This is a genomic window from Psychroserpens sp. AS72, from assembly GCF_038900375.1.
Taxonomy (GTDB): Bacteria; Bacteroidota; Bacteroidia; order Flavobacteriales; family Flavobacteriaceae; genus Psychroserpens.
In genome coordinates this window covers 115,343-230,685 of sequence record NZ_JBBMRC010000005.1, presented here as the reverse complement: position 1 = coordinate 230,685, position 115,343 = coordinate 115,343, and the positions used below count along the sequence as shown (strand labels likewise).

The 115,343-nt window shown below is 32.2% G+C and carries 103 protein-coding genes and 2 tRNA genes (2 of these 105 running past the window's edge); 54 read left to right on the top strand and 51 right to left on the bottom strand.

What is annotated here, in order from left to right; genetic code table 11:
• On the bottom strand, positions 1-147 hold the beginning of the coding sequence (locus WNY78_RS11650) for a helix-turn-helix transcriptional regulator (RefSeq protein WP_342873377.1). The gene continues 216 nt to the left of window position 1, outside the view; 147 of the gene's 363 nt are visible here — the first part of the coding sequence; the start codon lies at positions 145-147; its stop codon lies beyond the left edge, outside the window.
• A gap of 154 nt (positions 148-301) precedes the next feature.
• Between WNY78_RS11650 and WNY78_RS11645 the strand changes: the two genes are divergently transcribed.
• The 3 genes from WNY78_RS11645 to WNY78_RS11635 all read left to right on the top strand — a co-directional run bounded on the left by WNY78_RS11645 (position 302) and on the right by WNY78_RS11635 (position 4,185).
• Positions 302-595, top strand: a complete 294-nt coding sequence (locus tag WNY78_RS11645) for a hypothetical protein (protein WP_342873376.1) — start codon at positions 302-304, stop codon at positions 593-595.
• A gap of 72 nt (positions 596-667) precedes the next feature.
• The gene (locus tag WNY78_RS11640) at positions 668-1,492 is read left to right on the top strand and encodes a GLPGLI family protein (RefSeq protein WP_342873375.1); all 825 of its coding nucleotides are present in this window, start codon (positions 668-670) and stop codon (positions 1,490-1,492) included.
• Positions 1,493-1,503: 11 nt separating this feature from the next.
• Positions 1,504-4,185, top strand: coding sequence for a hypothetical protein (locus WNY78_RS11635; protein ID WP_342873374.1), 2,682 nt, complete (start codon positions 1,504-1,506; stop codon positions 4,183-4,185).
• An 8-nt stretch (positions 4,186-4,193) separates the two neighbouring features.
• Here the strand turns inward: WNY78_RS11635 and WNY78_RS11630 are convergent, their stop codons facing one another.
• From WNY78_RS11630 to WNY78_RS11620, 3 genes are all read right to left on the bottom strand, one after another.
• Positions 4,194-5,465: an MFS transporter gene (locus tag WNY78_RS11630; RefSeq protein ID WP_342873373.1), complete on the bottom strand. Its 1,272-nt coding sequence runs from the start codon at positions 5,463-5,465 to the stop codon at positions 4,194-4,196.
• 185 nt (positions 5,466-5,650) lie between these two features.
• The gene (gene recJ, locus WNY78_RS11625) at positions 5,651-7,339 is read right to left on the bottom strand and encodes a single-stranded-DNA-specific exonuclease RecJ (protein WP_342873372.1); all 1,689 of its coding nucleotides are present in this window, start codon (positions 7,337-7,339) and stop codon (positions 5,651-5,653) included.
• Positions 7,340-7,364: 25 nt separating this feature from the next.
• On the bottom strand, positions 7,365-7,784 hold the full coding sequence (locus tag WNY78_RS11620) for an OsmC family protein (protein WP_342873371.1): 420 nt from the start codon (positions 7,782-7,784) through the stop codon (positions 7,365-7,367).
• A 165-nt stretch (positions 7,785-7,949) separates the two neighbouring features.
• On the opposite strand from WNY78_RS11620, the gene WNY78_RS11615 reads away from it, so the two are divergent.
• From WNY78_RS11615 to WNY78_RS11600, 4 genes are all read left to right on the top strand, one after another.
• Positions 7,950-8,552, top strand: a complete 603-nt coding sequence (locus WNY78_RS11615; RefSeq protein ID WP_342873370.1) for a carboxymuconolactone decarboxylase family protein — start codon at positions 7,950-7,952, stop codon at positions 8,550-8,552.
• A 236-nt stretch (positions 8,553-8,788) separates the two neighbouring features.
• Positions 8,789-11,635: a carboxypeptidase-like regulatory domain-containing protein gene (locus tag WNY78_RS11610; protein WP_342873369.1), complete on the top strand. Its 2,847-nt coding sequence runs from the start codon at positions 8,789-8,791 to the stop codon at positions 11,633-11,635.
• A 4-nt stretch (positions 11,636-11,639) separates the two neighbouring features.
• Positions 11,640-16,220: a TonB-dependent receptor plug domain-containing protein gene (locus WNY78_RS11605; RefSeq protein WP_342873368.1), complete on the top strand. Its 4,581-nt coding sequence runs from the start codon at positions 11,640-11,642 to the stop codon at positions 16,218-16,220.
• Positions 16,221-16,656: 436 nt separating this feature from the next.
• Positions 16,657-16,857, top strand: a complete 201-nt coding sequence (locus WNY78_RS11600) for a hypothetical protein (protein WP_342873367.1) — start codon at positions 16,657-16,659, stop codon at positions 16,855-16,857.
• Positions 16,858-16,938: 81 nt separating this feature from the next.
• Here the strand turns inward: WNY78_RS11600 and WNY78_RS11595 are convergent, their stop codons facing one another.
• Positions 16,939-17,508 carry a uracil-DNA glycosylase family protein gene (locus WNY78_RS11595; protein ID WP_342873366.1) on the bottom strand — a complete coding sequence of 190 codons (570 nt, stop codon included), beginning with the start codon at positions 17,506-17,508 and terminating at the stop codon, positions 16,939-16,941.
• 95 nt (positions 17,509-17,603) lie between these two features.
• On the bottom strand, positions 17,604-18,287 hold the full coding sequence (gene rsmI, locus WNY78_RS11590; RefSeq protein WP_342873365.1) for a 16S rRNA (cytidine(1402)-2'-O)-methyltransferase: 684 nt from the start codon (positions 18,285-18,287) through the stop codon (positions 17,604-17,606).
• A 93-nt stretch (positions 18,288-18,380) separates the two neighbouring features.
• On the opposite strand from rsmI, the gene WNY78_RS11585 reads away from it, so the two are divergent.
• On the top strand, positions 18,381-21,776 hold the full coding sequence (locus WNY78_RS11585; RefSeq protein WP_342873364.1) for a gliding motility-associated C-terminal domain-containing protein: 3,396 nt from the start codon (positions 18,381-18,383) through the stop codon (positions 21,774-21,776).
• Between the two features lie 48 nt (positions 21,777-21,824).
• Here WNY78_RS11585 and WNY78_RS11580 read toward each other — a convergent pair whose 3' ends face one another.
• Complete coding sequence (locus WNY78_RS11580) at positions 21,825-22,559, bottom strand: hypothetical protein (protein ID WP_342873363.1); 735 nt, start codon at positions 22,557-22,559, stop codon at positions 21,825-21,827.
• A 104-nt stretch (positions 22,560-22,663) separates the two neighbouring features.
• On the opposite strand from WNY78_RS11580, the gene WNY78_RS11575 reads away from it, so the two are divergent.
• The 12 genes from WNY78_RS11575 to WNY78_RS11520 all read left to right on the top strand — a co-directional run bounded on the left by WNY78_RS11575 (position 22,664) and on the right by WNY78_RS11520 (position 37,886).
• Positions 22,664-23,311 (top strand): thymidine kinase, encoded by a 648-nt coding sequence (locus WNY78_RS11575; protein WP_342873362.1) that lies wholly within the window; start codon positions 22,664-22,666, stop codon positions 23,309-23,311.
• Positions 23,304-24,413: an alanine racemase gene (gene alr, locus WNY78_RS11570; RefSeq protein ID WP_342873462.1), complete on the top strand. Its 1,110-nt coding sequence runs from the start codon at positions 23,304-23,306 to the stop codon at positions 24,411-24,413. The genes WNY78_RS11575 and alr overlap by 8 nt, the downstream gene beginning before the upstream one ends.
• 77 nt (positions 24,414-24,490) lie before the next feature.
• Complete coding sequence (gene mscL / locus WNY78_RS11565) at positions 24,491-24,892, top strand: large conductance mechanosensitive channel protein MscL (RefSeq protein WP_342873361.1); 402 nt, start codon at positions 24,491-24,493, stop codon at positions 24,890-24,892.
• Positions 24,893-25,099: 207 nt separating this feature from the next.
• Positions 25,100-26,089, top strand: coding sequence for an aspartate-semialdehyde dehydrogenase (locus WNY78_RS11560; protein WP_342873360.1), 990 nt, complete (start codon positions 25,100-25,102; stop codon positions 26,087-26,089).
• 219 nt (positions 26,090-26,308) lie between these two features.
• Positions 26,309-27,643, top strand: a complete 1,335-nt coding sequence (locus WNY78_RS11555; protein WP_342873359.1) for an Ig-like domain-containing protein — start codon at positions 26,309-26,311, stop codon at positions 27,641-27,643.
• Positions 27,644-27,661: 18 nt separating this feature from the next.
• Positions 27,662-29,662 (top strand): FG-GAP-like repeat-containing protein, encoded by a 2,001-nt coding sequence (locus WNY78_RS11550; protein ID WP_342873358.1) that lies wholly within the window; start codon positions 27,662-27,664, stop codon positions 29,660-29,662.
• 70 nt (positions 29,663-29,732) lie between these two features.
• Positions 29,733-32,147, top strand: coding sequence for an FG-GAP-like repeat-containing protein (locus WNY78_RS11545; RefSeq protein ID WP_342873357.1), 2,415 nt, complete (start codon positions 29,733-29,735; stop codon positions 32,145-32,147).
• A 93-nt stretch (positions 32,148-32,240) separates the two neighbouring features.
• A complete protein-coding gene (locus tag WNY78_RS11540) occupies positions 32,241-34,409 on the top strand; it encodes a prolyl oligopeptidase family serine peptidase (protein WP_342873356.1) in 2,169 nt (722 codons plus the stop codon).
• Between the two features lie 70 nt (positions 34,410-34,479).
• Positions 34,480-35,391: an ABC transporter ATP-binding protein gene (locus tag WNY78_RS11535; RefSeq protein WP_342873355.1), complete on the top strand. Its 912-nt coding sequence runs from the start codon at positions 34,480-34,482 to the stop codon at positions 35,389-35,391.
• A gap of 495 nt (positions 35,392-35,886) precedes the next feature.
• Complete coding sequence (locus WNY78_RS11530) at positions 35,887-36,435, top strand: hypothetical protein (protein ID WP_342873354.1); 549 nt, start codon at positions 35,887-35,889, stop codon at positions 36,433-36,435.
• A gap of 73 nt (positions 36,436-36,508) precedes the next feature.
• Complete coding sequence (locus tag WNY78_RS11525) at positions 36,509-37,075, top strand: metallophosphoesterase (RefSeq protein WP_342873353.1); 567 nt, start codon at positions 36,509-36,511, stop codon at positions 37,073-37,075.
• A 382-nt stretch (positions 37,076-37,457) separates the two neighbouring features.
• The gene (locus WNY78_RS11520; RefSeq protein WP_342873352.1) at positions 37,458-37,886 is read left to right on the top strand and encodes a hypothetical protein; all 429 of its coding nucleotides are present in this window, start codon (positions 37,458-37,460) and stop codon (positions 37,884-37,886) included.
• A gap of 59 nt (positions 37,887-37,945) precedes the next feature.
• Here the strand turns inward: WNY78_RS11520 and WNY78_RS11515 are convergent, their stop codons facing one another.
• From WNY78_RS11515 to pdxA, 18 genes are all read right to left on the bottom strand, one after another.
• Positions 37,946-38,533 (bottom strand): 4'-phosphopantetheinyl transferase superfamily protein, encoded by a 588-nt coding sequence (locus tag WNY78_RS11515; RefSeq protein ID WP_342873351.1) that lies wholly within the window; start codon positions 38,531-38,533, stop codon positions 37,946-37,948.
• A complete protein-coding gene (locus tag WNY78_RS11510) occupies positions 38,530-38,784 on the bottom strand; it encodes a phosphopantetheine-binding protein (protein WP_342873350.1) in 255 nt (84 codons plus the stop codon). Before WNY78_RS11510 ends, WNY78_RS11515 begins: the two co-directional genes overlap by 4 nt.
• A gap of 3 nt (positions 38,785-38,787) precedes the next feature.
• Positions 38,788-40,059 carry a beta-ketoacyl-[acyl-carrier-protein] synthase family protein gene (locus WNY78_RS11505; protein WP_342873349.1) on the bottom strand — a complete coding sequence of 424 codons (1,272 nt, stop codon included), beginning with the start codon at positions 40,057-40,059 and terminating at the stop codon, positions 38,788-38,790.
• Between the two features lie 7 nt (positions 40,060-40,066).
• Positions 40,067-40,504 carry a hydroxymyristoyl-ACP dehydratase gene (locus WNY78_RS11500; RefSeq protein ID WP_342873348.1) on the bottom strand — a complete coding sequence of 146 codons (438 nt, stop codon included), beginning with the start codon at positions 40,502-40,504 and terminating at the stop codon, positions 40,067-40,069.
• 3 nt (positions 40,505-40,507) lie between these two features.
• Positions 40,508-41,302 (bottom strand): SDR family oxidoreductase, encoded by a 795-nt coding sequence (locus WNY78_RS11495; RefSeq protein WP_342873347.1) that lies wholly within the window; start codon positions 41,300-41,302, stop codon positions 40,508-40,510.
• A 120-nt stretch (positions 41,303-41,422) separates the two neighbouring features.
• Positions 41,423-42,475: a type III polyketide synthase gene (locus WNY78_RS11490; RefSeq protein ID WP_342873346.1), complete on the bottom strand. Its 1,053-nt coding sequence runs from the start codon at positions 42,473-42,475 to the stop codon at positions 41,423-41,425.
• Positions 42,476-42,613: 138 nt separating this feature from the next.
• The gene (locus WNY78_RS11485; protein ID WP_342873345.1) at positions 42,614-43,333 is read right to left on the bottom strand and encodes a methyltransferase domain-containing protein; all 720 of its coding nucleotides are present in this window, start codon (positions 43,331-43,333) and stop codon (positions 42,614-42,616) included.
• Positions 43,330-44,469 carry an NAD(P)/FAD-dependent oxidoreductase gene (locus tag WNY78_RS11480; RefSeq protein ID WP_342873344.1) on the bottom strand — a complete coding sequence of 380 codons (1,140 nt, stop codon included), beginning with the start codon at positions 44,467-44,469 and terminating at the stop codon, positions 43,330-43,332. Before WNY78_RS11480 ends, WNY78_RS11485 begins: the two co-directional genes overlap by 4 nt.
• Before the next feature lie 54 nt (positions 44,470-44,523).
• Positions 44,524-44,985, bottom strand: a complete 462-nt coding sequence (locus tag WNY78_RS11475) for a 3-oxoacyl-ACP synthase (RefSeq protein ID WP_342873343.1) — start codon at positions 44,983-44,985, stop codon at positions 44,524-44,526.
• The gene (mtgA, locus tag WNY78_RS11470) at positions 44,969-45,676 is read right to left on the bottom strand and encodes a monofunctional biosynthetic peptidoglycan transglycosylase (protein ID WP_342873342.1); all 708 of its coding nucleotides are present in this window, start codon (positions 45,674-45,676) and stop codon (positions 44,969-44,971) included. The genes WNY78_RS11475 and mtgA overlap by 17 nt, the downstream gene beginning before the upstream one ends.
• An 8-nt stretch (positions 45,677-45,684) precedes the next feature.
• Positions 45,685-46,791: an FAD-dependent oxidoreductase gene (locus WNY78_RS11465; RefSeq protein WP_342873341.1), complete on the bottom strand. Its 1,107-nt coding sequence runs from the start codon at positions 46,789-46,791 to the stop codon at positions 45,685-45,687.
• An 8-nt stretch (positions 46,792-46,799) separates the two neighbouring features.
• Positions 46,800-47,387, bottom strand: a complete 588-nt coding sequence (locus WNY78_RS11460) for a hypothetical protein (RefSeq protein WP_342873340.1) — start codon at positions 47,385-47,387, stop codon at positions 46,800-46,802.
• A 189-nt stretch (positions 47,388-47,576) separates the two neighbouring features.
• Positions 47,577-48,929, bottom strand: a complete 1,353-nt coding sequence (gene accC, locus WNY78_RS11455) for an acetyl-CoA carboxylase biotin carboxylase subunit (RefSeq protein ID WP_342873339.1) — start codon at positions 48,927-48,929, stop codon at positions 47,577-47,579.
• A gap of 91 nt (positions 48,930-49,020) precedes the next feature.
• Positions 49,021-49,506 (bottom strand): acetyl-CoA carboxylase biotin carboxyl carrier protein, encoded by a 486-nt coding sequence (accB, locus tag WNY78_RS11450; protein ID WP_342873338.1) that lies wholly within the window; start codon positions 49,504-49,506, stop codon positions 49,021-49,023.
• Between the two features lie 38 nt (positions 49,507-49,544).
• A complete protein-coding gene (locus WNY78_RS11445) occupies positions 49,545-50,540 on the bottom strand; it encodes a beta-ketoacyl-ACP synthase III (RefSeq protein ID WP_342873337.1) in 996 nt (331 codons plus the stop codon).
• Between the two features lie 179 nt (positions 50,541-50,719).
• Entirely contained in the window at positions 50,720-50,923 is a 204-nt protein-coding gene (gene rpmF / locus WNY78_RS11440; RefSeq protein WP_040279531.1) for a 50S ribosomal protein L32, read from the bottom strand.
• 8 nt (positions 50,924-50,931) lie between these two features.
• On the bottom strand, positions 50,932-51,474 hold the full coding sequence (locus tag WNY78_RS11435) for a DUF177 domain-containing protein (RefSeq protein ID WP_342873461.1): 543 nt from the start codon (positions 51,472-51,474) through the stop codon (positions 50,932-50,934).
• Between the two features lie 91 nt (positions 51,475-51,565).
• Complete coding sequence (gene pdxA, locus WNY78_RS11430; protein ID WP_342873336.1) at positions 51,566-52,621, bottom strand: 4-hydroxythreonine-4-phosphate dehydrogenase PdxA; 1,056 nt, start codon at positions 52,619-52,621, stop codon at positions 51,566-51,568.
• A 232-nt stretch (positions 52,622-52,853) separates the two neighbouring features.
• Here pdxA and WNY78_RS11425 point away from each other — a divergent pair, with 232 nt between their 5' ends.
• Positions 52,854-53,444 carry a riboflavin synthase gene (locus WNY78_RS11425; RefSeq protein ID WP_342873335.1) on the top strand — a complete coding sequence of 197 codons (591 nt, stop codon included), beginning with the start codon at positions 52,854-52,856 and terminating at the stop codon, positions 53,442-53,444.
• Here WNY78_RS11425 and WNY78_RS11420 read toward each other — a convergent pair whose 3' ends face one another.
• The 5 genes from WNY78_RS11420 to WNY78_RS11400 form a co-directional block, all read right to left on the bottom strand.
• Positions 53,445-53,645 (bottom strand): hypothetical protein, encoded by a 201-nt coding sequence (locus WNY78_RS11420; protein WP_342873334.1) that lies wholly within the window; start codon positions 53,643-53,645, stop codon positions 53,445-53,447. It abuts the gene before it with no gap.
• Positions 53,646-53,901: 256 nt separating this feature from the next.
• On the bottom strand, positions 53,902-54,651 hold the full coding sequence (locus tag WNY78_RS11415; RefSeq protein ID WP_342873333.1) for a LytTR family DNA-binding domain-containing protein: 750 nt from the start codon (positions 54,649-54,651) through the stop codon (positions 53,902-53,904).
• 302 nt (positions 54,652-54,953) lie between these two features.
• Positions 54,954-57,986, bottom strand: coding sequence for a two-component regulator propeller domain-containing protein (locus WNY78_RS11410; protein ID WP_342873332.1), 3,033 nt, complete (start codon positions 57,984-57,986; stop codon positions 54,954-54,956).
• A 138-nt stretch (positions 57,987-58,124) separates the two neighbouring features.
• The gene (locus WNY78_RS11405) at positions 58,125-58,868 is read right to left on the bottom strand and encodes a hypothetical protein (RefSeq protein ID WP_342873331.1); all 744 of its coding nucleotides are present in this window, start codon (positions 58,866-58,868) and stop codon (positions 58,125-58,127) included.
• Between the two features lie 189 nt (positions 58,869-59,057).
• Positions 59,058-59,918: an EcsC family protein gene (locus WNY78_RS11400; protein WP_342873330.1), complete on the bottom strand. Its 861-nt coding sequence runs from the start codon at positions 59,916-59,918 to the stop codon at positions 59,058-59,060.
• 330 nt (positions 59,919-60,248) lie between these two features.
• Here WNY78_RS11400 and WNY78_RS11395 point away from each other — a divergent pair, with 330 nt between their 5' ends.
• The 4 genes from WNY78_RS11395 (at position 60,249) to WNY78_RS11380 (ending at position 63,419) form a co-directional block, all read left to right on the top strand.
• Positions 60,249-61,481: a site-specific integrase gene (locus WNY78_RS11395; protein ID WP_342873329.1), complete on the top strand. Its 1,233-nt coding sequence runs from the start codon at positions 60,249-60,251 to the stop codon at positions 61,479-61,481.
• Positions 61,482-61,630: 149 nt separating this feature from the next.
• Entirely contained in the window at positions 61,631-61,930 is a 300-nt protein-coding gene (locus tag WNY78_RS11390; RefSeq protein WP_342873328.1) for a helix-turn-helix domain-containing protein, read from the top strand.
• A gap of 302 nt (positions 61,931-62,232) precedes the next feature.
• Complete coding sequence (locus WNY78_RS11385; protein ID WP_342873327.1) at positions 62,233-63,060, top strand: hypothetical protein; 828 nt, start codon at positions 62,233-62,235, stop codon at positions 63,058-63,060.
• Complete coding sequence (locus WNY78_RS11380) at positions 63,057-63,419, top strand: hypothetical protein (RefSeq protein ID WP_342873326.1); 363 nt, start codon at positions 63,057-63,059, stop codon at positions 63,417-63,419. The genes WNY78_RS11385 and WNY78_RS11380 overlap by 4 nt, the downstream gene beginning before the upstream one ends.
• 17 nt (positions 63,420-63,436) lie before the next feature.
• Here WNY78_RS11380 and WNY78_RS11375 read toward each other — a convergent pair whose 3' ends face one another.
• From WNY78_RS11375 to mce, 5 genes are all read right to left on the bottom strand, one after another.
• Complete coding sequence (locus WNY78_RS11375) at positions 63,437-63,670, bottom strand: hypothetical protein (protein ID WP_342873325.1); 234 nt, start codon at positions 63,668-63,670, stop codon at positions 63,437-63,439.
• Positions 63,663-64,016 carry a hypothetical protein gene (locus WNY78_RS11370; RefSeq protein WP_342873324.1) on the bottom strand — a complete coding sequence of 118 codons (354 nt, stop codon included), beginning with the start codon at positions 64,014-64,016 and terminating at the stop codon, positions 63,663-63,665. Before WNY78_RS11370 ends, WNY78_RS11375 begins: the two co-directional genes overlap by 8 nt.
• Entirely contained in the window at positions 64,003-64,854 is an 852-nt protein-coding gene (locus tag WNY78_RS11365) for a hypothetical protein (RefSeq protein WP_342873323.1), read from the bottom strand. Before WNY78_RS11365 ends, WNY78_RS11370 begins: the two co-directional genes overlap by 14 nt.
• Positions 64,855-65,007: 153 nt before the next feature.
• Positions 65,008-65,081, bottom strand: a tRNA-Ile gene (locus WNY78_RS11360).
• Between the two features lie 48 nt (positions 65,082-65,129).
• A complete protein-coding gene (gene mce, locus WNY78_RS11355; RefSeq protein ID WP_342873322.1) occupies positions 65,130-65,534 on the bottom strand; it encodes a methylmalonyl-CoA epimerase in 405 nt (134 codons plus the stop codon).
• Between the two features lie 216 nt (positions 65,535-65,750).
• On the opposite strand from mce, the gene rbfA reads away from it, so the two are divergent.
• Both rbfA and WNY78_RS11345 read left to right on the top strand, forming a co-directional pair.
• Positions 65,751-66,149 carry a 30S ribosome-binding factor RbfA gene (gene rbfA / locus WNY78_RS11350; RefSeq protein WP_342873321.1) on the top strand — a complete coding sequence of 133 codons (399 nt, stop codon included), beginning with the start codon at positions 65,751-65,753 and terminating at the stop codon, positions 66,147-66,149.
• Between the two features lie 74 nt (positions 66,150-66,223).
• Positions 66,224-67,357, top strand: a complete 1,134-nt coding sequence (locus WNY78_RS11345; protein WP_342873320.1) for an FtsX-like permease family protein — start codon at positions 66,224-66,226, stop codon at positions 67,355-67,357.
• Between the two features lie 180 nt (positions 67,358-67,537).
• On the opposite strand, the gene dusB is transcribed toward WNY78_RS11345, so the two are convergent.
• Positions 67,538-68,530, bottom strand: coding sequence for a tRNA dihydrouridine synthase DusB (gene dusB / locus WNY78_RS11340; RefSeq protein WP_342873460.1), 993 nt, complete (start codon positions 68,528-68,530; stop codon positions 67,538-67,540).
• A 315-nt stretch (positions 68,531-68,845) separates the two neighbouring features.
• Here dusB and WNY78_RS11335 point away from each other — a divergent pair, with 315 nt between their 5' ends.
• The 3 genes from WNY78_RS11335 (at position 68,846) to WNY78_RS11325 (ending at position 71,564) form a co-directional block, all read left to right on the top strand.
• The gene (locus WNY78_RS11335; RefSeq protein WP_342873319.1) at positions 68,846-69,595 is read left to right on the top strand and encodes a prolipoprotein diacylglyceryl transferase family protein; all 750 of its coding nucleotides are present in this window, start codon (positions 68,846-68,848) and stop codon (positions 69,593-69,595) included.
• Positions 69,596-69,747: 152 nt separating this feature from the next.
• Entirely contained in the window at positions 69,748-71,142 is a 1,395-nt protein-coding gene (locus tag WNY78_RS11330) for a radical SAM protein (protein WP_342873318.1), read from the top strand.
• Between the two features lie 218 nt (positions 71,143-71,360).
• Positions 71,361-71,564, top strand: a complete 204-nt coding sequence (locus WNY78_RS11325) for a hypothetical protein (protein WP_342873317.1) — start codon at positions 71,361-71,363, stop codon at positions 71,562-71,564.
• Here the strand turns inward: WNY78_RS11325 and WNY78_RS11320 are convergent.
• Both WNY78_RS11320 and WNY78_RS11315 read right to left on the bottom strand, forming a co-directional pair.
• On the bottom strand, positions 71,548-71,940 hold the full coding sequence (locus WNY78_RS11320; RefSeq protein ID WP_342873316.1) for a DUF4345 domain-containing protein: 393 nt from the start codon (positions 71,938-71,940) through the stop codon (positions 71,548-71,550). The two genes, WNY78_RS11325 and WNY78_RS11320, sit on opposite strands and share 17 nt — an antisense overlap.
• 109 nt (positions 71,941-72,049) lie before the next feature.
• A complete protein-coding gene (locus WNY78_RS11315; protein WP_342873315.1) occupies positions 72,050-73,291 on the bottom strand; it encodes a M28 family peptidase in 1,242 nt (413 codons plus the stop codon).
• Between the two features lie 39 nt (positions 73,292-73,330).
• On the opposite strand from WNY78_RS11315, the gene WNY78_RS11310 reads away from it, so the two are divergent.
• Entirely contained in the window at positions 73,331-74,443 is a 1,113-nt protein-coding gene (locus WNY78_RS11310) for a hypothetical protein (protein WP_342873314.1), read from the top strand.
• 8 nt (positions 74,444-74,451) lie between these two features.
• Here WNY78_RS11310 and WNY78_RS11305 read toward each other — a convergent pair whose 3' ends face one another.
• Positions 74,452-76,860: an outer membrane beta-barrel family protein gene (locus WNY78_RS11305; RefSeq protein WP_342873313.1), complete on the bottom strand. Its 2,409-nt coding sequence runs from the start codon at positions 76,858-76,860 to the stop codon at positions 74,452-74,454.
• A gap of 154 nt (positions 76,861-77,014) precedes the next feature.
• Between WNY78_RS11305 and lepA the strand changes: the two genes are divergently transcribed.
• A complete protein-coding gene (gene lepA, locus WNY78_RS11300; protein ID WP_342873312.1) occupies positions 77,015-78,811 on the top strand; it encodes a translation elongation factor 4 in 1,797 nt (598 codons plus the stop codon).
• A 117-nt stretch (positions 78,812-78,928) separates the two neighbouring features.
• On the opposite strand, the gene WNY78_RS11295 is transcribed toward lepA, so the two are convergent.
• Entirely contained in the window at positions 78,929-80,776 is a 1,848-nt protein-coding gene (locus WNY78_RS11295) for a sodium:proton antiporter (protein ID WP_342873311.1), read from the bottom strand.
• An 89-nt stretch (positions 80,777-80,865) separates the two neighbouring features.
• Between WNY78_RS11295 and WNY78_RS11290 the strand changes: the two genes are divergently transcribed.
• Together WNY78_RS11290 and WNY78_RS11285 are read left to right on the top strand one after the other, a co-directional pair.
• Entirely contained in the window at positions 80,866-81,714 is an 849-nt protein-coding gene (locus WNY78_RS11290; RefSeq protein ID WP_342873310.1) for a universal stress protein, read from the top strand.
• Entirely contained in the window at positions 81,711-83,915 is a 2,205-nt protein-coding gene (locus tag WNY78_RS11285; protein ID WP_342873309.1) for a SulP family inorganic anion transporter, read from the top strand. The genes WNY78_RS11290 and WNY78_RS11285 overlap by 4 nt, the downstream gene beginning before the upstream one ends.
• Here the strand turns inward: WNY78_RS11285 and WNY78_RS11280 are convergent.
• Both WNY78_RS11280 and WNY78_RS11275 read right to left on the bottom strand, forming a co-directional pair.
• Positions 83,912-85,690 (bottom strand): SLC13 family permease, encoded by a 1,779-nt coding sequence (locus tag WNY78_RS11280; RefSeq protein WP_342873308.1) that lies wholly within the window; start codon positions 85,688-85,690, stop codon positions 83,912-83,914. The two genes, WNY78_RS11285 and WNY78_RS11280, sit on opposite strands and share 4 nt — an antisense overlap.
• Positions 85,691-85,723: 33 nt before the next feature.
• Entirely contained in the window at positions 85,724-86,059 is a 336-nt protein-coding gene (locus WNY78_RS11275; protein WP_342873307.1) for a DUF202 domain-containing protein, read from the bottom strand.
• Positions 86,060-86,208: 149 nt separating this feature from the next.
• On the opposite strand from WNY78_RS11275, the gene WNY78_RS11270 reads away from it, so the two are divergent.
• Genes WNY78_RS11270 through WNY78_RS11260 form a run of 3 tightly spaced genes read left to right on the top strand, consistent with a single transcriptional unit; the run spans position 86,209 to position 90,609 of the window.
• Positions 86,209-87,084, top strand: coding sequence for an MBL fold metallo-hydrolase (locus WNY78_RS11270; protein ID WP_342873306.1), 876 nt, complete (start codon positions 86,209-86,211; stop codon positions 87,082-87,084).
• Positions 87,085-87,091: 7 nt separating this feature from the next.
• Positions 87,092-88,711, top strand: a complete 1,620-nt coding sequence (locus WNY78_RS11265) for a S8 family peptidase (RefSeq protein ID WP_342873305.1) — start codon at positions 87,092-87,094, stop codon at positions 88,709-88,711.
• 20 nt (positions 88,712-88,731) lie between these two features.
• Positions 88,732-90,609: a M1 family metallopeptidase gene (locus WNY78_RS11260; RefSeq protein WP_342873304.1), complete on the top strand. Its 1,878-nt coding sequence runs from the start codon at positions 88,732-88,734 to the stop codon at positions 90,607-90,609.
• Between the two features lie 31 nt (positions 90,610-90,640).
• On the opposite strand, the gene WNY78_RS11255 is transcribed toward WNY78_RS11260, so the two are convergent.
• Both WNY78_RS11255 and WNY78_RS11250 read right to left on the bottom strand, forming a co-directional pair.
• Positions 90,641-91,849, bottom strand: coding sequence for a succinylglutamate desuccinylase/aspartoacylase family protein (locus tag WNY78_RS11255; RefSeq protein ID WP_342873303.1), 1,209 nt, complete (start codon positions 91,847-91,849; stop codon positions 90,641-90,643).
• 5 nt (positions 91,850-91,854) lie between these two features.
• Positions 91,855-93,705, bottom strand: a complete 1,851-nt coding sequence (locus WNY78_RS11250; RefSeq protein ID WP_342873302.1) for a CBS domain-containing protein — start codon at positions 93,703-93,705, stop codon at positions 91,855-91,857.
• 217 nt (positions 93,706-93,922) lie between these two features.
• Here WNY78_RS11250 and WNY78_RS11245 point away from each other — a divergent pair, with 217 nt between their 5' ends.
• The 4 genes from WNY78_RS11245 (at position 93,923) to WNY78_RS11230 (ending at position 97,689) form a co-directional block, all read left to right on the top strand.
• Complete coding sequence (locus WNY78_RS11245) at positions 93,923-94,732, top strand: S24 family peptidase (RefSeq protein WP_342873301.1); 810 nt, start codon at positions 93,923-93,925, stop codon at positions 94,730-94,732.
• Positions 94,733-95,110, top strand: a complete 378-nt coding sequence (gene rnpA / locus WNY78_RS11240; protein WP_342873300.1) for a ribonuclease P protein component — start codon at positions 94,733-94,735, stop codon at positions 95,108-95,110.
• A gap of 14 nt (positions 95,111-95,124) precedes the next feature.
• Positions 95,125-96,759, top strand: coding sequence for a S41 family peptidase (locus WNY78_RS11235; protein ID WP_342873299.1), 1,635 nt, complete (start codon positions 95,125-95,127; stop codon positions 96,757-96,759).
• Between the two features lie 66 nt (positions 96,760-96,825).
• Positions 96,826-97,689, top strand: coding sequence for an OmpA family protein (locus tag WNY78_RS11230; protein WP_342873298.1), 864 nt, complete (start codon positions 96,826-96,828; stop codon positions 97,687-97,689).
• Here WNY78_RS11230 and WNY78_RS11225 read toward each other — a convergent pair.
• The 3 genes from WNY78_RS11225 to rpiB form a co-directional block, all read right to left on the bottom strand.
• On the bottom strand, positions 97,686-98,129 hold the full coding sequence (locus WNY78_RS11225) for a GNAT family N-acetyltransferase (RefSeq protein WP_342873297.1): 444 nt from the start codon (positions 98,127-98,129) through the stop codon (positions 97,686-97,688). The genes WNY78_RS11230 and WNY78_RS11225 overlap by 4 nt on opposite strands.
• 96 nt (positions 98,130-98,225) lie before the next feature.
• Entirely contained in the window at positions 98,226-99,137 is a 912-nt protein-coding gene (locus WNY78_RS11220; protein WP_342873296.1) for a cation diffusion facilitator family transporter, read from the bottom strand.
• Between the two features lie 104 nt (positions 99,138-99,241).
• Positions 99,242-99,676, bottom strand: a complete 435-nt coding sequence (rpiB, locus tag WNY78_RS11215) for a ribose 5-phosphate isomerase B (RefSeq protein ID WP_342873295.1) — start codon at positions 99,674-99,676, stop codon at positions 99,242-99,244.
• Positions 99,677-100,296: 620 nt separating this feature from the next.
• On the opposite strand from rpiB, the gene WNY78_RS11210 reads away from it, so the two are divergent.
• The 8 genes from WNY78_RS11210 to WNY78_RS11175 all read left to right on the top strand — a co-directional run bounded on the left by WNY78_RS11210 (position 100,297) and on the right by WNY78_RS11175 (position 108,019).
• Positions 100,297-101,760: a T9SS type A sorting domain-containing protein gene (locus WNY78_RS11210; RefSeq protein WP_342873294.1), complete on the top strand. Its 1,464-nt coding sequence runs from the start codon at positions 100,297-100,299 to the stop codon at positions 101,758-101,760.
• Positions 101,761-101,868: 108 nt separating this feature from the next.
• A complete protein-coding gene (locus WNY78_RS11205) occupies positions 101,869-103,053 on the top strand; it encodes a T9SS type A sorting domain-containing protein (protein ID WP_342873293.1) in 1,185 nt (394 codons plus the stop codon).
• Positions 103,054-103,248: 195 nt separating this feature from the next.
• Complete coding sequence (locus WNY78_RS11200) at positions 103,249-105,489, top strand: RNB domain-containing ribonuclease (RefSeq protein WP_342873292.1); 2,241 nt, start codon at positions 103,249-103,251, stop codon at positions 105,487-105,489.
• Positions 105,490-105,631: 142 nt separating this feature from the next.
• Positions 105,632-105,928, top strand: a complete 297-nt coding sequence (locus tag WNY78_RS11195) for a heavy metal-binding domain-containing protein (protein ID WP_342873291.1) — start codon at positions 105,632-105,634, stop codon at positions 105,926-105,928.
• Positions 105,929-105,930: 2 nt separating this feature from the next.
• Positions 105,931-106,176, top strand: a complete 246-nt coding sequence (locus tag WNY78_RS11190; protein WP_342873290.1) for a hypothetical protein — start codon at positions 105,931-105,933, stop codon at positions 106,174-106,176.
• A gap of 64 nt (positions 106,177-106,240) precedes the next feature.
• Complete coding sequence (locus WNY78_RS11185) at positions 106,241-106,915, top strand: head GIN domain-containing protein (protein WP_342873289.1); 675 nt, start codon at positions 106,241-106,243, stop codon at positions 106,913-106,915.
• 67 nt (positions 106,916-106,982) lie between these two features.
• On the top strand, positions 106,983-107,657 hold the full coding sequence (locus WNY78_RS11180; RefSeq protein WP_342873288.1) for a LysE family transporter: 675 nt from the start codon (positions 106,983-106,985) through the stop codon (positions 107,655-107,657).
• Positions 107,658-107,668: 11 nt separating this feature from the next.
• Positions 107,669-108,019, top strand: coding sequence for a ribose-5-phosphate isomerase (locus tag WNY78_RS11175; protein WP_342873287.1), 351 nt, complete (start codon positions 107,669-107,671; stop codon positions 108,017-108,019).
• 278 nt (positions 108,020-108,297) lie between these two features.
• Here WNY78_RS11175 and WNY78_RS11170 read toward each other — a convergent pair.
• A tRNA-Cys gene (locus WNY78_RS11170) sits at positions 108,298-108,368 on the bottom strand.
• Between the two features lie 103 nt (positions 108,369-108,471).
• Positions 108,472-108,834 carry a dihydroneopterin aldolase gene (folB, locus tag WNY78_RS11165; protein WP_342873286.1) on the bottom strand — a complete coding sequence of 121 codons (363 nt, stop codon included), beginning with the start codon at positions 108,832-108,834 and terminating at the stop codon, positions 108,472-108,474.
• Positions 108,835-109,064: 230 nt separating this feature from the next.
• Between folB and WNY78_RS11160 the strand changes: the two genes are divergently transcribed.
• From WNY78_RS11160 to WNY78_RS11145, 4 genes are all read left to right on the top strand, one after another.
• On the top strand, positions 109,065-111,293 hold the full coding sequence (locus WNY78_RS11160) for a glutamate--tRNA ligase family protein (RefSeq protein ID WP_342873285.1): 2,229 nt from the start codon (positions 109,065-109,067) through the stop codon (positions 111,291-111,293).
• A gap of 90 nt (positions 111,294-111,383) precedes the next feature.
• Positions 111,384-111,863 (top strand): DUF1761 domain-containing protein, encoded by a 480-nt coding sequence (locus tag WNY78_RS11155; RefSeq protein WP_342873284.1) that lies wholly within the window; start codon positions 111,384-111,386, stop codon positions 111,861-111,863.
• Positions 111,864-111,926: 63 nt separating this feature from the next.
• Positions 111,927-113,102 carry a GNAT family N-acetyltransferase gene (locus WNY78_RS11150; protein ID WP_342873283.1) on the top strand — a complete coding sequence of 392 codons (1,176 nt, stop codon included), beginning with the start codon at positions 111,927-111,929 and terminating at the stop codon, positions 113,100-113,102.
• An 86-nt stretch (positions 113,103-113,188) separates the two neighbouring features.
• Positions 113,189-113,401 (top strand): hypothetical protein, encoded by a 213-nt coding sequence (locus tag WNY78_RS11145; protein WP_342873282.1) that lies wholly within the window; start codon positions 113,189-113,191, stop codon positions 113,399-113,401.
• Between the two features lie 70 nt (positions 113,402-113,471).
• On the opposite strand, the gene WNY78_RS11140 is transcribed toward WNY78_RS11145, so the two are convergent.
• Complete coding sequence (locus WNY78_RS11140; RefSeq protein WP_342873281.1) at positions 113,472-114,401, bottom strand: SPFH domain-containing protein; 930 nt, start codon at positions 114,399-114,401, stop codon at positions 113,472-113,474.
• A 77-nt stretch (positions 114,402-114,478) separates the two neighbouring features.
• On the opposite strand from WNY78_RS11140, the gene WNY78_RS11135 reads away from it, so the two are divergent.
• Positions 114,479-115,159, top strand: coding sequence for a hypothetical protein (locus WNY78_RS11135; protein ID WP_342873280.1), 681 nt, complete (start codon positions 114,479-114,481; stop codon positions 115,157-115,159).
• Positions 115,160-115,244: 85 nt separating this feature from the next.
• Here WNY78_RS11135 and WNY78_RS11130 read toward each other — a convergent pair whose 3' ends face one another.
• Positions 115,245-115,343: the 3' end of an SGNH/GDSL hydrolase family protein gene (locus WNY78_RS11130; RefSeq protein ID WP_342873279.1), read on the bottom strand. The gene runs 858 nt beyond the window's last position; 99 of the gene's 957 nt are visible here — the last part of the coding sequence; its start codon lies beyond the right edge, outside the window — the gene reads right to left on this strand; it ends in the stop codon at positions 115,245-115,247.

Sequence of the window (115,343 nt, the reverse complement as noted above, 5' to 3'; positions counted from 1 at the left end):
ATACAAACGTTCTACACTGAGTTTAGTTTCTTTTTTCTCTAATTTACTGTATGCCACTTGACTAATATCCAACTCAAGTGCAATATATTCGTGGCTATATCCTTTTTCTTTTCGAATACGCTTAATATTCTCTATAACCTTTTCCATAACTAAATATTATATTTTTATTATCAAAAGTAATCATTTACTCTAAATAGTTATAGTTTTAATAGTCATTTACATAGACATTTACATAGACATTTACATAATTAAAAGTTTGCAAAATTTAATAATCGAATATTAACTTTAAAAATTTAAAATTATGAAAAAAATTGTGTTTTTATTTATGATGTCTTTGACATTTTCGGCTTTCTCAAGTAATTCTATTTCAAACAAATTAGACTTTAATTTTACTAAAATAGATAATAAAACTTTTACTACTATTGAAGATAATGGATGGGGAGTCACCTGCTACATAACAATTGTGAATCAAGTTACGGGAGAAGAAAGAAAAGTTTTTAGTTCAGGAACTGGCGCAACACCTGGTTTGGCTCTTTTAGATTGCGAAAAAAACGCTAGAGAAAAGGCTAAAAGGGAGTTTTTTATTGTTGAATAATATCTATTGGTAAGGAAACATAAAAACAGCTCAGTATTTAAAATTAATATTGAGCTGTTAATTATATAAATTATGAAAAAAAACGTCTTATACTATATATTAATTTTTAGTTTTTATTTTGGAAACACACAAATTAAGGAGGTAAATACTTACACACTTGACTATGTAAAGACTCTTAATTTTGAATCTGGAGGATCCTTTTCTGCTAATCATACATACACTAGATTTATTGAATTGAATAAATCTATATTTAATGTCGTAACTAATCCAAAGGAGGTAAAATCATCAGATGAAAATCAAAATTCACTAGTTGAAAGCGATGATGATGATACTGTTTTTTACTTTAAGCCTACAGGGAAAAATATTAGCTTAGTTTATAAAGATTATCTTAAGCAAGAATTGTTTTCTAAACATGAAGTATCATATAAATATTTTGTCGTTCAAGACACTTTAGACATTTTTAATTGGGAAATTATAGACACTCAAAAAGACATATTAGGTTATAGTTGTCAACTAGCTAAAATGAATTTTAGAGGCAGAGATTATGAAGCATGGTTTGCAACAGCACTTCCTACAGGTGGTCCATGGAAATATGATGGTTTACCTGGTATGATCCTAGAAATTAAATCTATTGATAATTTTATTTCTTTCAAAGCCACAAGTATTAAAAATGGTTATTTTGAATTAGAGAAGCTAGAAAATCCTTTCTCAAAAGAACAAGTATTGACTTGGCAAGAATTTATTGACTTATATAAAATTAAAGCTATTGAATTAATGAGTTATAGACCTACTGAAAACTCTTTTGGTGTTGAGACTTCCAGAGGAGGTATTGAAACTTACATACCCGAAGATGACGTTGATTATAATAATGCGCTAGAAAAAATGAAAAAGCAATAACAATTATTATTTTGGCACTTACACAATCTCTCAAGTTTATAACGCTATTTAGTTTTTTTGTTCTTAATTTTAGCTTGGGTTTCTCACAAACCGTTCAAGGTACAGTTTTAGATAGCAAAGGAAAACCCTTAAATGCTAAAATATTATTTATAGCTTCCAACCAAAACGATATAGTAAGTGAGTATTGCTTAGCTTTAAATGGTAAATTTTTTTATAATCTTAAAAAAAACTATACTAATGGTCTTATTTTAAGGGTAACTGCTACAGGTTATTCTGATTTTGAGACAATTATAACTTCGACAAATAAAGAAGAAACTCTTGTTTATAATATTACTTTAATTAATGAAAAAATTGAACTACTCGATGAAGTCATTGTCAAAAGTAAAACAAAGCCATTCTTAATCAAAAAAGATACTACTGTATTTCGTGTAGACACTTATAAAGATGGAACCGAACGTAAAGTAGAGGATTTATTAAAAAACATTCCAGGTATTGAGGTAAATGAAACCACTGGTGCAATTAAATATAGAGGAAAATTAATAGAAACCGTAACTCTAGAAGGTGATAATCTTTTTGAGTATAATTATACTATAGGCACTAAAAATATAAATATAGATTTAGTAGATGAAATTGAAGCTATTGAAAACTACTCTAAAAATAAGCTCCTAAAAGGTATTGAAAATAGCGATAAAGTAGCATTAAATCTAAAGCTAAAAAAAAATATAACAGATCTTACTGGCAGCATGGATCTAGGATTAGGCGATAAACCTGATGCAAAAGATACCCCAATTAATACATCTGTTAATCTTTTGGCTATAAATAGTTCACTTAAATCTTTTGCGATAGGTAGTTACAATACTATTGGTAACAATTTATCACCATTTAATTATTACGGAAATGAAGTTAGTATAGAACAAATTAGAGAAGACAATTTATACGCTCAAAGAGTAATTCCAGAACTTTCGCTTCCTCGAGTAACAAACAACAATTTATCTAATATAAACCATCAATTTTTTGGTAATTTCAACGGTATTTTTGATTTAAATAAGAAATTAAAAGCTAGAGTTAATTTATTTTATGTCAATGATCGAATTAACAGTAATCAATTTTCACAAAGCGCTATTGAAATAGTTGATGAGCGGTTTACTATTTTCGACGCTGCTATTTTTACGAAAAGTCCTATACAATATCGTGGCGATTTAGAATTAAAGTTAAATTCATCTAAGTCGTCCTTACTCGAATATAATATAAGTTTTAGAGATGAAATCATCAAAACAGACAGGACTATTTCTTCTAATCAAGCCAATAATTTTAGCTCATTTCTAGACTCAGAAAATGTATTTGTTAACCAAAACTTAGAATTCACTAAAAGAATATCACCTGAAAAAGCTTTACAATTTAATTTAAACTATGTTACCAATGACTTAGGGCAAAATTTTAATATTGAACCTTCTATATTCAATAATCCTGAGTTTGATGAAGATGTTCAGAATACAGATACCAAAAAACATAATTTGTCTTTCAAAACCCTTTTATTAGGCAAGCATAAAAACAGTAACTACAGTTTGATATTTGGTGGCACGCATAATACCGAAAATTTTAGTTCGGCTTTATTGAGTCAAAACAACTTTCAAACAGTTACTAATGGCAGTAATTTGAATAATCTAGAATATACATTTAATGAAATATTTACTCAAGGTTCTTATACTTGGAGACTTGGGAAATTTATCATTTCTCCAGAATATATTTTTAGAATACTTAATCAATCATTACAATTATTACAAGATAATACATCCCTAAAATCAAGCGATTTCATTTTTGAACCTTCACTGAGGATCATATATAAAATAGATCAATCATCTGATATAAATTTCACTTCTAGGATTTATCAAGGAACTAATTCTATTCAAAACTTTTATACCAATGGCATATTATTAGATAATAGAACCCTGCGCAACAATATTCCTGATTTGAAATTAAATAAAAGCCAAAATTATAGTTTGACATATCAAAAAAATGATCTTTTTAATCAATTAGAATTATCTCTAGGAACTAATTATGTTAAACAACGTGGTGCTTTTTTTACAAACACAGAGATTGATGAATTATCAACTACTATAACAGATTTCTTTTTGCCTGAACGTAATGAAAATTTAAATTTTTTCTTTGATGCCTCTAAATTATTACCATGGATTGACACAACTATCAAAGTATCATCAAATTATTCAATAGCTAATTTCCAGAATATTTTAAATAATTCAGAATTAAGAAACAACAAAAGCAATTTTTTTATTAATTCTATATTCTTCAAAACAGCATTTAATTCACCCATAAATTTTCAAAACAAAACCACACATTCATATCAAGAAAACAGAAGTGAAAATTTATTTACAAATCAATCCATAGAGAATGAATTTAAATTAGTTTTCAAACCTAAAAAAGAATTAGTAGTAAGTTTTAATTATAATTATATAGTTCCTAACCTTGATGCGTATTCAAATAATTTTTCGTTTTTAGAATCTACCATTACCTATAAACCAAAAGATAAAAATTGGCAAATGAGCATCAATGGAGTTAATCTGCTGAATGAAAAAGTTTTTGAACAAATTAATACTACCGATAACTCGACAAACATACAACGTGTTGATTTGCTTAACAGGTACATTTTATTAAATTTTAACTATAGTTTTTAATTACTAATTTAGCTTTCCTCCTTCTCATGCTCCTCAATATCCTTCCTTAAATCCAGTTTTCTAAAAGAAGGAGAAACCAAACCTGTAGCGACTACAGTAATCAAAGTCATTGTGCCACCAAAAACAACAGCAGTAACTGTTCCCATATATTTTGCTGTAAGTCCGCTTTCTAGAGCACCCAATTCATTAGAAGATCCTACAAACATAGAGTTCACAGATGACACACGACCACGCATATGATCTGGTGTCTTTATTTGTAAAATCGTTTGTCTAATCACCATTGATACACCATCTGTAACTCCACTAAAAAATAAGGCAACAACTGATACCCAGAAAATTGATGACAACCCAAATACGATAATGCAAACTCCAAAACCAAAAATGGCGACGAGTAATTTCATCCCTGCATTTTTACTAATTGGGATGTATGCTGTCACCAACATCGTCAAAAATGCTCCAACAGAAGGTGCTGCAACTAAAACTCCAAAACCTTGAGGTCCAACTTTTAAAATGTCTTGTGCAAAAACTGCGGCTAAAGCGATAGCTCCTCCAAATAAAACCGAAACCATATCTAAAGTAATGGCTCCTAAAATGGCTTTGGTATTAAAAACAAATGACAACCCTTCAGATAAACTAGACAAAATATTCTCACCAATTTTTGGATTAAGTATTGGTTTTCTAGGAATTTGAAATATCATAACAAATGAAAATAATACCAATCCAAAAACGATACATAATGACCAATGCACACCAATCCAGCTAATTGAAAAACCCGCAAAAGCAACGCCTAAAACTCGAGCCATTTGCCAAGTAGAACTATTCCAAGTTGCTGCGTTAGGATATATTTTCTTCGGAACAATAAGTGCAACCAACGAAAAAATAGTGGGTCCAAAAAAGGCTCTTAAAAAACCACCAAAAAATACTAATGCGTAAGTGGAATAAAGAATACTATTTTTAGACCAAGACTCAATTATAGTTTGAGAAGTCAACCAAAATAAACCAAAACTTATCAATGAAAAGGCAGCTATACATAAAGCTAATAAATTTCGTTTTTCTCGTTGATCTACAATATGACCTGCAAATAAAGCCATAACAAATGCAGGTGCAAACTCACAAAGACCAATTAAACCTAAACTCAAAGGGTCCTTTGTTAATGCGTAAACTTGCCACTCTATCACAATAAATTGCATAGACCAACCAAAAATTAGTGCAAAACGCACCAATAAAAACATATTGAATTCTCTATATCTGAGAGCTGCGTATGGATCTTGTTTAGACAATTTTAGTGGATTAAATATTAATCAAAGGTAGATAAAATGTCATTTAGATTGAAGTAAAGAACATCCTAACATTTAAGTTATTTTGTATCAAATAATTTAAACTCTTCACGTCTATTTAATTCTTGTCCTTCTATAGTGTCGTTTGTAGCTATAGGTTTTTAACTTCCGAAGCCCAAAAAATAATATTATCCTTTAATATCTCTCAACTTCAACTGCAAACTCACATTACTTTGCCAATGATTTTCATCTATTGAATATACTGCATCAAAAAATTTGTTTCCAGTTATCAAATCACACTTATTACCTAGGTTAAATCCGATACACACTATTTTATCTTTACCTTGCATTGCTGTTAAACGTAGATGTTTATCATCGTCTCCAACACATTTTCCATAACCTGTATCTTTTAAGTTTTCAGTCATAAAAATAGGTGTCATATTTCCTGGCCCAAATGGTGCAAACTGACTGATAATACGATAAAACTTAGGTGTTACATCTTTCAATTTAATTTGCATGTCTACCTTTATTTCTGGTATGAGTAAATTACGATCTATTGTTTTGGAAACTTCATCTTCAAAGGCTTGCTTAAACGCTTCGTAGTTTTCTGGTTTTAGGGTCAAACCTGCTGCGTATTTATGTCCACCAAATTGTTCAATATATTCTGAGCAAGCTTCTAAAGCATTATACACATCAAATCCTTTTACCGATCGTGCAGATGCGGCAAATGAATCTCCACTTTTTGTAAACACTAAAGTGGGTCTGTAGTGGGTCTCTATTAATCTAGAAGCCACAATACCAATAACTCCTTTGTGCCAGTTTTCATCATAAACAACCGTTGTTAATCGGTTTTCTTCTTTATTTTCTTCAATTTGAATTAAAGCTTCTTCAGTAATTCGCTTATCTGTTTCTCGTCTATCTAGATTAAATTCATTAATTTCTTGTGCGTATTCTTTAGCTAATTCTTCATTGGTTTCAGTTAATAAAGTCACTGCATAATTTCCATGTTTCATACGTCCTGCAGCATTTATTCTTGGTGCAACAATAAATACAACATCTGTAATGGTAAGCTCGTCTTTATTAACTTGCTCAATAATGGCTTTAATTCCTGGTCTTGGTTGGGTATTAATTATTTGTAATCCGAAATATGCCAACGCACGATTTTCACCAACAATTGGGACAATGTCTGCACCAATAGCTGTGGCTACCAAATCTAGATATTCACCTAAATCTTCAATGGTTTTTCCATCTTTAGAAGCTAAAGCTTGAATCAATTTAAACCCAACTCCACAACCACAAAGCTCCTTAAATGGATACTCACAATCGTCTCGTTTAGGATCTAAAATTGCAACTGCTTTTGGTAATTCTGGACCTGGTCTATGGTGATCGCAAATGATGAAATCGATGCCTTTTTCCGAAGCATAATGTATTTTATCAATCGCTTTTACACCACAATCTAATGCAATAATTAATGAAAACTCATTATCATGTGCAAAGTCAATCCCTTTATAAGAAATCCCATAACCTTCATCATAACGATCAGGAATGTAGGTAGCAATTTGCTCTGATTTTGTTTTTAAATACGAAGACATCAACGCTACAGATGTGGTCCCATCCACATCATAATCACCAAACACTAAAATATTTTCATTGTTACTTAGTGCCTTTTCAATTCTAGCCACTGCTTTGTCCATATCTTTCATCAAAAATGGATCATGCAACTCCTCAAAACTGGGTCTAAAAAAACGTTTGGCTTCGTCGTAAGTTTCTATACCTCTTTGAACAAGTAAGGTTGCTACTGTTTGATCTACCTGAAGCGATTTTTGTAAATCTTCAACGGTTTTAGAATCTGGTTTTGGTTTTAGTGTCCAACGCATGTACTAATATAGAAAATTTTCGATACTAATTATGATAATGAATAGATGTTTTTACTTCGGAAAATCTTCGGAACATTTCCATTACACCACAATAGGTATCAATAGACAAGTTTACTGCTTTTTCAATTTTTTTCTCATCTAGCTCATTTCCGTAGAAATGATATTCGACAGAAACCGAATGGTAATATTTAGGATGTTCGTCTGTTAATTCACCATAAGTATCAATTCTAAAATCTGAAAAAGGGACTTTCATTTTCTTGAGAATCGACACCACATCCGATCCAGAGCAACCAGCTAACGAAGATAACATCAATGCTTTTGGTGTAAATCCTGAGTTGTGACCTCCATTTTCTTGAGAGGTATCTATGGTGAGGAGTTTTCCGCTTGGATTATCAGATTCAAACTGCATGTTTCCTTTCCAATGAGTGATAACTTTAGTCGACATAATTATAAATTTTAAATTAAGAGTTGCTGAAGCATTTATAGTTAAAGTAATTTATTTGCAACAGAAAGAAGTTACGATTTTGAAAAAAAACAACTTTAAATACATATAACATTAGACACTTTAAGTACTTTTATAATCAAAAATACTACTAAAAAAAACAAAACTATGGCATTAGTCACTCCTTTATCTGCGGAACATGATCCGGAAACAAAAAAGCTAGCAGAATTCTTTAATGAGACCCTTGGCTTTTGTCCAAACTCTGTGTTAACGATGCAACGTCGTCCTGCAATTTCAAAGGCATTTATTAATCTTAACAAAGCGGTTATGGCTAATGAAGGTCGCGTAACTTCGGCCTTAAAACGAATGATTGCTTGGGTTTCTAGTAACTCTACTGGCTGTCGTTATTGCCAAGCTCATGCCATTCGTGCTGCAGAGCGTTATGGAGCAGAACAGGAGCAATTGGATAATATTTGGGAGTATAGAACACACAGTGCATTTTCTGATGCAGAACGTGCTGCGCTAGATTTTAGTTTGGCTGCTTCTCAAGTCCCAAACAGAGTTGATGCAGACATCAAAAAACGTTTATATGAGCATTGGGATGAAGGTGAAATTGTAGAAATGCTTGGTGTCATCTCCTTATTTGGATATCTCAACCGCTGGAATGATTCTATGGGAACAGACATCGAGGAAGGTGCAGTTGAAAGTGGAAACCAATATTTAGGAAAACATGGTTTTGAGGTTGGAAAACATGATGGATCTAAATATTAGATTTCAGTTTCTGTATAGAGTTTACAATTTCTAACTCATACTTTTAAAATAAATAATTATCCTGCAAGGTCTATTTTTTTGACCTTGTAGGTATCTTAAAAATCAACCTCTTTTTTCCCTACTTCGGAAATAGGCCATTTTTTTATACTTCCCTAAACAAAAAGACCAGTTCACTCATTATTGGTTTTTAAAATCGTCATCCTGATATAGATTTGAATCATCAAACCAGCTATATTATGAAACGATTTCTACACAAAAACTATCTTTTACTCATCTTCACTCTCATTTCAGCGAGTCTATTTTCACAAGAAGGAATTATTTCAGGAACCTTAAAATCACAAACCGATGGCTTGCCGCTTCCTGGAGTAAGCATCATAATTAAAGGCACTAAAAACGGTGTGCAAACAGATTTTGATGGCTATTACCAGATAAAATGTCGTGTTGGTCAAACCTTAGTATACAGCTTTGTTGGCATGAGAAATCGTGAAGTTAGAGTAACACCTCAATTGTTTGACAGCCAATCTCATGATAAGATGGTTGAAGAAGTTCCTGTTAAACCAATAGAAAACGAGGCCTATAAAAAAGCAATTCAATGTAAAAATGATATCACATTACATATTCCTGATTTACAACAATCAAACTTAACCTATAATAAGACTAATAATTATCAATTTGAAAGAATTAAAAATATTGACATCAAAAAAGATAAAGTAGATATTACTTATTTTAATCCAGATGTTTTCTTCGAAGTTGGATTCAATACCGATTTTGGAGTTCAGTATTTTAAAGATAAAAACTTGCCTAAACTTCAAAATACGTATGCTCAAGGTAGCTCACTAAATGGCGAAGTTACCTTTCAAGGTGCAGAGACTGGAAACCTTTTTTCTTATGGTCCAAAAATTAGCAATCTAGAATTTGATGGAAACAACTATGCTTATGATACTAATGGACGTTTAGTTCCATTAGGAGAAGGCAACGGGAATCCTGCTAAAGATTATGATAACTCAGTACTAAAGAGTTTAATAAAAACGTCAAATAATTTATTTTTTAATATCTCTACAGAAAAAAGCCGAATAGAACTCAACTACACAAATATTACAACAAAAGATGTTTTTGATCGAGAACAAAGCAATGGAAATGATCTAAAATTGTCATTTAAAAATAAGAAATCGTTTCATCAAAAAGGACCTAATTGGTCAGGTTACATTTCCTACGGAAATTTTAAAAATAACCAACCTAATAGCAACGGATTTTTAAATAATGTATTACTTAATTCTTGGTCAACGCCTCCAACGTTTAGCAATGTACAAGGAGCTGTACTTTCAGATGGTTCTCAACGTCAATTCAATTCTAATTTTAATAATCCAAATTGGGTTTTAGAACACAATAAAAACGTTGACAAGACTAACTTCTTTATAGCTACAATTCAAAATGACATAGATATTTCCAATAAAATAAATATAGAAAGTAACCTGAGCTATACCTATAATAAAAACAATCAAAACTTTGGATTACCAACTAACACTGTTGGCTTTGAAGAAGGCTACCTCAGCTCAAAATCTATTAAAAATAAAGACTTTAATGCGCTATTAAAATTTAGATATATAAATTATAATAGCGATCCAAGTATCAAAGGTATATCTCAAATTGATTTCTCATCAGAACATATGGAATATGATTTTAATGAAGCTATTGGGTTTATTCCTTTTTCATTCCAAAACCCAAATACTAGTAGCACCATCAAGAATAAAAGTAATCGTACAAGCTTAAGATTACTTAATTCTTGGTCTTTTGATTTTTATGATGAAGGTTTAGATTTTGTTGTAGCCAATAATTCTTATGTCTCATCAATTCAAGATAACAAATGGTTTTTACCTTATTTAGAATTAAAAGTAGATGTTGCAGACTTAATTTATATAGATTTTATAAGTAATTTCTACTTGACAGCAACAACATCATATGATGTTAATGAACCTCATTTATTTTATAATAATATTAGCCACAATAGTCTGCTAATTACACCAGAACAAAGTTTGTCGTATACCACTAATAATGATTTATTCTTAACTAAGAATCTACAACTAGAAGAAAAAAGACATTTTGAGTTGGATGCATCTATGAGGTATTATCTTTTTGATACAGGATTTAATTTTAGGGCTTCTTATTATAATTCTAAAACCAGTGGATCAGTTTTTCCTGTGTTTGGAAACAATGGGTTTCAACTTCAAAATACTGCAGACGTTAGCAATAAAGGGTTTGAATTAAATCTAGACACAAACATTAGATTAGCAAAAAAGTTATACTATAAACCTAGTGTTGTATTCTCAACATCACAAACAAAAGTTTTAAAATTATTTAATGATGCTCAAATTGTACCTATTGCTGGGTTTTCAACCGTATCAAAAAACCTCATAGTTGGTGAGAGCGCAGGTGTTATTGTAGGCTCTGCTTATGCTAGAGATGCTCAAAACAACATCATAATTGATGACGAAGGGTTTCCTTTAGTAGATTTTCAATCTAAAATTATTGGTGATCCTACACCAGATTTTAATTTAGGTTTTGAAAACAACTTAAAATTCAAAGGCTTTAATTTAAACTTTGTTTTAGACTTTCAAAAAGGAGGAGACGTATGGAATGGCACCCAAAATGTACTCAACTATCTTGGGACGTCGCAGCAATCTGCAAACGACAGAAACATTACAAATTTCATATTTGAAGGTGTCAACCAAAATGGTAACCAAAACACAATACCTGTAGATTTTTATAATCCAGAGAATCCTATTTCACAAAGCAGATTTGTGCGCTATGGCTTTTCTGGAGTTGATGAAGACGCTATTGAAGATGGTAGTTATATCAATTTAAAATCGGTGACTTTGTCATATACATTCAAGCAAAAAGAAGACAATCGATTTTTTAGGCAAATAGATATTAGTCTGTATGCAAATAACCTCATCACTTGGACATCTTATGAAGGTGCATCGCCTTATAGAAATCTCTATGATTCGCCATCTGGTCAAGCCTTAAACTTTTTTAATATGCCAATTACAAGTGAAGTTGGTTTTAAACTTAACGTAAAAATATAACGCTATGAAAACTATAAAAAATAAGCTTCCATTTGTAATGCTTTTGTGTTTTATTACAAGCACTTTAACAGCTTTCAAAACCTATAAAACGACACCTGCTCCAATAGAAAAAATCTACACACAAACAGATAGACCTTTCTATTTTCCTGGAGAAACTATTTGGTTCAAATCCTATATTGTAACACAAGAACGTAAGGTTTCTAACATGAGTGATATTGTACATGCGCAACTCATTTCGCCAAGAGGTACAGTAGTTAACTCTTTAAAACTTGCTGTTAAAGATGGTTATGTTTATGGCGATTTTAATATTGATCCTAATTGGGTAGGTGGCATTTATACGCTAAAAGTATTCACTAATTGGATGCGAAATTTTGGAGAAGATTCCTTTTTTACAAAACAAATCACGATCCAAAAAGTCGTAAAACCCAACTTACTCCTTAACCTTAAATTTGAAAAAGAAGGGTACGGTAAAAATTCAAAAGTCGTCGCTAATTTTGAAGCAAAAGATTTAGATAATAATCCCTTATCTAATAAAGAAATCACTTTTGAGGTCACTTTAAAAGGAGAAAAATTATTGACGCAAACTGAAACTACTAATCTCCTCGGAAAAGTAAAACCTACATTTACATTGCCTCAAGATTTAGAAACGTCAGATGTGGTTTTAAACGTTTTAATTCCATACAAAGGGAGTACCGAATCTATATCTAGAGCTGTACCAGTTGTTTTAGACACTATCGATCTTCAGTTTTTTGCAGAAAGCGGACAAATAATCGCAGGTGCTACCAACACTGTAGCTTTTAAAGCGATTAATGAATTTGGAAAACCTGTAGATGTCAGTGGAGACATTGTTAATGGAAAAGGGCAAATCGTAGCCAAATTTTCTAGTTTTCATGACGGAATGGGAAAGATTAATATTTCCGCAGAAAAAGGAGAACTGTATGTTGCAAAATTGAAAACGCCATTTATTTCTACTCGAATTGTTAGGTTGCCTGAAGTACAAAATGAAGGCACGCGATTTTTAGTTAAAACAGATGATACAAAAGCAGAAATTAAATTGTTTTCTACGGAAAAAGAGCCTTTGTATTTAGAAATATCTAATGCTACAAACCTATTGTTTGAAAAGAAAATCTCACCAGATAAAAAACTAATTAAAATAAATACCGAAGATTTCCCAATGGGAATCACAACATTCTCCATAAAAAATTCAAGACATGAGATTGTTGCTGAGCGTTTGGTTTTTGTCAATGCACATAAAGAATTGAATATAGATATTGCTTTAGACAAGTCTAATTATCAAACACGAGAAAAGGTCAAACTAACCATTACCACAACAGATTCTAACGGAAACCCTCTACCTTCAAATCTGTCAATTGCAGTTGCAGATAATAAATTAGTATCATTTGCAGATGATAAGCAAGATCATATCTTGTCGTACTTATTAGTGTCTTCAGAATTAAAAGGAAAAATTCATAAACCTAGTTTTTATTTTAATCCTGACGAAGAAAAATCTACTGAAGCCTTAGATTATTTAATGCTTACTCATGGATGGAGAAGTTATTTAAAAGATTCTAAAATAGACCTAAAAACGGCTCAATTTATACCAGAGCATCACAACACACAAACTGGTGTGATTGTAGATAAAAAAGGGAATCCAACAACTGCTCACCTTTTATTAATGGATCAACGTGGAAATAAAGTATTGGTTTTTGACACAAAAGATGATGGTACGTTTTCTTTCAAATTTGGAGATGAGCGCTCACTCGTTTTATTGGCTTATAGAGATGATGGAGAAACGGTAACAATTAGAACAACAGCATTGAAAAAAGGTCAATATGCGAACCAAATTAATGCTCAAAACAAAAGGAATTCAAATATAACCGAAGCATTTAAAAAAGATAAATCACCTCGTGCAACTGTAGAAGAAAAAGTAGCTGTGGCATCTATAGACATGGAAGAGGATTTGGCAGAACTAGAATCTGTTGTGATTACAGGATATGCAGGAAGTACAAATAGTAGTAAAGTGACAAGTGCTATTTCTATTGTTAAAAGTGAGAGCATCCAAAATGTACCTATTAATACAATTGATCAATTATTGCAAGGTCAAGCAGCAGGAGTACAAATATCCACAGGATCTGGACAACCAGGACAATCTTCAACAATTATTATTAGAGGTAGAAATGGTCTTTCTGGCAATGTAGAACCTTTATTTGTTGTTGATGGAGTTCCTGTTGATCAAAGTAATTTTAAAACCCTAAATTCTTCTAACATCAAACATATGACCGTTCTCAAAGATGCTGCAGCAACAGCAATTTATGGAAATAGAGGAAGTGGAGGTGTTATTGTAATTACTACAAACAATGGATATAATATTAGTAATTACGGCAAGAAAAAACTCAATAACGCCAAGTATAACAACTATGCTATTGAAGGTTTTAATTACCGAGCACCAATTGGAATATACAACCCAAGACAATTTTACATCCCAAAATATGAAGGTAATGATTTACCTGAGGAACGTACAGATTTTAGACAAACCATCTATTGGAATCCAGTTGTGCAAACTGGTGAAAACGGAAAAGCAGAGCTAGAATTCTACAACAATGATGCAATAACCTCTTTTAAAATTACTGCGGAAGGTATTAGCTATAATGGAAATCTTGGACATCAAGAAAAAACTTACGCGACCAAGAAATTATTGAATATTGATTTCAAAGCACCAAATTATATGGTGTTAGAAGACATCGTTATTCTTCCTGTAACAATTACAAATGAAACTTCTGAAGGGATAGACGCAGATTTAGAAATTTCACTACCAGAACACCTAAAACTTGCTGAAGGTTATGATAAAAAAATTCATATTAAAGCGCATAGTTCTCTATTAAAACCTATACGAGTGATTCCAATTAAAACGGTTAAAACTACCACAATTGATATTTCAGTAAGCTCAAAAAAACACAGTGATGTCATTAAGAAAAATGTGACTATTTTGAGTCCGTATTTTCCATCTGAGACCTCAATTTCAGGATCTAAATCCAAAACTGTTGAATTTGATATTAATAGTGTTGTTGATAGAAGTCTTCATGCTGAGTTTAATATTTACACAGATATTATTGGTGATGTTATGGATGGTATAGAATCTCTAATCCGCGAACCTCATGGTTGTTTTGAACAAACCTCGTCGTCAACATATCCAAATATTATGGTGCTCCAATATCTCAAAGAATCTGGCAAAAGTAATCCGGAAATTGAAGCTAAAGCACTTGATTATATTCAAAAAGGCTACAAACGACTCATTAGTTTTGAAACCGCAGAAAACGGGTTTGAATGGTTTGGAAAAACACCTCCTCACGAAACTTTAACCGCCTACGGAGTTTTAGAATTCACAGAAATGAAAACCATTTACGATGGTGTTGACCAAAAAATGATTGATAGAACCGTCGATTGGCTCATGAGCAGAAAAGATGGTAAAGGTGGTTTCCTTAAAAGCAAAAAAGGGTATGATAGTTTTGCAAGTTCTCCTGTAGATGTTGCCAATGCTTATATCGTGTATGCAATTAGTGAATCTGGTGGTGACGCAAATATAGATTTAGAATATGAAACTGCTTTTAATGACGCCTTAAAAAGTAAGGATACGTATAAAATGGCAATGCTAACGTTAGCGAGTTATAATTTAGGTAAAACTAAAAATGCACAACTGCTTTTAAAAGAAATTAAAAGCTCCATTTCTAAATTTGGTTTTGAAAACTTACCTGTTGAGCAAACAATTACGAGGTCCTACGGAAATGCTAAAAACATAGAAACTACAGCTTTCACAGTATTAGCCTTGCTAAGAGAAAACGCGTCTAATCCTACGTTAATCGCAAATGGTATTGAACACCTCATCAGTAAAAGAAGTAACAATCGATTTGGTTCTACTCAGTCTACAGCTATGGCTTTAAAAGCATTGATTGCTTATACACAGCAACAAAAAAAGATGATGATTACAGACAATGATTCCGTAGAACTAATTATTAATGGCAACTCATTAACATCAAAACTAAAAATGACCAATAATGGCAAAATCACGATAGATGGCTTAGGTGCTTATTTAAAACAAGGAACACAAAAAGTAGCGATTAATTTCAATAACAAAAACACAACATTCCCATATAGTTTGGTGATTGGTTGGGATAGTTATACGCCAGATTCCTCAAAAGATGTTTTTCTAGATTTAAAAACCAGTATTGCAGATACAAATCATAATGTTGGTGACAATGTGAGTATGACGATTGAAGTGACTAATTTAAAAAATGATGGTTTAGGTATGGTGACGTCTATTATTGGAATCCCATCAGGAACAACTACACAACCTTGGCAATTAAAAGCCATTTTAGAAGAAGAAAAAGTAGCTTACTATGAGGTTTTTGATAACTATTTAGTCTTGTATTGGAGATCATTTGCAGCAAACGAAAGCAAAACAATTCGTTTAGATCTTAAAGCAGATATTGCTGGCACTTATAAAGCTCCTGCAAGTACAGTGTATCCTTATTATGGTGATGAATTTAAAACATGGATTAAAGGAAACGCAATTGAAATTTTGAATTAATGGTTGGTTGATTTTTAATTGTTGTTTGAAACCTCTTCATTTTCGTTACTTCGGAAATGGGAGGTTTTTTTAATTTTATAGCTTTTCCAAATTATTCTACAAAAATGTCGTTCATAACGGAACTCAATACTTCTTCACGATTATCCCTAAAGGTTTTTAAACCCCTTTAGGTATGTGTTTAAAATCTCTCATTTTCGATACCTCGGAAATTAAATTTTTTTTGTTTTCACATTCTTAAATGCAACAAAAATATTGATAATTTTGAACCAAAAATAAAATTTAATTTACAAGTTGCTGATTATCAATATATTAAATAATGTCCTTTTAATATGTGACTTCTTGATATATATTCACCCCTTAATCAAAAGTTAATAATAAATTTCATGTCTTAAATCAATTTGGAGGTCTTGTTTACTTTAGCTTTAAATATCAAAAGATGGATAATTGGTACATCATTATTAGTTCAGCAATTTGTTCTATTGGTTTAATCATAAGAACACTTGTTAAGGAAAAAGAAAAAAGAAAAAGAATTAAACAATTTGAAAAAATGGATAATTCAAAGATTAACGCAATAGGTAATTATGAAAAAAGATCCAACTTTTGGAATGATTTAAAAAGAAGGAATCAAAAAAGTTGATTGATATCTTAATTGATCATCCATCTTGTACAAAGTTTTATGACCAATCTTGTGGTTCAGGTGAGTTTTTCACACCACTCCTTACAATATTTTATGAATAATACTTTTCAATTCTGGCAAAACAGCCTCCTCAAACCAAGGATTCTTAGTCAACCAAAACCGATTTCTCGGACTAGGATGTGGCAACGTAAAATATTGAGGTAAGTAGTCTTTATAGTTCGCAACAGTTTCCGTTAATGTGCGTTTGGCTTGTTCTTTTAGATACTGCTTTTGCGCATACATCCCAATTAAAATAACCAATTCTACTTGTTTCATGTGATCAAATAAAGGTTGGTGCCATTGAGGCGCACATTCTTTTCGTGGTGGTAAATCGCCACTTTTTCCTTTTCCTGGATAGCAAAATCCCATTGGTATAATGGCAAATTTAGTCTCGTCATAAAAAACCTCATCTGCAACACCTAACCATTTACGCAATTGTTTTCCGCTTGCATCATCCCAAGGAAATCCCGAAGCATGTACTTTTGTCCCAGGCGCTTGACCAATAATCACAATTTTAGAATCTGGATGACCTGTTACAATTGGTCGTGGACCAAGAGTTAAATGCGCTTCGCAGATTTTGCATTGTCTAATATCGTGTAATAGTTTTTCCATTACTAAAGTGTGTTTTATCATTCAGAAGGAGGAAACGACTGAAGAATCTTTCATAAAAGGAAAGAGATTCTTCACTTCGTTCTGAATGACAATAATTAATTACCCTTTGAAGGCTTCCCTCCAACAATAATCACAATCTCACCTTTTGGTGGTTTATTAGTGTAATGCTCCATAACTTCTTTCGCAGTGCCTCTTACTGTTTCTTCATACAACTTTGTTAATTCTCTAGATACTGAAACAGGACGTTCCTCTCCAAAATAATCGCAAAAATGAGTTAATGTTTTTATGAGTTTGTGCGGACTTTCATAAAAAATGATTGTTCGGGTTTCTTCGGAAAGTAATTTTAATCGTGTTTGTCGTCCTTTTTTTACTGGTAGAAAACCTTCAAACACAAATTTATCATTTGGCAATCCAGAATTTACTAATGCTGGAACAAATGCTGTTGCTCCAGGTAAACAATCTACCTCTATATTATTTTCAACACATGCTCTAGTTAATAGAAATCCAGGATCTGAAATGGCTGGAGTTCCTGCATCACTTATAAGTGCAATTGCAATTCCGCTTTTTAATTTTTGGACTAAATTATCAACCATTTTATGCTCATTATGCATATGATGGCTTTGCATTTGTGTATTAATCTCATAATGTTTCAGGAGCTTTCCTGAGGTACGAGTGTCTTCAGCTAAAATTAAATCGACGTCCTTTAAAACTTCAACAGCACGAAAAGTCATGTCTTTTAAATTTCCGATAGGTGTTGGTACAATAAAAAGTTTGCTCATTGGTAAGAGATTTCATTTCAAATTTACAATGTTTTCAATTATTTGACGCAACCATTCAGTTTTTTTAGCATCTTTATAAAAACCTAACGTTTTATGATCGAAAAATTTATCCGCTTTATATTTTTCTTCCTCTGCTGTGCGCAACTAAACGCACAAACAACAGATTTGTCTATTGTTGCTCAAGCGCAAAGTACAGCAAGTACAGATATTTCTCAAATTGAGATTTTTGCAGATTTTCAATATATCGTAACAATTATAAATTCTGGAAATCCAGTTAGCAATGCATCTTTTGAAATTACTATGGATGAAGATTTGCAAAACCTAACACTAACAAATATCAACTCTCAAAATAATACAGGTGGTGCGTCTAATGCTGGTGGTTTTAATCTTTCCGCAGCAAATGTATTAACAGGAACGGTTGCTAACCTACCAACAGATTCTAGCGTAGAGATAAAAATTGAAGTTACTGCGCCATCATCGGTTGGTGGTATTGCTATAAACGCGATAATCTCTCCACCAAACGGAACAACTGATTCAAATACTAGCAATAACCAATCTTTAATTTCAATTGATGTAATTGATATTGACATCAACTTTTCTGTCACTCATGAACAAATTTCTCCTACAACAGGAACACCAATACCATCATGGAATTCTCCTGTGACCTATCGATTTACAATTACTAATAATAGTGATATAGATTTCCCTGTAGAAGCTATAGAATCACGATTAACGTTGTTGACCGATTTAGATTACGGTCGACCTAATGTTCAACTTTTATCTGTGGAATGTATAGAGGCAACAAATGGCACACAATGTCCAAATGTTACTGGTATATCTGGAAATCCTGTTTTGTTAAGCGCAACTGTAAATCTGTTAACCTATTTGACACCACATGTTTATACTGCAGGTGGATCTATTACTTTTGAAGTTGTATATCAATTTTTAGACCCATCTTGTGCTATAGAATTAAATCCAATAAATGTACAAAGCAGAGTAGAAATCACTTTGGATCATACTAATTCTGGTAATAGTCTTTCTAATCCAGTAGTTACAAATCTTTTAGAATCTGAGTTGTGCCAAACCACAGATGTTTGCATAGACACGATACAAACAGATCCAGACCCTCTAACTTTAGTCAATTGGAACGAAGAAGTCACCTTTGAAACTACCATTTGCAACAATGGACCATTAGATGCAAGTGTTTCATTTTTCCTGCAAAATTTAGCTCCTACAATACAATGGAATATTTTATCTGTGGAGTGTATTGGAACAACAGGAACTATTTCTTGTGATGATATTAATATCAGCATCAATGACATTTTTTGGGTAAGCGATGCTTTTATAATGCCAGTAGATGCAACTGTTACTGTGAGAACAATAGTAGTTTTTATTGAACCAGCTTGCTCTCCAAGTACTGAGCCCAACCAAGCACTCATTAGAAGTGGTATTAATGTATTAGAATCAGATATTTTAGATTCTAATATTACAAATAATACTCAAAACGATTATGTGTTATTACCTGCAACTTCTGCTTGTGAAACTGTAAATCTTAATGTAACAAAAACACAAATAAATCCAGAATTACCTAATGGTGGAACTTCACAAAACCCAATAGAATTGGGAGAAGTCACTTATGAAATAACCGTTAACAACCCAAGTGATTTAGATACAGTTATAGCGCTAGAAGAGTATATTCCTGGACCAGGAACCGTTCCATTTACAGGAACATTAATATCTGTGAATTGTGTCTCTACAACTGGAACTGCATCTTGTTTTGAGATTCTAAATACTAATATTGGTGTAGAATTTGATGGCATTCCTCAAGGTGGAGAACCAGATATGTTTTGGGAAATTTTACCAGAAGATAATTGGAGTTTGCCAGCAAATAGCTCTGTTACTTTTGAGATCACTGTGCTTTGGGATACCGACTGTTCAGTAAATCCAATTCCTGTAAATAATGCTGTATTTGTTAGTAATGCAAATAGTAATGTGGAAAATGACTTAAGTGATAACAAAGCAGAAGTCGTCACCTTTTTTGCACCTTGTGTTGATTTGGTGGTTCAAACTTTTCCTGAGTTTACTCAAGTCAACGTCAATCAAACTTTTGATTGGATTATAGATATTACAAATAGTGAAAACAGCTCAAATGCTATAAATATCGACTTTGAAGATACCGTAAATGACGTATTTACAATTACAGGCACACCTACTTGTGTGGTTACCGACGGAAATGCAACTTGCATTTCTAATCTGGATTTCATCAATAATAATGTCACTGGAACTATTAATAATATGGATGCTGGCTCAACTATAAGGATTAGAATCCCTGTTTCTGCACCAAATTTTGGAGGTGCTTACAACAATATTGCTATTGCTACTCCAGATGAAAATGATAATCGGGAAGTGTCACCAGAAACCAATACCTCTATTAGTAATGTACAAGTGGTTGCTCCTACATTAATAAAAAGTTACAATCCAACTACAATTACAATTGGAGAAGAGAGTACATTGACATTTACAGTTAATAATTTGTCTGATAATTCGTCACAAAGTAACATTTCATTTACAGATGTGTTTCCTTCGGAAATAACAGTTACTTCACAACCGCAATGGGTCACACAAAATGGCTGCACTGCAACTTTTATAGGCAATAGTGGTGATAATTTTGCTGGAGTTTCAAATTTGACATTTCCGGAAGGTGTAGCGTCATGTACTTTTAGTGTTAGTGTGACTTCAAATGTTCCTGGCATTTACCTCAACGATACTAATAATTTTGAAGATCAAAATAATATAGACACCTCTCAAACTAATGCAACACTTATTGTTTTAGATGATGGATCTGATGTTGACATCGAAATCATTAAAAATGTGTCTCCTCAGGAAGCTACTATAGGAGATCAAGTGACGTTTCAAATTATAGCAACAAATCTTGGAACTACAGAAGCAACTGAAATTGAAATTTTAGATGTGTTTCCTAGTGGGATGAATTTTATATCTGCATCCGTTTCCGCAGGACTTTTTGATAATACATCATTGATATGGACAATTGATGCGCTATCAAGTAACCAATCTGAAACGTTAACTATTGTTGCTCAAATAACATCAAGTACGGAGTTGCTAAATGTAGCATTACTTAATTCTGTAAATGAACCAGATAGAGATACAACCAATAATATGGATAATGCTGAAGTTATTGTAGAAAACTGTTTCTATATCACAGATGGACTATCACCAAATAACGACGGACTCAATGACACCTTTTATATAGAATGTATTGATGATTTTCCTGGAAATAACATTAAGATTTACAATAGATATGGTCTTCAAATCTATGAAAGTAATAATTACCAAAACGATTGGGATGGAAAGCCTAATTTAGGAATTCCAACAACATCAGAACGACTTCCTGTTGGCACATATTTTTACTTATTAGATTTAAATATTGGTGAAAAGCCATTGTTTGGTTGGCTCTACTTAAACTACTAGTAAATTAATCCCGATACAATCTGGACCGAAGTAAAAAGTGTTCAGAAATTACGCAAACTTGCCTTCAACAATTGCTAAAAAGCGAGTTTCAAATTCTTCTTTACCTTTCCAATTATTGTAATCTGGTTTTACGATATCGTTAAGAAGATGTGATGCTTCTTTAAATGAATTGGTCGTATTTAATTGAGACAAAACACGTTCGTAATCTTCAATTTTACCATTAAATAGATGTTTAATGAAGGCTAGTTTATCATTGAGTCCAATATTTAATCCACCGTTTTTAAGCTTATCATTTAGAGACTTTCTAAAATTCTCATTGGCTTGATCAACAGGTTCAAATACAGGAATATCCTCAAAACCAGCAGTAATATCTTCTAAATGTGTTTTAGGTGTTTCTTTATCTGCAACAGCTGTTGCAACCATATCGTCAATTTGATGAGTTTCTTCTGGCATTTGCGCAACCATATCTTTGATTTTCTCCATCACTGGCTCATAAATCCCATCATCTTCATGCTCATCTAGATTGACGTAGATTTTGTCCTCATGCTCAATATTATCACTTACTTTATTATTAAATGCAGTATCTAGCATTCCAAAAAAGGAAGAATCGTTTCCAATTGTAGGTAAATGGCCTTCAAAATTCTCGTTGGCAAATTTTAAAACACTCAGTTTTTCATATAAAATCCCAGCTTCAGCATGTAATTTTACGACATCTTCTTTCCCTTTAAGCTTTAAAATTCTATGTGCAATGCTTATTAGGTCGGCTTCAAGCTTCTTCTTCATAACTTTTTATTTTTTATTCCCGATTAGGTTTTTGATTTTTAATAAATTTGCTTCACCTTTATACAAAACGAACACTAAGTTGGTTTTAGTGTTAAAATTACAAAATGTTTCTCGAAAATACAGTAAATCAGAAAGAACAATTTGGATGGATTGAAGTCATATGTGGCTCAATGTTTTCTGGCAAAACCGAAGAGTTAATTCGCAGGCTCAAACGCGCGCAATTCGCAAAACAAAAAGTGGAAATCTTTAAACCTGCAGTTGATGTGCGCTATGATGAAGAGATGGTTGTCTCACACGATGCTAACGAAATAAGATCTACTCCTGTTCCTGCTGCAGCTAACATTCCTATTTTGGCAGATGGCTGTGATGTGGTTGGGATTGATGAAGCTCAGTTTTTTGATGATGAGATTGTAAGAGTTTGTAATGATTTAGCAAATAAAGGAATTCGTGTTATTGTAGCTGGACTAGATATGGATTTTAAAGGCAACCCTTTTGGACCAATGCCAAATTTGATGGCTACTGCTGAGTATGTCACTAAAGTTCATGCCGTTTGTACAAGAACAGGAAATCTAGCACAATATAGTTATAGAAAAGCATCTAGTGAAGCGCTCGTTTTATTAGGCGAAGTTGATGAATATGAACCGCTTAGTCGCGCAGCATATTATAAGGCAATGTTACGTGAAAAATTACCTCAAATGAAGGTTAATGATCCACAAGAAATTCCAAATAAAGATAGCAAATCAAATGCCTAAAGCTAGAGAAACTGTTTTAGAAATAGATTTAAAAGCACTCAAACATAATTATGAGTATCTTAAATCAAAACTTAATAACAACACTAAAGTATTAGCAGTTGTCAAAGCATTTGCTTACGGTAGTGATGCTGATGAGATTGCTAAATATTTACAAGATTTAAAGGTTGATTATTTTGCAGTTGCCTATATAAGTGAAGGTGTTGCACTACGTGATGCTGGAATTAGAACACCCATTTTAGTACTTCATCCTCAAGCAATAAATTTTAAAATTTTAATTGAACGTTGTTTAGAGCCTAGTTTATACAACGCTAAAATTTTAAACGAATTTATCACAGTAGCTTCCGAAGAAAAACAAAACAATTACCCTGTTCATATAAAATTTAATACTGGACTCAATAGATTAGGTTTTGATGAGAATGATGTGGATACTGTGGTTTCAATAGCTACGGAAACTTCAACAATTAAAGTAAAATCTATTTTTTCACATTTGGCTGAAAGTGAGAATCTCAAAGAGCGTGATTTTACAAGACAGCAGATTGAGCGTTTTAAACATATTTCAGATGCATTTACAGAACGTATTGGCTACAAGCCCATACTTCATTTGGCTAATACGTCTGGTATACTAAATTACCCAGAAGCACATTTGGATATGGTAAGAAGCGGGATTGGATTGTATGGGTATGGAAATTCCGAAGAAGAAGATAAAAACCTAAAACCAATTGCGACATTAAAATCAATAATATCTCAAATTCATACCATTAAAAAAGGAGAAACCGTAGGTTATAACAGAGCTTATAAAAGTGACGATTTAAAAAAAACAGCTACAATACCAATTGGTCATGCAGATGGAATTGGCAGACAATATGGAAATAAAAAAGGGTTTATCACTATAAATGGTAGTAAAGCTTTTATTATTGGAAACGTTTGTATGGATATGATAATGGTGGATATTACAGATATTGATTGTAATGAAGGTGATGAAGTTATTATTTTTGGTGATCACCCTAACGCTTCTCAATTTGCACATACAGCAAATACGATATCCTACGAAATTATAACCGCAATCTCTCAGCGCGTAAAACGCTTAATTATAGATAATTAGACTTTTTACATAAAAAACTGTGACTTTTTAACTACATTAGTGTCTTATTATTATCTAACTAATAAATATTAAAAATTATGTTTAAAGAATTTAAGAATTTTATAATGACAGGTAATGTCATTGATTTAGCAGTTGCTGTTATTCTTGCAGGTGCTGTAGGACTAGTTGTAAATGGTTTTGTTGCTGATGTTATGATGCCAATAATTGGTCATTTTGCAGGAGGAGTAAACTTCGCAGACATGAAACATGTATTATCTCCAGCTGTAATGGGTGCTGATGGTGCTGTAACAACTCCAGAAAATGCTATTATGTATGGTAAATGGATTAATTCAATTATCAATTTAATCATTGTTGGTTTTGTATTGTTTATGATTGTAAAAGCATACAACAAAACAAAAACTCCACCTGAAGCTCCGGCTCCAGCAGGACCATCTGAACTTGATATTTTAAAAGAGATCAGAGATTCATTAAAAAAATAATGATTTATAGCTTACCGCTACATTATATATTTTAATTAAACTTAAACCGCTTCATAACTGAAGCGGTTTTTTTATTGAATTCTTATAAACCAGAGATTGAAATCAATAAACTTAATTTTGAAGTGTGTTTTTTTAACAAAAAAAGTGTGTTTCTTAAATGGTTTAATCTAATAAAAGCTATAATTTTATACCTTAAAATTTCATCTTATGAAAGTAGCTGTAGTTGGTGCCACTGGTTTAGTTGGCGAAGTCATGCTTAAAGTTCTAGCAGAACGTAATTTTCCTGTTTCTGAATTAATTCCTGTCGCTTCAGAGCGCTCAATTGGAAAATTAATTTCGTTTAAAGGAAAGGACTATAAAGTGGTTGGAATGCAAACAGCTATTAATATGAAACCTAATGTTGCATTATTTTCAGCTGGAGGCGACACTTCTTTAGAATGGGCTCCAAAATTTGCCGAAGCTGGTATTACTGTTATTGATAATTCTTCAGCTTGGAGAATGGATCAATCAAAACGACTTGTTGTTCCAGAGATTAATGCAGCTCAATTAACTTCCGAAGATAAAATTATTGCAAATCCAAATTGCTCAACGATACAAATGGTTGTGGCTTTAGCACCACTTCATAAAAAATACAAAATCAAACGTATTGTTGTATCAACTTACCAATCTATTACAGGAACTGGTGTAAAAGCCGTTAGACAGTTAGAAAATGAAATGGCTGGTGTAAAAGGGGAAATGGCATATCCTTACCCTATACACCAAAATGCAATTCCTCATTGTGATGTATTTGAAGATAATGGGTATACTAAAGAGGAGATGAAATTAGTGAGAGAAACCCAAAAAATATTAGATGATCGCACTATTGCTGTTACCGCTACTGCTGTAAGAATTCCTACAGCTGGAGGACATAGTGAAGCAATAAATGTTGAATTTGAAAATGATTTTGATTTAGTAGAAGTAAGACATATTTTAAACGAATCTCCTGGAATTGTTGTACAAGATAATATAGATGTTAACACGTATCCAATGCCAATTTATGCTAATGGAAAAGATGACGTTTTCGTTGGAAGAATTCGTCGTGACGGTTCTCAACCTAACACACTAAATTTATGGGTTGTAAGTGATAATCTTAGAAAAGGCGCAGCGACAAACACGATTCAAATTGCAGAGCATTTATTAAAACAAGATTTATTATAAATACTTCACTTTTTGGGTAGGGTTTTTTCTATACAAGTTGTTTTATTAGCATGAACACAAAAGTGTTTATAAATAGATGTGATTTTTAAACAAATTAACTCTTGTTGTCTGATAAAAAGTACATTACAGCTAATTAATTATATTAACAATTAGTTTGTAATTATATTTACTATCCAAATTTTACTATAAATGTTAAGAAATTACCTAAAATTCCTAAGCATGATAATGTTAGCACTAGGACTTGTTTCCTGTAGTGATGACGATAATTATGTACCAATAACAATCGATGCAAATTCTGATGTTGTAGAAGTTTCACAAAATAGTTTTATTACAATTGATGTATTGGCTAATGATGCTAATGTTCCTAGTAGTGGATTATTAAATGCTTTAGCATCTCAAAACGGAACAACTCAAGTTTTAGATCCTAATGCAACACCTAATAACCCATCAGATGATGTCATTTTATACACGCCAAATATAGACTTTGTTGGTAGTGATACATTTCAGTATACAATATGTGATGGTAATGATAACTGCGGAAATGGAACAGTAAATATAACTGTATCTCCTGTTGTAAATTTTGAATTGGGAGAAGTACCATATGCAACACTTTCAGAATATAATTTTTTTAGTGGTGTGATGAAGGATTTAAATCCTGTACTGGGTGTTTTACCTTACGACTTAAACTCTACATTATTTACAGATTACGCACACAAAAAACGTTTTATATGGATGCCAGAAGGGACAAAAGCAAATTACAACAGTGATTTTACTCCTTTAGATTTTCCTGTTGGATCTGTACTTATCAAGAATTTCTATTATGATAATGTACAACCTAGCAATACAACGTTTATTATAGAAACCCGTTTAATGTATATGACTGCTGATGGTTGGGATTTTGCCAAATATGTTTGGAACGATGAACAAACAGAAGCAACATTTACAAACGCTGGAAGTTTTAAAGATATTGAATGGATAGAAAATGGAATAACAAATAATGTTTCATACAGAGTCCCATCAAGAAATGAGTGTTTTACTTGTCATAATAAATTTGGTACACCTGTACCAATTGGACCTAAACCACAAAATTTAAATAGAGATTTAAGTTATCCTGATGGTAGCACTTCAAATCAATTACAAAAAATGATTGATGTTGGTTATTTAGAAAATAATCTTCCAACATCAATAATTTCAACAGTTAATTGGGAAGACGAAACTCTAGATTTGAATTTAAGATTGCGCTCATATTTAGATATCAATTGTGCACATTGCCACTCAGAAGAAAGCTATTGTGAATATAGACCTATGCGTTTTGCTTTTCATGAAAATGAAGACGACACAAATAAAGGTGTATGTGTACAACCAGATACGCAAATTGATGGTACATCTCATATAGTGGTACCTGGTAACCTAGAAGCTTCTGTCATGAGATTTAGAGTCACATCAATAGAAGAACAAAATAGAATGCCTTTACTTGGAAGAACACTCAAACATGAAGAGGGTGTTAGATTAATTGAAGAATGGATAAATTCTCTTAGCGGAGAATGTCAATAAATTAAAATTATTATAATTATGAAATCAAAATTACTCTTATTAACAATTATAGGGATAGCATTTTGTATTCCTTCATTTGGGCAGCCAGCTAATGATGTCTTTAGTGGTGCAATCCCAATTACGCCTTCTCCTGAAGGAACAGGTTGTTCTACACCAAGTTTTTATTTACCTTTTACAACCGATGGGACAACAGATAGTGGTCTTCAAGGGTCTTGTACGCCTTCTGGAAATGATCAATTCTTTTCATGGACCGCAACGCATACTGGCTTATTTTTCTCATCTGAAAGCCCAGGAGATCCTGGAATTGTAGTTTGGGATTCAACAGGAACAACACAGATTGCTTGTTCAAATACATTTGTAACTGAAAATGTATATGGATGGAATATAAATGATGAGTTAATCATACAAATTTATGATTATGCAACAAACTCTGATGTAGCTTTCTGCTTAGAAACTTTAAATTACACACCTCCTCCTGCGGTTCCTGTTACTTTCAGTGCACAAAGTTCTGGTGCATCAGGAAATTATAAAATTGCTGTTGTAGATATGAATGGAGATCACCTAGATGATTTGGTTTCTATTTCTTCAACTAACGTTAATATTAGAGAACAAACTATTGGTGCTGGTTTTACGACCAAAAACATTACAACTCCAAGTGCAGATTATCTTCCATCATGGAGTTTAGCTGCGGCAGATTATGATAGAAACGGTTATACAGATTTATTATATGGAGGAGGTAGTGGAGTTACTTTTATGAAAGCTAATAGTTCAGGAACTGGATTTACTGAAATTTCTGGACCACAAGATATTTTCTCGCAACGTTCAAATTTTGTAGATATAAATAATGATGGTAATCTTGATGCTTTTGTTTGTCATGATGTGGCACCAAACGTTTACTATCTAAATGATGGTAATGGTAACTTCACTTATAACCAAGGTGGATTAGGAGATTATTCATCTGGTGGAAATTATGGATCTATTTGGATAGATTATGACAACGATAGAGATTTAGATTTATTTATCGCTAAGTGTGGTGGAGAAACTGCTCGTCGAGTTAATCAAATGCACACAAATGATGGAAATGAAAATTACACAGAAAACGCTTTAGCCATTGGTTTAGCAGATCCTATGCAAACTTGGTCTGCTGCTTGGGGAGATTTTGATAGTGATGGTGATATGGATGTTTTTATAGGAGCTAGTGCTGGAGATCATAAACTTATGAGAAATGATAACGGCATATTTACAGATATAACTACAGGATCTGGTATTAATGTGTTAACGAGTAACTCAACAGAAACAGTAACTTTTGATTTTGATAATGATGGGCATTTAGATTTAGTCTCTGGTGGTAACATTCTATTTGGAAAAGGTGATATGACATTTAATGTCTACACAAGTGTTTTTCCTGGTTCTGGAGCTTATGGTGATTTAAATAATGATGGTTATATCGATTCGTTTAATTCAGGTTCTATTTATTTAAATAATGCAGAAAGCAATAACAACTGGATTAAAATACATACTATTGGAACTGTTAGTAATATACACGGTATTGGTGCACGTGTTGAAGTACATACTCCATCTGGTATCAAAATTAGAGATGTAAAGAGTGGTGATGGCTTTAGATATATGAATTCACTAAACACACATATAGGTATTGGTTCAGACGCAACTATTAATAGCGTTGTAATTTATTGGCCTTCTGGTATTATTGATACTGTTAATAATCCTACAATTAATGGTGCTTTAGAAATTATTGAAGGTGACACATTAAGTTTAGAAAATTCTCTAACTAATGAATTAGTCATTTATCCTAACCCAGCAAAAGACATCTTAAATATTAGTTCATTAGAACTAAATGACTCTATGATTTATACAATCTTTGACATTACAGGTAAAAGAGTTATGAACTCCAAACTTAAAGAGTCATCAATAGATATTTCAAAGCTATCACCTGGTAATTATATATTAAGAATTGTATCAGGAAGCTCAATAAAAAGTCAAAAATTTATCAAATATTAAATATTGAAGCCTTTAAATTGATGATTTAGAGGCTTTTTTATTACTTTTATACACTTTAATTATTCCAACTATGAAAAAAATTACCCTCTTACTGTTTTTATTTAGTGCATTTTTTAGCTTTTCTCAAACCTTAAATCAACCAGCAAGTTGGCCCAACTCAAATTGGTCTATTACTGGAAATTATTTAACATCTACTGATGTATTTGAAGCAAACCCAACAACAAGCACTAACTTTGCTTATGATGATGATGATGCTCAAAATGGTCATGACGATGATATTGCAGCAGAATCTCCTGTTATAAATTTAACAGCAGCATATAATGCCAATGAAACTTGGATTTCTGTTGGAGCCAGTTATGTCTTTCATGATTTTGGTGAAATTTTAATGCTTCAATACTGGAATGCAGATTCTGGTGTATGGGAAGATTGGGGAAATGAATTATCAGGAACATCAAATCCACCGACAAATAATTTTTGTTCTGGATCATACGAAAATTATAGTTCTACAGCTTTAAATATTTCAACATTTACAGCAAATCAATTAAGCAATTTTAGATATAGAATTTCTTATGATGATAACAATATTTGGGGTTACGGTTTTTGTTTTAACTCACCAACAATAAGTTCACAAATACCTCCAGCTTGTCCTAACATTACTGATTTAAGCGTATCTAATATTAATACAAATACTGCTAATGTATACTGGCAACAAGGTAGTACAGAGACTAGTTGGGAGATTGTAGTACAAGCTCCAGGTTCTGGAGTGCCTTCTGGTTCTGGAACAAATACATCGTCCAATAATCCTTATCCTCTTTCTGGTTTATCATCATCAACATCTTATGAAGTTTTTGTAAGAGGCTATTGTGGTGGTTCAGATTATAGTAATTGGATAGGGCCTTTAACTTTTACGACTTTAGTTGACTCTCGTGTTAATTTTTCAACGCAAGCAATGTCAATTGGAAATTATGATTTAACAGTTGTAGACATGAATGGTGATCATTTAGATGATATCGTTTCTGCATCTTCAAATAATGTAAATGTTCATTATCAATTAGCAACTGGTGGATTTAACGAAGTTAATATTCCTACACCTAATGCAGATTATTTACCAGGTTGGAGTATGGCAGCAGCAGATTATGATAGAAATGGTCATACAGATTTATTATATGGTGCTGGTAGTGGAGTTACTTTTATGAAATCAAATAGTGATGGTACAGGCTTTGTACAAACATCAACAACAGAATATGTTTTTTCTCAACGTTCAAATTTTATAGATATAAACAATGATGGCCATTTAGATGCTTTCGTTTGTCATGATGTAGCACCAAATGTATACTTTATCAATAATGGTAGTGGTGATTTAACATACTATCAATCTAGTGTAACTCCTGATGCTCCTGTAAATTTAGGTGATTATTCTTCAGGTGGTAATTATGGATCTATTTGGATTGATTATGATAATGATAGAGATATGGATATGTTTATTGCTAAATGTGGTGGTGAAACAGACAGAAGAAGAAATATTATGTTAACCAATAATGGTGATGGTACATACACAGAAAATTCAGCGATATTACAATTAGATGATCCAATGCAAACTTGGTCTTCTTCTTGGGGAGATTATGATAATGATGGAGATATGGATTTATTCGTTGGTGCAAGTTCAGGAAATCACAAACTTATCAGAAATGATGGAAACGGAAGTTTTGTAGATGTAACTTCAGGTTCTGGTGTAAGTGTAGCTCCAACAGGTCATGAAAATATAAGTCACGATATTGATAACGATGGTTACTTAGATATTCTTTGTAATGGAACAATTCTCTACGGAAAAGGTGATTTAACCTTTGAGGATGCTGATTCTAACCAATTAAATTATAAAAACGGTTCAATTGGAGATTTAAATAATGATGGCTTTTTAGATGCTTATTATAATGGTACTATCTATTGGAACCTTACTACACCAAATAATTGGATTACAATAAACACAGTTGGTGTCATTAGTAATATTGATGGTATTGGTGCAAGAGTTGTAATTACAACAAGCAATGGTTCTCAAATTAGAGATGTAAGAAGTGGAGAAGGTTTTGAATACATGAGTACTTTAAATACGCACTTCGGAATTGGATCAGAAACTGAAATTGATAATATTACAATTTACTGGCCATCTGGAGTAATTGACGTTATTACTGATCCAGCTATTAACACACCTATTGAGGTTGTTGAAGGTGCAACACTTACTTTAGAAAATTCATTTGTAAATGATTTGGTAATTTATCCTAATCCAACAATAAATGAGCTAAATATATCAAGTACTGAAAACTTACAAGATGCAATTTTCACAATTTTTGATATCAATGGTAGACGTGTTATGAATTCTAAACTAAACCAAAATACGATTGATGTAAGTACTCTAAATACTGGAAATTACATTTTAAGAATTGTATCTGGTAACAAAATTAAAAGTCAGAAGTTTATTAAACAATAAAGCTCATAACAATATCTTAAAAAAGCCTCTGCATTCATTTGTAGAGGCTTTTTTGTTTATTTTTGAGAGCACAACTAATCATTAAGTATAATTATGAAAAACATTTCATTTATAATATTAGCAATGCTAGCATTTACTGCATGTAAAGAAGAGGCTAAAGAACAAAAAAGAGATATTGTGGTAAACTATCCAGAAACTAAAAAAGTAGATACTATTACCGATTACTTCGGAACGCAAGTTAAAGATCCATACCGTTGGCTAGAAGATGATAAAAGTAGCGAAACCGAAAACTGGGTCAAAGCTCAAAACGAATCTACATATGGCTATTTAGACAATATCCCTTATCGTGAAGAATTAAAAGAACGTCTTTCTAAACTATGGAATTACGAAAAAGTAGGCGCTCCATTTAAAGAAGGAGATTATACTTATTTCTATAAAAATGACGGACTCCAAAACCAATACGTCATTTATAGATACAAAACAGGTCAAGACCCAAAATCTGCTGAAGTTTTCTTAGATCCTAACACGTTCACAGAAGATGGTACCATCTCGCTTGGTGGTGCAAGTTTTTCAAAAGATGGCAAAACCTTGGCGTATGCTATTTCCGAAGGAGGAAGTGATTGGAGAAAAATTCTTATCATGAATGCCGAAACTAAAGAAATCATAGAAGACACATTAATTGATGTGAAATTTAGCGGAATGTCATGGTATAAAAACGAAGGTTTCTACTATTCAAGCTATGACAAACCTGAAGGAAGTGAGCTCTCTGCTAAAACAGATCAACATAAAGTGTATTATCACAAATTAGGAACGTCTCAAAAGAATGATCCTGTTATTTTTGGAGGTACACCTGCCGAAAAACATCGTTATGCTGGTGGTAATGTTTCAGAAGATGACAACTATCTAATAATTACTGCAAGTGTATCAACTTCAGGAAATAAATTATTTTTAAAAGACTTAACAAAACCAAATAGTCCTTTGGTGACTATTTTAGATCATACTGATAGTGACACGTACCCAATTGAAAATGTTGGTAGTAAATTATACATGGTAACTAACCTGAATGCTCCAAATAAGAAAATTGTCACTGTAGACGCTTCAAATCCAAGTCCGGAAAATTGGGTAGATTTTATTCCAGAGACCAAAAATGTCTTGAGTCCATCAACAGGTGGCGGCTATATCTTTGCAGAATACATGGTAGACGCTGTTTCTAAAGTAATGCAATATGATTATAACGGGAAATTAGTAAGAGAAGTAAAATTACCTGGTGTTGGTAGTGCTGGCGGATTTGGCGCTAAAAAAGAAGACACAGAGTTATATTATTCATTCACAAACTACGTAACTCCTGGAAGTATCTATAAATACGATATTAAAAATGGAACTTCAGAAATCTTTGTAAAACCAGATATCGATTTTAATCCAGAAGATTACGAAAGTAAACAAGTTTTCTACACATCAAAAGATGGTACAAAAGTACCTATGATTATTACGCACAAAAAAGGATTAAAACTCAACGGTAAAAATCCAACCATTCTTTACGGTTATGGTGGATTCAATGTTAGCTTAACGCCTTCATTTAGCATCGCTAACGCAGTTTGGATGGAACAAGGTGGTGTTTATGCAGTTCCTAACCTTAGAGGTGGTGGAGAATATGGAAAAGCATGGCATAATGCAGGAACGCAACTTAAGAAACAAAACGTATTTGATGATTTCATAGCAGCTGCAGAATATTTAATTGCAGAGAATTACACATCCAGTGATTATTTAGCCATTAAAGGTGGATCAAATGGAGGTTTATTGGTTGGAGCAACAATGACACAACGTCCAGATTTAATGAAAGTAGCATTGCCAGCAGTTGGTGTTTTAGACATGCTAAGATATCATACGTTCACAGCAGGAGCTGGTTGGGCTTATGATTATGGTACAGCAGACGATAACAAAGAAATGTTTGATTATCTTAAAGGTTACTCTCCAGTACATAATGTAAAGGAAGGTGTAGAATATCCTGCAACTATGGTAACCACAGGAGATCATGATGATAGAGTTGTACCTGCTCACAGTTTTAAATTTGCTGCAGAGTTACAAGCAAAACAAACTGGAAATAATCCAACATTGATTCGTATTGAGACAGATGCTGGTCATGGTGCAGGAACTCCAGTCTCTAAAACTATTGAGCAGTATGCAGATATTTTTGGATTTACGCTTTATAACATGGGATTTGAAGTATTACCAAGTGATACTAAAGAGAAAGTAAAAGGATAATTTAGAATTAAAGAAAACACTCAGACCTGCAAGGTTTCTATAACTTTGTAGGTCTTTTTATATTTATCACATGCTAAACGTCAATAACCTCTCCTTTTCTTATAACAAAACACCTGTTTTAAAAGATCTTTCTTTTAAAGTTGAGCAAGGTGAACACCTAGCAATTATTGGAGAAAGTGGTTCTGGAAAAAGTACGCTTTTAAAACTATTGTATGGTGAGTATGATCTTAACTTCGGAAATATCCACTGGAAAGACCTCGAAGTCCTTGGTCCAAAACATAATCTCGTTGTAGGTTACGATTTTATGAAATATGTGGCTCAAGAATTTGACCTAATGCCTTTTATTTCCGTAGAAGAAAATATTGGAAAGTTTCTCTCAAATTTTTTTCCTAAGGAAAAAAAAGAACGCACAGCAGAATTATTAGAAGTCGTTGAACTCTCAGCGTTTGCTAAAATAAAAGTCAAAACATTATCTGGCGGACAAAAACAACGTGTGGCTTTGGCAAGAGCATTAGCAAAACAACCTGAAATTATTTTACTAGACGAACCATTTAGTCACATAGATAATTTCAAAAAACAATCCCTTAGACGTAATGTTTTTAAGTATCTAAAAGATAAAAATATCACTTGTATCGTGGCAACACACGACAAAGAAGATGTGTTGGGATTTGCAGATCAAATGATGGTATTAAACAATAATAAAATAGAAGCTTACGATACTCCAAAAGCTTTATTTCAAAACCCAAGTACGTCATTAATCGCATCTTTTTTTGGAGAATTTAATATCATAAATGACACAATTATTTATGCACATCAATTAAAAATTGTTGAAAAATCTAATTTAAAAGCAACTGTAATTACAAGTTTTTTTAAAGGCAATTACTATTTAATTGAAGCAAATTTAGATGGTGAAAAGGTATTTTTTGAAAGTAAATATCATCTAAATAATGATGAAAACATCTTCTTAAAAATCTCTAATTAAACAACTTTTTGAAAGCGTCTGAAAAAATATTTGCTTTTTTCAAAAAAATATAATACTTCGTATTATGGCAGCCCATTTTCTGTAAAAAGAAAAATAAATTTTGAAAAGTCAAAAATAAATGTAAATCTTTGCAACGCATTTCAACCACATTACAACAAACAGAAGTTGAATTAAAAATTAAAAACTATGAGTTTATTTATAACATATCAAAACGATCCAAAAGGAATACCACCTTTTGTGATGCTTCGTGATTATCGTTAGATAAACTTTTCAAAATTATAAATGAAAGATCCGAAGCAAGTAAAACACTGTTTCGGATTTTTTTTATCCTGAATTTATTTCAAGACATCATTCTTAACCAGTTCGGTTAAACCTCCTCCAAAACAGTTAGAATATAAAGTTCATCAATTGAGCTTAAGCGAATTTATTTTTGCACAAAAGCGGTCACTAAGCAAAGTCGAAGTGTCGCAAAACAAATTATTAAAATAAAAAACAATGGACACGAATTTGTTAAACAACTACGTGTTAAAAGCCATAGATGCTTATCCATACGAATTAGAAGAAACCGTAGAAAACCTAAACTACGCTTTGTCATACGAGAGTAATAATGCCTACGCACTATATCTCATGGGACGTTTGCAAGCAGAGCAGTTTGGAGATTACGAAAAAGCCAAGTACTATTTTGCTGAGGCATTAGCAAATAAAATAGATTTTATAAAAGTCTATCCAAAGTACATCTTGGTTTTAATTTGGAATCACGATTTCAACGAAGCACAAAAACTAATAGATTTTGCTCACACAGTAAAAGCTGTTGGGAAAGGTGAGCTTTTAGTATTACAAGCTCAACTTTTTGAATGTCAAAAAGCGTATAAAAAAGCATTAAAAACTTTTAAGAAAGCAAAGTTGTTCGTTTATAACAACGGTTTTACTTCGTTTATTGATTCTGAAATGAACAGAGTCAAAAACAAGTTGAAACCAAATAAAAAGAAGTCTTCCAAATCTAAAAAGAAGAAGAAAAGGAAGCAGAAAAAGAATAAAAAATAACCAACCAACAAGGTATTTAAAAACCTTGTTGGTTTTAAACAAGAAATTCCTGCTTTGATGGAATTTAGAAAACATGAATAAAACAAGACACATATATTTCACTTCAGACCATCACTTTGGTCATGAGAATATTATAAAATTCACCAATCGTCCATTTGGTAGTGTAGAAGAAATGGATCAAGAACTCATAAAACGATGGAACAGTCGTATTAATAAGCACGATAAGGTATACCATTTGGGCGATTTCGGACTCTGTAAAGCAGAACGAATGCGAGACATTCTTGAGCAATTAAACGGAAAAATATTTTTAATACGTGGCAATCACGAAGGAGCTGCTCAAGCAAATCCCAACCGATTTGAGTGGATTAAAGATTACTTCGAGCTCAACGTAAATGATGCAGATGCACCTAACGGTAAGCAAAAAATCATGCTCATGCATTACGCTATGCGAGTTTGGCGATCAAGCTTTAGAGGCACATGGCATTTGTACGGTCATTCACATGGCACTCTAAAAGACGACCCAACGATGAATAGTTTTGATGTAGGTGTAGATTGTCACGATTTTTACCCATTAAGCTACGAGGAAGTCAAAAATATTATGAGTTTAAAAACATGGGAAGCTCCATTTAAGAATAAGTAATTTTCGGGCGTCACCCTCATTCGTTAAAAAACTACAGAGGGTCGCGCTTTTCGCAGTCGCTCTCTTCGAGGAGCTTCAACAATGCTACAATCGCTTACGCGAGCTCGATAATTATTAACGTCATTCTGAATTTATTTATAAATGTTTATTTCCAATTAAGGAATTCATAAATATTCGATTTCAGAAACATATTAAACTAATTAAGAATAAAAAAACTACTCAAAAAGATTGCGTAATAGTGTTAAATATTTGCAATGTAATTGACAGTTCGCTGTCAGCGCCAGTCGAAGTGTAATTTCAATTACCTAAACTTTGTAGTAGTGCTCCATCAGTTTGAGGGATTCTGATGGAGCTTAATAAAAAGTGATTAAAATTATAAGAAATGAATACTCAAGAAATAAATACTACAATCCAACGATTGAAAGAATCAAACTCTGAAGCAACCGCGTATTTTGGATTTTTTCAATATGGAGTTGGTAGAGATGAATCGAATATTAAAGCAAATAAAGAAGGATTGAGGCTTTATGCTGCTAACCTTCTTGAAGTTAGTTTGGAAATTGACGAAAGAGAATTTAAAGAAAATAAAAAGGAATTCTTTACGATACCAGAAGAATGGTTATCTAAAAATTCAGAATTTTGTTTCGAATATGTTGAGTTATTTCAACAATCAAAAACTAAAATTGAGCCAGATATTGAATATAAAGAAACTTGGAAAGATCTATTAGTAAAATACATCTTTATAGGTGTTTTAATCTTCATTTTAATGTCAATTCTTGTTGGAGCCATCACTATAATTGGTTGGCTATTTTAAGTATACCTTAGAAAGGGAAAAAGTGGGCTGACTTCGGTTGGTCTGCTTTTTAAATTCATCTAATACACAAACCCAAAAAACCGTCCGCAATGTGTTAGAGAAAAAGACATAAGTAGTTTAGAATCAACACAAAATAATTCAGGAACACCAGTAACCGTTTTTTTAATATTCAAATCTTGAAGTGGTAATTGTTGCGTTTTAGAAATAGATTTGAGTAGTGCTCTTTTTAACACATCACTTTGAATGCAATGCGATGATATTTCGGCTTTAAAAATTGAACTCTGTTTTGTTTTAGAAGCACTCAATGTTGCAATCGTATACACATAATCTTCAGTAATTGTAGATGTTGTTAAATAGCTATTGTTATCTATGTTCACTGTTCCTTTAACTTCTACCTTTTCGGTAGACAGATCAGAAAAAAGCTCACACACCAACCGTTTAGGGTTAAAAAAACGCTCACCAAATTGTTGTACATGAATTTTATAAGCAGCCTCTTTCATACTCCAAAGCAACCAAAAAGTTTCATGTTTATTTTCCGAAGAAAAAATAAGCGCTTGTTCATTTTTAGTGAAGACTTTATCTAAAAACCGAGGACGCTTCCAATTGTAAGCACTGTGCTTTAAATCGACAATATCATTGCCTATCATTTTGCAGCTAATTTTTCATTTACGATTTCCATGGCTGCTTTTACAGACGTCATTTTTTCCATGTCATCGTTCTCAATTCTAATATCAAATTCGTCTTCTACATCTAAAATCACATCTACTAGATTAGCAGAATTTATCTTTAAATCGTTAATGAAATCAGTCTCTTCAGATAAATTATTAAACGCTTTTTCATCCTGAATATAAGGTTGAATAATGGTTTTTAATTTAGCAATTAATTCGTCGTTTGTCATAGCTTAATTATATCTTTTAAAGATAATACAACCATTCACATCGCCAAAACCAAAACTGGCTTTTGCAGCAATATTTAAGTCGGTTTTCAATGATTTGGTTAATATTTTTTCTTCAGAAATTAGTTCTAAAATTTCAGGGTGCACATTCTCACAATTAATATTTGGAAACACAAATTGCTCTTTCAACTGAAGTACGGTTGCCACAGATTCAATACTTCCTGCTGCAGCTAAACAATGTCCAACCATAGATTTTAAAGAGTTAATATATGGAAAATTATCACCTTTTCGGTTCAAAGCTTTGGTCCAATTTTCAATCTCCAAACTATCTTTTGAGGTTGCCGTTAAATGACCATTTATGGTGTCAATATCGTTTGCTGAAATATTCGCGTTTTTTAGTGCGTCTTTGATACAACGTTGCACAGCTTCTGCATTGGGAGCAGTCATTGTTCCGCCATCACGTTGTCCTCCTGAGTTGATATTTCCGCCTAAAACCTCAGCATAAATTGTTGCATTTCTATCTAAAGCACTTTCTAGAGATTCTAAAACTAAAGCACCTGCTCCTGCTCCAGGTACAAACCCAGAAGCACTTTCACACATTGGTCTTGACCCTTTTTCTGGAGTCTCATTATGTTTGTAAGTCATCACTCGCATAGCATCAAACCCTCCCCAAATATATGGACCATCATCACTACAACTTCCAACAAGCATCCGTTTTGCTTGTCCGTTTTTAATACGTTCATAACCCATTAAAATAGCTTCTGTTCCTGTGGTACATGCTGAAGAATTTGTAGTCACCTGATTACCTAATCCAAGAATTCCTCCAAGAAACGCACTAATGCCACTAGCCATCGTTTGAACAACAACAGTGCTTCCTAAACGCTTGACTTGTTTATCATCGAGTTTGTAAATCGCTTCTCTAAATTTTTCAACACCAGAGGTTCCTGTTCCGAAAATCGTTCCACTATCAAAGTCTAATTCACTATTGGCATCAACATCAAACCCAGCGTCTATCCAAGCGTCAATTCCAGCCATACAGCCATACAAAATACCTGAACTATTAAACCCTCTTAATTGTAAAGGCGTTAAATACTCTAGTTTCTTTTCTTCGGAAATTTGCGGCATTCCACCAATTTGGCAAGAAAAATTTAAGTCGGCTAATTGTTGATGAAACGTAATTCCTGATTCACCATTTTTAATGGCTTTTGAAAACGCATCGAGTCCTACTCCATTTGGTGCAACGACTCCTAAACCTGTAATGACGACTCTATTTTTCATGTTCTATTTAATTCGCTGCTATCATTCCTGAGATTTTCCCACGACAAACCAATTCATTCTTCTCATTATATAACTTGACGTTACATTTCAGTTTATTAAAACGAAACACTTCTTTTTCAGAAACCACAGTCACTTTCTCTCCTGGAAAAACAGGAAGAAAAAAATCAACTTGACTTGAGGTCAATGCAATTTGCGGACTAGTTTCTGAAAATTCATCTTTCAGTATGAAAATCCCTAAACATACGAGTCCTATTTGTGCCATACATTCGGTTAAAATAACACCTGGTGTAATTGGGTTGTTTTTAAAATGTCCTTTATAAAAATACGCGTCTTTTTTAAAGGTGTAATTGCCTGTAACGCCTTCCGAAGAAATCATAGTGAGTTTATCAACAAACAGAAATGGATCTTGATAAGGTAATAGCGATATGATTTGATTTGATGTCATTTGTTAACTAATATGTTCGCCTCCATCTACAGGAATCACACAACCATTTATCCAACTTGCTTCATCTTTTGATAACAGGTATACTGCATTTGCTACATCTTCAGGCTGCGTTAATTTTTTAAACGGATTACGTTTTAAGCTATGTGCTTTTATTTGATCACTTCCCGGAATCATTCGTAATGATGCTGTATCTGTTACGCCAGCTTGTATGCAATTTGCTCTAATTCCATGTGGTGCAAACTCCAAAGCAATGTTTCTAGAAATAGCTTCTAGAGTCACTTTTGCTGCAGATACTGCTGCGTAATTTCGCCAAGCCTTCGTGTTTCCTTCACTTGTAAAACTGATTATTCTAGCATCGTCTGCAAATAGTTTCGCTTCAAAAACAGCTTGCGTCCAATCATACAAACTAATAGCCATCGCATTAATTGTAATATTAAAATCGTCGTTTTTTAAAATTGATTTTTCTTCGGAAATCATCGGTTTTAAATTCCCTTTGGCTACACTATGAACTAGTGTTCTTATTTTACCTTCTAAACCTAAAATCTCTTTCAATTCTGAAATGACTTGTTCTCGTTTTTCAGGTTTAAAAGCATCCAGATTATACGATTTAAACTGAATACCTTCAGCTTTTATAATGTCGAATTCTGCATTAATCGTATCTTCTTGCGTTCTTGAGTTTCTGTGAATGATACAAATATTCATACCGTGTTTTGCTAGCTTTTTTGCTGTTGCTAAACCTAATCCGCTTGAGCCTCCAAGTATTAATGCCCAATAGTTTTTATTTTTGAATTCTTTCATATTCATCACTATTTAAAAAATTCTTCGCTTTGCACTTCGACTACGCTCAATGTGACATAACTATTACATTTTAACTGCTCTACCAATAAGATTCTTTACTTCACTCTGAATGACATTTGACTACCATTCTAATAATATACGTTGTGCCGAAAATCCTGGACCAAAACTGAGCATTAATCCTCGATCTCCTTTGGGTAGTTTCTTATCCATAAAGCGTTCTAAAACATATAGCACTGTTGCGCTACTCATATTTCCATACAGTTTAAGCACGTCTTTAGTATCATCAATATTCTTCCCTAAAGACCCAAATAAATCTTCTACAGTTTGTACAATTTTCTTTCCGCCAGGATGAAAAATTAAGTGATCGACATCTTCAATGGTTATATTATTTCGTTCTAAAAAAGGATGCACAATCATTGGGAAGTGTTCTGAAATCGTTTCAGGAACCGCTTTATCCAATATCATTTGTAACCCAGTATTTACTAATTTAAAACCCATCATCGTTTCCGCATCATAAAAATGATACATCGCTTCATCAATTATTTTTGGACCTTCTTCATTGTCATATGAGGATAAAATAACAGTTGATGCACCATCACCAAAAATAGCAGCACTCACAATATTCACCATGGAATAATCATCGAGTTGAAATGTTGCTGTTGGTGATTCTACAGCAATTACTGCTGCACGTTTATTTGGGTTTGCTTTTAAAAAATTCTTAGCGTAAATAATACCTGAAACTCCAGCTGCACAACCCATTTCGGTTACAGGAAGTCTTACAATATCCTGTTTCATGTTCAAGTTATTAATTAAATACGCGTCTACAGAAGGAATCATAATTCCTGTACAACTTACCGTAATGATGTAATCAATATCTGTTGGTTTTAAACTGGCTTTATCCAATGCTTTCACTAAAGATTGCTCTGCTAATTTGACAACTTCACGAGCATATATATCGTTCTTTTCTTCAAAAGAAGTGTTTGTAAATACCTCTTCGGCATCCATAATTGAATAGCGTCTATCTACTCCTGCGTTTTCAAAAAGCTTAATGACCTTTCGTTTAAAACGATCCTCTTGACCTTCTAACCAAATATTCAAAAACGGAATAATATCCTTAGTCTCTCTTGTATATTTTGGTAACTGTTTGGCTACTGCTGTTATTTTTACGCTCATGTTTATTGCTACGCTATTTTTGTTCTCGCAAATGCACAAAGGCGCAAAGCGGATTGTAATTACTCATACTCTCGATTTCCCTAATCTTTTTCCTTCGGAAAGCATCTCTTCTCAAAAACTCATAAACTAGTTTAAAATTCAGAACTTTAACTTTTTAAGTATCCACTGAAAACGGAAAGCCCATTTCCAACGCAATTGATAGTTTGCATCTAACTGTTGTGATATATCAACTAATTCGTTTCGTTTAAACCCTCTTAAAACTGATGTTAATCCGTCTTCTACAATAGTTTTGTTCTTAATGGTTGTACACAAGAGCTTAAATAGATAATAAGCCAATTTATGCCTATGTAAATCGTTAACCACTATTCCTAATTTAGCTTTTTCTAAAACTGGCTTTAAAAAGGTGACCAACTCATCTTCCTTGAAATGATGAAGAAATAAAGTCGTTAATACTAAATCATACTCTAGTTGCTCAAATTCCGAAGAAAAAATATCAATAGCCTTAAATTCTAAATTGTCATAGTCTATTGATAACGACTCTGCATAATTTACTGTATGTTGATTTGCGTCAATACCAATTAATTTAAATTGATAACCATTTTGTACTCCAAAACGTGATACTTCTCTTAAAATATCTCCTCCACCGCAACCTAAATCTATTATTGTAATTTGTTTGCTTTTATCGAGATTATTAAGAGCTCTTTTGAGTCCGTTGATAGTAACTGCGTTTCCACCTAACCATTGATTGATTTTTGCTAACTTATCTAACGCATCATGAAGAATTGGACCATTATAATCTAAATCATCCATGATTTCTTGGTCTTCACTTCTATATTTTGTGCTAACAAATAAACTCATTTAACTTGCATTAATTTTCCGTGGGTTCGTTTTATAATATGAGGTAAAATACCAGGAAACTTTTTTAGACCTTGCATTAATATTTCAGAAATTTTTGGTTGATTAAATAAATTAGCCACAATGTGTCCAGTTTTTAAACGAAACTTAAAAGCTGTATTCCAGTCTCTAAGATATTGCTTTTCTAAGGCTTCTCTATTAGATATTTCTGAATTAAAAAATTTGACAATTAATAACGACGCAATTTGTGCACTTCTAATTGCCATACTCATTCCATTACCAGATAAAGGATGAATCAATGACGCTGTATCACCACACATAAGGATATGATTTTCAACTGGTTTTTTATCTTCAAATGAAATTTGACTAATCGTTAATGGTTGCTCAAAAACAGGAATTGTATTATTAAAAATACGTTTCAAATGACTATTTTCAAAAATGACTTTCTCCTGAAACTCCTCAATATTTTTAAATCTCTTAAACGAATCAAAATTGGTGATATAACATAAATTAATGTTATTATTCTCTACTTTAGAAACTCCACAATAACCGCCTTCAAAATTATGAAGTGCAACTAAATCTTCCGGGAAATCACCTTTTACATGTGTTTTAACAGCTAAATATGGTGACTTTGTTTTTATAAATTTTCTATTTAGCTTCACGTCTAGATTTGCACGTTTACCATAAGCACCAATAACTATTTTAGCTTGTAAAATTTTGCTGCTTTTTGTTTCTACGGAAAATTCTTCATCAACAAACTGAATATCCTCAACAATATCTTGAAGAATTTTTACACCGTTTTCTACAGCTTTATTTGCTAAAGCTTCGTCTAAACAAAATCTACTAATCCCAAAACCTCCTAATGGTAAATCTGCAGAAATAACTTGTCCTTTGGGTGTAGATAATTGAAATTTATCAATCTTCTTTGCTCCTAATGCAAACACATCAATATCTAAAAAATCTAAGTATGGTAGGACTTCGTTAGAAATATATTCTCCACATACCTTGTGTTTAGGATAGCTATTTTTTTCAATAACTAAAACACTCAAATTATGTTTTGATAAGTGAATTGCACTAGATAAACCAGCTAATCCACCTCCAACAATAATAATGTCAAAAGTTGAGGGTACAGTATTCAATATCTTTTTCTAATCTTTTTCTTAAAGATAAGCTGAAATTGAATTAGAATCTCTTTAGATAAGAGTAATAATTTTAAAAACTTGATCTCTAAACTGAATTGTGTCACCAACAGTTTTTCCCAAGAGCAGTTGCGCTATTGGTGTAATCGCAGAAATGGCATAGAATTTATCGTTAGCTGATGTCATTTGTCCTGCACTTATTGCTACAAAATAATTAGCTTGTGTAGTGAAGACCACGCTTCCTAATACGACGATTTCCGACGATTTAGAAATATCCATTTTAGATAATAATTGGTTTACTTTTTGAATTTCTGCTAATTGATGTCCTGCTTTTTCTCGCTCTAACTGTAACATAGCGCGACCAGTTTCATGTTTATCTCCTGCAGAACTTTTAGTCTCAGAAGTTAATGACTCTTGAATTTCATTAATCGTATTTTGTACCGTTTTGAGACGATTATCAACAAATGTTAGACACTGATTATACAAATCTTGTTTGGTATTATTTGTCTTTGTCATCGCGTGTAGGATAATTTAAGGTACCAAAATAGTTCATTTGTTTTGTAATCCATGCTTTTCTACCTTCAATGTAAGATGTCGCAGGATTGGCTTTATATCGTAAAGGGTTTGGTAAAATCGCAGCAATTGCAGCAGCTTCATATTTAGATAAACTAGACGCTGATTTTTTAAACCAATATTGAGATGCAGCTTCCACACCATAAATCCCTGGACCCATTTCTATACTGTTGAGATAAACTTCTATGATACGTTCTTTACTCCAAATTAATTCTATCAAAAACGTAAAATACGTTTCTAAGCCTTTGCGTAACCAACTGCGTTGAGGCCAAAGAAATACGTTTTTTGCGGTTTGCTGACTAATTGAACTTGCACCTTTTAAGCGTTTCCCTTTTTTATTTTGTTCGTAGGCTTTTTCAATAGCCTTAACATCAAATCCATGATGCACTAAAAAGTTTTGATCTTCACTACAAATCACTGCAAGTTGAACGTTTTTAGAAATGTCTTCGATTGGCACCCAATCATGTTTCCATCCTTTTTTACTTGCATCGGTTTGTTCAATATTTTTAATCACCATCAAAGGCGTTATTGGCACAGGAACCCATTTAAAAACAATAACGATAACGATAGAAAATACGAAAAGCCATAGCAAGGTTTTTAAAATGAATCTGAAAAAGCGTTTGATAAATTTCATGGTTTAAACTATAATAGATTTGCTAAATCTTTTCCAATTAAACTGCCAATAGCAACACCCATTCCGCCAAGACGAACTCCACAATAGACATTATTACTAATTTGTTTTACGATTGGTTTCTTTTGTTGACCAACACCCATAATACCGCTCCAACGATGATCGATTTCAAAAGGTGTTGTTGGTAAAATTGTAGTTTTTAAAAGCGCTTCTAATTTGTTTTGTATGAGATCGGTTTGAGATAAATCCGTGGTTTCTTCACCTTTAAAATCAAGGTTTCGTCCTCCACCAAAAAGTATTCTATTATCAATGTTTCTAAAATAATAATACCCTTGATCTAAGTGGAATGTGCCTTTAATGTGTAAGTTTTTTATTGGTTTAGTAATTAACACTTGAGCTCTTGCTGGTTTAACTTCGGAAATATCTAAACGTGATGCAAAGCCATTTGTTGCTATGAGTAGTTTTGAAGTAGAAAACTCAAACTGATCTGTTTTTATTTTTACAGAATTATCAGCTTCGGAAAAATGCTCTACAGTACTGCTATTAAGTATTTTTATACCTGAACTTAACACCAATTGTGTCAGTGACACCATCATTTTACCAGTGTCTATTTGTCCTTCAAATTGATTAAAACTTAAAGTTTCATTGCAATTCTCAAAACCAAAAGGGTTGAACTTAAAACTAAACACATCTTGCTTAAAAAGAGGTTTTAATAATGTATTTATATCTTCTTTTTTATCTAGACATTGCTCTAATAGATCGGTATTTGTAAACAACTCATAACCTCCAAGTTCTTGATAATCTAGTGTTGAGTCGCCTAACGTTTTTCGTAATAATTGCAATCCATCAATACGTTTTTTTACCAAATTAAACACCTCTTCTTCAGAGTGTGTTTTAAGATCATCAATAATTTCGCTTAAACTCCCAAAACAGGCAAATCCTGCATTTTTTGTACTTGCGCCTTGAGGTAATAGTCCTTTTTCTAGTATTAAAATTTTAGATTTAGGAAAACGGTTTTTTAACTGTAACGCACAATTGAGTCCAACGATTCCGCTACCAACGATGGTATAATCGATATTGGTGAGCCATGATTTTATTTCCCAGTAAGATAGATTCATGTTATTTTTTATAATGGCATTAAAGCTGGACCAATATAACCAAGCCAAAGGATTGCACTAATAAATGAAGATGGAACAACAAGGATTAGTAATTGTAACTTCTCTTTTTTAGAAAGTCGTTTCAAAAATAAATGTATAGCAAGTATAACTGTTATTATGCTGGTAATAGTAATCAAATAATTATCCTGAAAATAGTTTAAATCTAAATTTTTGTAATTAAAAATAATGATAGAGATAAACTGAAGGCTTGTATATAGAAACAAAGAAAACAAGAATATTAAAACCCAAATCGAGTATTTAACTTTAATTCGCTTTATTAATAAAATTAACCAACAGCTTAACGAAATTAAAAAAGAAACGAATATAATACCATTAACAATGGAAAAATTGTGAGTGTTTTTTAGTTCTAATAATTTTGCATGACCTAGACAACCTACTAAGTTGCCTGTATAATTATAATTGAAAATTTTTGATACATCTCCATTTGTGAACAATAAATCTAATATAAAGATTATTGCATTATTTAGAACTGCATATGCAGGAAAGAAAATCAAAAACAAAGAGAAGATAAATAGTGCTTCTTTATTTTTTAACATATCAATGTATTATTTAATCTCTTAAATATATAAATAACAATCGATTTCTGTTAAGGATGGAGTGGTTTGTTTGAGCTCTCCCGATAGCTATCGGGAAGCGAGCCATGAGAGCCTGACGCTTTGGAGCTTTCTGCGGAAAAGGGAAACAGCATAAAAAAACTCCGAAACGTTAATTTCGGAGTTGTTATTTTAGTCTTCTTGCATAGGTTGCATTACGAAATCTTCCATAAATTTAGTAGTATAATTGCCTGCTAAATAATCTGGATGATCCATCAATTGCCTATGAAAAGGAATTGTAGTTTTAATACCTTCTATAACGAATTCATCTAAGGCACGTTTCATTTTATTGATTGCTTCTCCACGAGTTTGCGCAGTGGTAATCAACTTTGCAATCATAGAATCGTAGTTTGGCGGAATCACATAACCTGCATAAACATGTGTGTCTAAACGCACACCATGACCTCCTGGAGCGTGCAATGTTGTGATGCGACCTGGTGATGGTCTAAAATCGTTAAAAGGATCTTCTGCATTGATACGACACTCGATAGAATGCAATTGTGGTAAATAATTTTTTCCTGAAATTGGAACACCTGCAGCTACTAAAATTTGCTCTCTAATTAGATCAAAATCAATAACTTGCTCTGTAATTGGATGTTCTACTTGGATACGAGTATTCATTTCCATGAAGTAGAAATTACGATGTTTATCTACCAGAAACTCAACAGTTCCTGCGCCTTCATATTTTATATATTCTGCAGCTTTAACAGCAGCTTCACCCATTTTTTTACGCAAAGCGTTGGTCATAAATGGTGACGGAACTTCTTCGGTTAATTTTTGGTGACGTCTTTGAATTGAACAGTCTCTTTCTGATAAGTGACATGCTTTTCCTGTTGAGTCTCCAACGATTTGAATTTCGATATGTCTTGGCTCTTCAATGAGTTTTTCCATGTACATATCATCGTTTCCAAAGGCTGCTTTAGATTCTGCTCGTGCAGATTCCCATGCATTTTGTAAATCTTCAGGTTTCCAAACTGCACGCATACCTTTTCCTCCTCCACCTGCAGATGCTTTAAGCATTACAGGGTAACCGGTTTCTAGAGCTACTTTTTTACAGTCTTCAAAATCTTCAATAACACCTTCACTTCCTGGTACACAAGGAACTCCTGCTTCTAGCATTGTTGCTTTAGCATTTGCCTTGTCTCCCATTCTATCAATCATTTCTGGAGATGCACCAATAAATTTGATGTCATGTTCTTCACAAATTTTTGAAAACTTAGCGTTTTCTGATAAAAAACCGTATCCTGGATGAATGGCATCAGCATTTGTAATTTCTGCTGCTGCTATGATGTTTGATACTTTTAGGTAAGATTCACTACTTGATGGAGGACCAATACAAACTGCTTCGTCTGCAAACTTAACGTGTAAGCTTTCTGCATCTGCTGTAGAGTATACAGCTACAGTCTTGATACCCATTTCTTTACAGGTTCTAATCACACGTAATGCGATTTCTCCTCTATTGGCTATTAATATTTTTTTAAACATATTTTTTTAGTTTAAGAGTTTTTGGTTTAGCTGTTTATGAGTTTAAATGACTTGGATTTAAACTTTAAACTTTAAACTTCTAAACTTAAAATTATGATGGATCTACTAAAAATAATGGTTGATCAAATTCTACTGGAGAAGCGTCATCCACTAAAATTTTAACGATTTTTCCTGATACTTCAGATTCAATTTCGTTAAATAACTTCATTGCTTCAATAACACAAAGTACGTCACCTTCTCCTATAGAAGTTCCTACCTCAACAAACATAGGTTTGTCTGGAGATGGCTTACGATAGAATGTACCGATAATTGGTGATTTAATGGTAATGTATTTTGAATCTTCTGTTGCTGCTGGAGTTGCTTCTATTGCTACTGGAGCAACCGTTTGTGCTGATACAGGAAGCGCTTGAGCTACTTGTTGATTAACAGGTATTTGTTGAACGTAGGTAGTTGATTCCCCTTTATCATCTGAACCTGTTCTAATGGTAATTTTAATATCATCCATTTCTAATTTAACCTCACTTGCGCCAGATTTGGCTACAAACTTGATTAAGTTCTGAATTTCTTTAATATCCATAATTAATAGTCGTTTTAAATAGTTAGTTAAAAAGTTGGTTATGAATTATAAGCCCATTTAAAATAAATTGAGCCCCAAGTAAATCCGCCACCAAAGGCTGCGAAAATTATCTTGTCATCTTTTTTTAATTGTGATTCGTAATCGTTTAATAGTAATGGTAAGGTTGCTGATGTAGTGTTTCCATATTTGTGAATATTCATCATTACCTTAGCAGAATCTAACGACACTCTATTAGCTGTCGCTTCAATAATTCTTTTATTGGCTTGATGTGCTACTAACCATGAAATATCATCATTAGTTAAATTGTTTCGTTTCATGATACGCTCTGTAACATCTGCCATATTAAAAACTGCATTTTTAAATACAGTTTTTCCTTCTTGAAATACATAATGTTTGCCTTCAGCAAATGTATCTGCTGTAATTGGATACGAAGAACCTCCATATGTGGCTTGTAAAAACTCACGTCCTTCACCATTACTTCTTAATAATTCATCTTGAAGACCTAAACCTTCATGGTTTGGCTCAAACAAAACTGCTCCAGCTCCATCACCAAAGATAATGCATGTTGCTCTATCTTTATAGTTGATAAATGATGAGTTTTTGTCTGCTCCAATAAGTAAGACGTTTTTATATTTTCCAGACTCAATGTAACTTGATGCGACAGACATTCCGAAGAGAAAACTAGAACAAGCCGCTTCTAAATCGAACGAAAATGCATTAGTTGCGCCAATCTCAGTTGCAGTAAAAGCTGCGGTTGAGGCAGCTTTCATATCTGGTGTTGCTGTAGCAACAATTACTAATTCTATGTCTTTAGGATCAATTCCTTTTTTATCAATAAGATTTTGAGCTGCTTTAATTGCTAAAAAGGAAGTTCCTTTTCCTTCTTCTTTAAGAATTCTGCGTTCCTTAATACCTGTACGACTAGTAATCCATTCGTCATTGGTATCGACCAAAGTTTCTAATATTTGGTTGGTCAATTTGTATTCAGGTACATAAGCTCCTACTCCTGTAATCGCAGCTGTGATTTTACTCATATTAAATTTTTAATATCAACTCAAAAAAAGTGGAAATTTGTAAAAAATAGATGAATTTTTAATGAATTTACTAATTTCTGGCCGATTAAAGTGCAAATTAAGGTTTTTTTAGACTCTGAAAAATTAAACATAAAAAAAACGCCCATGAATGAGCGTTTTATTATATGCATGCATAATACTTATGCTAAATTTTCTTCTTTTTCAGAGTTGTCAATTAATACTTGACCTCTGTAATACAATTTACCTTCGTGCCAATGAGCTCTATGATAAAGGTGTGCTTCTCCTGTAGTAGGACAAGTAGCTATAGTAGGAACAGACGCTTTGTAGTGTGTTCTTCTTTTATCTCTTCTTGTTTTCGATATTTTTCTCTTAGGATGTGCCATTTTATATGTTATTTATCCGTTAATAGTTTTTTTAATGTATTCCAACGAGGATCAATTTCCTCTGATGTTTCTTCTTTCTCGCTTAAGCTTTTTGGGCTTAACTCTTCTAATTTTTTAAGTATGTCTGAATCTAATGTTCCATCTTCAACTCCTGGATGAATACGTTTAGCTGGCATTGATAATATGATTAACTCATATATATATTGTGCAACATTAATTTCATATTCTCCGTGAGGAATGATTAATATATCTTCAAATTCGTCATTGTACTCGTCTCCAAACTTCACTACTAATTTAAATTGGCCTTCAACAACTTGGTCATAAGGCTCATTAGTAATGTCACAGTTTACATTTACACTGCCTGAAATTTCAAAATATAACTCTAAAAACGTTGACTTCTTTTCAAAAACCAAATCTGCTTTTATATCAACATCATTAAAGTCATCATACTCAAAATACTCAAAGAACTTTTTATCAATCTGATAATCAAAATGGTGCTTTTCAGCTTTTAGACCAATAAATGGTATTGTAAATTCCTTTAAGGGCTTCATCATCGCATTCATTTTGAGCCTGCAAATATATAAATATTAATTAATTAAACTATGGTTATAAACAAAAAATGTTGATAACAAATTTTAGCCTTTATCGTGACGTTTTTTCTAAGCGTTTTGGCGCCTTTCTTAAAGGGTTTTTAGAATACTCATTATATTCCTGTCTATTTTTGAAAATTTCAATAGCTTTAAATACGGCTTCTTTAAACGAACCGTTATCTGCTTCGCCTTTTCCTGCAATTTCAAATGCAGTTCCATGATCTGGTGATGTTCTTACTTTATTTAAACCAGCAGTATAATTTACACCATGACCAAATGCAATCGTTTTAAAAGGAATTAAGCCTTGATCGTGATAAGACGCTATTATAGCATCAAAGTTTTTATAGTTACCTGATCCAAAAAAGCTATCTGCAGAATAGGGTCCATACACCATTTTATCTTTTATAGCTTCTAATGTTGGTCTCAAAATAGCATCATCTTCTTCACCAATTACACCATTATCTCCTGCGTGAGGATTAATACCAAGTACTGCAATTTTTGGTTTACTAATTCTGAAATCTTGCACTAGTGATTTATAAACAGTATTTATCTTTTCATTAATAAGCTCTGCAGTAATTTGACTTGGCACATCTTTTACAGGTACATGATCTGTAAGTAATCCAACTTTCAAGGTATCTGTAACCATGAACATTAGACTTTTTCCACCTAACTTTTCTGCTAAATAATTTGTGTGTCCTGGAAAATTAAAACTATCAGATTGAATATTATGTTTGTTAATTGGAGCTGTAACTAAAACATCTATCTCATTATTTTTTAAAGCATTTGTTGCTGCTTCTAATGATTTAACAGAATATTCTCCGATCTTAACGTCCTCTTCACCAAAATTAATATTGACATTCTCTTTCCAAACGTTGACAACATTTATTTTTCCATCAACTATTTGATCTGTATGATTAATGCCATGAAAATTAACAGAACTCTCAAAGTGTTTTTTAAAGAAAGACATGGTTTTTATTGAAGCAAAAATTACAGGTGTACAAAACTCTAACATCCTATTATCTTCAAAAGTTTTGAGTATAATTTCAGATCCAATTCCGTTTAGGTCTCCAATTGAGATACCAAGTTTTATATTTTTGCCTTTTTCCATAGCTTTTCTATCTATTGTCCTTAATTTTATACTTGCAAATCTAATCCAAAATACGCATTAGAAAATTTATTACAAATTAAAATTACTGCAAAATAAGTCGATTCACTTGTTTTTTAGGTTTTAAAATAGCTATTCTATACTAAATCTTCTAAAAAACACTTCTTATTTTGTTCTTTTAATTTTCATTACAAAGTTCTAACACGTAATTTGGATTTACAATTTATTCAACACTATGTTTACAGGTATCATTGAAGATTTAGGGATTGTTACAAAGCTTGAAAAAGAGCAAGACAATCTCCATTTAACTATTAAAAGTGCTATTACTCACGAATTAAAAATAGATCAAAGCGTTGCTCATAATGGGATATGTTTAACAGTAGTTGATATTTCCGAAGATAATTATACAGTGACAGCTATAAAGGAAACTATTGATAAAACTAATATTGGTGATTTACAACTTGGAGATCTAGTTAACTTAGAACGTGCCATGAAATTAGGTGATCGTTTAGATGGACATATTGTGCAAGGTCACGTAGATCAAACTGGGATTTGTGAAAGCATTAAAGAAGAGAATGGCAGTTGGTTGTTTACTTTTAGTTATGATGATACGCTAGGTAATGTTACTATTGAAAAAGGATCTGCTACTGTTAATGGTGTAAGTTTGACTGTTGTAAACTCTAATAAAAATAGTTTTAGTGTTGCTATAATTCCGTATACATATGAGCATACTAATTTTAAGCACTTAAAAAAGGGTTCTCAAATAAATCTAGAATTTGATGTTTTGGGAAAATATATACAAAAACTCTACGAAAACAGACAGTAACTAGTCTTTAGAGTTTTGGATTGTCTTCTTTATTCCAAGATAAGCACCAACAACTAAAGCCAATGTAGTAAACCCATCAATAGGTAAACCTGGAGGTGGTGGAGGCATAGGAGGAGGTGGATCGCCACCTTGTGCAACACATACAAAACTTATTAAAACAAATAAGATCGAGGCTAGGATTTTCTTGTTTTGTATTCTCATTATGGTGTAAATGTATAAAAAAAAAGGTCTCAACAAAATAAAATAGCAAAAAAACATCCACAAAACGCAAAAAAATTCGACGAAAGGTAGGGTTTCGGCGATTTGCGTTAAATTTATATTAAAATCAAATATATGATTTTTTGTGATAATCTACAGAATTTCAACATTATTTTCATTATAAATAATTGTTACTAGGTTATTTAGACTTGCAAACACTTACGTAAGAAATATGATTTTGGTTTTCAACCCAAATTATTTAACGATGCATTTGATCTAATATTTCAATAACCTCAGCTTTCTTTCTTACGGAAACTGGGACATTCTCTCCATTTTTAAGCATTAAATAACCTCCATCTGTTTTGATAAAAGCACTTATGTATTGCAAATTTACCAAGTGGCTTTGATGAATTCTCAAAAACCCAGTTGGTTTTAAAAGATCAGCAAAGTACTTTAATGTCTTGGTCACAAACACCTTTTTGCCATCTTGAAGATGAAACATCGTGTTATTACTGTCAGATTCACATCGCACTATATCTTCTAAATTAACAATGATGATTTTATCAAGCGTATGCAGTGATATTTTATCTGGTTTCTTTTCTGGAGCAGTTAAGGTGTCTTTTAAAATAGTTAACCGTTCTTTATTGGGTTGTATTTGTTGTTTTGCTCGCTCTATCGCATCTGCTAATTCATTGTGAGCATAAGGTTTTAGTACATAGTCTATTGCAGCAAATTTGAATGCTTTTATCGCAAATTCATCACTTGCAGTAACGAAAATTATTTTGGATTGTAACTCCGGAAAAATCTCCAACACGTCAAAACCAGTACCATCTCCCAACATAATGTCTAAGAATAAAATATCTGGCTGCACTTTCCGAAGCACTTTAGCAGCTTCTACGACACTTTGCGCTGTATTTATAATTTTTATGTCTGGATGATGGGTTTCAATGTCACTTTTTAAAAGCGCCATTGCGTCCTTCATGTCTTCTACTATAATTGCTGTTAGCATCTTCACTATTTCTTTGTGAGTTATTTTTTTATTTCATTCATTTTTTTCTTGTCAAAAAAACGAACCAAAAAAGACATTGCCAAACCAAGGAATTTTTCAGTTCTTTAAACTGAAAACCGATACGAAAACTCCGCGTGGAACAATGTTCTCCTGATTTCGGAGCTTTTCTAAATCTATTCTTCGCCTTGACTCACAATTCTATGAATTGAATTTGGACTAGATTTATTTACCACGTTTATTATAATCCTTAATCTTCATTCTTAACTTAACAGGTTTATTATGCACAATTCACGCATCTATTTCTAATAATCTGTTTCTAATGGGATTTTAAATACAATGGTCGTGCCACCAATACTACCATTTTCTAATTTTATTTCTGTCATCTCTAAAGCATTGGCTCCTGAGATAGATTCTAGTCGCTCTTTAGTTACTGTCAAAGCCATAGATTGATGGTCTGTTTTAGGTTTATTTTGTTGTGAACTAAATATACCTACTCCATTATCGGTAATGGTTCCTTTTAAAACGTCTTCAGTATTTGTGAATTCTAAATGTAATTCTCCTTCTCGTGGTCCTTTTAAAATACCATGTCTAATGGCATTTTCTACAAAAGGCTGAATGAGCATTGGCGGAATTAAAATTTCCTCAGCATCTAAATTTGTTTTTATATCTATATGATATGAAAACGGTTGCTCAGCCATTAAACGTTCTACTTCTATATAATGACGTATCGTTTTTATTTCTTGGTCTAATGTAATTGTATCTTTTCTAGAGTTAACTAAGGTTTCTCTTAACAAGGTTGCAAAACTGTTAACCGTTTCATTCATTTTCTCTGGCTTTGTAGGAGCCATCGCTTTTATACCATTGAGGACATTAAAAATAAAATGCGGATTCATTTGCAAACGCAATGCTTTTTGTTCTAAAGTTAGGAGATGATTTTCTAATTCTAGTCGCTTTTTATCTTCGGAATTTTTCCGTTTCAAACGCTTAATATATAGATACACTAAAAAGGCAAGTATCAAAATTGCAGCTCCAATTAACAACCATTGAAACCAAGGTTTTTGATGCAACGGACTTTCAATAAAAAACGAAAACTTAAGCGGTTCACTCATTATCCACCTATGATTTCTCGACTGCACATAGAAATCATGAGCTCCAAAATTAAGCTCTGGCAAATCTTGAGAATTATTTTTAGACCAAGGACTCCACTCATTATCGTTTAACTTGTAACGGTATTCAATTCCGTTAGGATGATCTAAATCCACAGTTTTAAATGAGAAACTCATTTGTCTTTGATCTGGACTTAATTTTAGAACCCTATTTGAATGGTAATTGATAGAGTCTATACTTTTAAATTCCACTTTAACATCTTCTAAAAAGAGTTTAGGTTTTGCGGTATCTTGAGTGATTTCTAAAGGTTGGTATTCTGTTAAACCGTAGAGCGCTCCAAACCACAAATGACCGTTATCGTCTTTATCTACAGCATTTAAACAAGTTTCTACACCCAGAAACCCGTCATTTATTCCGAAGAAAAAAGCATCTTTTATAATATTGTCTTTATCTAATTCTAGTTTATCAACACCACGTTCAGTACCAACCCAAAGGTAGTCTTGATCATCAAAAATGAGCTGATAGATATTTTCTGATGCGCCTTTTTTTGCACCCTCCAATTTTTTAAATATCTTAAAATCATCGTCATTTGACCACCAAACACCTTTTCCTGCTGTTCCTAAATACAACGTTTCGTTATTAAAAACTATAGAATTAATCTGTACATTTTGCTCTAAAACATTTCCTAAATGTGTTACTTTATCATTAAAAACAGAACCTAAATGACCATTTTTAGTAACATACCATAAACTGTTGTCATTGTCTTTGACCATGTCTATAATATAAAGGTCTTCAATGCCTTCTTCTCTTGCAAACGTTTTATAAACCTGCAAGCTATCTGTTTTAGAATTGTAATTAAATTTTACAATTCCACTAGAATACGTTGCTGCATAAATAGCCTCATTTGTAACTTCAATTTTTCTAATCCAATCAAACGGAAACCCATTATCTGTACACAACACTTTAGCAATTTTTATGCGCTTCGGAAATTTTAACTTTGATTTTTTAAGCGTATCCATTACAATGGAGTCTTTAGTGATTTCACCTCTAAAAAGTAAACCTCTACCTTCAGATCCAGCCCAAATATTTCCATTATTATCACTCGTAATGGTTTTTATTTTTACGTCGGAAAACGCTTCAGGAATATCAATATCATGAACACCAAAATTGTCTATTTTGATTAAACCAGCTTCAGAATTTGAAATCCATATGGCTTTATTACTATGATGAACTGCATAGATGCGATTTCCATTGAGGCCTGTTTCGGTATTAAAATGTTTAAAGTTGTTTTGAAAATATTTGTACAAACCACCTCCTGAAGTTGCAATCCAAATGTTTCCTTGTTTGTCTTTATAAACCTGCTTTACATCAGGAACTGAAAGTCCGTTGGTTGTATTAAGCGACACTATTTCTGACCATGAATTGATGTCAATAACCGAAACACCATCATGTTGAGTTCCCAACCAAAGTTGATTGTTTATAAGTGTTGCGCTATTAATCCTTAGTGGTTCTCTTATTAAAATCTGATCTTCAAAATCGCGAGAATTAAATACAATGGTGCCATCATTAAATGTAGATGCTATGATTTTATTCTCGACACCTATTATGGATTTAAAATCTCCATTTTCTAGTTTTTCAATATGTTTTGGAGAAGACACTTGACCATCAAATTTCCAAAGGCCATTTTGAGTTGCCAACCAAAAATTAGAATCAAAATAGATACCATCGTTTGTATTATAATTATCAATTTCGGGATCTAGTTTTACTTTTGTAACAGATAAATCTTTAGTTAAAGTGTACACACCTTTGACTGTTAACAATAAAATTTGATTCTCAAACGTGTAGATTTTATTAATTTCTGGAGTCTCAATATTCAAGAACTTTTGAGCTGTTTTAATCGAAAGTCCATTTTTTGTACCAATATATAAAGTGTCATTTTGAGTGTGGAAGGCGTTTATGTAATTTGATGCTAAGCCGTTGGTTTCATTGTAGACTTTGAATTCTTTTCCATCAAAACGCGCTAATCCACCACCTTGAGTTCCCAACCATAAATAACCATTTTCATCTTGAGCTATCGCATAAACTTGAGATTGTGGTAAACCATCTTCTAGAGTTAGGGATTGGAGTTGCTTGTTTTGAGCGTATGTTGTGAATTGATTTCCGAAGAAAATTCCGAAGAAAAAAAGAAAGAATTTATATGTTATTTTAGATTTCAATATGGACTTCATTTGTGTATGCAACTTACAATTTTGAACGCATTTTTTTATGATTCTAGTATTGCTAATTTTTATTATTACTGAAAAAGCGCTGCACTCTTAAAGAGATACAGCGCTAAAAACATCACTAAACATCAATTAACTAACTTTTTATTTATTTTCAAATTCGCAGGATACTGCATAATTGTCTTGTTGTAATTCGATTTTTTCTAGGGCTACTAATGTTGTCGTTTGCATCAATTTATCGTTTTTAAATACAATGTAAGAGTTGCTACTTGTGATATCACAGCTCTCATTATCTGGATTGCAAAGTGTAATAACATCTGTTCCATATTTGTTGTCTTGCTTATTGATAATGCTCACTAAATCATGATTTAAAGACTCAGACTTCACAAAGATTTTGTCTATCTCTTGTCCGTTTTTTACAGCTCTAATTTGAAAACGCTTATAGCCTTTGTAATCTACTCCTGCTTCTCCAAACACGAATTTAATTTCTGGGTTCATTTGGCTTACCATAGTTTTTTGTGAGATGAGTCCTCCCCAAATCCAACCAACTTGAGGTCCCATTTTTATTTTATAAAATCTACTAGTTACACCATTTATTGTTTGAGGGATTTCGCTTTTAGCTAGTAATCTCACGTTGGTTCCAATTTTAAGTGTTGTTAATTTTTCGCATTGTACAGATGCACAATCTCTAAGTGCAACATCATCTCCTAAAAGATACTGAGACGCTTTTTCTGCAGAGTTGGTATAGACATCAAATTCTACTTCTTTGTTTTGAGCGTAAATATCTGATGCGATAAATAATAGTGCTAAAATCATTACTGCTTGAAACAATTTAGATACTCTTGTTTGTGTTTTGTTTTCGTTTTGGGTGTTCTTTAAAGTTCTCATAATATTTTGTTTTTGGGTTATACTATTTGTTTGATACTCCAAAGATATATTGAGTCTTAGGTAAAATTTGGACGCTTCTAGAATTCGTAGGGAAGGGTTTAGAATTCGTTCAATAAATGGGTTTTGGAAATAAAAAAACCTTCAGAATAGAAGGTTTTTAAAGAATTTATACTAAAAAATGTTTTTATGTTAGCTTTTAATTTTCTTAGATACATCAATACTTTCATAAGCTAATTTAACCTCAGCTTCGCCATATTGACGCTCTAATCGTTTTATAGAAAAATGTGCAGTCGCCATTTTTTGAAAGTGATCTACAAATATATAGTTTAAGCTTCCGCCTCCAACAGCACCAACTATAGGTAAGGCTTGAGCTAAAAATTTTTCGCTTATTAAAAGACTCAATCTTGTTGCTATTTTAGAAACAAAATTACTTAATGCACCAGATCCCAAAGTACTTGCGCCTTTAATTAATGTTTCTAATCCCACTTTGATACCAGCTGCAGAAACATTGTTAAGTGCCGAATTTATAGCAATTCTTGTGGTGTAATAACTCATTTCTAAATCGTCATCATCTTTAGAATCTCCACCCAAAGCAAATACTTCTAAACATGCCATTTGACCTTCTAGTGTGTAAATATCTTCACCTTCACTTCTTGCAATATCCATAATAGTACGCATCAAAAACTTGGTTGTAATTGTTAATTCTGAGGCAAAAATTGCTGTACCAAATCCAGTTGTAGCTCCAAAAAACCCACTCAATGCTCCACTTCCAGTTACAATACTCTTATAAGTGGTTTTTGATGGTTTTTTAAAGGTTTTATTTTTTTGAATGGTGAGCAAGTTGGCTTTAATAATTTTTAACAAAGCTTTTTGCGTCATGCTTTGTATTTTAACCAATATTTTTTCTGGAACAAAAGTCATCCCAGTTTCTACAGTATCACCAATTTTATTAACGTTTCGCATTGTCCAACTTATATTTAACATGTTGGATTTTGCTTGTTTTAATGCCTCTAGGTCTTTTGGTGATATTGGGTTTGTGATTAAATTCAAATGTTTGAGTTTCGATTGTGTTTTAAGGTTCAAAACGACTTGTTTCAATACTATGTGTCGTTTAACACCTTCTTTTGTTACAAAGGTTTAAATTAAAGGAAAGTGTCTAGAAAACAAAAAACCCTTCAAAAAGAAGGGTTTTAGGTGTGGTCCCACTTGGACTACTTGAATTGTTATCTTATTTTACTCTATTTTATTGTATTTAAGTGTTTTAACTCAACAATAGCGTTATTTTATGATAAAACTAAATAAGGTGTAATTCAATCAAATTAAAATTATTCGTCCCCTCATTCGTCCCCTATAATGCTTTTTTTGAATTATATTTGTTTCATGGCAAAGGCAAAATTCGTACTCAAAGAACCTAACTCAAAAACAGAAACTTTAATCTATCTTAATTATAATTACCAATATAATAGATTTAAATACTCTACGGGCGAAAAAATCAATCCAAAATTTTGGAATAAGAATGACCAAAGAGTAAAATCGTCAAAAAACTTTCCTGAGTATCCAGAATTTAACGCTAGATTGGATAAAATAGAAAACGGAATAAATAACGTATTTCGAAAACTATTGAACGATGGGGTTCAACCAAACAATAGGAAATTAAAAGATGCACTAGAGATTGGATTATCTGATTTTTTACTAAAACCAAAACGAATAACTCTTTTTGAGTTTATTGAAAACTATATAGAAGAAAGTAAACTAAATAGAAAACTCGGTACAATTAAGGTTTATAATACTACTTATAAATACCTAAAAGAATATTCTCAAAAACATAGACCAATTGATTTTGAATCAATTACATTGGAATTTTACAATCGTTATTTATCATTCTTAACCAATGAACATGGTTTAGCTTCAAATACAGTCGGTAAACATATTAAAACGCTTAAGGCTTTTATGAATGAAGCAACCGAAAGAGGTGTGAATAATAATCTAGAGTTTAGAAAAAAGAAATTTAAGACGCTTAGAGAAGAATCAGATACTGTTTACCTCTCCATAGATGAACTAGATAAAATTGAAAATTTAGATTTATCATCAAGTCCAAGACTAGAGAAAGTAAAAGATTTATTTCTTATTGGTTGTTATACGGGCTTACGTTTTTCTGACTTTACGCAAATCAAACCCGAAAATATAATTTCTAATAATACTATTATTGAAGTTAGAACTCAAAAAACAAGTGATAGAGTTTCTATTCCTTTACATAGAACTGTGAGAGCCATTTTAAAAAAGTATGATAATGAACTTCCAAAAGCTTACACAAACCAAACTATGAACGATTATTTAAAAGAAATCGTTAGTCTTGCAGGTATAAAAGAACTCGTAGAAACTACCATTACAAGAGGTGGAAAAATCGAAAAAAATGTATTACCTAAATACAAACTCATATCAACACATACTGCTAGACGAAGTTTTGCAACAAACTTATATTTGGCAGAAGTCCCATCAATTTCAATTATGAAAATCACAGGTCATAAGACTGAAAAATCATTTTTACAATATATTAGAGTATCTCAAAAAGAGAATGCAGATAAACTATTAACCCATCCGTTTTTTAACTAAATTCTCTTAAACTCTTAAATATTTGATTTCTTGAATCTATTAAAAGGTATCAAAAAGTAGTAAAAAGTATCAAAATAGTGTGTTTTAAAAATACACCCCTCTAATACAATTTTATTTGCATCATTATTAACATAAAATGCAATAAAATAATGACAAAAGTAATTTTAAATTCAATTGAACTTTCTGATATTAGAAAAGAAGTAGAAGACATCTTCGCTGAAAATCTCGAACACTTTATTAAACCAGAGAAAAAAGAAAACATTTTAATGTCTCGAAAAGACACAGCGAAATATCTGTGTATTTCACTTCCAACACTTCACGATTGGACAAAAAAAGGTGTCGTAAAAGCACATCGAATTGGCAATCGAGTACTTTACAAATTGAACGATATACACTCTGCTTTAAACGAAGTAAATGTTTCTAAAATGAGAGGGGGCTTATCATGTTAAAAAACAAAAATGATTACTCCGTTATCGTCTTCTTAGAAAACCAATCTAAACCTAAGAAATGGGAATATGTAGATAAGCTAAATGGCTTTGCAATGTTCCTAGATAAAAAACACGCTACTTGGCTGTATATGAACGTTTATAATCGCCGTTCGGGTCAGTTTATGAAGCAACTGAAAAAAGGAACATTCATTCCCCAATCTCTCAAGTAGTTTTTCTTTTTTTTAACCTTTAAAATACCTTTAAGTAAAACCTTTAATAAATAACCTTTAAATGGTTTTAATTAATGTGCAACGATTCAGATTATGATAGTAAAAAACACATACGGTTCAAGTGTCGCTTTTTCAACAAAGCAATACGGTAGAGTTCCAAAAAATGAATTTACTGGTTCTGCTTTACAACGACCAAAGCCCGTGAAGAATACAAAAGCAAAAAAAAAGGAAAGTATAGACAAGGTGCAAAAAGAACGCTCCTTGTCTCCACGTTCGAAAAGAAAGATTCGCAAAAAAATTACTTGCTTTGCACGATGCTATAAAAGATTAAGCTTTGTCACGCTCACTTTTTTAAACAAGGTGAGCGACGAACAAGCAATAAATTTATTACGAAAGTTCGTCGATAATGCAAAAAAGCGTAGCGATGATTTTCAATATGTTTGGGTAGCAGAACGTCAAACTAAAAATGATGTCTTTGAGGGTAATGTGCACTTTCACATGATAACAAACAAATATTGGAAAATTGATAAATGGTGGAACTATTGGATTGACCTACAAATGAAGAATGGAATTAAACCAAGAGACAAAGATTTTAGACCATCATCAGCTTTTGATGTTAGACAATTGAATTCAAAAAATATACGCTCTATCGCTTCGTACGTAACAAAATACGTTACGAAAAATGATGATAAGTTTAAATGCCAAGTCTGGAACTGCTCAAAGCGTGTTTCAGAGCTTTACACGGACTTCTACACCACTACCGAGTTTACAGACCAATTTAAAAAAATGGGTGCGGTATTAAAAGAAATGGAGATTAAAGACCAAAATAATTATCCTTTTTTAAATATTAAAATGATAAATCTAAACAGACATACCTTGCCAATGTATAAAAGGCTGGATGATAAAAACAAAGCAATATGAAAATACTCAATAAATACACTCAACACGGAAAAGTATTTACTTACATAGTAGATGAAGAGTTATCAATTGGAATATATAAAACAACTGAAACCGAATACTTAAACCTAAATGATAAGACGCTTCTTAATAACCATAATATTAAATACGACAAGTTTTATCGGATTAATGATGGTGTTTTAATTATGGCAAAAACTAAAAATAATAGCAGGATAGATTTTCTCATTACAGAAGATATTTGCTTTAAAAGTCTTCAATTAATATCTGAGCATGGTTTTGACGGTCAATTTTATAATGACTTTAAAACAGCGTTCAATATGCTAGATAAAAATCAATTTGAAGACGGAATTTGGTATGACTAAAAAAAAATTGGTAAGCATTATGGATTACTTGATCCATTACCATTTGGGAAATAATGATTAAAAACTTTATAAACTGTGTAGGACAATATAGCTTCTAAAGATGCTAGAACAGCTTTGTCTTGCCAATCGCACTGACTATTTAGTATATAAAACAATATCAAAAAAAAGGCAAATAATGCAGCAATACCAAATATTGCTTTCAAACCGATATCAACTAATATTTTAAAAACCTTTGCTTGTCTTTCAGTCATTGATTTTATCTAATAGTTTATAAAATGTCAATATTTTCATTTCACTTTTATTGAATTGATATTGTGGTTCCTCTAGTTCTCTGCAAACATCACATTCAAAAGTGCTATCAACTTCATCAAGATTATCAAAGGATTTCACTAGTCTATCACAAGTCGGGCAATAAACACCATGTTTTTTCTTGAATAATCGTTGCTTTACAGCCATTTCACATAATAACTTAGCAGCTTTTGTTGGTAAATTAAGAAAACTCCTAACATTCTCAACATAAATTCTATCAGGGTCTAATGACTCTAATAAATCCGCTTTTTTATTTAAAAACTGTGTAAACATTTTAATTGTTGTCAATTATCATTTGTACTAGTCTATCTGCTGAATTAAGCATATTAGGAAAACGAGTTATTGCTATTTTACCGTTTCTAGGCTCTATTGCAAAGGTATTGATAAATTCATCAACATCTTCTAGGACTCTAAATACATTCTTATCTAGTGGCGCACTTGTTATTTGGGTATAAACATCTGGCATACTATCCTTTAGAGTGTGCTCCTCATCCATAGACTCTGTTGTAGTACTTCGAGATTTTTTAAATTTAACGTAAGCTGCATCAATAAAATTATTCTCCCATAAATATTTAACTCCAACTGTTACATCTGTAGGTGTAAAGCTCATAGAACCACCCATTGCAGTTCGTATTCTGCCAATAATATCGGAATCTTCTATATTACGTCCTGTTGGAAAAACTTTATGATTAAAATAATTATTAACATTTCTTTCCAAAATATTTATTTTAATTACAGCTCTTAGACCATTTAATTCTACTATAACAGGAGTCATAAAATATAGTTCTTCCTCAGACAAGCTTGATGGATTAAAATAAGAAAACTCAGTTCTGAATGTTAGATTTAAAATTCTTTTGCCATCAACAGCATTATCAGAAACAACTATTCCTCCAGCTAAATTAAAAGTTGAGCTAGCGGTGGTGTTTAAATCAAAAATATAAATGTGTTGATGTAAATACCCAAATTGTTCAAACGCAAAAATTAAGATTTCACCACGTGTGCGAGAACTTAAAACATCTTCAACCAAATCATCTTGCCTTAGTCCCGTTAAATCGAAATAAGTCCTTAAAGAACTAACTGGATATGATTTAAGTAATCTCGATAAAACATCCCTTTCTATATTCAATATATTAGTTTTTAGTTAGATATAAATATATTAATTTAAAACTATAAAAGATAAAGTATTAAAAATATTTATTTTTTCGCCCCCTATTTCATCCCCTACAATAAAAAAAGCCTCATAAATTTATCATTTACAAGGCTTTACATTTAATAAAAGTGGTCCCACTTGGGCTCGAACCAAGGACCACCTGATTATGAGTCAGGTGCTCTAACCAACTGAGCTATGGGACCAAAATTGGTCTGCAAATCTAATATTTATTTTAAAACCCTACAAACCTTTTATTCTTTAATCTCTTGACATAATTCAATTAAAACACCATTTGTGGCTTTTGGATGTAAAAAAGCAATGAGTTTATTGTCTGCGCCTTTCTTTGGTTTCTCATGGATCATTTTAAATCCTTCACCTTTTAAGCGTTCAATTTCCTTCTCTATATCAGCCACTGCAAAAGCAATGTGATGAATACCTTCCCCTTTTTTCTCTATAAACTTTGCAATAGGACTATCTTCAGTTGTTGCTTGCAGTAGCTCTATTTTATTTGGTCCATTCTTAAAAAAAGAAGTTATGACACCTTCACTCTCTACAGCTTCTGTTTTGTAGTGTTTTTTTCCGAAGAGCGCACCAAACAACTCATTTGACGCTTCAATATCTTTTACTGCAATACCAATATGTTCAATTTTTTTCATCTGAAACTTGTTTCAGTTTCCGTGAAAACGGAAATCTCATTAATTTTTTTCTACGGAAATGAGCATCTATTTTATCATTTCCTCTTTCAAAAATAACATAATCCTTAATTATCGCCTATTTTTGCAGTTGGAAACCAAAACATGGTTTCATTTTTGATAAAGTCGTTATATTAGTAGAGACTGATGATGACGTAACAACGACTTAAATTTATTACAATGGAAGAATTTACCCAAAGACAAAAAAAAATTGGCGGAGTTTTGCAACAAGATCTTGCAGATATATTACAAAAAGCAGCGACAGATGGTGGAATGCGTGGTGTTATCATTTCGGTGAGCAAAGTAAATGTGACCACAGATTTGTCTGTAGCCAAAGTATATCTCAGTGTATTTCCTAATGGAAAAGGAAAAGAACTCATTGAAGGCATTCGTTCAAACACGCCTTTAATTCGTCATGAAATGGCACAACGAACTAGAAACCAACTAAGACGTATGCCTAATTTAGAATTTTTTATTGACGATTCTCTAGAATATATTGATGGAATTGAACGTTCTCTTAAAAGAGAAGAAGACCCAATTAAAGAAGCTGATCTTTTGGCTAAACGTAAAAAGAAATAATGTAATTGAATGTCGCTCTTTACATAGCAAAACGTTACCTGTTTTCTAAAAGCAGCAATAATTCTATAAATATCATGACCATTATAGCAGCATCAGGCACTGTGATTGCTGCTGCTGCATTATTTATTGTACTCTCTGGTTTTGCTGGTTTAAAAAACTTTAGCCTTGAATTTTCTTCTTTTGTAGATCCAGATTTAAAGGTGTTTCCTAGTGAAGGGAAATCGTTTGTAATTTCAGAAGACGATGCTCTTAAAATTAATGCTATTCCCGGAATTCAAAGCTATTCTAAAACCATTGAAGAGCGTGTTATTTTAGAATTTGATGGTAAAAAACAAATCGTTACCATGAAAGGTGTTGATGAAAACTTCACCAAAGTCACCACGATTGATTCTATGATTTACTACGGAAATTGGCTAGAACACGGAACCAATCAAATTGTTTCAGGTGGAGGTATTTCTAACAAATTATCTTATGGAGTTCTTGATCTCACTAGAAATCAAAAAATATATGTTCCAAAACCTGGAAAAGGACAAATCACATCTGTAAAAGGTGCTTTTAATTCAGTATTAGCTTACAATATTGGCATCTTTGATATTAATGTAGAACTAAATAACGAGTACATTTTTGCTAATATAGAAACTGCTAGATATTTATTAAACTACGATGAAAATCAAGTATCATCCATAGAATTAAAATTGGATGCTACAGCTGACGAAGTTAAAGTTTCCGAAGCGTTAAAAACTGTTTTTGGTAATCGTGCCAACATCAAAAACAGAGCGCAATTAAACGACGCGCTCTACAAAATGCTTAATACCGAAAATATGGCTGTCTACCTTATTTTCACCTTAGTAATCATCATTGCCCTTTTTAATGTTGTTGGTGCGTTAATTATGATGATTTTAGACAAAAAAGCATCTATAAACACACTGTTTAACTTAGGAACAACAACAAAGGAGATAAGACGAGTTTTCTTTTTACAAGGCAGTTTAATGACTGTTCTCGCAGGCACACTAGGATTAATTCTAGGATTTGTGATTATCTTTTTACAACAACAGTTTGCGTTAATTATGTTGACACCTTCATTGCCTTATCCTGTAGAAATTAAGGGAATCAATTTTGTAATTGTTATCGTAACGATTTTTGTTTTAGGAATTTTAGCGTCTAAATTGGCTTCACAGAGGATTACGAAAGATTTGGTTAAGAGTTAGAAAAGGTCTCTTTATTCTCGCAAAGGCGCAGAGGCGCAAAGTTGTGCGTGATTACTATTACGGATAACTCAATTTAATAATCTACTAATTTCGGAATTTTGTATAAATAAGATAAGTTTTTGTTAATTCAATTGAGTGAGTTTTACGTCTTCGCGACTTTGCGAGAAGTATATTTAAGTATTAAGAAAACTGATGATCTCCAAACAACTCTAATACTTCATCAAAAGCAGCAAACACATCCTTAGAATCGTCACTTGTGACCATTTTCATTCTATGTTCCTTGAAATTTGGAATTCCTTTAAAGTAATTGGTATAATGACGTCTAGTTTCAAAAACACCTAATTTTTCACCTTTCCAGTCTATTGACATTTGAAGATGACGTCTCGCAGCATCCACACGTTCTGCCATGGAGATTGGATCTAAATGTTCTCCTGTTTTAAAAAAGTGTTTTACTTGTTTAAAAAACCAAGGGTTTCCAATTGATGCACGACCAATCATACAACCATCTAAACCGTAACTGTCACGCATTTCCATGGCACGTTCTGGTGTGGTGACATCGCCATTTCCAAATACAGGAATGTGCATTCTAGGATTATTTTTTACAGCTGCAATGGGTTTCCAATCTGCATCACCTTTATACATTTGCGCACGTGTTCGCCCGTGAATTGAAATCGCTTTACAACCAACATCTTGCAATCGCTCTGCAACCTCAACAATTTTTATAGAATCGTGATCCCAACCTAGACGCGTTTTTACAGTAACAGGCAAATTGGTGCGTTTTACCATTTCTGCAGTAAGTTGTTCCATTAAACAGATATCTTTTAGAATTCCTGCTCCTGCTCCTTTACTCACTACTTTTTTTACTGGACAACCAAAATTGATGTCTATAATATCTGGTTTTGAACGCTCAACAATATCAATAGTTTGTAACATACTTTCCATATTAGCTCCAAAAATCTGGATGCCAACTGGTCTTTCTTTTTCGTAGATATCGAGTTTCATGACGCTTTTTGCTGCATCACGAATAAGGCCTTCACTAGAAATGAACTCTGTATATACAACATCTGCACCTTGTTCCTTGCACAATGCTCGAAACGGTGGATCGCTAACATCTTCCATTGGTGCTAACAACAATGGGAAATCTGAAAGTTCTATATCGCCTATTTTTACCAAACTCATTTTATTTTGCGCAAAATTAGGGTTTTTTCTTTAATAGACTGTCAGGTATTAAAATCCTGACAAGTCTTTATTCAAATTATTTAATTTTAAGACTATTTTAAATAGATTTATATTTATTACCCTTCCGTCTTTAATCGCTTTACTGCGCTTAAAGCCACCTTCCCTTAAAACAAGGGAAGGAATTTCTTGTAACTACTAAAAAATTCTCCTCCTTTTTTTAAGGAGGAGTGGATTCAGTTTTAGAAAAGAAACTGAAGACGAGGTGGTTTTCTTAATTTAGATTAAATTTCAGTACTTAAATATGACACATTGCAAATCCCATTTCAACCAGAAATCTTCGGTATCACTCTAAATATTCATTTGATATTAGAGTACCTCGCCTTTTTTATAGCCTTTAGATATTATGTGATTTTACGCAAGAAAAGTGACGACCATATTAATTCTGGAAATCGTTTATCTATCATTCTTGGTGCTGCTTTAGGTGCTTTGATTGGCTCACGTTTAATTGGAGTTCTCGAAAACCCTTTAGTTGATTTTTCCGAAGAAAATATCATTCAACTCCTCAATACAAAAACCATTATGGGTGGATTATTTGGTGGTTTGCTTGGTGTTGAGCTTGCCAAAAAAATTATTGGAGAACAATCGTCTTCAGGAGATTTGTTTGTGTTCCCAATTATCTTGGGCATTTTTATTGGTCGCATTGGTTGCTTTCTTTCTGGTATCAATGAATTCACCTACGGAAATGTAACCAACTCCATTTTTGGGATGGATTTAGGTGACGGATTGCTTCGTCATCCAACCTCACTTTATGAGCTCATTTTTCTAATACTTTTATTTATTGGATTACAACAACTTAGGAAACGTGCCAACTTAAAAAACGGTGAACTTTTTAAGATTTTTATGCTCGCTTACTTTGCTTTCAGGTTTTGCATAGAATTTATAAAACCGAATGTGTTTCACATCCTTGGACTGAGTACAATTCAACTTTTATGTGTAATTTGTTGGTTGTATTACAGTAAAACGATCGCCAAACTTTTACTTGGCTGGAAGTTGCGTTAGGGATTGAACGGTTTGTTTGAGCTCTCCAGACTTTTTAGTCTGGAAGCGAGTAGTGAAAGCTCGACCTTTTGCGATCCTGCAATCCCGAAAGCAATCGGGATTGCAGGTATGAGTAAAAGGTAACGCCCAAATTAATATCATAAAATTAAAATATGCCAGTTAGAAACTATACCTATTACGATTTCACGTTAAGCTTGTGTCCGGAATGTTTAAGACGTGTAGATGCTAAAATTGTTTTTGAAAATGGAAACGTGTACATGCTAAAACGTTGTAAAGAACATGGCAATTCTAAGGTTTTAATTGCAGATGATATTGAGTACTACAAAAACATGCGACACTATAATAAACCTAGCGAAACACCGTATACATTTAACACAAAAACCGATTATGGTTGTCCGTATGATTGCGGATTATGTCCAGATCACGAGCAACATTCTTGCCTAACGGTTGTAGAGGTAACAGACCGTTGTAATTTAACGTGTCCAACCTGTTATGCTGGTTCGTCGCCGACGTATGGTCGTCATCGCACGCTTGACGAAGTTAAAGCAATGCTTGACACGATAGTCAAAAACGAAAAGGAACCTGATGTGGTTCAAATTTCGGGAGGCGAACCAACGATTCATCCTCAGTTTTGGGAGATTATGGATTATGCAAAAACATTGCCTATTCGACATGTAATGCTCAATACCAACGGAATTAAAATTGCTAAAGATGTCGCTTTCGCGGAACGACTAAAAACGTATGCTCCAGATTTTGAAGTCTATCTTCAGTTTGATTCGTTTGAAAATAGTGTGCTTCGAGAATTACGAGGTGCAGATTTAACTGATATTAGAAAACAAGCCATTGATAACCTCAACAAATTAAACCTCTCAACCACTTTGGTTGTAACGCTTCAAAAAGGATTAAATGATGGCGAAATAGGGAAAATTATAGATTATGCCTTGAAGCAGAAATGTATTAGAGGTGTCACATTTCAACCCACACAAATTGCAGGTCGTTTGGATAATTTTAATCCGGAAACAGATCGCATGACCTTAACAGAAGTACGTCGTAAAATCATGGAACAAACAACTATTTTTAATAGTGATGATTTACTTCCTGTACCTTGTAATCCTGATGCTTTGGTGATGGGTTACGCATTAAAATTGGGTGATGAAGTCTTCCCATTAACGCGCTATATCAACCCAAATGATTTACTGGATAATAGCAAGAATACTATAATTTACGAGCAAGACGAGCAGCTTCAAGGCAAAATGATTGAGTTATTTAGTACGGGAAATTCCGTAGAAAAAGCTGAAGAGAATTTAAAGTCAATTATGTGCTGTTTACCTAATATTGATGCGCCAGAGTTGGGTTATGATAATTTATTTCGCATCATCATTATGCAGTTTATAGATGCTTATAATTTTGATGTAAGAGCGATTAAAAAATCGTGTGTTCATATTGTAGATAAAGACAATAAAATCATTCCTTTTGAAACGATGAATTTATTTTATCGTGATGATAAAAAAGCAAGATTAGAGGAACTTAAAAATGAAATTAATTGATATCTTTAATTCTAGATAGAGGTGATGGTTACGCTTTAGCCTTGATGATTATCGTTTTTATATTTATTTTCATCATACCTTTTCTTTTGATTATGATTGGGTTGATTCAATTTAAGGAGCACAAAAAACGAAGTAAGATAATTTTAAGCATTGCCGTAATCTATATTATAATATGTATAGGGATTTGTAGAGGTTATACTATTTAAACATTAGAAACTATGTTTTTATCACCAAATATGAATTTTGATGGATTATTAACCATGATTTTATTAATCATGTTTGGTCCTGGTTTATTATTGACTATTATTGGATTGTCGGTATATAGAAAAAATAAAAAAGCAGCTAAAGTATTATTTATCATTGCTACTGTTTATACCATTATTAGTCTTGGAATATGTGGTGCACTTATAAGTGGTTTTTGAGGTTTTTTAAAACCCAAATTCCGTAGAAGCCTAGAAACAGTTCTGCAATTGTGCCGAAGAGATAACCTGAAGTTGGGACGCCATCAATTAAAATACTCAAGATTCTACCAAACCCCAAGCCTAACATAAAAATCATATTAGTTATCAATGCTGTTTTGAGATAATAAGATTTAAAAACACCTAATATCCAAAGCGTAGAAAACCCTAAATACAATCCCATAATCGCTTTGTAGAAATTGTGCTCATCAATAGTTTCTAGAAACATATCAAAGCTTAATTCTGGTTTAAAACCATATACAAAAGCCACAGGAATTACTATACATACTGAAATAATGAGATGAATCTTGTTGATGAATTCTTGTTTGGTTTTTAGCATTATATAATTGTTATTCTTGGCATTCCGACAATCGTCAGAGTCGAAGAATCTTTGTTCTTCGTTTTAGATTCTTCAGTCGTACGTCCTTCTGAATGACAAATTACATAATTTAAAACTCAATCTCTTTTTCAACCTCAGCGTCACCTCGCTTCACAATCACTTTCGTTTTATCTCCTGTATCAAAAGTAGATAATGCTCGCATGTAACTCATCATATCTGTGACTAAACTATCACCTAATTTTACGACAATATCTCCTCTTTCGAGTCCTGCTTTTTGTGCTGGTTTATCTTCACTTACACCATCAATTCGCATGCCTTCTCCATCAAATAAATAATCAGGAATAACACCTAAACCAACCTTAAATCTTGGCACATCTTCGCTTTCGTTTTTTGTTTTTCTGAAAGGCAACTTACCATTATCATCTAAGTCTGAAATGATATCAAATATGTAGTTAGAAATTGTTTCCATGCCTTCATAATTTAATTTCTCAGTATCATCTCCTGGTTTGTGATAATCTTCATGCTGTCCAGTAAAAAAGTGCAACACAGGAATATCGCTATTATAAAACGACGTATGATCACTTGGTCCAACACCAGACTCGTTTTCTATAATCTTAAATTTAGAATTGTTAGCATTAATCACTTGCTTTAAAACAGGAGAGGTACCAACACCATAAACAGCTAATGTGCTATCTTGTTTTAATCTACCGACCATATCCATGTTAAGCATAAGATTAGCTTTTGCTAAATCTATGGTTGGGTTTTTGGTAAAATAATTAGACCCTAATAATCCCATTTCCTCACCAGAAAAAGCCATAAACAAATAGTTATTGCCTTTGTTTGTAGTGCTTAATTTTTGAGCAAGATTTAATAATACTGCAACTCCACTTGCATTATCATCTGCTCCATTATGAATTTCTCTTTTATCGCCTCTAAATAAAGAGCCTTCTGCACCATATCCTAAATGATCGTAATGTGCTCCAATAATAATTGTATTCTCAGCTTTATTATCTAAAAATCCAATCACATTAGTTCCTGTAATTATACTGTCTCCATTTACAACTGTATAATTTACTTCTTGGTGAGGATCTGTTTTTGGTTTAAATGAAAACGCTTGAAAATAACCATTAGTTCCTTTGCCTTGTAAGCCTAATTTTTCAAATCGTTCTGCAATATATTCTGCAGCTGCGAGTTCTCCATCGGTTCCTGTTTGACGACCTTCTAACTTATCGTCTGCTAGAAAAGCAACGTCTTCTTTGATAGTGACTTCCTTAATTTTTTCTTCGGAATTTGACTTGCAAGCAGTTAACGCCGTCAAAAAAAGTGCAATTATTAGGTGATTAATACGCATATATCTTAATTTTGCACAAATTTAGTTAATAATTTTCAGATGAAATACATAGTTGCAGTACTAATAACAATCACATTTTTTAGTTGTAAAAACGAACCTAAAACAGCTTCCGAAGACAAAAAAGTTGAACAAACTGAAGTCTTAGTAGCAGGAAAAGATAGTTTAATCTATCCTGAAGAAAAACACTTTAAAGCTATACGTCAAGTTACTTTTGGTGGTGACAATGCAGAAGCATATTGGAGTTTTGATGATAAGCAATTGGTATTTCAATCTAATAATAAAGCTTGGAATGTGAGTTGTGATCAAATGTTTTTAATGAATGCTGACGAGACATTTAATGGTAATGTGCCTCCAATGGTTTCAACAGGAAAAGGGCGTACAACTTGCGCTTACTTTTTACCAGATAATAAGCATATTATTTATGCTTCAACACATTTAAAACAAGATGAATGTCCAGATACACCTTTACGTAAAAACGGAAAATACATCTGGCCAATCTATGATAGCTACGATATTTTTATGGCTGATTTAGAAGGAAACATCGTTAAACAATTGACTAACGAAGTTGGATATGATGCAGAGCCAACTGTGTCTCCAAAAGGTGATAAAATTGTGTTTACTTCAACAAGAAGTGGCGATTTAGAATTATATACCATGAACATTGATGGAAGTGATGTCAAGCAAATTACAAACGAATTAGGTTATGATGGTGGTGCTTTCTTTTCGCCAGACGGTACAAAACTCATCTTTAGATCTTCACGTCCTAAAACAGAACAAGAAATCAAAGAATATAAAGATTTACTCGCCGAAGGTTTGGTTGAACCAACCGAAATGGAACTATATATTTGTAATGCTGATGGTAGTGAATTACGCCAATTAACTGAATTAGGAAATGCTAATTGGAGTCCGTTTTTTCATCCATCTGGTGAGAAAATTTTATTCTCTTCTAACTTTGAAGCTGATCGCGGATTTCCTTTCAATTTATATTTAATTGATGTTGACGGAAAAAACATAGAACGTGTAACTCACGGTGAAACGTTTGATGCTTTTCCTGTATTTTCAAATGATGGTAAATATTTAGCATTTTCATCTAATAGAAATAATGGAGGCGGTAGAGATACAAATCTGTTTATTGCAGAGTGGCAAGATTAATTACCGTTTTATTTATTTAAACGATTGCGTTCTTCTAAGTCGCTATTTCGTGCATTAGTTTCTAGCTTAGTATTTCCAAATTTGTAACGGAAACCTAATCTCACAAAACGATCATCTACATCAATAAACTGAGTGTTTGATTGGTTTTGATATGCTGTACTAACATCAAAATTATGCATGTTGAACAAATCACTTACAGAAAGTGAGATCGTACCTTGTTTCTTTAATAATGTTTTTGAAATAATTAACTGACTAAACAGTCGGTCTTCAATTGCTTGAAAAGCTTGAAGGTTTTCACCTAACCAAATAAGGTCGAAATACACATTCAAACTTTTATCTTTCAGTAAAGAAATAGAATTTGTTAAGTTAGAATAATTTGACCATTGTGTTTGATTAACAAAACCATTCCCAAAATCGGTTTCTTCTTCTCTATGGTAAAAAGACGTTGCAAAATAGGTATTCCAATTATCAGTAATATTATAATATAACTCAAAATCAAAACCATACTCAGTGGTTTTATCAAAATTAACTGATGTATATTCTATAATATTGGTGTCGTTATTTTGCCTTGGTATTTCAGAAATAGCACCATCATAATTAGAATAATAAGCTCCAACGGTAATCAAACCATCAAATAATGAGGTTTTAAGATCATAATAATCAACAAATGTTGGCACTAAATTAGGATTACCAGTGATTACATAATTTTCATTTAAGAAAAAACGAAACGGATTTAAATCAGCATATCCTGGTCTTGTAATAGTTCGTTTATAGTTAGCTGAAATATTATAGTTAGCTGAAATATTATACTGAAAACTCAAGTTTGGAAATAATTCTAAATACTCTTGTTTGTTGGTTATATTAGACAAAGGCGACTGTCCCTCAAGATCTGTTTGTTCGACTCTTAAGCCAATAGTAAGATTATATTTTTCTTTACTTGTAGCATAATTGATATAACCTGCATAAATACGTTCTTCATAATCAAAAGCATCTGAGTTTTGAGTGTCAATCGTTTCATTTCCGGAGTTAACATCTACATCAAACTGCATCACATCACTTTCAGTATTAATATTGGAAAACTTAACACCAGATTCAAAACTAGAGTTATCTCCTATTGGTAGACTGTAATCAACTTTAGTAGCTAATATTTGTGTGTCTTGATTTGCATGTGTATTAAATGCCGAAGCATTTTGGAAATCATCATTAACATCAAAAAAATCACTTACAACACCTTGGTTTCTCTTATAATTATAAGTTGTGAAGTGTGTATTAAAAACCAATTGTCCTTTAGTAAAATCGTGACTAAAGTCTAAATCGAAACCTAAATTATATTTGTTGTCTCTTGACAAATTATCTGCAGTAAATCGAGATAAAAAAGCACCATTATCATCAAAAATTGTGGTGTTATTTGAAATTCGGTATTTGAAATAAGGCAAATACAATGAATTAGTTGACACACTCAAAGTATTATTATCATTAATTAAATAATCAAAGTTAGCATTTAGCGTATGTGTTTCAGACCATGTATTTCGATTTGTGACTGAACGCCAGCTTTGTTCTAGCACATTATCATTATCTAAATAATTTACACTATCATCACCATCTCTGTTTATTTTATCTTTAGAATATGTGTAATTTACATTAAAACTTATGTCTTTATTTTTAAAAAAATGACTGGTTCCAGCTTTGTATCTAGGAAAAACAGCTTGTGTATAATTTGTAAATACACTTCCACGATATCCTGTAATAAGATTCTTGCTCATTACGATGTTTAAAACAACACCACTATCAGCATCATATCTAGCAGAAGGATTCGTAATCACTTCAATAGATTTAATAGCATTTGCCGAAGAGCCTTCGAGCAACTGATTTAAATCATCTGAAGACAAATGAACTTTTCGATTGTTTATATAAACGGTAGGTGTCGCATTTTTAACAGAAATCTCGTCACCAATAACGAGTACTCCAGGAGTACTTCTAAGTACTTGAAGCATATTGCCTTCTACTAAAGCTGTATTTTCTACATTGAAAATAAGTCGGTCTGCTTCACGTGTTAAAGTCGGTTTTTTTGCAGTAACAATAACTTGGTCTAGGTTTTCAATATCATCTTCTAGTGTAATCGTTTTTAAATTTAAACTTCCTGTCAATACAATTTTTTGTTCGTAGGTTTGAAAGCCCATAAAACTTATTTGAAGCGTATATGTATTGGATTCAAGATTATTCAGAATAAAATAACCATTTGCATCTGTTGATGTTCCTTTTAAAACTTCAGTTTTATCCTCATTAGAAACGATAATAGTGGCAAATTCAATAGCACTATTATTTGAGTCTAATATATTCCCAGAAATCGTATATTTCTGACTATAGCTCAAATAAGAACATAGCAGGAATACTGAGAGAATGTTAAAAAGTTTCAAAATTAATTTGGGTTTTGTATTGCAATATAACATTTGTTTTTTAAAACTTTTTACGGTTTTTCCATACTTTAAATGCTTTTTGAAAAATTAATGATATTGTATGCGTAATAATTCGATTATATTTGCGAATCATTAAGGAGATGAATTAGAGTTTATGAAGAACATTAGGAATTTTTGCATAATAGCACATATTGATCACGGTAAAAGTACACTAGCAGATCGTTTATTAGATTATACTGGTACTGTAACCGCTCGTGAAAAACAAGACCAGCTTTTAGACAGTATGGATTTGGAGCGAGAACGTGGTATTACTATTAAATCACATGCCATTCAAATGGATTACACCTATGAAGGTGAAGATTATGTGCTTAATCTTATAGATACTCCTGGTCATGTTGATTTCTCTTATGAAGTGTCTCGATCAATTGCTGCTTGTGAAGGTGCGCTATTGATTGTTGATGCTGCTCAAAGCATCCAAGCACAAACCATTTCTAACTTGTATTTGGCTTTAGAGAATGATTTAGAAATTATTCCTGTACTTAATAAAGTAGATTTACCAAGTGCTAATCCAGAAGAAGTTACAGATGATATTGTTGAACTTTTAGGATGCGATCCAGAAGAAGTGATCCATGCTAGTGGAAAAACTGGTTTTGGAATTGAGAACATATTAAAAGCAATTATAGAGCGTGTTCCTGCTCCTAAAGGAAGTGTTGACGCTCCATTACAAGCCTTAATATTTGATTCGGTTTATAATACTTTTAGAGGCATTGAAACGTATTTTAGAGTTTTTAATGGCGAAATTAAAAAAGGGCAAAAAATCAAATTTGTTGCAACAGACAAAGAATATTTTGCAGATGAGGTTGGTACTTTAAAACTAACTCAAGTTGCTAAAAAAAGTGTAAAAGCTGGTGATGTTGGTTATTTAATTACTGGAATCAAAACAGCAAAAGAGGTTAAAGTTGGAGATACCATTACAGATTTTGCAAACCCAACCACTAATATTGTTGAAGGTTTTGAAGATGTAAAACCAATGGTTTTTGCAGGTATTTATCCTGTAGATACAGAAGATTACGAAGAGCTTCGTAACTCCATGGAAAAATTACAATTAAACGATGCGTCTTTAGTCTTTCAACCAGAAAGTTCTGCCGCTTTAGGATTTGGTTTTCGTTGTGGTTTCTTAGGAATGCTTCATATGGAAATTATCCAAGAGCGTTTAGAACGTGAGTTTGATATGACAGTAATTACAACTGTTCCCAATGTATCGTATCACGCATACACAAATAAAAATCCAGATGAACCATTTATTGTAAATAACCCTTCAGATTTGCCAGAGCCTACAACTGTAAATCGTGTTGAAGAACCGTTTATTAAAGCCACTATTATTACAAAATCTGATTTCGTCGGAAATGTGATGTCACTTTGTATTGAGAAACGTGGAATGATTTTAAATCAAACCTATTTAACACCTGAACGTGTTGAATTAACTTTTGAGATGCCTCTTGCGGAAATCGTCTTCGATTTTTACGACCGTCTTAAAACAGTATCTAAAGGCTATGCATCTTTTGATTATTCTCCTATCGGAATGAAAGTCTCTAAATTGGTTAGATTAGACATTTTATTGAATGCTCAAACCGTTGATGCTCTTTCTGCTTTAATTCATGCAGACAACGCACAACATATAGGGAAGAAAATGTGTGAAAAACTGAAAGAACTCATCCCTAGACAACAGTTTGATATTCCTATACAGGCTGCTATTGGAGCAAAAATTATTTCTCGTGAAACCATAAAAGCCTTACGTAAAGATGTAACTGCAAAATGTTATGGTGGAGATATTTCTCGTAAACGTAAGTTATTAGAAAAGCAGAAAAAAGGTAAAAAACGCATGCGTCAAGTTGGTAATGTAGAAATACCTCAACAAGCGTTTATGGCGGTTTTAAAGCTAAATGACTAGCAAATAAAATAAGAATAACTGAATTAACAAGGAGTTTTCATTTCCGAAGAAAAAATTTATTTCATTTATTTTATCGCACTTTATAAAAATAGATTCCTGCCGTAAGCAGGAATTTTTTTATTCCTCTTGAGCAACAGTTTCAACATCAAAAGGTTTGCCCAAATAAACTAAATGCCAATTTTCACCTATCTCTTCTATGTCCTTATTGTAAGAAGATATAATTTTGATTTCTGAGTCTTCATTTTTAATAAACAACGGAATAATGTCTTTATCATTATCTGATAATTCAATTAAGCTTTCGTAATGCGATTTATCTTTTAGCTCAATTTCTTGAATACTCGGGAATTTTCTAACAACATTACTAAGTGTCGAAAAATCGTCTGTATGAGAAAATAAACCTTCTTTAGGATTATTGTTACTATCATGCATCTCATCTACACTAACTAATCTAAATGAGCCATTTTCACCAAACTGCTTACTAAATTTATTTATGGCATATTTATTTATATCGTTACTTCCTGTTAGTGCCATTAAATAACCAACATCATTTAATTCTATATTATCCATCAACGTATCAGAATAAATATTAGTGTTTATTGCTTCTAACCCTAATTCTTGAGCCTTACTAATGTTACTTTGATTACTATCAATTAAAACCACATGTCTTCCGTTAGATTCTAAGTAATGACCAATAAGCCTTGATACTTTAGAGGCTCCAACGATTAATATCCCATCAGATTTTTCTAAAAACACACCAACCATCTTGGCAAATAATCGTGCTGTTGTAGCATTTAACAATACGGTTCCTAAAACAATCATAAATACTAAAGGTGTTATGTATTCTGCTCCAGGAACACCTTCCTTTGCTAGTTTTAACCCAAATAGAGATGCAATACCAGCAGCAACAATTCCTCGTGGTCCAACCCAACTAATAAATACTTTTTCTTTTAATTTTAAAGTAGAGCCGTAGGTACTTAAAAACACACCTACAGGTCTAATGATAAACACAACCGCAGCAAATAATACTGCTGTTTTCCAAGTAAAAATTAAATACAAATCACTCATATTTATATTTGCTGCCAAAAGAATAAATAAGATAGAAATTAATAAAACACTCAAAGATTCCTTAAAGTAAAGTAACTCTTTTAAATAAGCAGAGTTTGAGTTCCCTAACACCATTCCCATCACGACTACTGCAAGTAATCCAGATTCATGTGCAAATGTGTCAGACAAGACAAAAACGCCTAAAACAGCAGCAAGTGCAAAGACATTTAACAGGTAATGTGGTACTAGTTTTTTATTGATAATAAAGTTCATTGCGTGAGCAAATGTGAACCCAAAAGTTGCTCCAAATAATACAATTTTACCAAATTCTATTAATGCGGTCTTTGTAAATTCTCCGCCTCCATCAACAGTAATAAACTCAAATACCAAAACCGCTACTAATGCTCCAATAGGATCAATTAAAATTCCTTCCCATTTTAAAACTGCTGAGATATCTTTTTTTAATGGAACATTTCTTAGGATTGGTGTAATCACTGTTGGACCTGTTACAATTATAAGTCCTGAAAATAAAAACGATATCTCCCAACTTAAGTCAAATGTAAAATGAGCGGCAACTGCAGCTCCAAAAAATGTAACTATAGATCCTAAAGAAATTAACTTTGTTATTACAGGGCCTACATTTTTTACTTCACTCATTTTAAGAGTTAATCCACCTTCAAAAAGTATAATACTTATGGCTAGAGACACAAAGTAAAATAAGCTTTGTCCTGGGAAAAGTCCTTCTTCTCCATTCCAAATAGGCTCTATCCATTTTGTACCATCTTCGCTCAAAAACTCTGCGGCAATTGGACCGACTAAAAGTCCAATTAAAATTAATGGTAGTATTGCTGGTATTTTAAATTTCCAAGCTACCCATTGTGCTAATATTCCTAATATGATAATTCCTGCTAATTCTAACATGCATCTTAATTTTGGTTGCTAAATATAACCGAAACTATTGTAACCGTTAAAAAAATATTAACTTACCCTCGAAATTGATTTAATAGCATTTGACCAACAAAATTTTTAAGACCATAGGTATTGGCGTCGCATTTTCTCCAAACCTAAAAGCTAATCTATACGAAGCAGCACGATTATCCCTCTTTTTTGAGAGCAAATTGGTGCTCATTCATGTAGGACAAGAATCTGATGAAAAGAAACAGCAGATTTTAGATATCATCAAGCCTTTTGTAAAAGATAACCTCAACTACGATCTCGTTTTTAAAACAGGTAACCCAGTTGATGTGATATTATCTGTTTCCGAAGAAAAGAAGGTAGACTTACTTATTTTAGGAGCACTTCAAAAAGAAAATTTTGTACAATATTATTTAGGAACAATTGCTAGAAAAATTACAAGACAGGCAAATTGTTCTATTTTATTACTCATAAAACCATCTGTAGTACGTATACCTTGTAAACATGTCGTGGTTAATGGACTCGACGATCCAAAGACCAAACAAACCATTGCTACAGCGTATTATATGTCTCATAAATTACAATCTAAAAAAATTACAATTGTTGAAGAAATAACAAAACAAGAAGTTGCTGTTAGTGTAGATGATGATGTATCTCTTCGGAAATCTGCTATCATTAAAGCGCGTCTAAAAATGCGAGAAGACTCGCGTGTAAAACGTATTATTTCTGAAATTCCTGAAGAGTATAAATCTCAAATTGTAACAAAAACACAATCTATCTTTGGTAAACGAGGCTATAGTATTGGCCATTATGCTCAATTTGTTAGAGCCGATTTATTAGTCATGAATGCGCCAAGTAAAACTAGTTTTTGGGATCGAATTTTTCCGCATGATATCGAATACATTTTATCAGAACTACCAACCGATGTTTTAATTATACAATGACACCAAAAAAGAATAACATAGCACTCTTTTTTAAGCAACTCCCTAAAAATATGTTTTCGGGATTTGTGGTAAGTCTTATTGCTTTACCATTAGGTTTAGGTCTTGCTATGGCTAGTGATGCACCTGCAATTGCAGGTGTAATTACCGCAATTGTAGGTGGTGTAATCGTGTCAATTTTAGGTGGAAGTCATGTAACAATTACAGGTCCAGGAAATGGATTGGTAGGTGTTACCTTAGTTGCTATAACAACACTTGGTTTAGAAGGAGCTTATGCTGCTATAATTTGCTCTGGTGTATTGATTATGTTACTCGGTTTTTTAAGAATGGGTAATCTAGCCGACTTTTTTCCATCTTCAGCCATTCAAGGCATGCTTGCTGCAATTGGACTTATCATTCTGGGAAAGCAGTTTCATATTATGTTTGGTCACAAAATTACACGAGAAAATACTATTGATTACTTAGTTGAAATTCCGTTTACCATAAATGATGCGCTACATTATGAAAATACAGGTCTTATTTATGCAGCAGCAGCAGGTCTTTTAAGTTTAGCAATAATGATTTTTTATCCAAAACTTAGAAATAAGTATTGGCAATTAATTCCTGCTCCAATGTGGATTGTGATTCTATCTATTAGCTTTAGTTATTATTTTGAATTGTTTCTGCACCAAGACAATCCAATTGCGAAAGATTATATGATTCCTACAATTCCATCTTTTACTGAAATTACCACGCAATTACCCAAAATTTCTTTTGCAAAAATTGGAGGCTTAGCGTTTTGGGGAAGTGTTTTATCCCTAACCTTAATCTCAAGTATTGAGTCCCTTTTAAGTATTAAAGCAGTAGATAAATTAGATCCTCAAAGAAGGCGCTCTAATGTAAATAGAGATTTAAAAGCCTTAGGTCTTGGAACAATAGGAAGTGGTTTTGTTGGAGGACTTAATGTGGTTACTGTAATTGCTAGGAGTTCTGTAAACGTAAATAATGGTGGTAGTAATAGATCTTCAAATTTTTCTCATGCCTTCTTTCTTGTCGTTTTTATTGTTGCATTTAGCTCTCAGTTAACACGAATTCCGTTGTCTGCTCTTATGGCTATTTTGGTTTATACAGGTTATAAATTAGCATCACCAGATTTAATAAAGAAGATCTTTTCCGTAGGAAAAGAACAGCTCATTATCTTTTTTGTAACGTTACTTACAACCTTAAAGTTTGGACTGATTTTAGGAATTTCTGCAGGTGTAATCATTACCATAATTATACATTTCGTCATTAACAAAAACGTCACATTATTTTTAAGACATTGGATAAAACCTAATGTATTGATGTTTAAAGAAGATGATGATAAGTCTAATTATTACGTGAGTGTAAAACATTTTTGTACGTTCGCAAATTTTTATAGATTGAAGCAAAAACTCAACGCTATATCTACAGATAATGACGTGATTGTAGATTTTTCTATGTGTGATTTTGTGGATCATACTGTTATGGAAAACCTTAATAACTATCAAAGTTCATTCACAAAAAATGGAGGGCATTTTGATATTGTAGGTTTAGATATGCACGATTCAGATTCTAAACATCCTTTTGCCTTGCGAAAAATAGTAGCCGTACCAACATTATTTGGTTATAACTTAACAAAAAGACAAGAAAACCTTGAGACTATTGCTAAAAATTATAATCTGACTTACAGTGCAGAAAAAAATAAAAACACAAGGTTTCTAGATCCTTTTCTGTTTTTTAAAACGAAGCAACCTAACTATATTTATAATGAATTAAAGAACGAAAAATCAAACTCTAAATTATTTGATATTGAGTTTTCTGAAGGTGAGTTTATAGCAAAAGAAGTTGTTAGAACTTCTATGCTACATATTAATTTAAATGAAACAATCCCTATATTTTCTTTAGATAGAGAAACCATGATAAATAAAGTTTATGCTATTGCGGGATTTACAGATATTAATTTTGATGACCACCCAGATTTTTCAAAACGATTTCATTTAATTGGTGAGCATATTGAAGATATTAAAACTTTTTTTACCAATGAGTTGATTCACTTTTTTGAATGCAATCCATATTATTATATAGAATCTAATGGTAATAGTTTGCTTATTTTTAGCAAAGAACGATTAGCAAGTACTAAAGAGATTAAAGCACTATTAGATTTTGGTAAACGACTAAAAGATGTCATTCCTAAAACACACTAATTAGTGTTAAAAGGGAAAAAATATGGGATTATAAAAGAGGCTGAAATCCAAATTATCAAATTTAATGGTGTACCTACTTTTAAAAAGTCTTTAAATTTATAATTTCCAGGAGCATAAACCATTGTATTTGTTGGATAACTCATAGGCGTCATAAACGTAAGTGAGCACGCAAACATAACTGCAATAAGAAATGGTCTCTCACTAATATTCATAGCATTAGAAAGCGTAATTACTATAGGTGCCATCAATGCTGCTGTGGCTTTACTAGAAATTAAATTAGTACTAATAAAGGTTACTAAATAAATTAAGCTCAATGTAATATGAGCATCATACTGACCTAACGTTTCTTTAATAAAATCTGCAATTAATATTGCTCCACCAACTTTTTCTAAAGCTGTTCCCATTGACAATACTCCTGCCATCATAAATATCACTTTCCATTCTACCGATTTATAAGCTTCAATGGGTTTTAAAATCCCAAGTAAAACTATTAGTAATGCACCAACCATGGCACTTACTAAAATTGATGTAATATTTAATGATGCAGCTAAAATAACTCCAATACCAATTAAAACTGCAGGAATAGCTTTTCTATAATTAGTTTTCTTTTTCTCATATTCTGAAAGTCTAACAATAAGATTATTAGATTCTAAATTATTAATACCTTCTGCTTGACCAAGAACCAACATCATATCTCCTTCTTTAAGTTTGATGTTTGTTAATTTATCAAATTTGTTTTGCCCTCTATGTCTTATTCCAATAACTGACGAATTGTATTGTCTTCTAAAATTAATTTCCTTTAAAGATACTCCAGACAAACTAGAGCCAAAAGGGATAATAACCTCATAAAGATTAAATGATTTAAACTTTTCTTCTGCTACTTTCATTCGGTTATTACCTTTTACTGTATAACCATCAAGGTCTAATAATTGTGATAAGGTTTCAGGAGGTACTATAATTTTTAAAATATCACCTTTTAAGATTTTTGTATCTAAATCAAAACTATGTTTTAGAATACCGTTCCTTAAAATTGAAAGCACATTTACATGAAAATCATTTACAAGTTGAGATTTTCCTAAAACCTTATTTAGATCTTTACAATTTTCTTCTACAAAAAGCTCCGTAATGTAAGATTCTGCTTTTTTAGTAAAATTATCATTTTCATCACTGTTTTTTGGTAATAAAAGAGGAGCTATTATAAAAATATAAGCAAACCCAATTACTAAAAGACATAAAGCAGCTCCACTAAACTCAAACATTCCAAACTCTTCAATATTATATTTTTTTGCATAACTGCTTATTAAAATATTTGTTGATGTCCCAATTAAAGTACACGTTCCTCCAAATAAAGCAGCAAATGAAATTGGCATTAATAATCGACTAGGTTTAATATTTGTCTCTCTACAAACTTTTAATGCTATTGGAAGTAATAAGGCAACAACTGCTGTGTCATTTATAAACGCAGAGAAAAAACCAGAGATACAGCAAAAAACGATAAGCGCAATTATGTAGTGTGTTTTGGCTATTTTAACAATTTTGGTGCTTAAACCATCTAAAATTCCAGAATGAAATACACCACCACTCACAACAAATATGCAGCCCAAAGTAATAGTTGCAGGATTATTAAAACCAGAGAAACCTTCTTCAGGACTTAAAACACCAGCAACGATAAACATCGCCATTATTAATATTGAAGTTGTATCAATAGAAAAGTAATCTCTTACAAAAAGAAAAACACCAAATAGAATTATAGAGAATGTAATAATCAAATCCATTACATATACGGTATTTAAAATCTATTAACTCAACTAATTTGTTTGCTCCTCAGATTTATAATAGACTTGTTTTAAACTTTTCTTTAACAGAGTAAATCTATAAACTCCTATTATGAAAAAAATGACACTAAAAATTAAGGATAATAATGCTAAATACTTGAAGTTGGAGAATTCTTTTAGTTGAAAAAAAGCTATTCCTCCTAATAATAAATAAAGTGATGATCTAATATACGAGAGTAAGGTGCGCTCATTTGCTAATCGAGTTCTTTCTATTGCTAGATAATCTCTCAATATTACTTTTTGATCTGGCTCAAAATCACGACCAAATCTCAATAATTTCATTTTTTTGACTTTCGGTGTGTGTTTCATAGGAAAAAGGTTTTCAACATAAATTTAAATCATTTTAATTTTAAAAGAAATAAAGTTGCTTTAAATATGTTAAAAATACCTCAATAATTGGTTCTAAACTCAATCAATGTTTATTGGTTTTAGTAATTTGCATTTCAATTATTTTTTATATGAAATTATATCCTGTTAATGCTGGTAATTTTAAATTAGATGGTGGTGCTATGTTTGGCGTTGTCCCAAAGTCTTTATGGAATAGAACAAATCCTGCAGATGCCAACAATATGATAGATATTGCGGCACGCTGTTTGCTCATTGAGGATGGAAACAGGTTGATTTTAATTGATACCGGAATGGGAAATAAACAGAGTGATAAGTTTTTTGGCTACTATCACCTTTGGGGAAATGACTCTATTGACAAATCCTTAAAAACTCATGGTTTTCATAGAGATGATATTACAGATGTTTTTATGACCCATTTACACTTTGACCATTGTGGAGGAAGCATACAATGGAACAACGATAAAACAGGTTACGAAACCGCTTTTAAAAACGCACATTTTTGGAGTAATAAAAATCACTGGGAATGGGCTACAAAACCAAACAAAAGAGAAAAGGCGTCGTTTTTAAAAGAGAATATAATGCCAATGGAAGAGAGTGGTCAGTTGAAATTCACTAACCTTCCGCATCCCAATAGTGATTCGGGAGATATTTTAAAAAATTCTCAACTAGGATTCGATATCTTTTTTGCTAATGGTCATACCGAAAAACAAATGATTCCAATGATAAATTACAATGGGAAAACCATTTGTTTCATGGCAGATTTATTACCAACAGTTGGTCATTTACCACTACCTTTTGTTATGGGTTATGACACAAGACCCTTGTTAACACTAGATGAAAAAGAGCGCTTTTTAAATCTTGCTGCAGACCAAAACTTTTATTTGTTTTTAGAGCATGATGCTCACAATGAAATTATAACAGTACAACATACCGAAAAAGGTGTACGACTAAAAGATACATTTACTACAAACGATATATTTAACTAATACTACTATGATAAAATTTTTTAAACCATTTTTATACTCGTTATTTCTATCAACCATTCTATTTGGTTGTGGCGCAACAACAGGAGTGCTTTCTACACCTATAGAAAATATAGACACATCTCCTCTTAAAGAAGCAGCACTTACAGAAAGCGAAAAAAAATCATGGGCTCATTTAGATTTAGTAAAAGATACCATTCCGGGAATGAGTGTTGATAAAGCTTATAGTGAGATTATTAAAAATAAAAAAGGAAAAACAGTTATTGTAGCTGTAATTGATGGTGGTACAGACTTAGATCATGAAGATTTAGATGATGTTCTTTGGACTAATAAAAAGGAAATCCCAAACAATGGAAAAGACGATGATAATAATGGTTACATTGATGACATCCACGGTTGGAATTTTGTTGGAGATGGTTATGATGAACAATTAGAATATGTAAGATTATTAGCTGCAGGAGATAAAAATGCTCCTAGATATGCTGAAGCAGAAGCATTGTATAACTCAGAATATCAAAAATTTTTGAGTTACAAAACCAATGCAGAACAAAACCTTCAGTATGTCTCAATGGCAGATGACATATTTAAAAAACATTTTGGCAAAGCAGATTATACTAAAGCAGAAATTCTCGCAATAAAAACTCAAGACGAGCAATTAGGTCAAGCCATACAGATTGCACAATTTGTATACGCTAATGATTTAGAGTCTATTGCAAATGCTAAGAAAGTGTTTAAAGAAGGCGTAGAAGAAATCAATGATCGCCTCAATGTTAACCTCAACAAAAACTTACAAGGTCGTAAAACAGGTGATGATCCTAATGACTTATACGACAAACCTGGTTATGGTAATAATAATCCAAGACCTTCTGAAAAAGCTGAAAGTCATGGTACACACGTATCTGGTATTATAGCAGCAGAACGCAACAATAACAAAGGCATGAAAGGTGTTGCTAATAATGTGCAAATTATGGCAATTCGCTCTACACCTAATGGAGATGAATACGATAAAGATGTGGCTTTAGCAATTCGTTATGCTGCAGATAATGGTGCGCAAATCATCAACGCGAGTTTTGGTAAATCATTCTCTCCACATAGTGATTGGGTACGTGATGCTCTTAAATATGCAGCAGATAAAGATGTCCTTTTTGTTCACGCAGCAGGAAATGATAGTGAAGATATTGATGTGGCTCACAATTACCCTAATGATGCCATAGGTACAGGTCCAGAAGTGTCTGATAATGTGATAACAGTTGGATCGTTAACTTATAAATATGGATCAACAATGGTATCTGATTTTTCTAACTTTGGAAAAGTGAATGTTGACGTTTTTGCTCCAGGTAGTGACATTTACTCTGCCATGCCAGAAAACGAATATGAATTTCAAGGCGGAACTTCAATGGCTGCTCCAAATGTTGCAGGAGTTGCTGCTTTGATACGTTCACAATACCCAAGTTTAACCGCTGCTCAAGTAAAGAAAATTTTAATGGATTCAGGTTTACCTATCAAAGCAAAAGTAACTGTAGGAACTGATAATCAAGTGAAATCACTTAGTGAAATCTCAAAATCTGGAAGAATTGTTAATGCTTATAACGCGTTGATTATGGCATCACAAATGGCGAATGCCAATTAATTTCTGTAGAAAAAACAATTATGATATATAAATTTAGTACACTCTTATTGTTATGTGTCACCTTTTTTTCTTCGGAAATTAATGCGCAAAACAACACAATAGAATATAAAACAGACCAATATTGGCAACAACAAGCTGATTATACTATGGCTATTGATATGGATGTAAACACCTATCAATTTACTGGAAAACAAAACATAGAATATACTAACAATTCACCAGATGATTTAAATCGTGTGTACTACCATTTGTTCTTTAATGCTTTTCAACCTGGTAGTGAAATGGATGCAAGATTACAAAGCATCAAAGATCCTGATGGTAGAATGGTTACAAATCTTGGTACTAAGGAAAACCCTATTTATGAAAGTCGCATTTCAAAATTAAAAGACGATGAAATCGGATTTATAAAAGTATCCTCTTTTAAACTTAATGGAAAAAAACTAAACTACGAGATTGAAGGTACTGTGATGATTGTAGATTTAGAGACTCCTATTAAAGCAGGAGAAACTGTAGATTTTGATATGAAATTTGTTGGTCAAGTGCCTGAGCAAATTCGTCGATCTGGAAGAAATAATAAAGAAGGAGTTGCGCTTTCAATGACACAATGGTACCCAAAATTAGCAGAATATGACACTGAAGGTTGGCACGCAGATCCTTACATAGGACGCGAGTTTTATGGAGTTTGGGGAAATTTTGATGTGAAAATCACTATTGATAAAGACTATATTATTGGTGGTACTGGTAATTTGCAAAATGCAGACAAGATTGGTTACGGTTACATTTCCGAAGAAAAAGTAAAAAAGAAGAGAGGAAAAACAAATACCTGGCATTTTGTTGCGCCTAATGTTCATGATTTCACTTGGGCTGCAGATAAAGATTATATTCATGATACGATGCAAGTTCCTAATGGACCAATGCTTCACTTTTTATATAAAAAAGATTTACCACAAGAGAATCTAGAAAACTGGAAAAAAATGCAACCTAAAACGGTTGAATTAATGCAGTATTTTAGTGAGCATATAGGTAAATATCCATACGATCAATACTCTGTGATACAAGGTGGTGATGGCGGAATGGAATACGCAATGTCAACACTCATCACAGGAAAACGTAGTTATGGTAGCTTAGTTGGTGTCACAGCTCACGAGTTGGCACATACTTGGTTTCAGTTTTTATTAGCAACAAATGAATCAAAGCACGAATGGATGGATGAAGGCTTTACAAGTTATATTTCTACTTTAGCTATGGATGAAATTATGGATTATAAAAAAGAAAATCCGTTGAGTCGTTCTTATGCTGGTTACATTAGATTAGCAAATTCTGGTAATGAACAACCTTTAACCACACATGCAGATCGTTATGCAATTAATAGCGCTTATAGTGCTTCAGCATATAGTAAAGGTGCTGTTTTTATCTCACAATTAGGATATATTATTGGAGATGAAAATTTAAAAGCAACAATTAAAAAGTACTATAATGATTTTGTTTTTAAGCATCCAAAACCAATGGATATTGTTCGTACTGCAGAGCGTGTGTCTGGATTAGAATTAGATTGGTATCTCATTGATTTTGGTCAAACAACTAATACTATTGATTATGCTGTTAAAAGTGTAGAAGATAATAAAGTCACTTTAGAACGTATAGGTTTAATGCCAATGCCAATAGATTTATCTGTAACCTATGTAGATGGTTCTACTGAAGATTTTTACATCCCATTACGTATGATGCGTGGTACAAAACAAACCTCATCAACTATAAAAAACGATTGGGCTTGGGCATATCCAACTTATACATTTGAAACGTCTAAAGCAGTACAATCTGTGCAGATTGATCCTAGAGGATTGATGGCAGATGTGAAACCTGATAATAATGTGTATTCTATAGCGAAAGAAGACTAATATATTATTTATCATATATAAAAGCTACAATTTAAATATTGTGGCTTTTTTTGTACCATGATTGATTTTTATAAATCTCATTTTTAGAGGTACGTTCTCTTTTATAAAGTAGTAAATGAGTTTTGTATAATTTTTTGTTTCTATATCCTAACAAGTGAAAAATAGATTTAGCATAAAATTTTGCAACATTTAAATTGACCTTTAGTACATTTTTATCATTATTATACCATGATATACCTGGTAACAAGACTAAAAGATTATCAAATCTTATATGCCGTAATCCTGCTGAAAGTTTTAAGAAAAAAGGTTTGATACGCTTAATTATAAAAAAGCCTTCTTTGCCTTTAGATTGGTATAAGGGCATAAAAAGTCTAGCATTATAAGTAGATTCAATATTCTGTTGATTACTCGTTGCTAAAATTGTTCCTTTCTCAATACTCTGAAAGCTTTTAAAACCATTGTTCATTTTAAAAACTTCATCTTCTTTGATGCGATATAAATATACAATTTCAAAAATTTCGGATAAATGATTTGCGTTTTTTTGAAGCTGATTATAATATTCTTGAAACTGAAGGATGGTTTCTTTGGGTAAAATTTCAGCATAGACTAAAGCTAAATATATAAAAGAAATACAATTATCTATGGCTTCTTTTTCATCATGTTGTCCAGACTCAAAGCCAAGGGAAACATAACCTAATTCGTTGATATAACTCAATAGCGGACCATTTAGATACTCTTCAATACCTAACACAATTGGAACAGGAAATAACTGAGAAAACTTTCTGTTAATTAATGCATCATTAATAGTAATAAAAGGAAGCGTTTTACTTGATGTAGTGTGAAAATCAATAAAATAAAATGGTCCAGAATTAGAACTAATAATCTGCTCTATTAGTTTTAATAACTTATTTTGTTCCTGCTCTTCAGTATTGAATAGTTCTTTTAATTGTAGAGCTTCTAAACGTTCTTTTGTCCAAAGTCGGTTTAAGTCATTGTCTAGATACCTTTGATTCTCTTCTAAGGCCTTAAGGTTACCAGAAACTCCATAGATAGTACCATTAACGGTTTCTGGTTTAATCGTTTTAAGTACATCTTCTAATGCAAATACACCAGCGGTTTCATTCCCATGAATACCTGCAAAAAAAACAATTGTTGCGCCTTTTTGATATCCTTTAATGTGACCTAGAATGCGATTAATAGACATCGTTTTCTGTATGGCTTTATTATAGACTTGCGTCATAACTTTTAAAGATCATTAGAGGTTAATATGCCTATTAGTTTTTTACCTTTCACAACAGGTAGGCAATTAATTTTATGTTCTAACATTAACTGTTTTGCGAATGCTATAGGTTTTTCTTTAGTTATGGTTATGAGTTCGACTTTCATGAAATTTTGAACACATTTTGTGCTTTCTTCAATCTCATCGAGATGGTTTTTTACATCTTCCCAACTTAATAAACCAACTAAATCTTTTTTACTATCTATAACTGGCATGTGGTGCACATTTTTCCATTTCATTATATTGATAACAAGTTCTAAGCTATCTTTTTTATCTACAGAAAACAAATCTGTATTCATAATATGTACCACCTTTTTATCGATATCAAAAGTAGTATGAGCCTCTTTATCTAAAACCTCCCATGAAGAGACAGGATAATCATTCTCTTGCTTTAAATACATATTTGCAGTTAAGACTTGTAATGCTTCTATAGGCTTTTTCCTTATTAATAAATTTCTATAACTTTTCTTGAGCCAATCGGCACCTATATGGATATTGACCCTATTTTCAATTATAGTTAAGTAATTTTCTGCATCTCTAGGTAAAATACCCATTTTATAAAGTCCTCTGTATGCCATTGGTAGTAATTCATCTAAAATTAGTCGTTTACTAGAAATGAGATTGCCTTTCCAATGAAATTGTGCTGCCATTCCATATCTTGCAGCTGTGAAAAAATTAGATTTGGCGTCTTTAAAATCCATTGTTTCATGGATATTATCTTCAGATTTAGATCGTCCAACTAAAACACCAACCCAAAACATCATATTAGCAATTTCATCTTTCATTGTTGGACCTGAAGGTATATATCTATTCTCTATTCTCAAATGTGGTTTTCCTCCTCCAACACCATAGCATACACGATTCCAACGATAGACTGTCCCATTATGAAGGTTTAAGGCTTTTAACTTGGGTATCTCACCGTTTTCTAACATTTCCATACTATCTTTCTCAAATTCAGAAGAAATCAAACTTCTAAATCTTGAGATATTATCTTTAAAAATATCTGAGATGCTTCCGGTTTCCCAATTATTTCCAAAACTAACTCTAGATTGTTTTTCATTCAATAAAAAAGAATTAGCTCTTGTATCAACGCTTTGAGTAAATAATGCGATTCGGGTTTCGCTCCACAATTCTTTTCCGAAGAGAAAAGGTGAATTTGCACATACGCTAAGTATAGGTCCAGAAATAGCTTGAGCCCAATTATAGCTTTTTATGAAATCATCAGGATGCACTTGTAAATGGGTTTGAAAACTCGTATTACAACCTTCTAACATCACAGAATCATGTAACAAATTAAGTTCATCTACACCTTTAATGTGAATATTAAAATGTTGTTTCCTAGATTCCTTTATCGCATCATTAAGCACATAATAACGTTGTATAGGTGTCATATTCTCTATCGTTATATGCTTAAGCGATAATGTTGGTAAAATACCTATAAGTGCAATTTTTGTATTGTATTTTTTGGAAACTGTTTTCGCTTTATCTAAGAGTTCTTTAAGTTGTTGGTGCAATTTTGAAAAGCAATCTCCTTTAAGTTCAAAAGGATCTAAATTTATCTCAAGGTTATAGTTTCCAATTTCAGTAGTAAAATGATCATCATCAATATCTTTTAAAATTTCTAATGCATTACCAATAGGTAAAAATTCTTCATTAACTAAGCAAAACTCTTGTTCTGCACCAATACGAATAGGTGCTTTTTCAATCATATCGTTTTTAATCATATAATCTAAAGCTTCAATATCTTTAGTTAGCTGATGTATATAATTAGCTTTATCTTTCTTATTTGAAAGTTTAGTAACGTTTAAATTTCCCATAATTTAATTGTTTTAAATCCAATTAAAGTTAGTTCAACTTTTAGGGTTAAAAAATGATTAAAATCATGCGTAAAATGTTCTATTTCTAATATTACTCACTGGATTTGTAAAATTATAGGAATCGTTAAACATCAGTCTGAGTGTTTTTCTTCTAAAGAAAGTCGCTTCAAATTACACAAATGTTTGATTTTTAAGTAATTTTATAATCTTTAAGATTATGACAACTATAGACGAAAAAATCACGGCAATTATTAATCATTTTCAGCTTAATAATTATGCGTTTTCAAAGCGAATTGGAGTGACAGGAACTACCGTAGACAGTATTGTTAATGGTAGACCTCAAGCAGATGGTTCTCGTAAAAAAACCAAACCAGGTTATGATGTGCTCTCTGCAATTATTGATGAGTTTGATATCAATCCTGATTATCTCTTCGGAAAAAGTCCAGTCATGTTAAAGCTTGAAGTCGTAAATACTCCAACATATTCAGGAATGCCAAAAGTGATTTCTACCACTCCAGAAGGGGAAGAAAATGTGGTTTATGTACCTGCAAAAGCAAGAGCTGGTTATTTGGATGGTTATGGTGATGCAGAATATATTGAAACCTTACCTGCATTTCATATGCCTCAACTAACCAATGGTACATTTAGATGTTTTGAAGTTCAAGGCAACTCAATGGTACGTACTTTTTTTGATGGTGATATGGTTTTTGGCCGTTATGTTGAAGACTTTAATGACATTAAAGATGGTCGAGTTTATATCATCATTAGTAAAAATGATGGTGTCGTTTTAAAGCGTGTCATCAATCGTATTGAAGAGCGAGGCAAACTCATCTTAAAAAGTGATAACAAAGATGGAAACTATCCCACATTTACAATAAATGCAGAAGATATTATGGAAGTTTGGTATGTGACAATGTTCGCATCTAAACAAATGCCAGAGCCTATTGATGTCTATGATAGGCTTCATGAACTAGAAAGTAAACTCATAGATCTCCAATATAAGGTGTCTCAAAATTCTAAAAACTAGATGTCATTTTCTTACCCCAAAAAAGAAAAACTTAAAAGCAAGAAATTGATAGAACAGCTCTTTTCCGAAGGGAAATCTGTTAGTGCTTACCCATTACGTATGGTATATCTAAAAACAGAGTTTGATGATGGTACACAATTTAAAACTGGTGTGTCTGTCAGTAAACGAAATTTTAAAAAAGCTGTTAATAGAAATCGCATCAAACGCTTAATGAGAGAAGCATACCGTCTAAACAAAAGTGTGTATTTTAACAACATTTCATCATGTTTTACGTTAATGATTTTGTACATTGGTAAGGATGGAACGGATTTTGATTCCATAGATAAAAAAATGAAACAACTTTTAGAGACCTTTTCTAAAAAAGTGTCTACTAAATAAATGATATTGATCACATGAAAAAACTACTACAAAAACGTGTATTAATTCCGTTTTTAGCGCTCACTATATTTTTTAGTGGAACCGCATTTAAAAGTGACTTTTTCGAAATTGCTAAGCAAATAGAAATTTTTACAACGCTTTTTAAAGAACTCAACATGAATTATGTTGACGATACTAATCCTGGAGATTTGATGGATACTGCAATCAAAAGCATGCTTGCAGATTTAGACCCTTACACAAATTACTATAACGAGCAAGATGTAGAATCTGCGAGAATCAATAATGCAGGAGATTATACAGGTATAGGAGCGAATGTTTTAACCTTAAAAGATCGTTTAGTTATTGTGGAGCCTTACAAAGGTTATGCAGCAGATAAGGCTGGATTAAAAGCAGGAGATGAAATTATCAAAGTAGATAATGTGACCGTTGCAGATTTTAAAGATGATGCAGGAAACTTGTTACAAGGTGGCGCAGGAACACGTGTTGAAGTTACTTATGTTAGACAAGGTAAAACCGAAAATGCAACGATACAACGAGAAGCTGTAGATATCCATGCAGTCCCACATTACTCAATGATAAATGAAAATACGGGTTATATTGTTCTTCGGAAATTTAACGCCAAAACATCAGCTGAGACTAAATCTGCACTTCGAGATTTAAAGAATCAAGGTGCTGAAAAACTAATTTTAGATTTACGTGGAAATCCAGGTGGATTATTAAGAGAAGCGGTTAATGTTACTAATATTTTTGTACCTAAAAATCAATTGGTTGTGACCACAAAATCTAAAGTAGAAAAATATAACAAAACATATTATACTAAAAACGAACCTATGGATACAGAGATTCCGTTGGTTGTTTTAATTGATGGTGCAAGTGCATCTGCAAGTGAAATTGTATCTGGTGCTTTACAGGATTTAGATCGTGCTGTGGTTATTGGAGCTCGTAGTTTTGGAAAAGGATTGGTACAGCGACCTAAAAAATTAACGTACGGTACGCAAATGAAAATAACAATTTCTAGATATTACACACCTTCTGGACGTTGCATACAAGCACTTGATTATTGGAATCGTGATGAAAACGGGAAAGCAACACGTACAAAACAAGAAAATTATAATGCCTTTAAAACTAAAAAAGGAAGAACTGTTTATGATGGTGGAGGCGTACAGCCAGATTTAGAATTGGATGAAACTAAATTGAGTCCAATTACTAAAGCTATTATCAATGAAAACTTAATTTTTAAATACGGAACAGAATACTATTATAACAATACTGTAACAGATTTAAAGGATTTTAAATTGACTGATACCGATTTTAAAAACTTTAAAAGCTTCTTAAAAGCTAATGATTTTAATTTTGAAACCAAAACAGAAAAAGCGTTCGCAGATGCTATTACTGTTGCAAAAGAAGAGCAATTAGATACCGAAATTGATGCAAACTATTCTGACTTAATTTCGTCATTAAACACTTATAAAAACAAAGCGATAGATAAAAATAAAGACCAATTATTATCCTTATTATCTGATGAAATTGTAAAACGATATTTCTATAGAGAAGGTCTTTATACCTATTATATTGCTAATAATTTTGAAATTCAAAAAGGTGTAGAAATCCTAAAAAATCCAAATAATTACTTGGGTTACCTTGATTGATATCAATTAAAAAGTTTCACTAAAACATAAAAACAATTATATTTAATTTATGTTTTCAATACTAATATGAAAAAACTACTACTTATAACGCTTCTATTTTCGCAACTTTTGATCGCTCAAAAGGAAATGACTCATGAAGTCTATTTTGAAACCGATAAATTTGAAGTACCTCCAACAGAACACAATAGATTATTGATGTTTTTATCTGAAATTGAAAGCATAGATATCGCTAAAATATCTATTTACGGGTTTACAGATGATAGAGGCAGTGATACCTATAATTTAAAACTATCTCAAGAACGCGCTAATTCTATAAAAACTATATTTTCTAATAACGAGTTTGACGAGTCTGTGATTACAAATGTTGATGGTAAAGGTAAAATATTACTAAAACTGATCAAAGAAGATGATTTGAGTAAAATACGAGGTCTTAATCGTAAAGTTGAAATTATTGTGTCTTCTGTATTTCCGCCTAAAGCTAAAGACACTCCAGAAGTAGCAAATGCAAAAAAGAGAGAAGCTACAGAGCTTTTAAAAGGAGAACTAAAAGCAGGTGATAAGTTTGAACTCAACAATATATTATTTAAAACGGGTTATAGTAAACTATTACCCGAATCTAAAGAAACTTTAAAAGAGCTTGCTGCGATATTAGTAGAACGTAAAGATTTATACTTTACCATTCAAGGTCATGTGTGCTGTACTAAAAATAGTAGAGATGCTATTGATCGTAAAACTAAAAAACGAAACCTATCAGTTGCTAGAGCTAAATTTATTTATGATTATCTAGCAAAACAAGGTGTGAATAAACGACGTATGAAATATGTTGGTATGCGTAGAAAATTTCCGTTAGGTGGTGAACCTAAATTAGATCGTCGTGTAGAGATTTTAATTACTTATGTTGGTCAAACAACCAGTAGAAATGAGAATTAAGTTCTAATCATCCCAACATGCGGAATCCCATCTTCTAGGTACTCCTCTCCTACTTCAAAAAATTCTAGATTATTATAAAAGCGTTTTAAATAGACTTGAGCAGAAATTTTGATTTTTGTCTCATTGTAATATGATTTAATAGCTTTTACAGAAGCGTTCATAATATCATAACCATATTTATGTTCGCGTTCTTTATCACTCACTACTACTCTACCAATGCTTGCATATTCAAAATAATCACCAGGTTTAAATACTCTAGTGTATGCCACAACTTTATTGTTTTTAAAACCAATAATATGTAATGCTTTTTGATCTTTCCCATCAATATCTTGATAGACGCAATCTTGCTCTACAACAAAAACTTCACTTCTTAATTGAAGAATATCATACAGTTCTTGAGTTGTAAGGTCTTTAAAGGGTTTTACTTTTATGTCTATCATAGTTCTAGTTTGTCATTGCGAAGAGCGTGCGACGTGGCAATCTCATTTTTTAATTATGGATTCCGCATCAAGTGCGGAATGACAGTTCTAATTCAGTTAATCCTGTACAATCACATCCTTATCTCCACATTTTCCATATTCTGGTTGGATATTAACATGATTTATTCCGAAGTTATGAAACACCAACTCCTCAACCTCATGTAATATCACATCAAATTGAGATAAGGTAATATCTTCCTCAAAATCAATATGCGCTTCTAAATGAATTTCTTCTTCATTGAGTTGCCATATATGAACATGATGTACATTTTTAATAGCCTCTAATTGTTGTATCTGAGTTACAATATCTTTTACTTTAATCTCATCTGGAGTAAATAACATTAATACTTTAATAGAATCTTTTAATAAATCATAACCCATATAAATAAGATATAATGCAATAGCAAAAGTTAACACACTATCTACCCAATATAATTGATAATACTTCATTAATAATCCACCAATAAAAACGGCAACACTTGCCATCATATCTGTTAATAGATGAAGATATGCGCTTTTCATATTCATATTAGACTCACTATCTTTTTTCAATAAAAGCACACTAAACCCATTACCTAAAATAGCAACTAACGACAGCCAAATGACGAGATTAGATTCTATGTCTTGCGGATTCTGAAAACGCTTAACCGCTTCTATAATTAATAAAATAGCAACGATAATTAAGGTAGCAGCATTAATAAAAGCTGCTAAAATTTCAGCTCGTTTATAACCAAATGTTTTTTGAAGAGATGCTTTCCGTTTTGAAAGTCTATTAGCAATATAACTAATGATTAATGAAACAACGTCACTAAAATTATGAAGCGCATCACTCAATAAAGATAAACTACCTGAGAGTAATCCACCAATAACTTGCGCAACCGTAATAACGATGTTTAAAAGAATAGAAATGATAAGATTTCTACCTCTTAAATCACCATGATCGTGTGAGTGGTTATGTGAATGACCCATTTTTAGAAAAATTATTTTAATTTATATTGTCATTCAGAAAGAACAAAGTGACTGAAGAATCTATTTAATAAATGAGATTCTTCGCTTCGCTCTGAATGACAGTTTTAACACGAAACAGGAATTTTATCTACACGGTTTTGATGACGTCCACCTTCAAATTTAGTATCTAAAAAAGTATCTACAATTTGTATGGCTTGCTGCAACGCTGTAAAACGTGCAGGAATACAACAAATATTAGCATTATTATGTTGTCTTGTGAGTTCAGTAATTTCTTTAGTCCAACAAATTCCAGCTCTTACTTTTTGGTGTTTATTTGCAGTCATTGCAACACCGTTTCCACTTCCGCAGATTAAAATACCAAAATCCACTTTTTTATCTGCTACATCACTAGCAACAGGATGTACATAATCTGGATAATCTACACTGTCGTTTGTATTTGTTCCGTAGTTATTAACAGTATAACCTTTAGCCTCTAAATGTGCTACAATAGCTTGTTTATACTCGGTTCCTGCGTGATCGTTACCTATTGAAATCGTCATAATATAGTATGTTGTTTAAAACCTTAAAGTTAATAATTGCTAATAACATATCCATGTTAAGACTTAGATAGTTATTCATAATTAATACGTTTGTTTTTAAATGTTGTTTTCTACGGAAATGCGCGCTGTTAACATCTATAGTCTTTTGTATTCATTACTTGTTCATATCTTATCTTAAGTACTTAAAACTTTTATTAGGATTATCCATTAATTTTCACAATCACGAACTTATAATTGATAACCTAAAAAGTTAGTCATTTTTTTTAGTGAAGTTATTAGCATTCATATTATGAGATACCAACACAAAAAAGTAAAATACTTATTAAGTTTGAGTTGTCAACATAGGTTATCAACAGCTGTTAATAGCTTTATAAATTTGATTAGAAATGAGTGCTTTATATGTAAAATTAATGTTAACTACGTATTAAGTAATTGTGATAAGTGACTTATCAAAGTAAAACCTAATAAAGTTATAGTCACTATTAACACACTATAATAACCACCATTTTATTTTTTAAATTTTAAAAGAAAAATGATGTTATGTATATATATGTTGATAACTACAAAATTTTGAAGCGAATTGAAATGATTCTCTATATTTGAAAGAAAATACTATAGTTATGAAAAAAATGACGTTGCTTTTATTGTTGTTGCCTTTTTTAGGGTTGGGACAAGTTCAGATTGGGCAGGATATTGATGGACTTTCTAATTCTGATCGTTTTGGAGAAAGTATTAGCGTTTCCTCGGATGGCTCTGTAGTAGCTATTGGAGGTGTTGGTAATAATAGTGGTGGTAATTCCAATACTGGTTATGTTAGTATATATGAAAATATAGGAGGAGTATGGACTCAAATAGGGAGTGATATTAATGGAGTAGAATTAAATGACAGATTTGGTATAAGTGTAAGTTTATCTTCAGATGGTTCTATAGTTGCTATTGGAGCATCAAGAAATGATGGTAATGGAGAAGATTCTGGTCTTGTTCAAATTTATCAAAATGTAGATAATATATGGATACAAATGGGACAAGATATTTATGGAAGTTTTCAACTTGTTAATGGACAAGAAATAGGTGAAAGATTTGGTGTAGGTTTAAATTTATCCTCAGATGGTTCTACATTGGCTATAGGATCATTATTTGGTAATTTTCTTACTGGAAACGTTCGTATATATCAATTTCAAACAGGTACATGGATTCAAGTGGGTAATGATATTAATGGAGGATCTCAAGAAGATAATTTTGGTATAAGTGTAAGTTTGTCTTCAGATGGTTCTATAGTAGCTATTGGAGCACATTTTAATGATGAAAACGGTAATAATTCTGGAAAAGTAAAAGTTTATGAAAACATAAATGGTATTTGGACACAATTAGGTTTAGACATTAATGGAGAAGCTGAAAATGATAATCTTGGTTTTAGTGTGAGTTTATCCTCAGATGGTTCTGTGGTTGCTGTAGGAGCAATGTATTCTAACAATTTTATTGGGAAAGTACGTGTTTATAAATATGAATCTGATTCGTGGACTAAATTAGGACAGGATATTAATGGAGAAGCAATAAATGATTTTTTTGGTTGGAGTGTAAGTATCTCCTCAGATGGTTTAATAGTTGTTGTTGGTGCACCTGGAAATGATGAATTTGGTACTAATTCTGGGAGAGTAAATATTTTTAACTTTATTAATACTGATTGGATTCAAATTGGAAATGATATAGATGGATTAGCAGCTACTGAAGGTGTTGGTGAAAGCGTAAGTATTTCATCAGATGGAAATATAATTGCTTTTGGAGCAATAGGAGCTAACATGACAGGACAAGCTAGGGTTTATGATTTATCAGCATTATTATCAGTAAATAACTTATTAAATATTGATTTCAGTATCTACCCAAACCCAACAAAAAATCAATTTACAATTCAATTAGATCCTTCAGTAGAATTACAAAAAGTAATGATCTACAATATTTTAGGTCAAGCAGTTTTAATTTCCGAAGAAAAAACAATAAATACTTCAAAATTATCAAGTGGGTCTTATATTGTGGAGATAATAACAAATAAAGGAAAATCTTCTAAACAGCTAATTATTGAATAGCGATACCTAAATATGGTCGTATAACGTTTTTTATTACTGATTAACAGTATTTTATTACTTTTATATGTGTCATTATTACATTATTTTATATTTGTACAAAGCTTAACTATGAAACTAAGATTACTTTGTAGCACTCCTATTTTAACTCTATTTTGTTTGTTAGCGACTCTAGGTATAAACGCTCAAACGACGTATACATTTACAGGAACTGGAAATTGGACAGATGTACCAAATTGGACACCTTCTTATCCAGGAACAACCATAAATATTGGAGATACAGTTGATATAGTAGGAGATGTTAGTATCACGACCGATGTTACTAATGAAGGAACTATTACTAATAATGGAACCATATTTATTTCTAATCCTAACTTTTTATACAATAATGGATTACTACATAATACAACCTCAAGTGTTTTAACTATTAATTCTACAGCATTTATAGAAAATGTAGGTGATATAAATAATGAAGGCGACTTAAATGCTTTCGGATTTATTACTAACCTTGGAACCATCGCTAATAACGATTTTTTATATAATTCTGGTTTCATTATTAATTATGAATCAGGAAGTTTAATTAATAGTAATTTAAGTGTCATACTTAATGATGACAACATTGATAATTATGGGTCTTTTTATAATCAAGGAATTGTAATAAGTGATGGACCATTACGTAATTATGGGACATTTTTTGGAATAGGTATTCATGAAAGAAGTTTTTCAAATTATGGTACTTTAAGTCCAGGAAATTCACCTGGAACCTATACTGTTAATGCTGATTATTTTCAAAGTGCTACTGCTAGCTTACAAATGGAATTAGAAACATTAACAAGTTTTGATGTATTAGCTATTACTGATTATGCTTACTTAAATGGTACATTAGATATACTGTTATTAAATAACTTTACACCTACAGTTGGTGATACATTTACTATATTAACAGCAGGTGAAATAACAGGGACCTTCGCAACAATAAACTTACCTTCTGACTATACTTGGAATGTTACCTATACAGAAACAGAAGTGATACTAGAAGTTCAAGAGGTCTTAAGTACTTTAGATAACGAACAAGTAAGTTTTATTATGTATCCAAACCCAGCTTCTACACAAGTTACCCTAAAGCTAAATCCTTTAATAGACTTAGAGCAGGTTAATGTTTATAATATGCTAGGTCAATTGGTGTTAACCTCAAAAGAAAAAAACATTAATACAGCGTCATTATCTCATGGTACTTATATTGTTGATGTGTTAACTAATAAAGGAAAAAGCTCAAAAAAGCTCATCATAGATTAAATAAAATTCAAAATATAATATGTAAAAGAGTTGTTAATTTAACAGCTCTTTTTCATTAATTTAACGGTCTAGAAACATCATTTAAAAATTAAACCGTAGATTTGCATAAACTTAATAGCTTCTCTCCTCCTATTATTAAGTTGAAAAACAAAGAATTCCTAACACTTTTAGGAAATAGAAATGATTACAAATTAAATGAGTAAAAAGAAACACAGGAAACCTTCACATAACAAGATTTCCAACCTTACAAATACAATTCTAAGTATTTTAAAAAAAGATAGAAACTCCACTTTTAACTATAAACAAATTGCTGCTAAACTAGGTGTTAATGATGCAAGTAGTAGAAATCAAATTATAAAAAAACTTCAAGAACTCAAAGCTAAGCAAGAAATTGAAGAGGTAGATCGTGGTAAATTTAAAGCCATTGTTAATACAGAATATCATATAGGTCGCGTAGATATGGCATCTAGAGGTGCTGGATATATCATAAGCGACGATTTTGAAGATGATGTTTATATCGCTTCAAATAATATGAACAAAGCCCTTCATGGCGATGAGGTTGAATTCTATGCATACAAACGCAGAAAACGTGGTAAGTTGGAAGGTGAAGTCACAAACATCATCAAACGTGCTAAAAGCGAGTATGTTGGTGTCATCCAAATTCACGAGAAAAAGAATTTTGCTTTCGTTATTGTTGATGGTAATAAAATGCATACCGATATTTTTGTACCTATCAACAAGATCAACAAAGCTCAAGATGGTGACAAAGTATTAGTATCTCTAGAGGAATGGCCAGAAAAAGCCGATTCTCCTTCAGGGAAAGTCCTAAAAGTTTTAGGAAAACCAGGAGAACACAATACCGAAATTCATGCTATTCTTGCAGAATATGGTTTACCATTAGAATTTCCGCATGAAGTAGAAGAGTTTGCTAATAAAATAGACACCTCAATTACTAAAGAAGAAATCGCTAAACGTCGCGACATGCGAAAAGATTTAACCTTTACAATTGATCCTAAAGATGCCAAAGATTTTGATGATGCATTATCATTTAAAGTTTTAGATGATGGATTATTTGAAATTGGAATCCACATTGCAGATGTCTCTCACTATTTACAAGAAGGTACCATTTTAGATGATGAAGCTTACGAGCGTGCAACATCTGTATATTTAGTAGATAGAGTCGTGCCAATGCTTCCAGAAATTTTATCAAATGGAGCCTGTTCATTACGTCCACATGAAGAGAAGTATACCTTTTCTGCAGTGTTTAAAATGAATGATAAAGCCGAAATTAAAGACCAATGGTTTGGTAGAACAGTCACCTATTCAGATACACGTTTTGCTTACGAAGAAGCACAAGCAATTATAGAAAACAATATTGGAATGAACGGAAGTGAAGTTCTAAGTAATCCAGAAAAAATAGATACAACCATTCCTAAAGAAGTAGCAATTTCTGGAAAGGAATATCAAACCTCAAAAGAAGTCGCTCAAGCCACTTTAAAATTAGATGAATTAGCTAAAATTATGCGTCGTAAACGTATGAGTCATGGTGCTATTTCTTTTGATAAGGTTGAGGTAAAATTCAATTTAGACAAAGACGCAAACCCAGTAGGAGTGTACTTTAAAACCAGTAAAGACGCTAATAAACTCATTGAAGAGTTTATGTTATTAGCCAACAGAAAAGTAGGTGAGTTTGTAGGGAAACAAAAGAAAACATTTGTGTATCGTATTCACGACGAACCTAATGATGAAAAACTAGCTGCACTTCAAAATGTAGTTGGACGTTTTGGATATAAATTGAATTTTAAAGACAGAAAAAGTGTGTCTTCTTCATTAAATAATTTATTGAAAGAGGTTAACGGTAAAAAGGAACAAAATCTAGTAGATACCTTAACAATTCGTACGATGAGTAAGGCAGAATATTCGACACATAATATTGGTCATTACGGATTGGCATTTGACTACTACAGTCACTTTACATCACCAATTCGTCGTTATCCAGATGTCATGGCACATCGTTTGTTGCAGCATTATTTAGATGGCGGACAATCGGTTAATCAAGATGCCTATGAAGACAAATGTAACCATTCTAGTAACATGGAAAATCTAGCTACAAAAGCAGAAAGAGATTCTATCAAATACATGCAAATTCGTTTTATGGAAGATCATAAAAACGAGAATTTTGTAGGTGTTATTTCAGGTGTGACAGATTGGGGAATTTACATAGAAATCATTGAGAATAAATGTGAAGGTATGGTAAGCGTTCGTGATATGAAAGACGATCATTATGTCTTTGATGAAGATCATTATGCACTTATTGGTAAAAACTCTAAAACCATGTATCAACTTGGTGATGAGGTGGTTGTAAGAGTTAAAAACACCGATTTAGTAAAGAAACATCTAGATTTTACCTTGATTGGTAAACATGTTGAAGAATAATTTCTTCACTTCGGAAATATAAAACATTAGAAATTTTGTGCTATTACATTAGATATTCATAACAGAATATTTAATTTAGTAGCACTTCTTTTTTGCTTGTAACATTTCCGAAGAAAAAGGGACTCATAAAAAAAATAAACACATGATTTTAACCACCACAAATTCAATTGAAGGATTTAAAATAATCGAATACAAAGGAATTGTTTCTGGCACATCTTCCGAAATAAAAACCAAGTTTTCGTTTAAAACCGAAAAAAACATGCAAATGTTTGATGATCTCATAAGCGAAGCAAAAGAGAAAGCATTTCAAAAAATGCAAACAAACGCAAGTAACCTTAAAGCAAATGCAGTGGTTGGTATTAGCGTAGATATTGAAACCGAAGCTGGCTCATACTTTTTTGTAGTAGTTACTGGAACAGCTGTAACTGTGGCTCAATAATTATGAAAGCAAGAACAAAAGCGCATCTCATTACATTTTCAATTACAATAGGAATTTATCTTGCCATTGTTCTTCTTTTAAAATATGTAATTGGTTTAAAAAATCTTGGTCTCGTCATTATTATTGGTTCTATTATGACTGCAATACTAGCTCCTAAACAGCAAATAGTTGAAAAACAATCTGGGAAGGAAGTACATTTGAAATGGAGATTTTCTAAAAACGGATATATTTTTAAATCTAAACTGTAACAAATAACGACGTCCATCATCTTTAATACAAACACAAACGTAAATACACTAAAACACATTTAAGATGAAAACATATTTTACTATCGCATTACTCGTTATTACTTCATTATTAACTGCTCAAAACCCAAAAGAAAAAGGTGTTGGAGACTTCAATGAAGTTAAAGTATATGACTTAATAGTTGTAAATCTTATTAAATCAGACGAAGCAAAAGTTGAAATAACTGGAGACGATATTGAAGATGTTGAGGTGATTAATAAAGACGGGAAACTTAAAATCCGTATGAAATTCGATAAAACATTTAATGGGCAACGAACATTTGTTTCAGTGTTTTACACAACTTTAGATGTCATTGATGGTAATGAAGGAGCATTTATTACAGCTAATGAGCTTATAGAACAAAATAGTATAGAATTACGTTCTCAAGAAGGTGCTCGATTAGTTATTGGTCTCGATGTTAAAAATGTAGAAATTAGAGCAGTTACAGGTGGAATCATAGAAACTAGAGGTAAAGCAATCTCTCAAAATATTACACTTAATACAGGAGGTATTTATGAAGGTAAAGCCTTTGAAACTAAAAATACAACTGTTAAAATTAAAGCTGCAGGTGAAGCAGATGTCAACGCTTCAAAATCAGTTGACGCTCGAGTCACTGCTGGTGGAGATGTTTATATCTACGGAAATCCAGAAAATGTTAAAGAAAAAACCACGTTTGGTGGTAGAATTAGTCGTGCCAACTAAACTATCATACTAAGGTAGTGAGTAAGAGACTTTTTTATTAGCTTTGTAGGAAAGCTATTTCTTAACTATGTTTGATGATATTTTAGCAGCTATTCCTTTTGGGATAATCCTTGCATTCACAATCGGTCCAGTATTCTTTGTACTGCTCGAGACTAGTGCTACTAAAGGATTTAAAAGTGCACTAATTTTTGATTTTGGTGTAATTTTAGCAGACATAGTTTTTATTCTTCTCGCATTTTATAGCACAAACAAACTTGTAGATAAAATAAAAGACGATCCTAATTTTATCGTATTTGGAGGCATTTTGTTAGTGACCTACGGAATAATTTCCTTCGTAAAAACATCCAAATCATTTAGATCTATTGTTAGAGAATATCACAAAGTTGAAATTCAGAAAAATGCCTTCGGAAAGCTCTTTATAAAAGGATTTCTTCTCAATTTTATTAATATTGGTGTCTTAATTGGATGGCTTGGATTTATCGTTATTGGAAGCACAATTACAGAATCTGAATATGGTGTAGAAGTTTTTATTGCCACGATGTTAACAGTTTATTTTCTAACCGATTTATTAAAAATTGCAGCAGCAAAACGTTTAAGAAACAAATTGACTCCTCGACTTATTTTTAAAACCAAAAAAATTGTTGCTTTAGCTATTTTAGGCTTCGGAATATTATTATTGGTACAAGGCTTTTTTCCGAAGGGAAAAGAACGACTACAAGAGGAAATCGAACATCGTTTATAAAATTAGTAACGATGGCAAAAACCGAATATCGCATCTACGTTGTAGAATTATCCAAACGCGTATTTACAGAAAACAGAAAGTTTAGAGAGGCTAATCCGCAATTTAATGGTGTTTTAGAATGTCTCTATGTTGGCATGACTAGTAAAACTCCAAAAGAACGTTTTCAACAACACAAAACAGGTCATCGTAATAAGAAAGGCTATAAGATTTCTGCTAATATCGTAGAGAAATATGGATCGTATTTAAGACCTAGTTTATACAATCATATCGATCCCATAGCAACTAGGGCAGAAGCGCTTAAAATGGAAGAAACCTTAGCTTTAGAGCTAAGAAGACAACGTTATGCGGTTTGGTTTAATTAATAAATTCTTTCGAAAGAATTAGCCTTTAAAAAAACGACTAATTGTCATTTCGACAGAGCGAAGCATGAGCGACGAGAAATCTCATGATTATTAGATTCCTCCTCATTCTTCGTTCGGAATGACAAATCAATTGCTACATAATTCGTAATATACTTCCAACTTTTGTTAATGATTTTTTGAGCTATCCAATGTATTCAATGAGATTACTGTAATCACTTAATCTTAATTTTCTTAAAATATTATAAAAAAAACCTCCAACTTTCGTTGAAGGTTTCTTGAGGTGTCGAGCGGATTCGAACCGCTGTAGTTGGTGTTGCAGACCAAAGCCTAGCCACTCGGCCACGACACCTTTTATAATTTTCATGCTGAACTTGCTTCAGTATAAAAGGTATCTCGTTATTTCTAGCGAGAGAGCAAATTTATAAAAAATTACCGTTTAACAATACAAACCCTTACTTTTTTCGTCTTTCGGTCATTTTAATCGTTACACTTTCAACGTCACCACCAATTGGAGGATTGAGCTTACTAACACTTACAGTTGCCTTTTTCACTAGTTTTTCTTCGGAAAAAATTCGTGTCAACATACGTTTAGCAACTGTTTCAAGAAGTTTAGAAGGTTTTTGCATTTCCTCCTTTGCTATTTTATTAAGCAATACATAATCCACAGTATCACTTAATTCATCTGTTATTGCCGATTTTTTTATATCAGCTTTCACCTCTATATCAACTCGATAGTCACTACCAATTTTGGTTTCTTCTTTTAAGCAACCATGATGCGCAAAAACGCGTATATTTTCAACTTTTATTGTTCCCAAAGTATTCTATTTTAAAACAAATATAGGACGAACTCATTTAAACTTTTTCAATTTGCTAAAAAATTGATCTTTTGCACTATTTTGAAACTATTTTTCAATTCCGTAGTGATACTATGCAAGTAAAAAATGGCTTCAAAATATCATAAAACTTTTAATTTTCGCTAAAACTCAAAAAGTTTAAATGAGTTCGACGCAAATATTTAATAACTTTGCCTATTATTTTGAAACACATGTCTGAAGAAACAAAATCGCTCAATTTTATAGAGCACATCATAGAGGAAGATTTAAAAAATGGTTTATCAAAAGATAAATTACGTTTTCGTTTTCCACCAGAACCTAACGGTTATTTACACATTGGTCACACTAAAGCCATTGGGATTAGTTTTGGTTTAGGTGAAAAATATAATGCACCTGTAAACCTTCGTTTTGATGATACAAATCCAGCAAAAGAAGAGCAAGAATATGTAGATGCCATCAAACGTGATATTGAATGGTTGGGTTATGAATGGGCTAATGAGTTGTATTCTTCAGATTATTTTCAAACGCTTTACGATTGGGCTATCCAATTAATTAAAGACGGTAAAGCTTACGTAGATTCACAAACTAGTGAAGCAATTGCTGAGCAAAAAGGTACACCAACACAACCAGGAGTTGATGGACCATATCGCAATAGAAGCGTGGAAGAGAATTTAGAACTTTTCCGAAGAATGAAAGCAGGAGAATTTGATGAAGGCTCACATGTTTTAAGAGCAAAAATAGACATGCAACATGTTAACATGCATATGCGTGATCCATTGATGTATCGTATTTTAAAGAAATATCACCATAGAACAGCTAATGATTGGTGTATTTATCCAATGTATGACTGGACACATGGCGAAAGCGATTACATAGAACAGATTTCGCATAGTTTATGTTCTCTTGAATTTAAGCCTCATAGAGAGCTTTACGATTGGTTTAGAGACAACGTGGTAATTCTAGAAAACCAGGATATTTTTAAAGCACTAATAAAGATTGATAAAATTGGAGAAGGCAAAGCATTTGGAATTATAACTAGACTTACAAAGCGAGAAATTTTTGAAGCTGTAAAATTTGATAATATAGCTGTTTTTTTTAAAGTAAAAGGAATTGGAAAAAAATTAGCTAATAGAATAATATATAACCTCAATGAGAGTTTTGAATTTGAAAATGAAGATTATATCCCAAACGATAGAAAAACAAACCAAGTACTTCCAAAACAACGTGAATTTGCACGTTTAAATCTGAGTTATACCATCATGAGTAAACGAAAGTTACTCAAATTGGTTCAAGATGGTGTGGTTTCTGGTTGGGATGATCCAAGAATGCCTACCATTTCAGGTTTGAGACGTCGTGGTTATACACCAAATTCTATTAGAACATTTATAGAAAAAGTAGGTGTAGCGAAACGAGAAAACGTGATTGATGTATCTTTATTAGAATTTTGTATTCGTGAAGATTTAAATTATACTGCACCAAGAGTAATGGCAGTTTTAGATCCGATAAAAGTCGTAATTACTAATTATCCAGAGGATAAAGTGGAATGGTTAGAAGCAGAAAACAATCAAGAAGACAACAATGCAGGTTTTAGAAAAGTCCCTTTTTCTAAAGAATTGTTTATTGAAAAAGCAGATTTCAAAGAAGAAGCAAGTAATAATTTCTTTAGATTAAAGCTAGGAGGTGAGGTGAGATTAAAAAATGCTTATATTATAAAAGCAGATAACGTCGTTAAAGATGCCAATGGAAATGTTACAGAAATCCAATGTACCTACACTACAGATACAGAAAAGAAAGTCAAAGGAACACTTCATTGGGTATCTATCCAACATGCATTAAAAGCTGAGGTTAGAGAATATGATAGATTATTTATGGATGAAGCTCCAGATAGTCATCAAGACAAAGATTTCATGGCGTTTATTAATCCAAACTCACTTAAAGTTATTGAAGCTTTTGTAGAACCAAGTTTAGCAGATGTTACTATTGGTGATCGTTTTCAGTTTCAACGTCTAGGGTATTTTAATGTGGATGATGATTCAAAACCAGGAGATTTAGTCTTCAATAAAATTGTTGGTTTAAGGGATTCTTGGGAAAAGCAAAAACCACAACAAGCGCAGCAAGAAAATAAAACAGCACAACAAAATAATAGATCTGCAATAGAACAAATTAAATCATATGGTAAAAAGTATGATAGAATGAAAGACAACCAAAGAGAGAAAGCTAAAGCTGAAATTCAAGAATTAGCTAAAAGTGTCTCTTATGAAGATGTAGAAGCACTCTTTGGAACTTCAGTAAAAAAAGCAGGAACACGTATTATAACTATGATAAGTTTAGGTGTTTTACTAGACAACGGATTAGAAAAAAATGACGCTATTAACGATTTTATCTCTAAAGCATTAGAAGACAAAAACGAACTTTTAGTAGCAGAAGCAAAAGCGCTATAAACCCATTATAATTTATTTTAGAAACCTCAAAGAAATCAACTTTGAGGTTTTTTTGTACTTTTAACAGACTAACTATAATCAATATGTATCATGGAATTTAATTATTTAGCAATTTTAGTTGCTGCAGTAGTGCCAATGGTTTTAGGCTTCATTTGGTATAATCCAAAAGTTTTTGGATTAGCATGGATGCGAGAGGCAGAGATGACCGAAGCTAAAATGAAAGGTGGTAATATGGCCATCATTTTTGGTGTATCACTTTTGTTTTCACTACTCTTAGCGTTTTTTACCAATTTTTTAGTGATTCATGAATTTGGAGTTTATGGACTAACAGAAGGTAAACTGGATGGTGCAACAACACAAGCTTTTATGGAAGAGTTTCAAGGTAGATGGCGAACATTTAGACATGGTGCTTTGCATGGAGCAATGGCAGGTATTATGTTTGCGCTACCAATAATTGGGATAAATGGGTTGTTTGAGCGTAAAAACTTTAAATATATCTTTATAAATGCAGGTTATTGGATTGTTTGCTTAACAATTATGGGAAGCATAATTTCTGGATGGACTGCATAATTTCTTAAACAATTAACACAATTAGAGGCTGAAAATTGTAATTTTCGGCCTCTAATTTTTATAGTGATACACCATAAATTATACAATTCTGTTAACGATTTACCTGAGTCTTGGGATGCGCTTCCAGTTGATGACCTTTTTCTAAAAACCCCTTTTCTAAGAGCTCTTGAAACTTCTAGTCCTAGTAATATTTCTACTTATTTTCTCGGAGTTTTTTCTTCTACCTCTTCGGCAGACAGGTCGGAAATTTTAGTTGGTATTGCCATTATTCAGCGTGTTGAATTGTACGTTAATGATGTTTTTAGAGAAACATCTAATCCCATTTTTAAGCGCTTCGGAAAAGTACTCATTACAAAGATTGTAAAAGGAAATGCATTAATCGTTGGGAATTTAATGCATACTGGTCAACATGGATTGTACTATAATTCAGAATACCTCACTCAAGATGTGTTTCTAGATACAATTTCAGAAGGATTAAAAACACTATCAAAACAAATTAAAACAACGCACAATAAGAAAATACGCATCATTGCTTTTAAGGACTATTTTGAAGATGATGCAATTCATGGTAGTGAGGCCTATTTCCGTAGAGAACAATTGTATAAAGCACAAGTGCAACCCAACATGATTTTTGATGTAAAAACAGAATGGAAAACGCCTCAAGATTATGTGTCTTCTTTTAATAAAAAATACCGTAGTCGCTATAGAACTGCTCTTAAAAAAAGTAACACTATAGAACGTAAAGAATTGTTTCTTGATGATGTACATTCTCTAAGTGATCAATTATATAAATTATACGAAAATGTCTCTGATAATGCTGGAGTCAACTCGTTTAAACTTTATAAAAACCACTTTTATAATTTAAAATTCGAGCTTAAGGATGACTTTAAATTATTTGGTTACTTTATAGATAATGTACTTGTTGGTTTTTACTCCTTAATCCTAAATTATGACAAGCTAGAAACTTATTTTTTGGGTTATAATCAAAAACTTCAGCATCAACATCAAATGTATCTTAATATGTTATTTGATATGGCTTCTTTTGGGATAGAACATCAATACAAAAAAGTCATTTTTGCAAGAACTGCCATGGAGATTAAGAGTTCTATTGGAGCAAAACCTCACAATATGTATTTGTATTTGAAGCACACTAATAATGTGATTGCAAATACTGTTTTAAAATTGGTGGTAAAATATGCGAACCCAATTAGAGATTGGGATGAACGTCATCCTTTCTAAATGTGAAATTAGAGTTAAACATGAATTCTAATTTTGAAATACAAGTATGAATTTGTAACTTATATGTTCATCAACATCAATATATTATGAACGATACAACAAGAAAAATACTCACAGAGATCTCTACAGTAACAAGAGATATTGAAATGAATTATCCTGAATTACAAAAATATTTAAGCGAGACACAAAGCACATTACCCAAAGGCGATAATCAAAGTGCAACAATCTCTGAAAAAGAGTTAAATTCTTATTTAGAAGAGCTTAAAAAGATGATTTCAGAATACAAAGACAAACATTAATAATAACATATTATTAAATAAAAAAAGTCTTGATGAATTTCAAGACTTTTAAAGTTTTTGTTATAATAGATTATTCATTATTTCGTTTTTTCTTAGCATCTTTCATCGCTTCACCAATTTGATTACTAGCAGTAAAACTAGCGACCATATCATTTAGCATTTGACTTCCTGCTTGAGGAGAATTTGGTAATAATATGAGGTTACTATTGGTTTCCTGACCTAAAGATTGCAAGGTGTCATAATGCTGTGTTACTACGATAAGTGCAGACGCTTCTTGAGAATTAATCCCAACTTTGTTAAGTACTTCTACAGATTCTTCCAAACCACGAGCAATTTCACGTCGTTGATCTGCAATACCTTGACCTTGTAAACGCTTGCTTTCTGCTTCAGCTTTTGCTTTTTCTACAATTAGAATACGAGCAGCATCACCTTCAAATTGTGCAGCCGTTTTTTCTCTATCTGCAGCATTAATCCTGTTCATTGCTGCTTTTACTTGAGCATCTGGATCAATATCTGTAACTAAGGTTTTTATGATGTCAAATCCATAATCTGACATGGCATCATTTAATTCTGCTTTTACAGCTAATGCAATATCGTCTTTTTTAACAAAGACATCATCTAATTTCATTTTTGGGACTTCAGCACGAACCACATCAAATACATAAGATGTAATTTGATCATGAGGATAATCTAATTTATAAAAGGCATCATAAACTTTTGCGCTAATCACACGATATTGAACAGATACTTTTAAACGAACAAAAACATCATCTAAAGTTTTCGTTTCTATGATAACATCTAGTTGTTGAATTTTTAAGCTAAGCTTGCCAGCGACCTTATCAACTAATGGAATTTTAAGCTGTAAACCTGAGTGTCTAATACTTTGAAATTTTCCAAAACGCTCAATAATTGCAGCCGTTTGTTGTTTTACTACGAAGAAAGACGAAATCAAAATGATTAGTCCCAAAAAGAGAATTGGTATGTATACAAAATTTTCCATAGAAGTTTTTTTAATGGTTTGATAAAATAACGAATTACTAAATTAAGTTATATTTGTTCAAATCACACATTGAAATCATGCAAAAAAAGCAATTTATAATATTAGTAGTGTTTTGTTTAGGCTTTATTAGCGTTTCTGTAGCACAACATAGACGATATGCTATTAAAAACGGAATAGGTTTAATAGGAGGATTAACCCAATACGATATCATAACAGATAATTTTACAACCAAAAGTGGTAATGGATTTATTGGTGGAATGGTCGCTACTGTAGATATACCTCATAAATGGTACACGGTTAGTTACGGATTCCAATTTTCGCAAAACTCTCTCGAAATCACTGGAAGACCAAGCTTAACAACCATAACTCAAGAGTCTATAGAATATGATATTAAAATGGCTCAAGTAGCGTTTATGCTACATGTAAAACTATTATCAGATAACTTGACTTTAGATTTAGGTCCGCAATTGCAATTTAATAGCGGATTAGAAATAAAAAATGATAGTCAAAAGAATTTTGTCATTGAGGGATACGACAATTTATTTGCTGAAGATCTTAGTGATATTTCAAAATTCAATGCTAACGGATTAATTGGTGCATCTGCAGGAATAGGGAACTTTAAGCTTCGTGCTACTTACAGCTACGGATTTACTAATATCCTCGGAAAGTTGAATGACCAAGATTTTAACTTAAGTAATGCAGATCGTTTTGAAGGAAACCAAACAATGTTGTCCTTTGCTTTGATGATTACATTTTAATCTTAACTGTTATTTTTGTGGTTGCAGTAATCTCATTCAGGACTTTTTGGTGGAATTAACAATACAAGCAAATCCAAGATTGCGTTTATTCACTCTGTAAACTCTCAATAAGTACATCTAATTCTTTAACCTTTTCTATTGTAGAAGTAATATCATCAGATTTCACGGTTTTTTCTTTAGTAAA

Excerpts from the sequence above, each read along its gene's own strand:
- WNY78_RS11205 (WP_342873293.1), top strand. The coding sequence starts at position 101,869 with ATGAAACTAAGATTACTTTGTAGCACTCCTATTTTAACTCTATTTTGT.
- WNY78_RS11550 (WP_342873358.1), top strand. The coding sequence starts at position 27,662 with ATGAAATCAAAATTACTCTTATTAACAATTATAGGGATAGCATTTTGT.
- WNY78_RS11275 (WP_342873307.1), bottom strand. The coding sequence starts at position 86,059 with ATGAAACACACACCGAAAGTCAAAAAAATGAAATTATTGAGATTTGGT.
- WNY78_RS11605 (WP_342873368.1), top strand. The coding sequence starts at position 11,640 with ATGAAAACTATAAAAAATAAGCTTCCATTTGTAATGCTTTTGTGTTTT.
- WNY78_RS11270 (WP_342873306.1), top strand. The coding sequence starts at position 86,209 with ATGAAATTATATCCTGTTAATGCTGGTAATTTTAAATTAGATGGTGGT.
- WNY78_RS11155 (WP_342873284.1), top strand. The coding sequence starts at position 111,384 with ATGGAATTTAATTATTTAGCAATTTTAGTTGCTGCAGTAGTGCCAATG.
- WNY78_RS11530 (WP_342873354.1), top strand. The coding sequence starts at position 35,887 with ATGGACACGAATTTGTTAAACAACTACGTGTTAAAAGCCATAGATGCT.
- WNY78_RS11615 (WP_342873370.1), top strand. The coding sequence starts at position 7,950 with ATGGCATTAGTCACTCCTTTATCTGCGGAACATGATCCGGAAACAAAA.
- WNY78_RS11330 (WP_342873318.1), top strand. The coding sequence starts at position 69,748 with ATGCCAGTTAGAAACTATACCTATTACGATTTCACGTTAAGCTTGTGT.
- WNY78_RS11285 (WP_342873309.1), top strand. The coding sequence starts at position 81,711 with ATGACACCAAAAAAGAATAACATAGCACTCTTTTTTAAGCAACTCCCT.
- WNY78_RS11540 (WP_342873356.1), top strand. The coding sequence starts at position 32,241 with ATGAAAAACATTTCATTTATAATATTAGCAATGCTAGCATTTACTGCA.
- WNY78_RS11250 (WP_342873302.1), bottom strand. The coding sequence starts at position 93,705 with ATGGGAAATTTAAACGTTACTAAACTTTCAAATAAGAAAGATAAAGCT.
- WNY78_RS11620 (WP_342873371.1), bottom strand. The coding sequence starts at position 7,784 with ATGTCGACTAAAGTTATCACTCATTGGAAAGGAAACATGCAGTTTGAA.
- WNY78_RS11490 (WP_342873346.1), bottom strand. The coding sequence starts at position 42,475 with ATGAGCGTAAAAATAACAGCAGTAGCCAAACAGTTACCAAAATATACA.
- WNY78_RS11600 (WP_342873367.1), top strand. The coding sequence starts at position 16,657 with ATGGATAATTGGTACATCATTATTAGTTCAGCAATTTGTTCTATTGGT.
- WNY78_RS11375 (WP_342873325.1), bottom strand. The coding sequence starts at position 63,670 with ATGACTGAAAGACAAGCAAAGGTTTTTAAAATATTAGTTGATATCGGT.
- WNY78_RS11225 (WP_342873297.1), bottom strand. The coding sequence starts at position 98,129 with ATGATAGACATAAAAGTAAAACCCTTTAAAGACCTTACAACTCAAGAA.
- WNY78_RS11575 (WP_342873362.1), top strand. The coding sequence starts at position 22,664 with ATGTTTCTCGAAAATACAGTAAATCAGAAAGAACAATTTGGATGGATT.
- WNY78_RS11380 (WP_342873326.1), top strand. The coding sequence starts at position 63,057 with ATGAAAATACTCAATAAATACACTCAACACGGAAAAGTATTTACTTAC.
- WNY78_RS11160 (WP_342873285.1), top strand. The coding sequence starts at position 109,065 with ATGTCTGAAGAAACAAAATCGCTCAATTTTATAGAGCACATCATAGAG.
- WNY78_RS11195 (WP_342873291.1), top strand. The coding sequence starts at position 105,632 with ATGATTTTAACCACCACAAATTCAATTGAAGGATTTAAAATAATCGAA.
- rbfA (WP_342873321.1), top strand. The coding sequence starts at position 65,751 with ATGGAAGAATTTACCCAAAGACAAAAAAAAATTGGCGGAGTTTTGCAA.
- WNY78_RS11415 (WP_342873333.1), bottom strand. The coding sequence starts at position 54,651 with ATGCTAACAGCAATTATAGTAGAAGACATGAAGGACGCAATGGCGCTT.
- accC (WP_342873339.1), bottom strand. The coding sequence starts at position 48,929 with ATGTTTAAAAAAATATTAATAGCCAATAGAGGAGAAATCGCATTACGT.
- WNY78_RS11310 (WP_342873314.1), top strand. The coding sequence starts at position 73,331 with ATGAAATACATAGTTGCAGTACTAATAACAATCACATTTTTTAGTTGT.
- WNY78_RS11315 (WP_342873315.1), bottom strand. The coding sequence starts at position 73,291 with ATGCGTATTAATCACCTAATAATTGCACTTTTTTTGACGGCGTTAACT.
- pdxA (WP_342873336.1), bottom strand. The coding sequence starts at position 52,621 with ATGGAAAAAGGCAAAAATATAAAACTTGGTATCTCAATTGGAGACCTA.
- WNY78_RS11475 (WP_342873343.1), bottom strand. The coding sequence starts at position 44,985 with ATGACAAAGACAAATAATACCAAACAAGATTTGTATAATCAGTGTCTA.
- WNY78_RS11395 (WP_342873329.1), top strand. The coding sequence starts at position 60,249 with ATGGCAAAGGCAAAATTCGTACTCAAAGAACCTAACTCAAAAACAGAA.
- WNY78_RS11520 (WP_342873352.1), top strand. The coding sequence starts at position 37,458 with ATGAATACTCAAGAAATAAATACTACAATCCAACGATTGAAAGAATCA.
- WNY78_RS11145 (WP_342873282.1), top strand. The coding sequence starts at position 113,189 with ATGAACGATACAACAAGAAAAATACTCACAGAGATCTCTACAGTAACA.
- WNY78_RS11555 (WP_342873359.1), top strand. The coding sequence starts at position 26,309 with ATGATAATGTTAGCACTAGGACTTGTTTCCTGTAGTGATGACGATAAT.
- WNY78_RS11180 (WP_342873288.1), top strand. The coding sequence starts at position 106,983 with ATGTTTGATGATATTTTAGCAGCTATTCCTTTTGGGATAATCCTTGCA.
- mce (WP_342873322.1), bottom strand. The coding sequence starts at position 65,534 with ATGAAAAAAATTGAACATATTGGTATTGCAGTAAAAGATATTGAAGCG.
- WNY78_RS11495 (WP_342873347.1), bottom strand. The coding sequence starts at position 41,302 with ATGAAAGAATTCAAAAATAAAAACTATTGGGCATTAATACTTGGAGGC.
- WNY78_RS11460 (WP_342873340.1), bottom strand. The coding sequence starts at position 47,387 with ATGTTAAAAAATAAAGAAGCACTATTTATCTTCTCTTTGTTTTTGATT.
- WNY78_RS11260 (WP_342873304.1), top strand. The coding sequence starts at position 88,732 with ATGATATATAAATTTAGTACACTCTTATTGTTATGTGTCACCTTTTTT.
- WNY78_RS11385 (WP_342873327.1), top strand. The coding sequence starts at position 62,233 with ATGATAGTAAAAAACACATACGGTTCAAGTGTCGCTTTTTCAACAAAG.
- WNY78_RS11435 (WP_342873461.1), bottom strand. The coding sequence starts at position 51,474 with ATGAAGCCCTTAAAGGAATTTACAATACCATTTATTGGTCTAAAAGCT.
- WNY78_RS11235 (WP_342873299.1), top strand. The coding sequence starts at position 95,125 with ATGAAAAAACTACTACAAAAACGTGTATTAATTCCGTTTTTAGCGCTC.
- WNY78_RS11610 (WP_342873369.1), top strand. The coding sequence starts at position 8,789 with ATGAAACGATTTCTACACAAAAACTATCTTTTACTCATCTTCACTCTC.
- recJ (WP_342873372.1), bottom strand. The coding sequence starts at position 7,339 with ATGCGTTGGACACTAAAACCAAAACCAGATTCTAAAACCGTTGAAGAT.
- mtgA (WP_342873342.1), bottom strand. The coding sequence starts at position 45,676 with ATGAAATTTATCAAACGCTTTTTCAGATTCATTTTAAAAACCTTGCTA.
- WNY78_RS11230 (WP_342873298.1), top strand. The coding sequence starts at position 96,826 with ATGAAAAAACTACTACTTATAACGCTTCTATTTTCGCAACTTTTGATC.
- WNY78_RS11245 (WP_342873301.1), top strand. The coding sequence starts at position 93,923 with ATGACAACTATAGACGAAAAAATCACGGCAATTATTAATCATTTTCAG.
- WNY78_RS11515 (WP_342873351.1), bottom strand. The coding sequence starts at position 38,533 with ATGATAGGCAATGATATTGTCGATTTAAAGCACAGTGCTTACAATTGG.
- WNY78_RS11465 (WP_342873341.1), bottom strand. The coding sequence starts at position 46,791 with ATGAATCTATCTTACTGGGAAATAAAATCATGGCTCACCAATATCGAT.
- WNY78_RS11585 (WP_342873364.1), top strand. The coding sequence starts at position 18,381 with ATGATCGAAAAATTTATCCGCTTTATATTTTTCTTCCTCTGCTGTGCG.
- WNY78_RS11425 (WP_342873335.1), top strand. The coding sequence starts at position 52,854 with ATGTTTACAGGTATCATTGAAGATTTAGGGATTGTTACAAAGCTTGAA.
- WNY78_RS11265 (WP_342873305.1), top strand. The coding sequence starts at position 87,092 with ATGATAAAATTTTTTAAACCATTTTTATACTCGTTATTTCTATCAACC.
- WNY78_RS11595 (WP_342873366.1), bottom strand. The coding sequence starts at position 17,508 with ATGGAAAAACTATTACACGATATTAGACAATGCAAAATCTGCGAAGCG.
- rsmI (WP_342873365.1), bottom strand. The coding sequence starts at position 18,287 with ATGAGCAAACTTTTTATTGTACCAACACCTATCGGAAATTTAAAAGAC.
- WNY78_RS11535 (WP_342873355.1), top strand. The coding sequence starts at position 34,480 with ATGCTAAACGTCAATAACCTCTCCTTTTCTTATAACAAAACACCTGTT.
- WNY78_RS11445 (WP_342873337.1), bottom strand. The coding sequence starts at position 50,540 with ATGAGTAAAATCACAGCTGCGATTACAGGAGTAGGAGCTTATGTACCT.
- WNY78_RS11510 (WP_342873350.1), bottom strand. The coding sequence starts at position 38,784 with ATGACAAACGACGAATTAATTGCTAAATTAAAAACCATTATTCAACCT.
- alr (WP_342873462.1), top strand. The coding sequence starts at position 23,304 with ATGCCTAAAGCTAGAGAAACTGTTTTAGAAATAGATTTAAAAGCACTC.
- WNY78_RS11175 (WP_342873287.1), top strand. The coding sequence starts at position 107,669 with ATGGCAAAAACCGAATATCGCATCTACGTTGTAGAATTATCCAAACGC.
- WNY78_RS11135 (WP_342873280.1), top strand. The coding sequence starts at position 114,479 with ATGCAAAAAAAGCAATTTATAATATTAGTAGTGTTTTGTTTAGGCTTT.
- WNY78_RS11200 (WP_342873292.1), top strand. The coding sequence starts at position 103,249 with ATGAGTAAAAAGAAACACAGGAAACCTTCACATAACAAGATTTCCAAC.
- WNY78_RS11255 (WP_342873303.1), bottom strand. The coding sequence starts at position 91,849 with ATGACGCAAGTCTATAATAAAGCCATACAGAAAACGATGTCTATTAAT.
- WNY78_RS11640 (WP_342873375.1), top strand. The coding sequence starts at position 668 with ATGAAAAAAAACGTCTTATACTATATATTAATTTTTAGTTTTTATTTT.
- WNY78_RS11140 (WP_342873281.1), bottom strand. The coding sequence starts at position 114,401 with ATGGAAAATTTTGTATACATACCAATTCTCTTTTTGGGACTAATCATT.
- WNY78_RS11645 (WP_342873376.1), top strand. The coding sequence starts at position 302 with ATGAAAAAAATTGTGTTTTTATTTATGATGTCTTTGACATTTTCGGCT.
- WNY78_RS11525 (WP_342873353.1), top strand. The coding sequence starts at position 36,509 with ATGAATAAAACAAGACACATATATTTCACTTCAGACCATCACTTTGGT.
- WNY78_RS11545 (WP_342873357.1), top strand. The coding sequence starts at position 29,733 with ATGAAAAAAATTACCCTCTTACTGTTTTTATTTAGTGCATTTTTTAGC.
- WNY78_RS11420 (WP_342873334.1), bottom strand. The coding sequence starts at position 53,645 with ATGAGAATACAAAACAAGAAAATCCTAGCCTCGATCTTATTTGTTTTA.
- accB (WP_342873338.1), bottom strand. The coding sequence starts at position 49,506 with ATGGATATTAAAGAAATTCAGAACTTAATCAAGTTTGTAGCCAAATCT.
- rpmF (WP_040279531.1), bottom strand. The coding sequence starts at position 50,923 with ATGGCACATCCTAAGAGAAAAATATCGAAAACAAGAAGAGATAAAAGA.
- WNY78_RS11580 (WP_342873363.1), bottom strand. The coding sequence starts at position 22,559 with ATGAAGAAGAAGCTTGAAGCCGACCTAATAAGCATTGCACATAGAATT.
- WNY78_RS11410 (WP_342873332.1), bottom strand. The coding sequence starts at position 57,986 with ATGAAGTCCATATTGAAATCTAAAATAACATATAAATTCTTTCTTTTT.
- WNY78_RS11190 (WP_342873290.1), top strand. The coding sequence starts at position 105,931 with ATGAAAGCAAGAACAAAAGCGCATCTCATTACATTTTCAATTACAATA.
- WNY78_RS11345 (WP_342873320.1), top strand. The coding sequence starts at position 66,224 with ATGACCATTATAGCAGCATCAGGCACTGTGATTGCTGCTGCTGCATTA.
- WNY78_RS11560 (WP_342873360.1), top strand. The coding sequence starts at position 25,100 with ATGAAAGTAGCTGTAGTTGGTGCCACTGGTTTAGTTGGCGAAGTCATG.
- WNY78_RS11185 (WP_342873289.1), top strand. The coding sequence starts at position 106,241 with ATGAAAACATATTTTACTATCGCATTACTCGTTATTACTTCATTATTA.
- WNY78_RS11390 (WP_342873328.1), top strand. The coding sequence starts at position 61,631 with ATGACAAAAGTAATTTTAAATTCAATTGAACTTTCTGATATTAGAAAA.
- WNY78_RS11485 (WP_342873345.1), bottom strand. The coding sequence starts at position 43,333 with ATGAGTTTATTTGTTAGCACAAAATATAGAAGTGAAGACCAAGAAATC.
- lepA (WP_342873312.1), top strand. The coding sequence starts at position 77,015 with ATGAAGAACATTAGGAATTTTTGCATAATAGCACATATTGATCACGGT.
- WNY78_RS11325 (WP_342873317.1), top strand. The coding sequence starts at position 71,361 with ATGTTTTTATCACCAAATATGAATTTTGATGGATTATTAACCATGATT.
- WNY78_RS11320 (WP_342873316.1), bottom strand. The coding sequence starts at position 71,940 with ATGCTAAAAACCAAACAAGAATTCATCAACAAGATTCATCTCATTATT.
- WNY78_RS11500 (WP_342873348.1), bottom strand. The coding sequence starts at position 40,504 with ATGACATCAAATCAAATCATATCGCTATTACCTTATCAAGATCCATTT.
- WNY78_RS11505 (WP_342873349.1), bottom strand. The coding sequence starts at position 40,059 with ATGAAAAATAGAGTCGTCATTACAGGTTTAGGAGTCGTTGCACCAAAT.
- WNY78_RS11280 (WP_342873308.1), bottom strand. The coding sequence starts at position 85,690 with ATGGATTTGATTATTACATTCTCTATAATTCTATTTGGTGTTTTTCTT.
- WNY78_RS11295 (WP_342873311.1), bottom strand. The coding sequence starts at position 80,776 with ATGTTAGAATTAGCAGGAATTATCATATTAGGAATATTAGCACAATGG.
- mscL (WP_342873361.1), top strand. The coding sequence starts at position 24,491 with ATGTTTAAAGAATTTAAGAATTTTATAATGACAGGTAATGTCATTGAT.
- rnpA (WP_342873300.1), top strand. The coding sequence starts at position 94,733 with ATGTCATTTTCTTACCCCAAAAAAGAAAAACTTAAAAGCAAGAAATTG.
- WNY78_RS11210 (WP_342873294.1), top strand. The coding sequence starts at position 100,297 with ATGAAAAAAATGACGTTGCTTTTATTGTTGTTGCCTTTTTTAGGGTTG.
- rpiB (WP_342873295.1), bottom strand. The coding sequence starts at position 99,676 with ATGACGATTTCAATAGGTAACGATCACGCAGGAACCGAGTATAAACAA.
- WNY78_RS11405 (WP_342873331.1), bottom strand. The coding sequence starts at position 58,868 with ATGAGAACTTTAAAGAACACCCAAAACGAAAACAAAACACAAACAAGA.
- WNY78_RS11220 (WP_342873296.1), bottom strand. The coding sequence starts at position 99,137 with ATGGGTCATTCACATAACCACTCACACGATCATGGTGATTTAAGAGGT.